Source organism: Micromonospora sp. M71_S20, from assembly GCF_003664255.1.
GTDB lineage: Bacteria > Actinomycetota > Actinomycetes > Mycobacteriales > Micromonosporaceae > Micromonospora.
Window position 1 is genome coordinate 2,002,634 of the sequence record NZ_RCCV01000001.1, and the last position, 112,273, is coordinate 2,114,906.

The 112,273-nt window shown below is 74.2% G+C and carries 111 protein-coding genes, 4 pseudogenes and 1 riboswitch (1 of these 116 only partly in view); of the genes and pseudogenes, 47 read left to right on the forward strand and 68 right to left on the reverse strand.

What is annotated here, in order from left to right:
* The 9 genes and pseudogenes from DER29_RS08960 to DER29_RS09000 all read right to left on the reverse strand — a co-directional run.
* Positions 1 to 454, reverse strand: partial view of an ABC transporter ATP-binding protein gene (locus DER29_RS08960; protein WP_121396924.1) — the 5' portion only. It extends 245 nt beyond the left edge of the window; 454 of the gene's 699 nt are visible here — the first part of the coding sequence; its start codon is at positions 452 to 454; the stop codon falls past the left edge of the window.
* Complete coding sequence (locus DER29_RS08965) at positions 451 to 1,512, reverse strand: ABC transporter ATP-binding protein (RefSeq protein WP_233599693.1); 1,062 nt, start codon at positions 1,510 to 1,512, stop codon at positions 451 to 453. The genes DER29_RS08960 and DER29_RS08965 overlap by 4 nt, the downstream gene beginning before the upstream one ends.
* Entirely contained in the window at positions 1,509 to 2,378 is an 870-nt protein-coding gene (locus tag DER29_RS08970) for an ABC transporter permease (RefSeq protein ID WP_121396925.1), read from the reverse strand. Before DER29_RS08970 ends, DER29_RS08965 begins: the two co-directional genes overlap by 4 nt.
* Complete coding sequence (locus DER29_RS08975; RefSeq protein ID WP_121396926.1) at positions 2,371 to 3,345, reverse strand: ABC transporter permease; 975 nt, start codon at positions 3,343 to 3,345, stop codon at positions 2,371 to 2,373. Before DER29_RS08975 ends, DER29_RS08970 begins: the two co-directional genes overlap by 8 nt.
* Positions 3,346 to 3,410: 65 nt before the next feature.
* Positions 3,411 to 5,006 carry an ABC transporter substrate-binding protein gene (locus tag DER29_RS08980; RefSeq protein ID WP_121396927.1) on the reverse strand — a complete coding sequence of 532 codons (1,596 nt, stop codon included), beginning with the start codon at positions 5,004 to 5,006 and terminating at the stop codon, positions 3,411 to 3,413.
* A gap of 156 nt (positions 5,007 to 5,162) precedes the next feature.
* Complete coding sequence (locus DER29_RS36195; protein WP_370040267.1) at positions 5,163 to 5,456, reverse strand: winged helix-turn-helix transcriptional regulator; 294 nt, start codon at positions 5,454 to 5,456, stop codon at positions 5,163 to 5,165.
* Positions 5,457 to 5,916: 460 nt separating this feature from the next.
* Positions 5,917 to 6,303, reverse strand: a pseudogene (locus tag DER29_RS36200) (SRPBCC domain-containing protein); the annotation flags it as partial.
* 1 nt (position 6,304) lies between these two features.
* Positions 6,305 to 6,913: a helix-turn-helix domain-containing protein gene (locus tag DER29_RS08995; RefSeq protein ID WP_199729190.1), complete on the reverse strand. Its 609-nt coding sequence runs from the start codon at positions 6,911 to 6,913 to the stop codon at positions 6,305 to 6,307.
* A 69-nt stretch (positions 6,914 to 6,982) separates the two neighbouring features.
* Positions 6,983 to 9,091 carry a heavy metal translocating P-type ATPase gene (locus DER29_RS09000; protein ID WP_121396928.1) on the reverse strand — a complete coding sequence of 703 codons (2,109 nt, stop codon included), beginning with the start codon at positions 9,089 to 9,091 and terminating at the stop codon, positions 6,983 to 6,985.
* A gap of 292 nt (positions 9,092 to 9,383) precedes the next feature.
* On the opposite strand from DER29_RS09000, the gene DER29_RS09005 reads away from it, so the two are divergent.
* Positions 9,384 to 10,484, forward strand: a complete 1,101-nt coding sequence (locus DER29_RS09005) for an L-dopachrome tautomerase-related protein (protein ID WP_199729192.1) — start codon at positions 9,384 to 9,386, stop codon at positions 10,482 to 10,484.
* A 58-nt stretch (positions 10,485 to 10,542) separates the two neighbouring features.
* On the opposite strand, the gene DER29_RS09010 is transcribed toward DER29_RS09005, so the two are convergent.
* Positions 10,543 to 10,950, reverse strand: a complete 408-nt coding sequence (locus tag DER29_RS09010) for a four-helix bundle copper-binding protein (protein WP_233599695.1) — start codon at positions 10,948 to 10,950, stop codon at positions 10,543 to 10,545.
* Positions 10,951 to 11,130: 180 nt separating this feature from the next.
* Here DER29_RS09010 and yidD point away from each other — a divergent pair, with 180 nt between their 5' ends.
* The 4 genes from yidD (at position 11,131) to DER29_RS09030 (ending at position 13,956) form a co-directional block, all read left to right on the forward strand.
* Positions 11,131 to 11,547, forward strand: a complete 417-nt coding sequence (gene yidD / locus DER29_RS09015; protein WP_121396929.1) for a membrane protein insertion efficiency factor YidD — start codon at positions 11,131 to 11,133, stop codon at positions 11,545 to 11,547.
* A 9-nt stretch (positions 11,548 to 11,556) separates the two neighbouring features.
* Positions 11,557 to 12,012, forward strand: a complete 456-nt coding sequence (locus tag DER29_RS09020; protein WP_121396930.1) for an ATP-binding protein — start codon at positions 11,557 to 11,559, stop codon at positions 12,010 to 12,012.
* Between the two features lie 154 nt (positions 12,013 to 12,166).
* Positions 12,167 to 13,000: an MEDS domain-containing protein gene (locus tag DER29_RS09025; protein WP_121396931.1), complete on the forward strand. Its 834-nt coding sequence runs from the start codon at positions 12,167 to 12,169 to the stop codon at positions 12,998 to 13,000.
* Complete coding sequence (locus DER29_RS09030) at positions 12,997 to 13,956, forward strand: sensor histidine kinase (protein WP_121396932.1); 960 nt, start codon at positions 12,997 to 12,999, stop codon at positions 13,954 to 13,956. Before DER29_RS09025 ends, DER29_RS09030 begins: the two co-directional genes overlap by 4 nt.
* On the opposite strand, the gene DER29_RS09035 is transcribed toward DER29_RS09030, so the two are convergent.
* From DER29_RS09035 to hflX, 3 genes are read right to left on the reverse strand one after another with little or no spacing between them, the layout of a single operon-like run.
* Positions 13,916 to 14,782, reverse strand: coding sequence for a cytochrome c oxidase assembly protein (locus tag DER29_RS09035; protein WP_121399106.1), 867 nt, complete (start codon positions 14,780 to 14,782; stop codon positions 13,916 to 13,918). The genes DER29_RS09030 and DER29_RS09035 overlap by 41 nt on opposite strands.
* Positions 14,779 to 15,243, reverse strand: coding sequence for a DUF2243 domain-containing protein (locus DER29_RS09040; protein ID WP_233599696.1), 465 nt, complete (start codon positions 15,241 to 15,243; stop codon positions 14,779 to 14,781). Before DER29_RS09040 ends, DER29_RS09035 begins: the two co-directional genes overlap by 4 nt.
* The gene (hflX, locus tag DER29_RS09045; RefSeq protein ID WP_121396933.1) at positions 15,240 to 16,388 is read right to left on the reverse strand and encodes a GTPase HflX; all 1,149 of its coding nucleotides are present in this window, start codon (positions 16,386 to 16,388) and stop codon (positions 15,240 to 15,242) included. Before hflX ends, DER29_RS09040 begins: the two co-directional genes overlap by 4 nt.
* Positions 16,389 to 16,599: 211 nt before the next feature.
* Here hflX and DER29_RS09050 point away from each other — a divergent pair, with 211 nt between their 5' ends.
* The 3 genes from DER29_RS09050 (at position 16,600) to DER29_RS09060 (ending at position 19,572) form a co-directional block, all read left to right on the forward strand.
* On the forward strand, positions 16,600 to 17,838 hold the full coding sequence (locus tag DER29_RS09050) for a DUF2786 domain-containing protein (protein WP_121396934.1): 1,239 nt from the start codon (positions 16,600 to 16,602) through the stop codon (positions 17,836 to 17,838).
* A 97-nt stretch (positions 17,839 to 17,935) separates the two neighbouring features.
* Complete coding sequence (locus DER29_RS09055; RefSeq protein WP_121396935.1) at positions 17,936 to 18,304, forward strand: YciI family protein; 369 nt, start codon at positions 17,936 to 17,938, stop codon at positions 18,302 to 18,304.
* Positions 18,301 to 19,572, forward strand: a complete 1,272-nt coding sequence (locus DER29_RS09060; protein ID WP_121396936.1) for an RNA polymerase sigma factor — start codon at positions 18,301 to 18,303, stop codon at positions 19,570 to 19,572. Before DER29_RS09055 ends, DER29_RS09060 begins: the two co-directional genes overlap by 4 nt.
* A 77-nt stretch (positions 19,573 to 19,649) precedes the next feature.
* On the opposite strand, the gene DER29_RS09065 is transcribed toward DER29_RS09060, so the two are convergent.
* From DER29_RS09065 to DER29_RS09085, 5 genes are all read right to left on the reverse strand, one after another.
* Positions 19,650 to 20,147 carry a hypothetical protein gene (locus tag DER29_RS09065; RefSeq protein ID WP_121396937.1) on the reverse strand — a complete coding sequence of 166 codons (498 nt, stop codon included), beginning with the start codon at positions 20,145 to 20,147 and terminating at the stop codon, positions 19,650 to 19,652.
* A 166-nt stretch (positions 20,148 to 20,313) separates the two neighbouring features.
* Positions 20,314 to 20,487 carry a CsbD family protein gene (locus DER29_RS09070; RefSeq protein ID WP_121396938.1) on the reverse strand — a complete coding sequence of 58 codons (174 nt, stop codon included), beginning with the start codon at positions 20,485 to 20,487 and terminating at the stop codon, positions 20,314 to 20,316.
* A gap of 175 nt (positions 20,488 to 20,662) precedes the next feature.
* Positions 20,663 to 22,912: a cation-translocating P-type ATPase gene (locus tag DER29_RS09075; RefSeq protein WP_121396939.1), complete on the reverse strand. Its 2,250-nt coding sequence runs from the start codon at positions 22,910 to 22,912 to the stop codon at positions 20,663 to 20,665.
* 11 nt (positions 22,913 to 22,923) lie between these two features.
* The gene (locus DER29_RS09080; protein ID WP_121396940.1) at positions 22,924 to 23,919 is read right to left on the reverse strand and encodes a hypothetical protein; all 996 of its coding nucleotides are present in this window, start codon (positions 23,917 to 23,919) and stop codon (positions 22,924 to 22,926) included.
* Positions 23,920 to 23,948: 29 nt separating this feature from the next.
* A complete protein-coding gene (locus DER29_RS09085) occupies positions 23,949 to 24,158 on the reverse strand; it encodes a heavy-metal-associated domain-containing protein (RefSeq protein WP_121396941.1) in 210 nt (69 codons plus the stop codon).
* A 151-nt stretch (positions 24,159 to 24,309) separates the two neighbouring features.
* Between DER29_RS09085 and DER29_RS09090 the strand changes: the two genes are divergently transcribed.
* From DER29_RS09090 to DER29_RS09100, 3 genes are all read left to right on the forward strand, one after another.
* Positions 24,310 to 24,612 (forward strand): metal-sensitive transcriptional regulator, encoded by a 303-nt coding sequence (locus DER29_RS09090; protein WP_121396942.1) that lies wholly within the window; start codon positions 24,310 to 24,312, stop codon positions 24,610 to 24,612.
* Positions 24,613 to 24,926: 314 nt separating this feature from the next.
* On the forward strand, positions 24,927 to 26,270 hold the full coding sequence (locus tag DER29_RS09095) for a YibE/F family protein (RefSeq protein WP_121396943.1): 1,344 nt from the start codon (positions 24,927 to 24,929) through the stop codon (positions 26,268 to 26,270).
* A gap of 166 nt (positions 26,271 to 26,436) precedes the next feature.
* Positions 26,437 to 26,568, forward strand: a riboswitch (cyclic di-AMP (ydaO/yuaA leader).
* A gap of 3 nt (positions 26,569 to 26,571) precedes the next feature.
* Positions 26,572 to 27,588 (forward strand): hypothetical protein, encoded by a 1,017-nt coding sequence (locus tag DER29_RS09100; RefSeq protein ID WP_121396944.1) that lies wholly within the window; start codon positions 26,572 to 26,574, stop codon positions 27,586 to 27,588.
* 98 nt (positions 27,589 to 27,686) lie between these two features.
* Here DER29_RS09100 and DER29_RS09105 read toward each other — a convergent pair whose 3' ends face one another.
* Positions 27,687 to 28,439: a carbonic anhydrase gene (locus tag DER29_RS09105; protein WP_121396945.1), complete on the reverse strand. Its 753-nt coding sequence runs from the start codon at positions 28,437 to 28,439 to the stop codon at positions 27,687 to 27,689.
* A 210-nt stretch (positions 28,440 to 28,649) separates the two neighbouring features.
* Here DER29_RS09105 and DER29_RS09110 point away from each other — a divergent pair, with 210 nt between their 5' ends.
* A complete protein-coding gene (locus DER29_RS09110; protein WP_121396946.1) occupies positions 28,650 to 28,991 on the forward strand; it encodes a MarR family winged helix-turn-helix transcriptional regulator in 342 nt (113 codons plus the stop codon).
* Positions 28,992 to 29,044: 53 nt separating this feature from the next.
* The gene (gene mycP / locus DER29_RS09115; protein WP_233599697.1) at positions 29,045 to 30,292 is read left to right on the forward strand and encodes a type VII secretion-associated serine protease mycosin; all 1,248 of its coding nucleotides are present in this window, start codon (positions 29,045 to 29,047) and stop codon (positions 30,290 to 30,292) included.
* A gap of 75 nt (positions 30,293 to 30,367) precedes the next feature.
* On the opposite strand, the gene DER29_RS09120 is transcribed toward mycP, so the two are convergent.
* The 10 genes from DER29_RS09120 to eccCa all read right to left on the reverse strand — a co-directional run bounded on the left by DER29_RS09120 (position 30,368) and on the right by eccCa (position 40,598).
* On the reverse strand, positions 30,368 to 31,702 hold the full coding sequence (locus DER29_RS09120; protein WP_148709995.1) for a WXG100 family type VII secretion target: 1,335 nt from the start codon (positions 31,700 to 31,702) through the stop codon (positions 30,368 to 30,370).
* Between the two features lie 16 nt (positions 31,703 to 31,718).
* Positions 31,719 to 32,279, reverse strand: coding sequence for a hypothetical protein (locus tag DER29_RS09125; protein WP_121396948.1), 561 nt, complete (start codon positions 32,277 to 32,279; stop codon positions 31,719 to 31,721).
* A gap of 33 nt (positions 32,280 to 32,312) precedes the next feature.
* A complete protein-coding gene (locus DER29_RS09130) occupies positions 32,313 to 33,890 on the reverse strand; it encodes a S8 family serine peptidase (RefSeq protein WP_121396949.1) in 1,578 nt (525 codons plus the stop codon).
* Positions 33,891 to 33,972: 82 nt separating this feature from the next.
* The gene (locus DER29_RS09135) at positions 33,973 to 34,251 is read right to left on the reverse strand and encodes a WXG100 family type VII secretion target (RefSeq protein WP_101413905.1); all 279 of its coding nucleotides are present in this window, start codon (positions 34,249 to 34,251) and stop codon (positions 33,973 to 33,975) included.
* 28 nt (positions 34,252 to 34,279) lie between these two features.
* Complete coding sequence (locus tag DER29_RS09140) at positions 34,280 to 34,588, reverse strand: WXG100 family type VII secretion target (protein WP_121396950.1); 309 nt, start codon at positions 34,586 to 34,588, stop codon at positions 34,280 to 34,282.
* Positions 34,589 to 34,757: 169 nt separating this feature from the next.
* Entirely contained in the window at positions 34,758 to 35,018 is a 261-nt protein-coding gene (locus DER29_RS09145; RefSeq protein ID WP_121396951.1) for a hypothetical protein, read from the reverse strand.
* A 29-nt stretch (positions 35,019 to 35,047) separates the two neighbouring features.
* Positions 35,048 to 35,776, reverse strand: coding sequence for a hypothetical protein (locus DER29_RS09150; protein WP_121396952.1), 729 nt, complete (start codon positions 35,774 to 35,776; stop codon positions 35,048 to 35,050).
* A gap of 31 nt (positions 35,777 to 35,807) precedes the next feature.
* Entirely contained in the window at positions 35,808 to 36,101 is a 294-nt protein-coding gene (locus DER29_RS09155) for a hypothetical protein (protein WP_121396953.1), read from the reverse strand.
* 16 nt (positions 36,102 to 36,117) lie between these two features.
* On the reverse strand, positions 36,118 to 36,540 hold the full coding sequence (locus DER29_RS09160; RefSeq protein WP_233599698.1) for a YbaB/EbfC family nucleoid-associated protein: 423 nt from the start codon (positions 36,538 to 36,540) through the stop codon (positions 36,118 to 36,120).
* 95 nt (positions 36,541 to 36,635) lie between these two features.
* On the reverse strand, positions 36,636 to 40,598 hold the full coding sequence (gene eccCa, locus DER29_RS09165; protein ID WP_121396955.1) for a type VII secretion protein EccCa: 3,963 nt from the start codon (positions 40,596 to 40,598) through the stop codon (positions 36,636 to 36,638).
* A 168-nt stretch (positions 40,599 to 40,766) separates the two neighbouring features.
* Between eccCa and eccD the strand changes: the two genes are divergently transcribed.
* A complete protein-coding gene (gene eccD / locus DER29_RS09170; protein ID WP_121396956.1) occupies positions 40,767 to 42,164 on the forward strand; it encodes a type VII secretion integral membrane protein EccD in 1,398 nt (465 codons plus the stop codon).
* Positions 42,165 to 42,185: 21 nt separating this feature from the next.
* On the opposite strand, the gene DER29_RS09175 is transcribed toward eccD, so the two are convergent.
* Positions 42,186 to 43,367 (reverse strand): type VII secretion protein EccE, encoded by a 1,182-nt coding sequence (locus tag DER29_RS09175; RefSeq protein WP_121396957.1) that lies wholly within the window; start codon positions 43,365 to 43,367, stop codon positions 42,186 to 42,188.
* Between the two features lie 150 nt (positions 43,368 to 43,517).
* On the opposite strand from DER29_RS09175, the gene eccB reads away from it, so the two are divergent.
* The 9 genes from eccB to DER29_RS09220 all read left to right on the forward strand — a co-directional run bounded on the left by eccB (position 43,518) and on the right by DER29_RS09220 (position 51,070).
* Positions 43,518 to 45,065 carry a type VII secretion protein EccB gene (gene eccB, locus DER29_RS09180; RefSeq protein ID WP_121396958.1) on the forward strand — a complete coding sequence of 516 codons (1,548 nt, stop codon included), beginning with the start codon at positions 43,518 to 43,520 and terminating at the stop codon, positions 45,063 to 45,065.
* A gap of 107 nt (positions 45,066 to 45,172) precedes the next feature.
* Positions 45,173 to 45,541: a hypothetical protein gene (locus tag DER29_RS09185; protein WP_121396959.1), complete on the forward strand. Its 369-nt coding sequence runs from the start codon at positions 45,173 to 45,175 to the stop codon at positions 45,539 to 45,541.
* Complete coding sequence (locus DER29_RS09190) at positions 45,534 to 46,811, forward strand: WXG100 family type VII secretion target (RefSeq protein WP_121396960.1); 1,278 nt, start codon at positions 45,534 to 45,536, stop codon at positions 46,809 to 46,811. Before DER29_RS09185 ends, DER29_RS09190 begins: the two co-directional genes overlap by 8 nt.
* Before the next feature lie 189 nt (positions 46,812 to 47,000).
* The gene (locus tag DER29_RS09195; RefSeq protein ID WP_121396961.1) at positions 47,001 to 47,399 is read left to right on the forward strand and encodes a hypothetical protein; all 399 of its coding nucleotides are present in this window, start codon (positions 47,001 to 47,003) and stop codon (positions 47,397 to 47,399) included.
* A gap of 247 nt (positions 47,400 to 47,646) precedes the next feature.
* Positions 47,647 to 48,465 (forward strand): hypothetical protein, encoded by an 819-nt coding sequence (locus tag DER29_RS09200; protein ID WP_121399109.1) that lies wholly within the window; start codon positions 47,647 to 47,649, stop codon positions 48,463 to 48,465.
* Positions 48,466 to 48,511: 46 nt separating this feature from the next.
* Entirely contained in the window at positions 48,512 to 48,844 is a 333-nt protein-coding gene (locus tag DER29_RS09205) for a DUF1232 domain-containing protein (protein ID WP_121396962.1), read from the forward strand.
* 31 nt (positions 48,845 to 48,875) lie between these two features.
* A complete protein-coding gene (locus tag DER29_RS09210; protein ID WP_121396963.1) occupies positions 48,876 to 49,283 on the forward strand; it encodes a pyridoxamine 5'-phosphate oxidase family protein in 408 nt (135 codons plus the stop codon).
* Positions 49,284 to 49,619: 336 nt separating this feature from the next.
* Entirely contained in the window at positions 49,620 to 50,291 is a 672-nt protein-coding gene (locus DER29_RS09215) for a C39 family peptidase (RefSeq protein ID WP_121396964.1), read from the forward strand.
* 176 nt (positions 50,292 to 50,467) lie between these two features.
* Positions 50,468 to 51,070, forward strand: a complete 603-nt coding sequence (locus DER29_RS09220) for a hemerythrin domain-containing protein (protein WP_121396965.1) — start codon at positions 50,468 to 50,470, stop codon at positions 51,068 to 51,070.
* A gap of 134 nt (positions 51,071 to 51,204) precedes the next feature.
* On the opposite strand, the gene DER29_RS09225 is transcribed toward DER29_RS09220, so the two are convergent.
* The 3 genes from DER29_RS09225 to DER29_RS09235 all read right to left on the reverse strand — a co-directional run bounded on the left by DER29_RS09225 (position 51,205) and on the right by DER29_RS09235 (position 53,029).
* Positions 51,205 to 51,441: a ferredoxin gene (locus DER29_RS09225; RefSeq protein ID WP_121396966.1), complete on the reverse strand. Its 237-nt coding sequence runs from the start codon at positions 51,439 to 51,441 to the stop codon at positions 51,205 to 51,207.
* 4 nt (positions 51,442 to 51,445) lie between these two features.
* A complete protein-coding gene (locus tag DER29_RS09230; protein WP_121396967.1) occupies positions 51,446 to 52,651 on the reverse strand; it encodes a cytochrome P450 in 1,206 nt (401 codons plus the stop codon).
* A gap of 195 nt (positions 52,652 to 52,846) precedes the next feature.
* Complete coding sequence (locus DER29_RS09235; RefSeq protein WP_121396968.1) at positions 52,847 to 53,029, reverse strand: antitoxin; 183 nt, start codon at positions 53,027 to 53,029, stop codon at positions 52,847 to 52,849.
* A gap of 202 nt (positions 53,030 to 53,231) precedes the next feature.
* Here DER29_RS09235 and DER29_RS09240 point away from each other — a divergent pair, with 202 nt between their 5' ends.
* On the forward strand, positions 53,232 to 54,362 hold the full coding sequence (locus DER29_RS09240) for an AI-2E family transporter (protein WP_121396969.1): 1,131 nt from the start codon (positions 53,232 to 53,234) through the stop codon (positions 54,360 to 54,362).
* A gap of 78 nt (positions 54,363 to 54,440) precedes the next feature.
* On the opposite strand, the gene DER29_RS09245 is transcribed toward DER29_RS09240, so the two are convergent.
* Positions 54,441 to 55,133, reverse strand: coding sequence for a dienelactone hydrolase family protein (locus DER29_RS09245; protein ID WP_121396970.1), 693 nt, complete (start codon positions 55,131 to 55,133; stop codon positions 54,441 to 54,443).
* 170 nt (positions 55,134 to 55,303) lie between these two features.
* Between DER29_RS09245 and DER29_RS09250 the strand changes: the two genes are divergently transcribed.
* Complete coding sequence (locus tag DER29_RS09250; protein ID WP_121396971.1) at positions 55,304 to 55,483, forward strand: hypothetical protein; 180 nt, start codon at positions 55,304 to 55,306, stop codon at positions 55,481 to 55,483.
* A gap of 156 nt (positions 55,484 to 55,639) precedes the next feature.
* On the opposite strand, the gene DER29_RS09255 is transcribed toward DER29_RS09250, so the two are convergent.
* The 9 genes from DER29_RS09255 to DER29_RS09295 form a co-directional block, all read right to left on the reverse strand.
* On the reverse strand, positions 55,640 to 58,012 hold the full coding sequence (locus tag DER29_RS09255) for a glycoside hydrolase family 65 protein (protein WP_121396972.1): 2,373 nt from the start codon (positions 58,010 to 58,012) through the stop codon (positions 55,640 to 55,642).
* Positions 58,009 to 58,761, reverse strand: coding sequence for an HAD family phosphatase (locus DER29_RS09260; protein WP_121396973.1), 753 nt, complete (start codon positions 58,759 to 58,761; stop codon positions 58,009 to 58,011). The genes DER29_RS09255 and DER29_RS09260 overlap by 4 nt, the downstream gene beginning before the upstream one ends.
* Before the next feature lie 61 nt (positions 58,762 to 58,822).
* A complete protein-coding gene (locus DER29_RS09265; RefSeq protein ID WP_121396974.1) occupies positions 58,823 to 59,287 on the reverse strand; it encodes a DUF4442 domain-containing protein in 465 nt (154 codons plus the stop codon).
* Between the two features lie 46 nt (positions 59,288 to 59,333).
* Positions 59,334 to 60,629, reverse strand: a complete 1,296-nt coding sequence (locus DER29_RS09270) for an ABC transporter ATP-binding protein (protein ID WP_121396975.1) — start codon at positions 60,627 to 60,629, stop codon at positions 59,334 to 59,336.
* 135 nt (positions 60,630 to 60,764) lie between these two features.
* On the reverse strand, positions 60,765 to 63,026 hold the full coding sequence (locus tag DER29_RS09275) for a bifunctional glycosyltransferase family 2 protein/CDP-glycerol:glycerophosphate glycerophosphotransferase (protein WP_121396976.1): 2,262 nt from the start codon (positions 63,024 to 63,026) through the stop codon (positions 60,765 to 60,767).
* A gap of 15 nt (positions 63,027 to 63,041) precedes the next feature.
* Positions 63,042 to 65,015: a DUF5941 domain-containing protein gene (locus DER29_RS09280; protein WP_121396977.1), complete on the reverse strand. Its 1,974-nt coding sequence runs from the start codon at positions 65,013 to 65,015 to the stop codon at positions 63,042 to 63,044.
* Entirely contained in the window at positions 65,012 to 65,761 is a 750-nt protein-coding gene (locus tag DER29_RS09285) for an ABC transporter ATP-binding protein (protein ID WP_121396978.1), read from the reverse strand. The genes DER29_RS09280 and DER29_RS09285 overlap by 4 nt, the downstream gene beginning before the upstream one ends.
* 2 nt (positions 65,762 to 65,763) lie before the next feature.
* Positions 65,764 to 66,591 (reverse strand): ABC transporter permease, encoded by an 828-nt coding sequence (locus DER29_RS09290; RefSeq protein ID WP_121396979.1) that lies wholly within the window; start codon positions 66,589 to 66,591, stop codon positions 65,764 to 65,766.
* A gap of 59 nt (positions 66,592 to 66,650) precedes the next feature.
* The gene (locus DER29_RS09295) at positions 66,651 to 68,021 is read right to left on the reverse strand and encodes an L-serine ammonia-lyase (protein ID WP_121396980.1); all 1,371 of its coding nucleotides are present in this window, start codon (positions 68,019 to 68,021) and stop codon (positions 66,651 to 66,653) included.
* Between the two features lie 312 nt (positions 68,022 to 68,333).
* Between DER29_RS09295 and DER29_RS09300 the strand changes: the two genes are divergently transcribed.
* A complete protein-coding gene (locus DER29_RS09300) occupies positions 68,334 to 68,540 on the forward strand; it encodes a PspC domain-containing protein (RefSeq protein WP_121396981.1) in 207 nt (68 codons plus the stop codon).
* Positions 68,541 to 68,629: 89 nt separating this feature from the next.
* Here the strand turns inward: DER29_RS09300 and DER29_RS09305 are convergent, their stop codons facing one another.
* From DER29_RS09305 to pdxH, 6 genes are all read right to left on the reverse strand, one after another.
* On the reverse strand, positions 68,630 to 69,394 hold the full coding sequence (locus DER29_RS09305) for a DUF4230 domain-containing protein (RefSeq protein ID WP_121396982.1): 765 nt from the start codon (positions 69,392 to 69,394) through the stop codon (positions 68,630 to 68,632).
* Between the two features lie 133 nt (positions 69,395 to 69,527).
* Entirely contained in the window at positions 69,528 to 69,833 is a 306-nt protein-coding gene (locus DER29_RS09310) for a type II toxin-antitoxin system VapB family antitoxin (RefSeq protein ID WP_089002310.1), read from the reverse strand.
* 200 nt (positions 69,834 to 70,033) lie between these two features.
* Complete coding sequence (locus DER29_RS09315) at positions 70,034 to 70,636, reverse strand: nitroreductase family protein (RefSeq protein ID WP_121396983.1); 603 nt, start codon at positions 70,634 to 70,636, stop codon at positions 70,034 to 70,036.
* A gap of 12 nt (positions 70,637 to 70,648) precedes the next feature.
* A complete protein-coding gene (locus DER29_RS09320) occupies positions 70,649 to 71,578 on the reverse strand; it encodes an aldose 1-epimerase family protein (RefSeq protein WP_121396984.1) in 930 nt (309 codons plus the stop codon).
* Positions 71,579 to 71,631: 53 nt separating this feature from the next.
* Positions 71,632 to 72,933, reverse strand: coding sequence for an MFS transporter (locus DER29_RS09325; protein WP_121396985.1), 1,302 nt, complete (start codon positions 72,931 to 72,933; stop codon positions 71,632 to 71,634).
* Positions 72,930 to 73,559: a pyridoxamine 5'-phosphate oxidase gene (gene pdxH, locus DER29_RS09330; RefSeq protein ID WP_121396986.1), complete on the reverse strand. Its 630-nt coding sequence runs from the start codon at positions 73,557 to 73,559 to the stop codon at positions 72,930 to 72,932. The genes DER29_RS09325 and pdxH overlap by 4 nt, the downstream gene beginning before the upstream one ends.
* Positions 73,560 to 73,844: 285 nt before the next feature.
* On the opposite strand from pdxH, the gene DER29_RS09335 reads away from it, so the two are divergent.
* The 3 genes from DER29_RS09335 to sepH all read left to right on the forward strand — a co-directional run bounded on the left by DER29_RS09335 (position 73,845) and on the right by sepH (position 77,694).
* On the forward strand, positions 73,845 to 74,951 hold the full coding sequence (locus DER29_RS09335; RefSeq protein ID WP_121396987.1) for a citrate synthase 2: 1,107 nt from the start codon (positions 73,845 to 73,847) through the stop codon (positions 74,949 to 74,951).
* Positions 74,952 to 75,296: 345 nt separating this feature from the next.
* Complete coding sequence (gene serC / locus DER29_RS09340) at positions 75,297 to 76,424, forward strand: phosphoserine transaminase (RefSeq protein WP_121396988.1); 1,128 nt, start codon at positions 75,297 to 75,299, stop codon at positions 76,422 to 76,424.
* Positions 76,425 to 76,611: 187 nt separating this feature from the next.
* On the forward strand, positions 76,612 to 77,694 hold the full coding sequence (gene sepH / locus DER29_RS09345) for a septation protein SepH (RefSeq protein ID WP_121396989.1): 1,083 nt from the start codon (positions 76,612 to 76,614) through the stop codon (positions 77,692 to 77,694).
* 186 nt (positions 77,695 to 77,880) lie between these two features.
* Here the strand turns inward: sepH and thpR are convergent, their stop codons facing one another.
* The 5 genes from thpR to DER29_RS09375 form a co-directional block, all read right to left on the reverse strand.
* A complete protein-coding gene (thpR, locus tag DER29_RS09355) occupies positions 77,881 to 78,459 on the reverse strand; it encodes an RNA 2',3'-cyclic phosphodiesterase (RefSeq protein ID WP_121396990.1) in 579 nt (192 codons plus the stop codon).
* Positions 78,460 to 78,472: 13 nt separating this feature from the next.
* On the reverse strand, positions 78,473 to 78,982 hold the full coding sequence (locus DER29_RS09360) for a hypothetical protein (RefSeq protein ID WP_121396991.1): 510 nt from the start codon (positions 78,980 to 78,982) through the stop codon (positions 78,473 to 78,475).
* Between the two features lie 96 nt (positions 78,983 to 79,078).
* Positions 79,079 to 80,362, reverse strand: a complete 1,284-nt coding sequence (locus DER29_RS09365) for an MFS transporter (protein ID WP_121396992.1) — start codon at positions 80,360 to 80,362, stop codon at positions 79,079 to 79,081.
* A gap of 68 nt (positions 80,363 to 80,430) precedes the next feature.
* A complete protein-coding gene (locus DER29_RS09370; RefSeq protein WP_199729194.1) occupies positions 80,431 to 80,880 on the reverse strand; it encodes a MarR family winged helix-turn-helix transcriptional regulator in 450 nt (149 codons plus the stop codon).
* A gap of 119 nt (positions 80,881 to 80,999) precedes the next feature.
* Entirely contained in the window at positions 81,000 to 82,478 is a 1,479-nt protein-coding gene (locus DER29_RS09375; protein ID WP_121396994.1) for an NCS2 family permease, read from the reverse strand.
* An 87-nt stretch (positions 82,479 to 82,565) separates the two neighbouring features.
* Between DER29_RS09375 and DER29_RS09380 the strand changes: the two genes are divergently transcribed.
* Positions 82,566 to 82,814, forward strand: a complete 249-nt coding sequence (locus tag DER29_RS09380) for a DUF2530 domain-containing protein (protein WP_121396995.1) — start codon at positions 82,566 to 82,568, stop codon at positions 82,812 to 82,814.
* Between the two features lie 45 nt (positions 82,815 to 82,859).
* On the opposite strand, the gene DER29_RS09385 is transcribed toward DER29_RS09380, so the two are convergent.
* Complete coding sequence (locus DER29_RS09385; protein WP_121396996.1) at positions 82,860 to 83,699, reverse strand: DUF3027 domain-containing protein; 840 nt, start codon at positions 83,697 to 83,699, stop codon at positions 82,860 to 82,862.
* A gap of 87 nt (positions 83,700 to 83,786) precedes the next feature.
* On the opposite strand from DER29_RS09385, the pseudogene DER29_RS09390 reads away from it, so the two are divergent.
* The 3 genes and pseudogenes from DER29_RS09390 to DER29_RS09395 all read left to right on the forward strand — a co-directional run.
* Positions 83,787 to 85,197 (forward strand): annotated as a pseudogene (locus tag DER29_RS09390) (MFS transporter); the annotation flags it as partial.
* Between the two features lie 74 nt (positions 85,198 to 85,271).
* Positions 85,272 to 85,457 (forward strand): annotated as a pseudogene (locus DER29_RS36205) (hypothetical protein); the annotation flags it as partial.
* Positions 85,454 to 86,119 (forward strand): futalosine hydrolase, encoded by a 666-nt coding sequence (locus DER29_RS09395; protein WP_121396998.1) that lies wholly within the window; start codon positions 85,454 to 85,456, stop codon positions 86,117 to 86,119. The pseudogene DER29_RS36205 and the gene DER29_RS09395, both read left to right, overlap by 4 nt.
* Here DER29_RS09395 and DER29_RS09400 read toward each other — a convergent pair.
* Positions 86,102 to 86,974, reverse strand: coding sequence for a GNAT family N-acetyltransferase (locus DER29_RS09400; RefSeq protein WP_233599699.1), 873 nt, complete (start codon positions 86,972 to 86,974; stop codon positions 86,102 to 86,104). The two genes, DER29_RS09395 and DER29_RS09400, sit on opposite strands and share 18 nt — an antisense overlap.
* Before the next feature lie 394 nt (positions 86,975 to 87,368).
* Between DER29_RS09400 and DER29_RS09405 the strand changes: the two genes are divergently transcribed.
* Complete coding sequence (locus tag DER29_RS09405) at positions 87,369 to 88,244, forward strand: 1,4-dihydroxy-6-naphthoate synthase (RefSeq protein WP_121397000.1); 876 nt, start codon at positions 87,369 to 87,371, stop codon at positions 88,242 to 88,244.
* On the opposite strand, the gene DER29_RS09410 is transcribed toward DER29_RS09405, so the two are convergent.
* On the reverse strand, positions 88,205 to 88,591 hold the full coding sequence (locus tag DER29_RS09410) for a cold-shock protein (RefSeq protein WP_101413859.1): 387 nt from the start codon (positions 88,589 to 88,591) through the stop codon (positions 88,205 to 88,207). The two genes, DER29_RS09405 and DER29_RS09410, sit on opposite strands and share 40 nt — an antisense overlap.
* A gap of 34 nt (positions 88,592 to 88,625) precedes the next feature.
* Positions 88,626 to 89,249, reverse strand: coding sequence for an HAD family hydrolase (locus DER29_RS09415; protein WP_121397001.1), 624 nt, complete (start codon positions 89,247 to 89,249; stop codon positions 88,626 to 88,628).
* Positions 89,250 to 89,334: 85 nt separating this feature from the next.
* On the opposite strand from DER29_RS09415, the gene DER29_RS09420 reads away from it, so the two are divergent.
* Entirely contained in the window at positions 89,335 to 91,815 is a 2,481-nt protein-coding gene (locus DER29_RS09420; protein ID WP_121397002.1) for a helicase-associated domain-containing protein, read from the forward strand.
* Positions 91,816 to 91,825: 10 nt separating this feature from the next.
* Here DER29_RS09420 and DER29_RS09425 read toward each other — a convergent pair whose 3' ends face one another.
* Positions 91,826 to 92,074, reverse strand: a complete 249-nt coding sequence (locus DER29_RS09425; RefSeq protein WP_121397003.1) for a hypothetical protein — start codon at positions 92,072 to 92,074, stop codon at positions 91,826 to 91,828.
* Between the two features lie 129 nt (positions 92,075 to 92,203).
* Entirely contained in the window at positions 92,204 to 93,097 is an 894-nt protein-coding gene (locus DER29_RS09430; protein WP_121397004.1) for a L,D-transpeptidase family protein, read from the reverse strand.
* Between the two features lie 174 nt (positions 93,098 to 93,271).
* On the opposite strand from DER29_RS09430, the gene DER29_RS09435 reads away from it, so the two are divergent.
* Together DER29_RS09435 and DER29_RS09440 are read left to right on the forward strand one after the other, a co-directional pair.
* Positions 93,272 to 94,951, forward strand: a complete 1,680-nt coding sequence (locus tag DER29_RS09435) for a DNA repair helicase XPB (protein ID WP_121397005.1) — start codon at positions 93,272 to 93,274, stop codon at positions 94,949 to 94,951.
* Between the two features lie 118 nt (positions 94,952 to 95,069).
* Positions 95,070 to 95,282: a hypothetical protein gene (locus tag DER29_RS09440; RefSeq protein WP_121397006.1), complete on the forward strand. Its 213-nt coding sequence runs from the start codon at positions 95,070 to 95,072 to the stop codon at positions 95,280 to 95,282.
* Between the two features lie 42 nt (positions 95,283 to 95,324).
* On the opposite strand, the gene DER29_RS09445 is transcribed toward DER29_RS09440, so the two are convergent.
* A complete protein-coding gene (locus DER29_RS09445) occupies positions 95,325 to 95,864 on the reverse strand; it encodes a hypothetical protein (RefSeq protein ID WP_148709996.1) in 540 nt (179 codons plus the stop codon).
* Between the two features lie 58 nt (positions 95,865 to 95,922).
* On the reverse strand, positions 95,923 to 96,837 hold the full coding sequence (locus tag DER29_RS09450) for an RNA polymerase sigma-70 factor (RefSeq protein ID WP_121397008.1): 915 nt from the start codon (positions 96,835 to 96,837) through the stop codon (positions 95,923 to 95,925).
* Positions 96,838 to 97,004: 167 nt separating this feature from the next.
* Between DER29_RS09450 and DER29_RS09455 the strand changes: the two genes are divergently transcribed.
* Positions 97,005 to 97,490: a carboxymuconolactone decarboxylase family protein gene (locus tag DER29_RS09455; RefSeq protein ID WP_121397009.1), complete on the forward strand. Its 486-nt coding sequence runs from the start codon at positions 97,005 to 97,007 to the stop codon at positions 97,488 to 97,490.
* Positions 97,491 to 97,576: 86 nt separating this feature from the next.
* Here DER29_RS09455 and DER29_RS09460 read toward each other — a convergent pair whose 3' ends face one another.
* The 3 genes from DER29_RS09460 to DER29_RS09470 all read right to left on the reverse strand — a co-directional run bounded on the left by DER29_RS09460 (position 97,577) and on the right by DER29_RS09470 (position 100,137).
* On the reverse strand, positions 97,577 to 98,536 hold the full coding sequence (locus DER29_RS09460) for a zinc metalloprotease (protein WP_121397010.1): 960 nt from the start codon (positions 98,534 to 98,536) through the stop codon (positions 97,577 to 97,579).
* Between the two features lie 240 nt (positions 98,537 to 98,776).
* Complete coding sequence (locus DER29_RS09465) at positions 98,777 to 99,373, reverse strand: dihydrofolate reductase family protein (protein ID WP_121397011.1); 597 nt, start codon at positions 99,371 to 99,373, stop codon at positions 98,777 to 98,779.
* Positions 99,373 to 100,137: a TIGR03089 family protein gene (locus tag DER29_RS09470; protein WP_370040054.1), complete on the reverse strand. Its 765-nt coding sequence runs from the start codon at positions 100,135 to 100,137 to the stop codon at positions 99,373 to 99,375. The genes DER29_RS09465 and DER29_RS09470 overlap by 1 nt, the downstream gene beginning before the upstream one ends.
* A 247-nt stretch (positions 100,138 to 100,384) precedes the next feature.
* Here DER29_RS09470 and DER29_RS09475 point away from each other — a divergent pair, with 247 nt between their 5' ends.
* Complete coding sequence (locus DER29_RS09475) at positions 100,385 to 101,545, forward strand: hypothetical protein (protein ID WP_148709997.1); 1,161 nt, start codon at positions 100,385 to 100,387, stop codon at positions 101,543 to 101,545.
* 118 nt (positions 101,546 to 101,663) lie between these two features.
* On the opposite strand, the gene DER29_RS09480 is transcribed toward DER29_RS09475, so the two are convergent.
* The 3 genes from DER29_RS09480 to ligD (DER29_RS09490) all read right to left on the reverse strand — a co-directional run bounded on the left by DER29_RS09480 (position 101,664) and on the right by ligD (DER29_RS09490) (position 105,614).
* Entirely contained in the window at positions 101,664 to 103,646 is a 1,983-nt protein-coding gene (locus tag DER29_RS09480) for a family 43 glycosylhydrolase (RefSeq protein WP_121397013.1), read from the reverse strand.
* A gap of 122 nt (positions 103,647 to 103,768) precedes the next feature.
* Positions 103,769 to 104,683 carry a non-homologous end-joining DNA ligase gene (ligD, locus tag DER29_RS09485; RefSeq protein WP_121397014.1) on the reverse strand — a complete coding sequence of 305 codons (915 nt, stop codon included), beginning with the start codon at positions 104,681 to 104,683 and terminating at the stop codon, positions 103,769 to 103,771.
* Positions 104,673 to 105,614, reverse strand: coding sequence for a non-homologous end-joining DNA ligase (gene ligD, locus DER29_RS09490; protein WP_121399111.1), 942 nt, complete (start codon positions 105,612 to 105,614; stop codon positions 104,673 to 104,675). Before ligD (DER29_RS09490) ends, ligD (DER29_RS09485) begins: the two co-directional genes overlap by 11 nt.
* Positions 105,615 to 105,700: 86 nt before the next feature.
* On the opposite strand from ligD (DER29_RS09490), the gene DER29_RS09495 reads away from it, so the two are divergent.
* The 8 genes and pseudogenes from DER29_RS09495 to DER29_RS09530 all read left to right on the forward strand — a co-directional run bounded on the left by DER29_RS09495 (position 105,701) and on the right by DER29_RS09530 (position 112,193).
* A complete protein-coding gene (locus DER29_RS09495; protein WP_121397015.1) occupies positions 105,701 to 106,717 on the forward strand; it encodes a Ku protein in 1,017 nt (338 codons plus the stop codon).
* A 156-nt stretch (positions 106,718 to 106,873) separates the two neighbouring features.
* A complete protein-coding gene (locus DER29_RS09500; protein WP_121397016.1) occupies positions 106,874 to 107,266 on the forward strand; it encodes a MerR family transcriptional regulator in 393 nt (130 codons plus the stop codon).
* Positions 107,236 to 107,583 (forward strand): thioredoxin, encoded by a 348-nt coding sequence (trxA, locus tag DER29_RS09505; protein ID WP_121397017.1) that lies wholly within the window; start codon positions 107,236 to 107,238, stop codon positions 107,581 to 107,583. Before DER29_RS09500 ends, trxA begins: the two co-directional genes overlap by 31 nt.
* Before the next feature lie 73 nt (positions 107,584 to 107,656).
* Complete coding sequence (locus DER29_RS09510) at positions 107,657 to 108,301, forward strand: DUF4241 domain-containing protein (RefSeq protein WP_121397018.1); 645 nt, start codon at positions 107,657 to 107,659, stop codon at positions 108,299 to 108,301.
* A gap of 87 nt (positions 108,302 to 108,388) precedes the next feature.
* Positions 108,389 to 109,076: pseudogene (locus DER29_RS09515) on the forward strand (FKBP-type peptidyl-prolyl cis-trans isomerase).
* Between the two features lie 234 nt (positions 109,077 to 109,310).
* Positions 109,311 to 110,138 (forward strand): hypothetical protein, encoded by an 828-nt coding sequence (locus tag DER29_RS09520; protein WP_121399112.1) that lies wholly within the window; start codon positions 109,311 to 109,313, stop codon positions 110,136 to 110,138.
* 28 nt (positions 110,139 to 110,166) lie between these two features.
* A complete protein-coding gene (locus tag DER29_RS09525) occupies positions 110,167 to 110,838 on the forward strand; it encodes an HAD family phosphatase (RefSeq protein WP_199729198.1) in 672 nt (223 codons plus the stop codon).
* Between the two features lie 338 nt (positions 110,839 to 111,176).
* Positions 111,177 to 112,193: an NADPH:quinone reductase gene (locus tag DER29_RS09530; RefSeq protein WP_121397021.1), complete on the forward strand. Its 1,017-nt coding sequence runs from the start codon at positions 111,177 to 111,179 to the stop codon at positions 112,191 to 112,193.
* Positions 112,194 to 112,273 lie beyond the last annotated feature (80 nt).

Here is a 112,273-nt window from a genome sequence, read left to right on the forward strand (position 1 = left end):
CGTGCGGGCGGCGGGCGAGCAGGTCGGGCGTGAGGCCGACGAGGTCGGCCAGCTCCGCCGCCCGGGCCCGCGCCGGCTCCTCGGGCGTGCCGGTGGCGCGCAGCGGCTCGGCGATGATGTCGGCGAGGCCCAGCCGGGGGTCGGTGGCGGCGCGGGGGCTCTGGAACAGGATCGCGACGCGGGTACGGACGGCGGCGGGCACCCGGTGCCGGGCGCCCGCCACCCGGTGGCCGTCGAGGGTGACGTGGCCGGCCTCGGGGGCGTGCAGCAGGGCCAGCACCCTGGCGAGGGTGGACTTGCCGCTGCCCGAGGGCCCGCGCAGGCCGACCGTCTCGCCGGGCGCGACGCGCAGGTCGACGCCGTCGAGGACGCGCCGGCCGCCGTAGGAGACCGCGACCTCGTGGGCCGCGAGGGCGGTGCTGGTCATGCCGGCGCTCCCGGCGGTGCTGGTCATGCCGGCGCTCCGAGGGTCAGCGGGTGGTGGCAGGCGACTCTGCCCGGTCCACCCGCCGGCGCGGGCGGGGTGCGGCAGACGTCGGTGGCGCGGTCGCAGCGCGGGGCGAAGGCGCAGCCCGGAGGCAGGTCGGTGAGCATCGGCGGATGGCCGGGAACGGGCCGGAAGGCCCGCTCGGGCAGGGCGTCGAGCAAACCGGCGGTGTACGGGTGGGCGGGCGCCGCGAACAACTCGGCCGTCGGCCGCCGTTCCACGATCCGGCTGGCGTACATGACGGCGACCGTGTCGGCGACCCGGCGGGCGGCGGCCAGGTCGTGGGTGATGAGCAGGACGGCGCCGCCGGCGTCGCAGCGGCGGCGCAGCAGGTCGAGGGTGTGGTCGACCAGAGGCCGGTCCAGGCCCGTGGTGGGCTCGTCGGCGAGCAGCAGCGGCGGGTCGGGGGCGAGGGCGAGGGCGGTGGCCAGGCGCTGGGCCATGCCGCCGGAGAGCTCGTGCGGGTAGCGGTCGAGGTCGGCGGGGTCGAGGCCCACCTCGGCGGCGACCCGCTCGGCCGCCGCGGGCGCCTCGCGCCGGGTGTGCCCGTGGGCGCGCAGGGTCTCCTCCAGCAGCCGCCGGCCCGTCCGTACGGGGGTCAGGGCGGTGGCGGGGCTCTGCGGCACCAGCCCGACCGCGCGGCCGCGCACGGCGCGGGCTAGGTGGCGCTCGGAGGAGCCGACCAGGTCGACCTGCGCCCCGGTGGGCGGGCGCAGGCGGGCGTGACCCGTGACGGTGGCGTTGCCGGGGAGCAGGCGGAGCAGGGCGTGCGCGAGCACCGACTTGCCGCAGCCGGACTCCCCAACCACCGCCAGGAGCTCGCCCGGGTGGACGGTCAGGTGCAGGTCGGTGACGGCCTGCACTACGGCGTCGCGGAGCTGGAAGCGGACGGTCAGCCCGTCGACCTCCAGCAGGCCGGGCCGACCGTCGGCGGCGGGGCCACCCGTGCCGGCGCTGCCGGCCGTCTCGCCGGTGCCGGTCGGGGCGATGGTGTCGGCGGGGGCGGGCTCGCGGGTGGTGGTCACAGGTTCAGCTCCGCTCGTACGCGCGGGTCGAGGCGGTCGCGCCACCGGCCCGTGAGGGCCGCCAGGGCCAGCGTGACGACGACGAGGAGCAGGCCGGGCACGATGCTGGCCCACCAGGCGCCGGTGAGCAGGGACCGCTGCCCGTCGTTGATCATGTTCCCGATCGAGGCCAGGTGCGGGGGCAGGCCGAGGCCGAGGAAGGACAGCGCGGTCTCGTGCCAGACGGCGTGCGGCACCATCAGCGTGGTGGCCAGCGCCAACCGGGGCAGCACGTGCGGGAGCAGGTGCCGGGTGATCACCCGGGCCCGGCTGGCGCCGCCGGAGATCGCGGCGTCGATGAACGGCCGGGTGCGCAGGCTGAGCAGCTCGGACCGGACGATGCGGGCGGTGGAGAGCCAGTGCGTCAGCCCGATCGACAGGATCACCGCGCCCAGGCTCGGCCGCAGCATCGCGACGATGAAGATGCCCAGCAGCAGGTGCGGCAGCGCCGCGATGGTGTCGACCACCCGCATGAGCACGCGGTCGACCCAGCCGCCGAGGGTGCCGGCCACCGCGCCGACGAGGCCGCCGATCACGGTGGCGACGAGCGCGGCGACCGCGCCGACGAGCAGCGAGACCCGCAGGCCGTAGAGGCTGCGGTGGGCCACGTCGCGACCGAGGTCGTCGGTGCCGGCCGGGTGCGCCCAGGAGGGCGCGAGCCGGGTCCGGGCCAGGTCCACGGCGCTCTCGTCGAGCGGCCAGAGGACGGGGGCGAGGAGGCACGCCAGGCCCGCGCCGACGAGCACGGCCCAGGCGACGGCGGCGCCGACCCGGCCCGTACGCGGCTTCGGCCGCCGGACCCGCAGGGGCAGGGCGAGGTCAGTCATCGAGGCGTACCCGGGGATCGGCGGCGGCGTAGGCGAGGTCGGTGCCGAGGTTCGCGGCCAGCACCACGACGGTGGTGGCCAGGGTCGTGGCGGCCAGCAGCGGGAAGTCGCTGCCCAGCGCGCCCTGCACGGTGACCGCGCCGAGGCCGGGCAGGGAGAACACGGTCTCCACCAGGACGGCGCCGCCGATCAGCTCCGGCAGGTGGGTGCCGACGAGGGTGAGGAACGGCAGCAGCGCGGTACGCAGGGCGTGGCCGAACAGGACGGTGCGGCCGGGCAGGCCCCGGGCCCGGGCGGCGAGCACGTGGTCGTCGCGGAGGCTGTCGGCGACGGCGTCCCGGATGAACAGGACGAACCACGGCGTCTGGGCGATCGCCAGCACGCCCACCGGCAGGATCAGGTGCCGGGCCACGTCGGCGGGGTCGGTGCCGGTGGCGGTGATGTCGGTGAGCCCGCCCGCCGGCAGCCAGCCGAGGGTGAGGGCGAACAGGGCGATCGCGGCCAGCCCGATCCAGAACACCGGCATCGACTGCACGGCGTACGCGGTGGCGCGCAGCGCCCGGTCGAACCAACCGCCACGCCGGTACGCGGCCAGCGTGCCCAGCAGCAGGCTCGCCACGAGGACGAGGGCGAGGGCGGCGCCGACGAGCAGCAGGGTCCAGCCGGCGCGGGCGGCGAGCACAGAGGTGACCGGCTCGTGGCGGCTGGTGGACCAGCCCAGGTCGCCCTGGAGCAGGTTGCCCACCCAGCGCAGGTACTGCACCGGCAGCGGGTCGTCGACACCCCAGTTGGCGCGGATCTGCGCCAGGTTCTCCTCGCTGGTGGTGAACGCCGCCGCGCCCGCGTACTGCTGGGCGGGGTCGATGGGCGAGGCCGCGCCGAGGGCGAACATGCCGACGCTGGTGGCGGCGAGGATGGGCACGGCCACCAGCAGCCGTCGGCGGACCACCGCGCCGGCTCCCGCCATCCGGCGCGTCCGACGCCGGGGGGTGGGCCTCGCCGGGGCCGGCGCGGCTGTCGGGGCGGGCGTCGTCACGACTTCCTCGTCCAGGTGTGGATGTTCCACCAGAGGCTGTTGGCGACGTCGTGCTCGTGCGGCTCCACCCGGGGGGTCACCCCGGCGACGGCGTCCTTGACCACGTAGGTGTGCTGGAGGTAGGTGAGGAACACCCACGGCATGTCGGTGGCGAGCTGCTTCTGGAACGTGGCGTACGCGGCCTTGCGGGCGGCCGGATCGGCGTTGGCGCGACCGTCCTGCAACGCCTTGTCCACCACGGGCGAGCGGTAGGAGCCGGGGTTGAAGAAGCCCTGGCCGGCGAAGGCGGAGCCGAAGAGCTTGTAGGAGACGAAGTCCGGGTCGTACGGCGTGCCGTAGCCCATGACGAGCGCGTCGCTCTTCATCCGGGGGGTGATCGCGTCCCAGGTCAGACCCTCGGGAGTGATCTTGATGCCGACCTTCTTCGCGTCGGCGGTCACCGCGAGGGCGAGTTCCTTGCGGAGGCTGTCCGTGGCCGGGTACATAAGGGCGAACGCCGCCTGCCGGCCGTCGCGGACGCGGATTCCGTCCGGGCCCGGCTTCCAGCCGGCGGCGTCGAGGGCGGCGGTCGCGGCGGCCGGGTCGGCGGCGGGCTTGCCGGCGATCGACGGCTCGGCGAACTCCGACGTCGGCGGGACCGGCCCGAACGCGGGCTCGCCCGCCCCGCCGAGCAGCCCGGTGACCATCGCCGCGCGGTCCACCGCCGCGTTCAGCGCCTGCCGCACCGCGAGGTCGGCGGTGACCGGGTTGCCCATCGGCAGCATCACACCCCGGTAGTCGGCGGTGGGCACCCGCTGCACCCGGTAGCCGGCCTGCCCGTCGAAGCCGGTGGTCAGCTTCGGCGCCAGCTCCGCCACGTCGAACTCCCCCGCCCGCATCCGCTGCGCGCGTACGTTGTCGTCGGCGACGAACGCCACCACCACGCCGCCGTTGGCGGGCTTGCCGCCCCAGTAGCTCTCGTTGGCCGCGAGCACGAGCCGGTCGCCCGGGGTCCACGACGTCACCCGGTACGGGCCGGTGCCCACCGGCTTGCGGTTGAACTCGGCCTTGTTGATGTCCTGCCCGGCCAGCGCCTTGGCCGGCACGATCCCGAGGGCCAGCCGCTGCGGGAAGGGCGCGTAGGCGTACTTGAGGGTGAACACCACGGTCGACGGGTCGGGCGCGGTGACCGAGGCGAGCATGTCCAGGTCGGAGCGGAGCGTGGAGTCGACCTTCGGGTCCAGCACCGCCTGGTAGGTGAAGACCACGTCCTGGGCGGTGAACGGGCTGCCGTCGTGGAACAGCACGCCGTCGCGCAGCTTCGCGGTGACCGTCCTGCCGTCCGCCGACACGGTCGGCAGTTCCCGGGCCAGCGCCGGCATCAGCTCGTTGCGGGCGTCGCGGGCGACCAGCCCGTCGAAGATCAGGGAGCCGCCGTCGACGCCGTAGTTCAGCACCGGGTTCAACGCGTCCGGCTCACCCGCCGTCGCCACGACGAGCGTGCCGGCGCCGGCCGCGCCCGTCGACGTGGTCGCCGGCGAGGAACAGCCGGCCACGGCGAGGACACCGGCGACGGCCACCGCCGCCACGCGCTTGGACACAGGCGTACCCATCACATGCTCCCGGGTCTGTTCTTCGCGCGACCGCCCGGCGTCACGCCGGGGCCGGCGTCCTGATCTGACCGACCGTGCCCGCGGCGGTCCACGGTCACGAGCGGGCGGACGCCCCGGCGATGGTCTGGACCATCGCGTGCCGGGGGCAGCCGGCCACTAACGCCAGCATTCCGCAATTGCCAATCTCATGCAACAAGCGCCGGCCGACTGTGTCGCCCAGGCCACACCCCGTCCGCGTCGGCGCGCGGCGGTCAGCCGGCGCCGCCCCGGCCGTACGCGGCGCGGGCGCGATGGACCTGCTCGATGTGTCTCGGCCCAGTTCTTGATCGCCTGCTGGATCGGAAGCAGGGTACGGCCCAGGGCGGTGATCCCGTAATCGACGCGCACCGGCGCCTCGTCCCCACGCCCTGACCACACCCGGACGCCCGGCGGGGCCGGCCCGGCTCCCACCGGGCACCGCCTGCCGGGCGTCCGGATCGGCCCCCGTCCACCGGGCGTCCGGGCCGGGCCCGTCCGCCGGGCGTTCCTGTCGTCGGGTCAGCCGACGGGAAGGGCGGCCAGCCAGTCCTGCCAGGCTCGCTCGCTCCGGGCCGGGTCCTGTCCGGGGGCGAAGACGTGGTGGCCGAGGACCAGGGCGTCGCCGCGCTCGGCGCCGGAGTGGAGGAACCGGTAGACCTACGTCGGGGGTGCGGACACCGACGTAGGTCGGGAGGCCGGCCAGGTCGACGACGCCGTCGATCGGGGGCAGACCGGCGACGGTGAACCGGACCCGCTGCCCCTCGGCGAGCGGACCGGCGACGCCGAGGGCGTCGGCCACGGCCGCCCACGCCCGGTCCGCGCCGCCGACGCCCGGGCGGAAGGCCGAGACCGGGGTCGCGGTCCGGCCGGGGAAGTGGGCGAGGTACGCGGCCAGCGTCCCGAGGTACATGTCCCAGCCGACCCCCATCGCCTCGTACTCGGTCTCCCAGTCGTCCCCGAGGACGCCGCTCTGGACGAGCCGCAGGGTCGTGCTGCCCCGCTCGCGGCCCTCGATGAGGTATTCCATCGCCATGAAGGTGCCGTCCGGGGCCGTCGCGGTGCGGTCGGCGAGCCGCTTGCCGGGCTCCCACGCGGTGATCGTCGACTCCTCGACGTGGCCGGCCATGGTGAGGCGGGTCCGGCCGCCCTCGCCCGGCTCGACCTCGGTGCGGCCCATGAACCAGGAGTCGATGCCCGGACCGGTGGCGATGGCCTCCCACACCTGCTCGGGCGTGGCGGCCAGCTCGATGTCCTTGCGCAACTCGAAGTGGTGTCCCATGTCAGTGCTCCTCGTTCACGGTGCTGTCGTCGGGGTCGGCGCTGGGGTGCAGGGCGACCACCACCCGGTGCTCGCGACCGCCGGGGGCGTTCTCGTCGTGGTACCTGCCGACCAGAGCGGTGACGGTGGCGGCCAGTTCCTCGGCGAAGGCCGCCCGGTCGGCCGCCGAGGCGAACCGGACGGTGCCGTCGACCGCGAACGTCGCCACCCGCTGCTTCGCCCGCTCGGCGCCGGTGATGAGCGCGCCGACGTCCTGCACGAGGCGGGCGGCCAGCGCCAGCAGCCACCGCGCCGACAGCCGGTCCGGCGACTGCGCCGGGTCGGGCCGCACGGCGGCGAGGGCCGCGGGCGAGATCACGTACGACGCCGCGGTCGCCCGCATGACCCGCTCGGTCACGTTGCCCTTCCGGCGCTCCTCCACCAGCTCGACCAGGCCGTGCTGCTCCAGCGCCCGGAGGTGGTAGTTGACCTTCTGCCGGGGCAGGCCGACGCGGGCGGCGAGCATCGTCGCCGAGGCCGGCTCGGCGAGCGCGGCCAGCAGCCGGGCCCGCATGGGATCCAGCGACGCCTCGGCCGCCGCCGGGTCCTCGATCACTGCGATGTCGAACATGACCACAGCGTGCCACCGACAGTTTTTTCTGTCAAGACAATCGGATTGATCGGTGAGTTCCCGCGCCGCTCACTCCTCCCGGGGGCGCAGGCGCACGCGGCGCAGCAGTTGGGCGTTGAGCGCCACCACGATCGTCGAGGCGGACATCAGGATCGCGCCGACCGCCGGACTGAGCGTCACCCCGGCCCAGGCCAGCACGCCCGCGGCCAGCGGAAGGGCGACGACGTTGTAGCCGGCCGCCCAGCCCAGGTTCTGGATCATCTTGCGGTACGAGGCCCGGGACAGCCGGATCACGCCGGTGACGCCCCGCGGGTCGGACGAGGCGAGCACGACCCCGGCGGACTCGATCGCCACGTCGGTGCCGGCGCCGATGGCGATGCCCACGTCGGCCCGGGCCAGCGCGGGGGCGTCGTTCACCCCGTCGCCGACCATCGCCACCCGCAGCCCGCGCCGTTGCAGGTCGGCCACGGCGTCGTCCTTGTCGGCCGGCAGCACCTCGGCGAAGACCTCGTCGACGCCGGGACGGAAACCGAGGTCGGCGGCGACCGCCTCGGCGACCGGGCGGGCGTCCCCGGTGATCATGACGATCTTGCCGACGCCCTGCTCCCGCAGCTCGGCGATCGCCTCCCGGGCCTCGGGGCGGACCTGGTCCTCCAGCGCGAGGGCGCCGAGCACGGTGGCCGTCTCGCCGTCGAGGCGCAGCAGGTGCAGCACCGCCGCGCCCCGGCGCGACCACTCGCCCTGCCGGTCGCCCAGGTCGTCCGGCACCTCGGCGCTCAACTCACGGAGCAGGGCGGGCCCCCCGACGGCGTACGCCGTGCCGTCGACCTCCGCGCGGACGCCGCGCCCGGTCAGCGAGCGGAATCCCGTCGCCCGCCGGGCCCCACCGCGCTCGGACCCGGCGGCCACGATGGCCCGGGCCAGCGGATGCTCGCTGTCCGCCTCCACCGCCGCCGCCAGGGCGAGCACCTCATCCTCGCTGCCGTTCCCCGTGGCCGCCACCCCCGACACCACGTGCTCGCCCCGGGTCAGGGTGCCGGTCTTGTCGAACAGCACCGCGTCGACCGTGCGCATCCGCTCCAGCGCCAGCCGGTCCTTGACCAGGATCCCGCCCCTGGCCGCCACAGCGGTCGACAGCGCGATCACCAGCGGGATGGCCAGGCCCAGCGCGTGTGGGCAGGCGATCACCAGCACCGTGACGGTACGCACCACGGCCGCACCGGGGTCGCCGAGCACGGCCCAGGTCACCAGGGTCGCCAGGGCCACCACGGTCGCGACGTAGAACAGCCAGGCGGCGAACCGGTCGGCGAGCACCTGGGCGCGACCGCTGGACTGCTGGGCCTGGGCCACCAGGCGCTGGATGCCGGCCAGCGCGGTGTCCTCGCCGACCGCCTCGACGCGTACCCGGATCGCCGCGTCGGTGGCCACCGTGCCGGCGACCACCCGGTCCCCGGCGCCCCGGGAGACCGGCCGCGACTCGCCGGTGACCATGGACTCGTCCAGCTCGGCGCCGCCCTCGGTGATCCGGCCGTCGGCCGGCACCCGGGCGCCGGGCCGGACCAGCACCAGGTCGTCGACCCGCAGGTCCGCCACGGACACCCGCTCGACCCCGCCGTCCGCCGTCACCCGCTCGGCGTCGTCGGGCAGCAGCGCCGCCAGGGCGGACAGGGCGCCCTGCGCCTGGCCGATGGCCTTCATCTCCTGCCAGTGCCCGAGCAGCATGATCGTGACCAGGGCGGCGAGCTCCCACCAGAAGTCCAGGTCGAAGACGCCGAGCGCGGTGGCCGCCGAGGCGACGTACGCCACCGTGATGGCCATCGCGATGAGCAGCATCATGCCGGGCGCCCGGTCGCGCACCTCCCGCACGGCGCCGACCAGGAACGGCCAGCCGCCGTAGAGGAAGACGACCGTGCCGAGGACGGGGCCGACCCACGCCACGCCCGGGAACTCCAGCCGGTAGCCGAACCAGTCCATCACCATGTCGCTGGTCAGGACGATCGGCACGGTCAGCGCCAGGCTCAGCCAGAACTTCCGGCGGAACATCTCCGGGTCGTGCCCGGCGTGCTTGTCGTGCCCGGCGTGCCCGCCCGCGCCGTGGGCGTGCTGGCCGGCGTGCGCGTCGGAGGCACCCGTCGCGCGGGGCGGGTGGCCGTCGTGGTGGTGCGTCTCGTGGGGCATCTGCGCCTCCTCACGACCACCATACATACCCCCTCCGGGTATCCGCCGTCGGATCGCTCCGAGAAGCCGGACCCCCGGGGGCCCGCCCCTCCCGGGCGATCCCGCACGGCAGCCCCGGTCTGGCCGGCCCCCGGCGGGTCACCTGGGAGAGGCGGGCGGAGGGTTTGCGGCGGTGGGCGCCGGGAAGCCCGACGGTCGACCCCGCGCGAGAGGGAGATGACGCCATGCACGTGCCCCACGAAGATCCGCGCCGGGTCGCGGACGACGCCGCGCCGCGTCCCGGGGGCGCGTCGTGAGCGGGCCGGTCGCCGCCGAGCCGGTCGGCGAGTTGGAACTCGTCCACGCCTTCACCGGCCCGATGCCCACCGGCGTGAGCGTCTCGCACACCGGCCGGATCTTCGTCAACTTCCCGAAGTGGGGCGACGAGGTGCCCGCCACGGTGGTCGAACTGCGCGACGGCCGCGAGGTGCCCTTCCCCGACCAGCGGTGGAACAGCCCGTCGGGCGACGACGACGCGGAGGCGTTCGTGTCGGTGCAGAGCATCGTCGTCGACCCCGCCGACAGGCTCTGGGTCCTCGACACCGGCAGCCCGATGTTCCGCCCCACCTCGCCCGGTGGCCCGAAGCTGGTCCGGGTCGACCTGGACACCGACACCGTCGCCCAGGTGATCACCTTCCCGACCGACGTCGCCCTGCCCAGCACCTATCTCAACGACGTGCGCTTCGACCTGCGCCGCGGCGAGGCGGGCGTCGCCTACATCACCGACTCCTCCGACTCCGGCCCGAACGGGATCATCGTGGTGGACCTGGCCAGCGGCGCGTCCTGGCGGCGGCTGCACGACCACCCGTCCACGAAGGCCGAGCCGCTGGAGACGTTCCGGCCCGTGGTCGAGGGCCGGCCGTTCCTGGAGCGCCCCGCCGACGGGCCGCCGAAGCCGGTGACGATGGGCGCGGACGGCATCGCCATCGCCGCCGACGGGGCCCGGCTGCACTACTGCCCGCTCGCCTCGCGCCGCTGGTACAGCGTGCCCACCGACGCGCTCACCGACCGTTCGACGGCCGACGACCAGGTCGCCGCGTCGGTGGTGGACGAGGGCGACAAGGGCGGCGGCTCCGACGGCCTGGAGACCGACGACGCCGGCCGGCTCTACCTCACCTCGTACGAGCACGACGCGGTGCTGCGCCGCCGTCCCGACGGCGGGTACGAGACCGTGGTGCACGACCCCCGGCTGCTCTGGCCCGACACCATGTCCGTGGCGAGCGACGGGCACCTGTACGTGACCGCCAACCAGTTGCACCGCCAGGCGAAGTACCAGCGCGGGCAGGACCTGCGGCGCAAGCCGTACGCCCTGTTCCGCGTGCGGATCGACGCCGGCCCGGTCCGGCTGCGCTGACCACCGACACGACGGCGCCGGCACCCCGCGCGGGATGCCGGCGCCGTCTGCGGACCGCTCAGCTCATGGTGGCGAGCAGGTCCCGGCAGGCGCGCTCGCACGCGCGGCAGGCGTCGGCGCAGACCCGGCAGTGCTCGTGCATGCCCGCGTGGCTGGCGCACTCGTCGCCGCAGGACTTGCAGGCGGTGGCGCACGCCTCCAGCAGGGTGCGGCTGATGTTGGCGTCGTAGCCGGTGTGCCGGGACAGCACCCGGGCGGTCGTCGTGCAGATGTCCGCGCAGTCCAGGTTCGTCCGTACGCACTTCGTCAGCTCGGCGACCATGTCCTCGCTGAGGCAGGCGTCGGCGCAGGCGGTGCACGCCTGGGCGCAGGTGTTCAGCGCGTCGACGACGGCGGCCAGCTTGGCCCGGTCCAGGTTGATCGACTTCGGGTACGTCTCGAGCATCGGCATCGTGGTGCTGGGCACGGCGTTCTCCTCTCGGTCATTGCCTGTGCACTACCCGCGACCGTCGCCCGGCATGCGACCACCGGCGGTACCGGTCCCGTCGGGCCGTCGACCGGGTCGACCACCGCGCCCGGGTCCCACCGGCTGACCGGCTGCGGGGGCCACGGCGCGCCGGTCGTCGCGGTGGCCGATGATCGGGCCATGTTCAGACGCCTCCGTGAGACGGCCCGCGAGAACCGCCGGCAGCAACGGCTCATGTCGAAGTCGAAGAACCCCGACGGCTGCTGTGACTGCTGCGACCTGGGGCTGTTCTCCACCCTGCTGATGCTCGGCTCGGCGACGGCGGCGGCGACCCGGGCGCCGGCGCTGGACCGGGCGGGGGTGGCGGCGATCCGGGGCTACCGCCGGTGGCTGTCGCCGCACTGGCCTGGGCGGTGCCGCTTCACGCCCACCTGCGGGGCGTACGGGTTGACGGCGGTGGAGCGGCACGGGCTGGCGGTGGGGGGACGGCTGGCCGCCGAGCGGGTGCGCCGCTGCCGTCCCGGCGTTCCCCGGGGCACCCACGATCCGGTGCGCCGACCGATGAGTCGTGGAATGAGCCGACCGGAGATCGGGTAGGACGAGACCATGGGCCAGCTGAGCAGTTCCCCACCCCCGCCGCAGGCCGTTGAGCTGCGGCGGTGGACGTTGCAGGAGGCGGTCGACCTGCGTGCCCTGCGGGCGTCCCTGCACGAGGAACTGACCGGCGACGTGCTCGGTGAGGGCGAGTCCCTGGAGGAGGTTCCCGAACTCGTCGCGCTGATCGCCACGGAGCTGGCCACGAACGCCCTGCGCCACGGGATGCCGCCGACCATCGTCCGGCTGCTCGCCACCGACGACTGCCTCATCCTCGACGTCGCCGACCACGACCTGGGGTCCCTGCCGCAGCTCGCCGAGCCCCGGCCCGTCGGCGACGGCGGACGCGGCCTGGAGCTGGCCCGCGCCCTCTCCCTCGACGTCGGCTGGTACGCCACGGGCAACACCAAGAACATCTGGGCGTCCTTCCCCCGCACCGAGCGCCTCAGCGGCGCGCGGAGCGCCTGACCGGGCACCGGCCGGCGCGGCGGCGCGGAGCGGCCGACCGGGAGCCCGCCCCGGGGCGACGAACCGGGCGAAAGCCCCTCCTGGCGTCCTGGCAGGTCGCGGGCCCGGCGCCCGTTCCCGGGCGACCTACACTGGTTGCCGTGAGGGAGTCAGCATGACCAGCAGCGAACGGCGGGCCGCGCCGGGCGGTCACATCTGCTGGTCGTACGACGACCCGGAATCCCTCGCCGACCAGGCGGAGCGCCACCTCGCCATGAGCCTCGCCGCCGGCGAGCGCTTCTGGTACGTGACACCGCGCCCCTCGGACCTGGTGGCCGAGCGGCTGCGCGCCCTGCCGAACTTCACCGACGCCGTGCGCCGGGGCGCCGCCGCGGTGGTCCCCCTCGTCTCGACCTACTCGCCCGACCACGTCGTCGACCCGGCGACGCAGGTCGCCGCATACGCGGCGGCCACGGAAGAGGCGCTGGCCGCCGGTTACACCGGGCTGCGCGTGGTCGCGGAGGCCACCGAGCTGGTCCGCACCCCGGCCCAGCTCGACGTCTTCACCCGCTACGAGCACCTCGTCGACCGCTACATGCGCACCCGGCCGTTCAAGGCCATGTGTGCCTACCACCGGTTGAAGCTGGGCGACCGGGCGGTCACCGAGCTGGCGTGCATGCATCCGCAGACCAACGTCGAGGACCTGCTGTTCCGGTTGTACGCCGTGGCGCCCGCCGACGGGCACGCCGCGCTCGCCGGCGAGCTGGACATGTCGAACCACGAGCTGTTCCGCACCGCCCTGGACCGCGCCGACCTGCGGCCCACCGACGGTGAGCTGGTGCTGTCGGCGGCCGGCCTGCGCTTCGTGGACCACCGCGCCCTGGCCCACCTGGCCGAGTACGCGCACCGCCGCGGCGCGACCGCCGTGCTGCGCACCCCCCGCTCGGCCGCGGCCCGCCTGGTGGAGCTGCTGCGCCTGCCCGGTCTGCGGGTGGAGGTCACGCCATGAGGACCGGTGCGGCCGCCCAGCACCACGGCTACTACCACGAGGCCGTCCGCTACGACTCCGACGACGAGCTACTCGCCGTGGCGGTGCCGTTCCTGCTCGGCGGCGTCGAGGCGGGCGAGCCGACCTTCGTCGCGCTGGGCGAGCGCACCGGCGGGCTGGTCCGCTCGGCGCTGCCGGCCGGTTCCGGGGTCGAGTTCCTGCCCGGCGGCGACGTCTACGCCCGGCCCGCCGCCGCCATCCGCTCCTACCGCCAGCTCCTCGCCGAGCAGGTGGCCGCCGGCGCCGGGCAGATCCGGATCATCGGTGAGGTGCCTCCGGTCTCGTTCGGCGCGACCTGGGACTGGTGGGCCCGCTACGAGTCGGCGATAAACCACGCGTACGACGACTTCCCCCTGTGGAGCATGTGCGCGTACGACACCCGGATCACGCCGCCGGAGGTGCTGGCGGACGTGGCCCGTACGCACCCCCGGTTCGCCACCCCCGACGGGCGGCACGTGCCCAGCCCGACCTGGACGCCGCCGAGGGAGTACCTGCGGCAGGGCCCCCGGGTCGTGCCCGACCCCCTCCAGGCGCAGCCGCCAGCCGTGGAGCTGGCCGACCCGACGGCGGCAGAGGCGCGCGCCGCCGTGCACAAGGTCGACCAGGGCCAGGTGCCGGTCGACGACGTGGAGGATCTGGTCGTCGCGGTCAGCGAGATCGTCACCAACGCGTTGCGCCACGGCAGGCCGCCGGTCCGACTGCGCGTCTGGGCCGGCGACGACCGCATCGTGGCGACGGTCAGCGACGGCGGCGAGGGGCCGGGCGATCCGTTCTGCGGGCTGCTCCCCGTGTCCGACGGCGCCCCCGGCGGGCTCGGCCTCTGGATCACCTACCAGTCCTGCAACCACGTGACCTGGCAGCGCGACGACGCCGGGTTCACGCTCCGGCTGACGGCCGGGAAGGCGTACACCGGCTGACGGGCGCGACCCGGGCGGCCTCGCGTCCGGGCGGGCCCTCCCCGACGGCGGGTGCCGGCCGGCGGGGCCGACGCCGGTGGTACCAGGCGGCGAAGAGGGCGGTGGCGAGCAGCAGTTCGGCCACGTCGCCGCCGTAGTACATCAACCGGGCCGCCGCGCGCAGCGCCGCGACGTCCCGGTCGGGCAGCCCGGGCGGCAGGGTGGCGGCGTGCGCGTACAGGTACTTGGCCAACACGGCGTGCCCGGCCCCCGCGCCGAGCAGCGCGCCGGCCCGCACCGCCAGGCCGGGCCGGCGCGGGGCCGGGTCCGGGCCGGCCACCGACCAGGCGAGCAGGTAGCCGGCGGCGACGTAGTGCACGTGCAGGGCGTGGTGCAGCACCGGGTTCCGCTCGGCCGCCGCGTAGAGCGGGGTGAGCAGCACCAGCGCCAGCCCGCCGGTGGTGAGCAGCGCCGCCGTCACCGGATGGGCGAGCACGTGCACCGGCCTCGCCCGCAGGAACCGGCCCACCCGGCGGCCGACCGGCGGCGGCACGACCCGCAGCAGCAGGGTCACCGGCGCGCCGAGGGCCAGCGCGAGCGGCGCGACCATGCCCAGCAGCAGGTGCTGGGCCATGTGGACGCGCGGGTCGCCGGGCCCGCCCGCCAGCGGGCCGAGGGCGACCGCGAGCACCGCGCAGCCGGCCAGCCAGGCGACCGTACGCCGGCGACGCCAGCCGCGCCGGTCCCGGGACACGGCCAGCAGGTAGCCGGCGGCGAGCAACGCGACCGCCACGAGCGGCAGCGGGGCCGGACCGGCGGCGGCACCGGTGTGCGCGAGCGCCGTCACCGGGCGTCGCGGCCGGAGCGGGACCGCACCCGCCAGGTCACCCACGCGCCGAGCAGCAGCAGCGCCACCGCCGCCACGTTCCACACCACGTCGTACGGGAGCAGGTGCACCCCGTAGCGGATCTGGTGCAGCCGCAGCACCTTGTGGTCGACGATCCCGTCGAAGAGCTGGAACGCCCCGGCGCCGAGCAGCAACCCGCCCCAGGCGGCCCGGGGCACCAGGGCACCCCGGCGGCGCAGGTCGGCGAACCAGAAGAAGCCGCCGACCAGGGCGATCAGCTCGGCCGAGTGCAGCAGCCCGTCGGAGAGCAGCCCGACGGAGGGGGTGGACCGGTCGTAGAAGTGGTGCCAGCCGAGGATCTGGTGGAAGACGATCTCGTCGACGGCGGCCATCACCGCCACCCCGATCACCGCGGCGGCGAGGACCGACCGGCGAAGATCAGGTGCGCCGGAGCGGTTCACCGGCGGGTCAGGCGGTCGGCCAGCGCGGCGCGCAGTTCGTCCATGCCGGCGCCGGTCAGCGCCGACACGGCGACCGCGCCGGGATGGACGCGCCGCAGGGCGTCGACCCACTCCCCCGGGGCCACGTCGATCTTGTTGAGCACCAGCAGTTCCGGCACGTCGCCGGCGCCGATCTCGTGCAGCACACCGTGCACGGTGGTGATCTGGTCGAGGGCGTCGGGCGCGGAGGCGTCCACCACGTGCAGCGCGAGGTCGCTGCGGCTGACCTCGTCCAGCGTCGAACGGAACGCGTCGACCAGCTGGTGCGGCAGGTGCCGGACGAACCCGACCGTGTCGGTGACGGTGAACAGCACCTCGCCGACGCGTACCCGGCGCACCGTCGGGTCGAGGGTCGCGAAGAGCACGTCCTGCACCTGGGCGTCCGCCCCGGTCAGCCGGTTGAGCAGGGCGGACTTGCCGGCGTTCGTGTAGCCGGTGATCGAGACCGAGGGGACCTGGTTGCGGGCCCGCCGTTCCCGGTTGCGGTCCCGTCGCCGGGTCAGCTCGGAGGCGTTGCGGCGCAGCCGGGTGGCCCGCTGGCGCAGCCGGCGACGTTGTGTCTCCAGCCGCATCTCACCGGGACCGCGCACACCCATGCCCGCGCCGCCGGCCATCCGGCCGCCGCCGATGCGGGACATCGAGCGCCCGTCGCCGCGCAGCCGCGGCAGCTGGTACGCGATCTGCGCCAGCTCCACCTGCACCCGGCCCTCGCTGGTGCGGGCGTGCTCGGCGAAGATGTCCAGGATCAGCGCGGTGCGGTCGACCACCCGTACGCCGACCCGCTCCTCCAGGTTGCGTACCTGTCCGGGGGTCAGCTCGCCGTCGGCGATCACGAGGTCGGCGCCGGTCCGCTCGGTGAGGGCGGCCAACTCGTCGACCTTGCCGGAGCCGACGAAGGTCGCCGGGTCGGGGCGGGGCCGGTTCTGCACCACCTCGTCGACGACGGCCAGCCCGTCGGTGTCGGCGAGCCGGCGCAGCTCGGCCAGCGACACCTCCGTACCCGGCCCGGTATCTCCCGCCTCGTCCTGGTGCACCGCGACCAGCACGGCCGTCGGCCGTGCCGCCGGAGCGCCGGAGCCGTTGCCCAGCAACCACGATCCCGCCATCTCAGAACCTCGCCTCGTCCGCGTCCCCCCGAACTACCCGGGACCGGCCGAACCATGCGGAAGTTCCCCGCCGACGCGACGGTCGGGCCGGGGCGCTCCGGTGGCACGGGTCACGACCGGCGGACGGCGCGCGGGCCCGGAGGTACCTTCGGCGGGCGGGCGACGATCGTTTCCCGGGCGCGGAAGAAGCAGACCCCAGGAGGACACGGCCGTGCCGGACGCCGAAGAACTGGTCAACGACGCGCTCGCGGCGGTACGCGGCACCGACGTACGCCTCGCGGAGCGGCAGCTGGACCGGCTGATGATCGGGTCGGGCGCCGCGGACGGCGCGGCGGCGGTGGACGCCGCCCTTCTGCGCCGCCTGGCCCGGGGCGTCGGGCGGCTGGCCCGGCACGGCTGGCAGCCGGTGGACCTCGCCCGGCTCGCCGCCCGCCGGCTCGGCCCCCAGGCGGCCGGGCTGGTCACCGACGCGCTCGCCGCGCAGCGCCGCGAGCTGGCCGACCCGGTGCCGCCCTGGTGGGACGACCAACTGCGCGACCTGGGCGCCGGGGTGTGGTGGGACGCCGACGAGGGCCACCTGGCCGCCTGGTCCGCCCGCGCCGGCTGCGACCGGTTCACCGCGCTGCGGGCGGCGGTCGACGCGCTGGCTCTGGTCGAGGGGCTCCCGCCGATCGCCGTGCTGCGCCCGCCGCCCGGCGCGCCCGGGACGGCCGTCGCGCACGGCGGGTCAGGCAGCGGCTCGCGGATGCTCGACCGGGTGCGGGCGCTGCTGGCCAAGGCGGAGTCCACCACCTACCCGGCCGAGGCGGAGGCGCTGACCGGCAAGGCCCAGGAGCTGATCGCCCGGCACAGCATCGACCAGGCGCTGCTGGCGGGCGTCGCCGAGCCCGCCGACCGGCCCGGCGGGGTACGCCTCGGCACCGAGGCCCCGTACGCGGGCGCGAAGGCGCTGCTGGCGCAGGAGGTGGCGGCGGCGAACCGCTGCGAGGCGGTCTGGTCCGACGACCTCGGCTTCACCACCGTGCTGGGCTGGCCGGCCGACCTGGAGGCGGTCGAGCTGCTCTACACCTCGCTGCTGGTGCAGGCCACCGCCGCGATGCTGCGCGGCCGGGGGGAACGGCGGGCCAAGGGCACCGGCCGGCGGACCCGGGACTACGACGAGTCCTTCCTCAACGCCTTCGCGCTACGGATCGGCGAGCGGCTGCGGGCCGCCACCGACGCGGCCGACCGGGAGGCGACGGCGCAGGCCGGGCCGGAGCGGCTGCTGCCGGTGCTCGCCACCCGCGCCGAGGCGGTACGCGAACGCCTCGACACGCTCTTCCCGGGCGTCGTCCGGGGCCGGCTGACCGTGCGCGACGCCGAGGGCTGGTCGTCGGGCACCTCCGCCGCCGACCGCGCCTCGCTCGGCGCCGGCCCCGCCCCGAAGCGCCAGGTACGCGGCCGGCGCTGAGATTCCGCACGGCCGGTTGTCGGAACCGGCGGGTCGGCTCCGACCTTCACCGGAGACGCGCCACCATGGGCGCGGCCGACGCAACGAGGAGCACCCGATGAAGTACATGCTGCTGATCTGGAACCGCCCGGGGTTCGTGGAGGGGCTGTCGGAGCAGGAGCGCACCGCGCTCTTCGGCGAGGTCGACGAGGTCATGCGGGAGCTGACCGAGTCGGGCGAGTTCGTCGGCGGCCAGGCCCTGGCCGACCCGTCGCAGGCGCGCACGGTCCGGCTGGCCGGTGACCGGCCGGAGGTGACCGACGGGCCGTACATGGAGAGCAAGGAACAGTTCGCCGGCTACCTGATGGTCGACTGCGACAGCCCCGAGCGGGCCGCCGAGATCGCCGCCAGCTGGCCGGACGTGCGGCGGGGCTTCGGCGTGCTGGAGGTGCGGGCGGTCATGGACGAGGCCGGGACGGAGATGTGAGCGGAGCGCACCTGGAGGACCTGCTGCGCGACCTGGCGCCGCAGGTCCTCGGCCTGCTCGTCCGCCGGCACGGCCAGTTCGACGCCGCCGAGGACGCCGTGCAGGAGGCGCTGCTCGCCGCCGCCGTGCAGTGGCCGGAGCAGGGCGTGCCGGACAACCCCCGGGCCTGGTTGCTCACCGTCGCCACGCGCCGGCTGACCGACGAGTGGCGCAGCGAGCGCGCCCGGCGGGACCGGGAGGCCGCGGTGGCCGCCCGCGAGCCGGCGTACGCGACGGTCGCGCCGGCCGCCGACGAACAGCCGCCGGCGGGGGACGACACCCTGGCCCTGCTGTTCCTCTGCTGCCACCCGGCGCTGGCCCGGTCGGCTCAGGTCGCGCTGACGCTACGGGCGGTCGGCGGCCTCACCACCGCGCAGATCGCGAGGGCGTACCTCGTGCCCGAGGCGACGATGAGCCAGCGCATCCGCCGGGCCAAGCAGCGGATCGAGGCCGCCGGGGCGCGGTTCACGATGCCCGCCCCCGGGGACCGGGACGAGCGGCTACGGGCCGTGCTCCAGGTGCTTTACCTGATCTTCAACGAGGGGTACACCGCGTCCAGCGGGCCGGACCTGCACCGGGCGGACCTGACCACCGAGGCGATCCGGCTGGCCCGGCTGGTGCACCGGCTGCTCCCGGGCGACGGCGAGGTGACCGGGCTGCTGGCGTTGATGCTGCTCACCGACGCGCACCGGGCCGTCCGCACCGGGCCGGCCGGGGAGCTGGTCCCGCTCGCCGAGCAGGACCGCGACCGCTGGGACCACGCCGCCATCGCCGAGGGGACCGCGCTGGTCACCGAGGCGCTGACCTGGTCACCGCCCGGCCCGTACCAGCTCCAGGCGGCGATCGCCGCCGTGCACGCCGAGGCTCCGTCCGCCGGGCGCACCGACTGGCGACAGATCCTGGCGCTCTACCGGCTGCTGGCCCGGACCGCCCCGAGCCCGATGGTGACCCTGAACCAGGCCGTCGCGGTGGCCATGGTGGACGGTCCCCGCGCCGGCCTGGCCCTGCTCGCCCCGCTCGACGACGACAACCGCACGGCCGGGCACCACCGGCTCGCCGCCGTCCGCGCCCACCTGCTGGAGCTGGCCGGCGAGCCGGAGCGGGCGCGGGCGGCGTACCTGGTGGCGGCCCGGGGGACGACGAGCCTGCCGGAGCAGCGCTACCTGGAGTTGCGGGCCGCCCGGCTGACGGGGACCGATGAGTCCCGGCGCCCGCGGGAGTCACATTGACGGACGCCGGCCGGCGTGCGGCACGGGGTGCAGGCCGGCCGGCGTCCCGCGCCAGGCGTCGGTGATGCCGAGCGGCTTCAGGCGCGGCACTCGCGGGTGAGCTTCGGTGGGATTCCGGTGAAGGTGGAGTCCATCCAGGTGGCCGGCCGGGACGCCCGGGAACCGGCGTCGATCCGGTCGGCGGTCTCCTGGATCAGGGCGCGGATGTCCGGGTCGGCGGCGCGGCGGGCCTGCCCGCGTACGTCGTCCGCCAGCTCCGCGAGGTTGCGCCGGAGCTGGTCGGCGACCTGCTCACCGGTGAGGTCGCGGGTGACCGAGGCGGCCGAGTCGGTGGCGATCCGCCGGCTGCCGGCGAGGATGAGCTGGTCGACCTCCCGGCAGACCTCGACGGTGTTGGCGGCGGTCGTGGCGACCGGGGAGGGGCTCGGGGCGGCGCTCGCCGGGGCCGTCGGGCTCGGCGGGGCCGCGCCGGTCCGGGCGGCCTCCTCCCGCGCGCTGTCCTGGCATCCCACGGCCAGCACCCCGGGCGCCACCGTGGCGGCGGCGCGCCGCGCGTAGACGACGGATCGGGACACGGGACCTCCCGTTCGGGTCTCGGCCGTCAGGGGGACGGCACGGGTTCGGCCGGCGCCGGGCGGCGGGACGTCGACCTGCCAACGAGTGGCGCCTCCCGATGGACACGCCGGCGCGCCCTCCGCCGGGTCGGCTCAGGACCGATCCGGCGGAGGGCGCGTACGCGGGTCAGCTCTTGAAGGCGTCCTTGATCTTCTCGCCGGCCTGCTTGAGCTTGGCACTGGCCTGGTCGTTGCGCCCCTCGGCCTCGAGCCGCTCGTTGTCGGTGGCCCGGCCGGCGCCTTCCTTCAGCTTGCCGGCCGCATCCTCGGTCGTGTTGTTGATCTTATCGTCGAAACCCATGTCAACCTCCCGATTGGCGGTGCCGGTACGCCCTTCGAATACCCCGTACCGCCGCCGTCCAACCGTCCCGGTCACCCACCGTCGGCGGACGGCGCGGGCCGGCGGGCCGGCGGACCCGCCACGATCCGTGCCGCCGGCCCCTGGCGGGTGGGGCCGGCGGCACGGTGCGGAGGGCTCAGGCGACCGGGCGGAAGCCCCGCAGCCGGAGGCTGTTGGCTACCACGAAGACCGAGGAGAAGGCCATCGCGGCGCCGGCGATCATCGGGTTCAGCAGGCCGGCGGCGGCCAGCGGCAGGGCCGCCACGTTGTAGGCGAAGGCCCAGAACAGGTTGCCCTTGATGATGCCGAGGGTGCGCCGGGCGAGCCGGATCGCGTCCACGGCGGCCATCAGGTCGCCCCGGACCAGGGTCAGGTCGGACGCCTCGATCGCCACGTCCGTGCCGGTGCCCATCGCCAGGCCGAGGTCGGCCTGGGCCAGCGCGGCGGCGTCGTTGACCCCGTCGCCGACCATCGCCACCGCCCGCCCCTCGTCCTGGAGCCGCCGCACGACGTCGACCTTGTCGGCGGGCAGCACCTCGGCGATCACCTCGTCGATGCCCAACTCGGCGGCCACGGCGCGGGCGACGGTGGTGTTGTCGCCGGTCAGCAGCACCGGCGTCAGGCCGAGCGCGCGGAGCTGCGCGATCGCCGCCCGGCTCGTCGGTCGGACCACGTCGGCCACCGCGAGGACCCCGCGGGCCCGGCCGCCCCAGCCGGCCAGCACCGCCGTGCGCCCCTTCGCCTCCGCCGTGGCCGCCGCCCGCGCGACCTCCTCCGGTACGTCGAGGCCGTGCTCGCGCAGCAGTCGGGGCCGGCCGATCAGCACCTCCCGACCGTCGACCGTCCCGCTCACGCCGAGCCCCTCGGCGTTGGCGAAGCCGGTCACCGGCGGCAGCGTGCCCGCCTCGGTCGCCCCGGCGGCGATGGCCCGGGCGATCGGGTGCTCGGACGCGGACTCCAGCGCGCCGGCGAGCCGCAGCAGCTCGGCGCGGTCCTCGCCGGCCGCCGGGACCACGTCCACCAGGGTCATCCGGCCGGTGGTGACGGTGCCGGTCTTGTCCAGCACGACGGTGTCCACCTGCTTCGTGGACTCCAGCACCTCCGGCCCCTTGATCAGCACGCCGAGCTGCGCGCCCCGGCCGGTGCCGACCAGCAGGGCGGTCGGCGTGGCCAGCCCGAGGGCGCACGGGCAGGCGATGATCAGCACCGCCACGGCGGCGGTGAACGCGGCGGTGCCGCCCGACCCGCTGCCGAGCCACCAGCCGAGGGTGCCCACCGCGAGGGCGATCACGATCGGCACGAAGACGCCGGAGATCCGGTCGGCCAGCCGCTGCACCGCGGCCTTGCCGGTCTGCGCCTGCTCGACCAGCCTGGCCATCTGGGCCAGTTGGGTGTCGCCGCCGATGCGGGTGGCGGTGACGACCAGCCGGCCGCCCGCGTTGACGGTCGCGCCGACCACGGAGTCGCCCGAGCCGACCTCGACCGGGACGGACTCGCCGGTGAGCATGCTGGCGTCGACCGCCGAGGTGCCCTCGTCGACCACGCCGTCCGTGGCGATCTTCTCGCCGGGCCGCACCACGAACCGGTCCCCCACCACGAGTTGGTCCACCGGGATCCGGGTCTCCGCGCCGCCGCGCAGCACCGCGACGTCCTTGGCGCCCAGTTCGAGCAGGGCGCGCAGGGCCGCGCCGGCGGTCCGCTTCGCCCGCGCCTCGAAGTAGCGGCCGGCGAGGATGAACACGGTCACCCCGGCCGCCGCCTCCAGGTAGATGTTGCCGGCGCCGTCGGAGCGGTTGATGGCGAGGCTGAACGGGTGGGTCATCCCCGGCGTCCCGGCCGTGCCGAGGAAGAGCGCCCAGACCGACCAGCCGAACGCCGCCAGGGTGCCGAGCGAGACCAGGGTGTCCATGGTCGCCGCGCCGTGCCGCAGGTTGATCCAGGCCGCCCGGTGGAAGGGCAGCCCGCCGTAGACCACGACCGGGGCGGCCAGGGTCAGCGACAGCCACTGCCAGAAGTCGAACTGCCAGGCGGGCACCATCGCCAGCACGATCACCGGCACGGTGAGCACGGCCGAGACCCACAGGCGCGTACGCAGGCCGCGCAGCTCGTCCACCGGCTCGGCGGCCGGTTCGCCACCGGCGGGCGTGGGCGGGGGCGGCAGGGCCGCCGTGTAGCCGGTCTTCTCCACCGTGGCGATCAGCTCGTCCGGGGTGACCTCGTCGGCGTACCGGACGGTGGCCTTCTCCGTGGCGTAGTTGACGGTGGCGGTCACCCCGTCCATCCGGTTCAGCTTCTTCTCGATCCGGGCGGCGCAGGAGGCGCAGGTCATGCCGCCGATCGCCAGCTCGATCTGGTTCGGTGCCGTCAGCAGGGGCTTGGTGGTCATCACGCTTCCCGTCAGTCGTGCCCGTGACCGGGGACGCCGTGGCCGGCGTCGGCGGTCGGGGAGTTCGTGACGGCGGGCGTGCCCGCCGTCGGGGAGCCGGTCGTGGCCGGGACACCCGGCGCGGTCGGGCTGCCGGCGACGACGGTGAACTCGGCGGTACGCACGACGCCGCCGTGCTTGAAGTCCAGGTAGAGCCGGTAGGCGCCCGCCGACGGCATTTCCGCCGAGAAGCTCACCTCGGGGCCGGGTCGCGTCCGCCCGTCGCCCGGCTCACCGTGCGGGTGCACGTGCAGGTACGCCAGGTCGCCCTGGCGCAGCGCCACCAGGTGACCGTACGCACCCAGGTAGGGCTCCAGGTCGGTGACCGGCGCGCCGTCGCGGCTCACGGTCAGGGTCAGCTCGGCGGTGCGGCCGGGCTGCGGGGCGCCGGCGAGCGTGACGGTGTAGCCGTCGACCGTGGTGCTGGTGGCCGGCGCGGGCAGGGGCCGCCCGGTCAGTGCGCCGGGGACGGTCACGTCGACGCCGAGGGTCAGCGCCTCGCCCCCGGTCGGGGTGAAGTCGGCGAACGCGCGCCAGACGCCGGGCCCGGCGAGCGGCGAGTCGACCCGCCAGGTGCCGTCGGGCGCCATCTCCGGGTGCACGTGCCGGAAGCCGGAGAGATCGCGGCGGGCCACGATCAGGTGCATGCGCTTGTCGTGCGCCACGTCGTACGCGGTCACCGCCCGACCGTCCGGGCCGGTGACCTGGAAGGCGAACTGCCCGGCCGGGGCGTCCACCGGACGCAGGGTGTAGCCACGGTCGGAGACGAGCAGGCCGCCGGGCAGGTGCGCCGCGCCGTTGTCGCCCCCGTGTCCGGCTCCGCCGTCCTCGCCGTGCCCCCCGCCGGCCTCGTGCGGGGCCTCGGCGGGCGGCGCCACGGGGTCGGCCACCCGGCCGACCCCGTACGTCGCGCCGAACACCACCGCGAGGCCGAGGGCGAAACCGCTCAGCTTCGTCGCCGTGTTCATGGTGTACCTCGTTTCCCCCGTGCCCGATCTCAGGCGCCGACGAGGTCGTAACCGGCCTCGTCGACGGCGGAGCGCACGGTGTCGGTTTCCAACGGGCCCTCGCTGGTGACGGTGACCCGACCGGCGGCGACGTCGACCTGGACGTCGCTGACGCCCGGGATCGCGCCGACCTCGGTGCTGACCGCGGTGGCGCAGTGCCCGCAGGTCATGCCCTGCACCTGGTACGTCGTGGTGATCATCGAACTCTCCTCTCGCCGCCCCCAGCATATACCCCCCGGGGGTAAATCGGAGGCGGACCCGTGCCCGTGCCTTTGTACCGGTACCCGGTGGGGGTATCCCGGCCAGGAACGAACGTACCATACCCCCGAGGGGTAAGCTATCCTCGTCCCCATGACCACACCGACGCCCACCCCGATCAGGGGTTACACCGCCACCAAGGACCAGCTGCTCGCGCGGCTGCGCCGCGTCGAGGGGCAGGTCCGTGGCATCGAGAAGATGGTTGACGAGGACCGCTACTGCATCGACGTGCTCACCCAGATCTCCGCGATCCAGGCCGCCCTGGACAAGGTCGCGCTCGGCCTGCTCGACGGGCACGCCCGGCACTGCATGCACGAGGGCGCGGCCGAGGGGCGCGCCGACGAGATGGCCACCGAGATGATGGCCGCCGTCGGCCGCCTGATGAAGCGCGGCTGACCCGCCCCGCCCCTCGGCCCCGCGACGAAACGCGGGCACACGGCGACGCCACACCCCGACACCACCCGCACGACCTGCGCCCGGATGCCGGGGTGGCTACCATTCGGCCGGTGGCCCTCCGGATTCCGCACCGCCCGCCCCGCGCGCCGCGCCGGGCGGCGGCACCGACCACCCGCGACCGGACGGAGGCCCGGGACCGCGGTACGTGACCGCACCGCCGCACGGAAGCGATCCCCGTCCCGGCCACGCGGCGACGGGTGAACCGACCGGCCCGCCGGCACGTACCCCGCCCTGGATTCGTTGGGAGAAACTCGTTGGGCGCCGACCACACCCGTCCCGCTCCGTCCGCCCCGCCGAGGGTGCGGCGGATCCTCGTCGCGACGGTGGTGCCCCTCTTCGTCGCCACGCTGATCGCCGCCCTGGTGCTGTGGCCGTGGGACGCGCCCGACCCGCCGACCGGCACCGACGCGCCCCGCTACCACGGCACGGTGACGCGGGTCGTGACGGAGCCGTGCCCGCCCACCCCGGAGATCCCGGAGGGGAGCCCCGGCGGGTCGCAGGGCCCCTGCGGCAGGGTCACCGTACGGGTGCAGGACGGTCCCGACGCCGGCCAGCAGGTGGAGACGCCGGTGCCCGCCGGCCCCGGCGCGCCGACCGTCGCCGTGGACGACGAGATCATCCTGGTCGAGCTCACCGACCCCGCCGACCCCACGGCCAGCACCTACAACATCGCCGAGCACCAGCGCGGCAAGCCGCTGGTCTGGCTGGTGGCGCTCTTCGCGGCCGCCATCGTCGCCTTCGGGCGGTGGCGCGGGCTGGCCGCGCTGGCCGGCCTGGCGGCGAGCTTCGCCATCCTGCTGACCTTCGTGCTGCCGGGCATCGGCGCCGGGAGCCCGCCCCTGCTGGTCGCGGTCGTCGGCGCCGCGCTGATCATGTTCGTGGTGCTCTACCTGACCCACGGCGTGACCGCGCAGACCTCGGTGGCCGTGCTCGGCACGCTGGGCAGCCTGGTGCTGACCGGCGTCCTCGGCACGATCGCCACCGCCGCGACCCACCTGACCGGGTTCGGCTCCGAGGACGCCACCACCCTGTCGATGTACCAGGCCGACGTCGACCTGCACGGGCTGCTGCTGGCCGGGATCATCATCGGCTCCCTCGGGGTGCTGGACGACGTCACGGTGACCCAGGCCGCCACGGTCACCGAGCTGGCGCACGCCAACCCCGGGCTGTCCCGGACGCAGCTCTACCGGGCGGCGACCCGGGTCGGCCGGGCGCACATCGCCTCGACGGTGAACACCATCGTGCTGGCGTACGCCGGCGCCTCCCTGCCGGTGCTGCTCCTGCTGACGGCCGACTCGCGGGCGGTGACCCAACTTCTCACCAGCGAGTTCCTCGCCCAGGAGATCGTCCGCAGCGCGGTCGCCACCCTGGGCCTGATCGCCGCCGTGCCACTGACCACCGGGCTGGCGGCCCTGGCGACCACGGCGGGCCGCCGCGGCGGGGACGCCACCGACCGCGCCGCGCCCGCGCCGACGCCCCGGCCGGCCACCGACCGGTCCGAGGCGCTGGAGGCCCTCAGCGGGCCGCGCGGAGACACGCCGTCCGCCGCTCCCGCCGGATGGCCCGACCGGGACAGGAGCACGGACACCGCATGGTGACACTCCTCAGCGTGACCGAACAGGACGTACGGCCTGATAAACGCGTCACTGCTCACCGTCCGCCATTACGAAATAACGCATTTAGTCGGCTTAGGGACGTAGATCCCCGGGAGTGTTCTCGGGTAACCTCGCTGCCGGTCACCGCCGAAGGCGCGCAGCGGCGCCTGCGGTGCCGCCGCCCAATCGCCGCGAGGCGAACCGGGGACCCAGGTACGTGGGGTGAATCCGCGACAGCGGTAGGGGCCACTTCCGCCCCGAACCCGTCAGCTAACCCGGTCGGCGGTCGACGGAAGGGAAAACTGTGACGGCACCCCTACGCCGCTGGTTGACGCCCGTGGTGGCCGTACTCGCCGCCCTGGCGGTCTTCGCCGGGCCTCTCCCGGCGGCGGCCGCGGCCACCCCGCCCCAGCCCTCCGGGCACGGGGACGACGAGCCCAAGCTGCTCGACGACCTCATCGAGGCCCGGAACCGCTCCTACGTGCAGGCCAAGGCGAAGCTGAAGAAGTCGGAGGAGCGCCAGCTCGAACTGGCCCTGGAGGTCAACCGGGCGCAGGCCGAGCTGAACGCGCTGGCCCCCCAGGTCAGCCAGATCGCCGCCCAGTCCTACCGCACCGGGCGGATCGGCGCGGTGTCCATGCTGCTGGACACCGCCAGCCCCGACTCGTTCGTCAGGCGCGCCGCCGCCCTCGACGAGCTCAACCTGGTCAACTCCAAGAAGCTCGCCGAGGTGAACGCGATCAAGGACCGCGCCGAGCAGGCCAAGCTGGCGCTCGATGCCGAGGTTCGTGAGCAGCAGAAGCTGACGAACGAGATGGCGCGCGGCAAGCGCGAGGCGGAGAAGGCGCTCGCGCTGGTCGGTGGCAGGGGGCTGACCAGCGGCAAGGTGGTGGCCACCTCGCCGGTGGCGAAGATCGCGCCGGGGCGTACCGCCGACGGCGACTGGAAGCCCCTGTCCTGCACCGAGAACGACCCCACCACCTCCGGCTGCATCACCGCCCGCACGCTGCACATGTACAAGGAGGTCAAGCGGGCCGGCTTCAACCGGTTCGTCGGCTGCTACCGCTCCGGCGGGCCGTACGAGCATCCGAAGGGCCGGGCCTGCGACTGGTCGCTGCAACGCAGCGGCTTCTCCCCCTGGCACAACGACGACACCTACATGTACGGCAACAACCTCACCGCGTTCCTGGTCCGCAACGCCGACCGGCTCGGCATCTACTACGTGATCTGGAACAGACAGATCTGGTTCCCGGCGACCGGCTGGAAGTCCTACAGTGGCCCGTCGAACCACACCGACCACGTCCACGTGTCACTGCTCTAGCCGGACCGCACGCACACAGAGGGCCGCCCCCCGCCGGACGCGGGAGCGGCCCTCTGTCGTCGTGCGGGCCCGCCGCGACGATCCGTCGGCGGGCGGAGTCAGGCGAGCGCGGCGCTGGCCGCCGGCTCCGGCGCGTCGGCCCCACGGGCGGGCACCGAGGCCACCGTCCGCACCTCGCCGGCGGTCAGCCGGTACGACATGCCGACCACCCCGCAGCGGCCGGCGGCCACCTCCGCGGCGAGCACGGCGGAGCGGCCCAGCATCGCCTCGACGGTGTACGCGATGTGGATGTCGACGATCCGGTCGATGTCGTCCACCCCCTCGGCGGCGGCGCGGCGCAGGCTCGGCACCACGGCGTCCACCACGGCGCACAGGTGCCCGACCGGCGGGGTGCCGGTGGCGTCCGCCGCACGCGCCGCCTGGACGGCCCCGCAGGAGTCGTGCCCGAGCACCACCACCAGCGGCGTGCCCAGGACCGTGACGGCGTACTCCACGCTGCCCAGCACCTCGGGGCCGATGGTGTGCCCGGCGGTGCGGACCACGAAGAGGTCACCGAGGCCACGGTCGAAGATGATCTCGGCGGCGAGCCGGGAGTCGGAACAGCCGACGATCACCGCGAAGGGATGTTGCCCGTCGGCGACCGCGGCGCGGTGCCCGGCGTCCTGGTTGGGGTGGCGCGGGGCGCCGGTCACGAACCGCCGGTTGCCGGCGTGCAGCTCGGCGAGCGCCTGCTCGGGACTCGCCGGGACGGCGAACGTGGTGCCGACGTCGGCCGGTACCCCGCCCGTGGTCGACACCGAGAGCGTCCGCTCCGGGCCCGGTTGAGTTCCTGGCGATCCGGGACGACTCATCCCACACCTCGCTCCGCACGTGAACGGCCTGGTCACCCGGGCCGACGCTGGACGCGGGCTGCCACCACCGTCACACGCACTGCAAGATACGTCAAGGTATGCGTGATATCCATTTCATATGTTCGCCGGGCCCGGCGCGGCGGCGGTCGGGCCCTCCGCGCGTCCGCCGGCGCGAGGGCACGCAGCAAAACACGTAGCAGGGGCCATACGATGGCGGACATGGCGACGACAGGGGAGAACGGGAGCACCCGCAACTGGACGTTCCTCACCAACCACGGGCACGTGCTGCTCGCCATCGCCCGCAACCCCACCGCCCGCCTCCGCGACGTCGCCGACGAGGTGGGCGTCACCGAGCGGGCCGCGCAGGCGATCGTCGCCGACCTGGAGGCCGGCGGCTACCTGCACCGCACCCGGGTGGGCCGACGCAACGAGTACACCCTCAACCCCGCCGGGCGGTTCCGGCACCCCGCCGAGGCGGACCGGCAGGTCGGCGCCCTCCTCGCCCTCTTCGCCGACGAGCAGGAACCGGCCGAGGCCACCGAGCGTTCCTGACGACGGGTCGGGCGGCGGCACGCGCCCTCGGCCTGCGGCGGTAATCTCACCGCGTGCGCGAGAGTTTCCGACCGGGCGGGACCGGGCCGGCCCGCCGAGGCGGGCGCGGTGCCCGCGCGGTCCTCGGTGGAGCGGCTGCGGTCCTGCTCGGCACCGCCGTCGTCGCCCCGTCGCCCGCCGCCGCGGCGGTCCCCCGCTGCGGGCCCCCCGGCGTCGCCGCCCCCGCCGAGACGCCGTGGCCGCTGAAGAGACTCGAACCCTCGTCGGCCTGGCGGATCTCCCGGGGCGCCGGCGTCACGGTGGCGGTCATCGACTCCGGCGTCTCCGCCCTCCATCCCGCCCTCAAGGGTCAGGTCCGGGTGGGCCGCGACTTCAACGGCCTGCCGCAGCAGGAGGGCCGCTGCGACCTGGCCGGGCACGGCACCATCGTCGCCGGCATCATCGCCGGGAAGGAGGGCACCGGCGCGTCGTTCAGCGGCATCGCGCCGCAGGCCAGGATCCTGCCGGTACGCGTCCTGCCCGACACCAGAACCACCGCCGACGAAGGGCTGCCGGGGCAGATCGCCGAGGCGATCCGGTGGTCGGTGCGCAACGGCGCCGACGTGATCAACCTGTCGCTGGTGACCCTGGACCGGCAGGATCTCGCCGACGCCGTCCGCTACGCCCTCGACGAGGGGGTGGTCGTGGTGGCCGCTGCCGGCAACCGCCAGGAGAACCAGCAGGACAGGCCCGCGTTCCCGGCCGCCTACCCCGGGGTGATCGCGGTCGCCGGGGTGGACGAGGAGGGCGGTCACGTGGGCAGCTCGGTGAGCGGTGACTACGTCGACCTCGCGGCACCCGGGCTGAACATCCTCGGCCCGGCCCCCGGGGGCGAGGGCTTCCTCGCCGAGCCGCAGGGCGGCACCAGCTTCGCCGCCGCGTACGTCTCCGGGGTGGCCGCGCTGGTCCGGGCCGCCCACCCCGACCTCGACCCGGAGCAGGTCGCCGACCGGCTGATCCGGACGGCCGACAGCCCGCCCGAGGGGAAGAACGCCGAGGTCGGCCACGGGGTGGTGAATCCGTACCGCGCGGTGGCGACCGTGCTCGGCACCCGTACCGACCCGCCGGCCGGCGCGATGCCCGCACCGCCCTCCACCGAGGACCCGCTCGCCTGGCAGGGCACCGTCGCGGCCTGGGCCGCCGCCGTCGGCGCGCTCGTCGCCGGGCTGCTGCTCTCCGTCAAGCCGATCCTGGTCCGCGGGCGACGCCGGGGCTGGCGCCCGGGCCGCCGCCCGTCCGCAACGGACGCCACGACCGGCTGACGCCCCGCTCCGGTCTTCCCGGGAAGCGCCGAGCGCCGCCCACCGGTGCGGTGGACGGCGCTCGGCACGATTCCGTCAGCGCAGGATGCCCGGCGTACCGCCGCCGTCCGCGCCCCAGACGTCCTCGTCCTCCTCCAGCCAGGTGTTGCGGGGGGCCTCCTCCTCGCCGTAGCCGGCACCCATGCCGGCCATGCCACCGACGCCCCGTGCGCCCGCGCCGACGCCCTTGGCGCCCGCACCGGCGGCACCCGCGCGCCCGCCGCCACGGCCGGCCCCACCGGCCGCGCCGCCCATCATCGGCGCCATGCCGCCCGCACCGAGCTTGCCGCCGGCACCGAGCTTGCCACCAGCGCCCCGGCCGCCACCGCGGTTGGCGCCCGCCGCGCCGCCGCCCATCATCGGCCCCATGTTGGGGCTCACCGGCCGGCCGAGCGAGCCGCCGCCCGGGATGACGCCCCCGCCGCCGAGGCCGCCACCGGAGCCCAGGCCGCCACCGCCGCCGAGCCCGGAGGTGCCGGGCACGCCGCCGCCACCGCCGCCGCCGAGCGCGGGAACCGTCGGGGCGCCGGCACCGGCCAGACCGCTGCCGTAGTCGTCGGCGAGGCTGCCGGTGCTCGGGTCGTAACCGCCGCTCGGGTCGTAACCGCCGCTCGGGTCGTAGCCGCCACCGGTCAGGCCGGGGTGCGCGGTGGAGCCGATCCCGGTGGTCCCGGTCTCGGGCACGCCGGCCCCGCTGAGCGACGGCATGCCACCGCCCGGCATGCCACCGGTCGAGGGCATGCCGCCCATGCTGGGCGCGCCGCCGACGCTGCCAGCGCCGGGGCCGGCGCCGAGGTCGGGGGTCTGCACGTCCGGCGACTGGGTGGTGCCCGGCGTGGTCTGGCCGGGCGTGCCCGAGTCGATCGTCACGTACTCGCCGCTGACCTGGTTGTAGACCTTGGCCGCCTCGTCCGACTTGTCGTTGAGCCAGTCGGCGAGCGAGGTGAGCGGGTCGAGCAGGCCCAGGAAGTCGGGCTTGACCTTCATCTCGAAGAGGCCCGTGTCGATCACGATGCGGCCGTTGCGCGCCTCGAGCACGTCGTTGACGCAGCTCGCGGGGATGGGGAACTCGGCCTGCGCGGCGCTCAGCTTGTCGGCGGCGGTCTTCAACGACTGGACGATGCCGTTGTGTTTCTCGGCGTCGTCGACGACCCGGCCCGTGTCCGTGGCGATCTGCTTGATGTGGGTCTTGAAGGACTCGTACGCCGGGCCCTTCCACACCTCACCGAGATCGGCGACGTTCGTCTCCAGGCTCTCCTTGACGGAGTTCAGGTTCTTCAGCAGCTGCTCCCAGCCCAGGGCGGCGCTGGTGACGTCGCCCGGCCTGCCCGCGACGACGATCTGCTGGCACATCTCTTCCCAGCTCGGCATCCTGTCACCCTCCCGATCAGCCGTTGGATCCGTTGGTGGCGGCTTGGCTGAAGGCGCGCTCCATCTCGGCGGCGGACATGGCGTTCGCCTTCTCCGCCGTCTCGTAGTTCTCCTTGACCTCGCGCAGCGCGTTGGCGGCCTGGTAGAGGTCCTCGGCGAGCTTGCGGACGCTCTGCTGCGTGGTGGTGAAGAGGCTGCCGTGCTTGCGGGCCAGGTCGCCCGCCCGGTCGAAGGCGCCGAGCGGGCTGGTCGCCCCGCCGCCGACGCCGTTCAGGCCGCCCGACGCCGCCGCGCCGCCCATCTTGTCCTGGATCTCGACCATCGTGTACGACTGCTTGTTGAGAAACGAGGCGTGCGACTCCAACCACTCGATGGCGCTGTCCAGGCTGGACGCGTCCCACTCCGTGTTGTCGCCGCTCTCGCCCGCCCCCGGCACCAGGCCGGAGGGGGTCTGCGCCCGGTTGACGTTGTCCATCGTGATGCCGCTGACGTGCACGGTGGGTGCCAGCGGGGTGATGGGCATGTATGGGGTGTCCACCCGGATCTCCTCCGGCTGGTCCGTCCTGTCGTCCGTCATCGGTTCCTCCCCGTCGCCGACTGACAATGTGGCTTACTGCTGGTGTCCGCCGGGGGCCGGCGGGGGTGGTGCCGTCGGCGCGGCGCCGGGCGGCTGCCAGGCACCAGCCTGGGGTGCCGGCGGCGCACCGTACGGGTGGGTCCCGCCGGTGGGCGTCGGGCCGTACCCGGGCGGGGGTCCCGCCTGGGGCGGTGCGGGCATGCCCGGTGCCCCGCCGGGTGGCGGATATCCGGGCGCGCCGAACTGCGGGTTACCGTGCGACCCGACCGGTGCGCCGCCGGCCGGCGGGTGGCCGGGGGGCGGCGGGTAACCGGGCGGACCGGCCTGCGGGCCGCCGGCCGGTGGATAGCCCGGCGGCGGATAGCCGGGCGGGCCGCCGGGTGGCGGGTACCCGGGCGGGCCGGGCCGGGCAGCGGTCGCCTTCCGTCGGGACCGACGCACCAGCACGATCACGAGGATCAGCAACGCGACGGGCACGAGCAGGCAGAGCGCACCCCGGACCAGCGCGCCGGTGTCCTTCTTCATGCTGATCGACACCGCCGGCCCGTCGTCCTTCTGCGGCTCCGCCGCGCCCGCGGACGGGGCGGCGCCGTTCGCGGCACCGGCGAGCAACGGGTGCGCGTCCACCGCCGGCACCGAGCGGGTCAGCGCGGCGAGCGGGTCGATCGCGCCGAAGCCGTACTGGCTGTCGCGGCCGGCCGGGCCCTGGTCCCGGGCGGTGCGGATCAGCCGGTTCGCCACGTTGGCCGCGTCGAGGTCCGGGTACTTCGCGCGGACCAGCGCCGCCACCCCGGAGGTGATGGCGGCGGCGTCGCTCGTGCCGCTGCCGATGCCGTAACCGTTGGAGGACACCGACGCGGACCGGGGAGAGATGATCTCCTGCATCGGCGCGGCGAGCACGGCCTCCCGGCCGGTGGCGCTCTGCGCGAAGAACTCGCCGTTCTTCGCCAGCCCGGTCACCGCGATGACACCGGGGATGTTCGCGGGGCTGGTGACGACGCGGTCGTTCTGCAGCCGGTTGCCGGCCGAGGCGATCAGCACGACGTCCTTGTCCAGGGCGTACCGGACGGCGGCGATCTCGTCGGGGGTCGCCGCCGTGCCCGTCCCGACGGACATGTTAATCACGTCGGCGCCGGCGTCGGCCGCCCAGCGGATGCCCGCCGAGAGGTCTGCCGAGTCGAAGGAGTCGCCCATCGCGACGGGCAGGATCTTCGCCTCCGGGGCGATGCCCAGGTGCCGCATCGCGCCACCGCCCCGGGACGCGATGATCCCGGCCATCGCCGAACCGTGGGCCTTCCTGGCGTCGTCGTCACGGCGACCGTCGGCCGCCGTCCCGGAGCCGATGCCCTTGCCCGGCAGGACCTGACCGCGCAGGTCCGGCAGGTTGGGGTTGACCCCGGTGTCGATGACCGCGACGGTGACGCCCTTGCCCCTGGTGAGCTTGTGGGCCTGCGGGATCTTCAGGGTGTCGAGGTACCACTGGAGGCCACGCACCGTGTCGGCGCGTGCCGGGGCCGGCGCGACCAGTGGACCGGAACCGGCGCCGACGACAAACGCCAGCGCCGCGACGGCCAGCCGGAGCTTGGGCCGCGAAGGCTTCCCCGCACGCATGATTCTCCCAGGACCTATCGACGCACAACGCGACGCGGCTCCGACCCGGTCGAACCGGACCGGAGCCGCGTCGGCGATTGTGTCAGTTCCACGCCTTGGCGTTGCTCATCTCGGTGCTGACGTAGTTCTCGCGGGCGATGCCCACGGCGCCACCGATGTCGTTCAGGATCTTGTTGATGTCCCGGACGGCGGCGTCCCACTGCGCCTGGTGCTGCTCGTACGCGGCACGGTCCTCACCGTCCCACTGGAGCTTCGACAGCATCGAACGCAGCGTGTCCAGCTTCTCGTCGATGGTCTTCGAGATGGCCATCATCTGCTGGTTGCTGCTCTCGAGGACCGCGTAGTCAACCTTGATGCTCATGAGTTCCTCCTCTGCTCGTCTCGGCGGATCACGGGTTGAGTGCAGAGTGGAACTTGTCCAGCATCTGCTGCTGCTCTTCGTCGTTGACCTGGTGCGTCGTACCCGACTTGTCGAGCAGGTCGGCGATGTTGTCCATCGCCGTCAGCAGCTTGCCCGTGTCCTCGTTCCAGCGCTGCATGAGCGACTGGAAGCCGGTGGACGCCTGCCCCTTCCAGGCGATGGCCAGGTCGTCGACCACGTTCCACAGCTTCTTCAGCTCGCCGTCGACCTCGCTGCGCGTGGAGCGCACGTCACCCGCGGCGGTATGCAGAGTCGCTGCTTCGACCTCGAACGCCATGCTTCACACCCTTCCGTCTTCTTGTGGCGGCGCAGTCGCCGCGTCCTCCCCCGCCGCAAGGCAATCACCCCACCGACGGACACTCAGCCAAGACCGTAGCGGACGGTGTCCACCACGCGCAGCCCTGCCCTGAGTGGTTACACAAAAGCCGCCGAAGGGTCCCGCCCGGCTAGGAGGAACGGGAGTACGAGCGGACGTGCATCACCAGGCCGACCACGAAGATGAGGGCCAGCATCGATACGAGCACCCACTGCACCGCGTCGTCGGCGAGGGTGCCGAGGGCCAGCCCGAACGCCGCCACCCCACTGAGCAGGACGAGTTCCATCGCCCTGCGGGCCACCCGCGACCGGGCGAGCTGCGCGACCAACCCCAGGACGACGAAGACCGGAATGGTCGTCAGCGCGTACCCGAACAACATGCTCTGCCACACGGTGGCACCCAACCTCTCGGCCCGGTCGCTCAGGCCCGGTAGAAGCCCGAATCCTGCACCCAGTCGATCTTGATGTCCTGGATGTCGGGGTCGGCGTCGCCGGTCGCCCAGCCCGGACGGGAGTCCGAGACGAAGTTGTACTGGCTGTTACCGCGGAACGCCGACGCCACCGTGGAGAACAGCGCGCCGATGTCCGTGAAGATGAGCCCGAGGATCGCGGCGGTGGCGGTGAGGCCGGCCACCCCGATCGCCTGCGCCAGCGGCGCGGTCGCCGGGAACGCCTGCAGGGCCACGGCCGCGATGACCGCGATGAGGATCGGCACCAACGCGCCGACCAGGGCGTCGATCGAGGCGTTGAAGTGGTCGCGGACGGCGGTCAGCGCGTCCTTGTTGGCGTTGAGCGCCTCCGCGAGCGCCCCGATCTCGGCGTTCAGCTTCTGCACGAAGGCGTCGAACGCGTCCCGGTCCTCGAAGTCCCACTCGTCGCTGGAGGGGATCACGCTCTCCAGCGCCGCGCCGAACTGGTCGCCGCCCAGGAAGCGGGCCGCGTCGCCCCACTCCTTGATGGACTGGTTGACCTCGTCGTTGTCGAACGTCTCGAGGTGGATGATGGCGGCGGTCAGGAACGCGGCGCCGACCAGCCACACCCAGTTGGCCCGGGCCGCCCCGGCCAGCGAGCGGACCGGCGCGGTCTGCGCGGCGACGCTGTGCGTCCCCACCACCGAGCCCGAGGAATTCGCGATCAGGATCTCCGGCATCGAGCCCTCCCTGCGTCCCGCACCCGCGAGGTCACTTGACCACCCAGGGCTGGTCCGACTTCTCCCAGTTGAGCGCGCTCTGTTCGAGGTTGGCGGCGGCCCTCTCCAGGTGCTCGACGCCGGTGCGCAGGTTGTCGAGGTGACCGTCGACGGCATCGTTGTGCGCGCTGACGGCGGACAGGCCGAGCAGCGTCATGGACATGCCCGACAGTTTGACGCCCTCCAGCGCCCGCTGCGCGTTGCGCAGGTAGGCCATCGGGCCGTCGGCGGCCGCGAGCTTCTGCCCGGCCTTGCGGATGGCGTCGACGTCGACGACGTTGGCCACTGACCCTCTCCTCTCGTCAGCCGCGCAGCCGGCGCAGCGGGTCGTTGAGATCCACCCCGAACTGCTGGAACCACTCCTCCGGGGTGACCTTGCCCGCCTCGGCCCGTCGGACCAGGTCGGCGCCGCCGAGCATCTCCTCCAGCAGCTCGCGCTGCCGCTCGGCGTGCGCGTCGTAGGCGGCGTCGATGGCGGCCTGCAGCGACTCGGCCAGGCTGAAGCTGTCCAGCCGCATCGCCCGGGCGTCGATCTGGACGTCGCCGACCTTCATGTCGCCGTCGACGGTGACCTGGACCAGGCCGTCCGGGCTCTCCCCGACGACCCGCAGCTCGGCGCGCTGCCGCTGGAAGTCCGCGAGCCGGCGCTGCTGCTCCTGCGCCTGGCGCAGGATGCCCTCGAGTCCGGCCCCGCCCATGCCGCCGGGCGTCCACGATGTGCTCAAAACGGTCCTCTCGTCGGCTGCGACGCTCGTGCCGCAGGTTACCGGATGCCGTCACACCGGGGCGGTCCCGCCGACCGCCGTCTCGGCGGGGGACCTCAGGCCGGCTCCGACCAGGCGGTCTGGATGAGCTGCTGGCCGTCGCGGCGGCGCACCAGCGTGCCCCGACCGGGCGGCTGCGGGCTCGGCCGCAGCGTGCCGAAGACCGCGCCCTCCTCCCGGTTGCCGGACATCAGCAGGCCGGGCTGGTCCAGCTCGCGCAGGCGTTGCAGGACCGGCTCGTAGAGCGCCCGGGCCACGCCACCCACCCGCCGGGTGACGATCAGGTGCAGGCCGATGTCGCGGGCCTGGGGCAGCAGCTCGTGCAGGGCGCTGAGCGGGTTGTTGCCGCCCGAGGCGACCAGGTCGTAGTCGTCGACCAGGATGTAGAGGTCCGGCCCCTTCCACCAGCTGCGGTCGCGCAACTGCGCGGTGGTGACATCCGGGCCGGGCAGCCGGTTGGACAGCGCGCTGCGGATCGACGCGAGCCCCTGCGCGAACACCTGATTCGACGGCGCGTAGTCGAGCAGGTGGTCCCCCTCGACCGCACCGAGCAGACCGCGCCGGTAGTCGGCGATGACCAGCCGGGCCTGCGCCGGGGTGTACCGCTCCGTGATGCCCCGCGCGATCAGCCGCAGCAGGTTGGTCTTGCCGCACTCGGCGTCGCCGAAGACCGTCAGGTGCGGCTCGTTGACGAGGTCGAGGTAGACCGGGGCCAGCGCCGACTCGTTGACGCCGATCGGCAGGCCCGGCGCCGACCGGTCGGCGACCCGGGCCAGCTCGCTGAGGGGCAGCCTGCGCGGCAGCAGTCGTACCTTCGGCGCCGGCTGGCCCTTCCAGGCCTCCGCGACGTGCCGGGACAGGGCGATGGACGCCTCGGTCAGGTCGTCGATGTCGCGCCGGCCGTCGATCCGGGAGATGGCGGTCAGGAAGTGCAGCTTGTCGCGGGTCAGGCCGCGGCCGGGCGAGCCGGTCGGGACGTTCGCCGCCGCCCGCCGGTCGATCTCCGACTCGTTGGCGTCACCGAGACGCAGCTCCAGCTTCGTGCCGAGCAGGTCCCGCATGTTGATCCGGATCTCCGCCCACCGCACGGCGGTCAGCACCACGTGCACGCCGAAGCCCAGGCCACGGTTGGCCAGGGTGGTGATCGTCTGCTCCAGCTCCTCGTACTCCTGGCGCAGCGTGTTCCAGCCGTCGACGACGAGGAAGACGTCGCCGAACGGGTCGTCGGCGAACTCCCCGGCCGCCCGGCGGCGGCGGTAGCTCGCCACCGAGTCGATGCCGTGCTGGGCGAACCGGTTCTCCCGCTCGTCCAGGACGGCCACCACCTCGGCCACCGTACGGCGTACCGCCTCGGTGTCCCGCCGCCCGGCCACGCCGGCCGTGTGCGGCAGCCCGTCCAGGCTGCGCAGCGCGCCACCACCGAAGTCCAGGCAGAAGAACTGCACCTCGCGCGGGGTGTGGGTGAGCGCGAGCGAGGCGAGCATGGAGCGCAGCATCGTGCTCTTGCCGCTGAGCGAGGCGCCGACGATCACCACGTTGCCGCCCGCGCCGGCCAGGTCCACGAGCATCGGGTCACGGCGCTGCTCGTACGGCCGGTCCACGATGCCCACCGGAGCGGCCAGCCGCCCGCGACCACCCCACGAGGCGGTGCAGAGGCCGTACCTCGGGTCGACGCTCAGCGGCGGCAGCAGCTCGCCCAGGCCCGGCGGCTCCGCCAGCGGCGGCAGCCAGACCTGGTGCGCCGGGCGGCCCCGCCCCTTCAGCCGGTCGATCAGCACGTCCAGCATCGCCACGGCCTTGCCGTCGGCGGGCTGCTCCGGCTCGGGCGCGTCCGGCACCGGCAGGGTCGGGTTCTGCACCGGCACGAAGTCCACCCCGTACCGGACGATCCGGCGCTGCACCAGCGCCCGCGACGACACGCCGGCCTGCCCCGGGGCGCGGTACGGCCCGGACACGTACGCGGCCCGGAACCGCAGCATGGTGCTGGTGTCGGTCTTCAGGTAGCCGTGGCCGGGGGCGTTGGGCAGCTCGTACGCGTCCGGCACGCCGAGCACGATCCGGCTCTCCACCGCCGAGAAGGTACGCAGACCGATCCGGTACGACAGGTGGGTGTCCAGGCCGCGCAGCTTGCCCTCCTCCAGCCGCTGGCTGGCCAGCAGCAGGTGCACGCCGAGCGACCGACCCAGCCGGCCGATCATCACGAAGAGGTCGATGAAGTCGGGCTTCGCGGCGAGCAGCTCGCTGAACTCGTCGCAGATGATGAGCAGGCTGGGCATCGGGTCCAGCGGCTCGCCGGCCGCCCGGGCCTTCTCGTAGTCGTAGCGGGAGACGTAGTTGCCGGCGGCCCGCAGCACCTCCTGGCGGCGGGTCATCTCACCGGCCAGCGCGTCCTTCATGCGGTCGACCAGCGGCAGCTCGTCGGCCAGGTTGGTGATCACCGCGCTGGTGTGCGGCAGCGCGTCCAGCGAGGCGAAGGTGGCGCCGCCCTTGAAGTCGACCAGGACGAAGTTGAGCTCCTCGGAGGAGTGCGTCACCGCCAGCGCGCCGACGATCGTGCGCAGCAGCTCGCTCTTGCCGGAACCGGTCGCGCCGATGATCAGGCCGTGCGGGCCCATGCCCTCGTGCGCGGACTCCTTGAAGTCCAGCTCGACCACGTTGCCGTCCGGCCCGACGCCGAGCGGGATGCGCAGCCGGTCGCGGTGGCTGCGCGGGCGCCAGGTCTGCTGCACGTCGACCGCGGCGGCGTCGCCGACGCCGAGCAGGTCCGGCAGCTCCATGCTCTTCGCCAGCGGCTCCTCCGACGTGGTCTGCTGCTGCGACAGCCGGTACGGGGCGATCTGCCGGGCCAGCCCCTCGGCGGCGGCCTCGGTGAGCCGGTCCGGCCGGCCGAGCCGGGACGAGGAGGTGCCGCGGACCAGTTCGAGGGAGCTGCCGTCGCCCACGTCGAGGCAGAGCAGCCAGCGGCCGGCGTCCCGGGGCACGGTGCCGGAGAGGTCGATGACGGTCGCGCCGAGCAGCCCCGGCCCCATGAGCTGGCAGGCGGCCGAGACCTCACCGCCGTCGATCACCACCACGAGGTGCGCCGCGGTGGTCAGCGGCTTCGCCTCCGGCGCGAACCGGGGCCGGCCGGCCAGCTCGCCGGCGAGCGCCTCCTCGGCCTCCGCGAGGCTGGCGAAGACCATCCGGCGGGCGCCCGCCGCGTCGGTGCGGGCGCTGTGGTGGTTGTGCGGCAGCCACTTCACCCAGTCCCAGGACGGCTGCCGGTCGGGCGCGGCGACGATCGCGACGACCATGTCGTCGGGGGCGTGGAAGGTGGCGAGCTGGCCGAGCGCGGCCCGCGTCAGGTCGAGCACCGGCTCCCGGTCGCCGCGCAGCACCACCCGGCTGAACGCCCGCACGGAGAGCGCGGTCGGCAGGTCCGGCACGCTCGAGTGGGCGCGGACGAAGCGACGCAGCGCGATGGCGCTCATCGGCTCCAGGTCCTCGACCGGCTTGGTCTCCGGCGGGACGATCTCCACGGCCAGGCGCTGCGGACCGGTGGCGATCCGGGTCTCGCCGAAGTCGTCCTCGGTGATCCGCCGCTCCCACAGCCGCCGGGAGGCGGCGATCGACCAGAGCGCGTCCGGCTCCGGGTGCCGCCAGGCCATCGCCGCCCGCTGCTGCTCGGCGGCGCGCCGGGTGCGCTTGCGCATCTGGGCCAGGTAGCGCATGTAGTCGCGCCGGTCGGCGTTGAGTTCGGCCTTGTCGTTGTTGCCGTTGCTCAGCGACCCGAGCGCCATGCCCAGCATCGAGACGCCGAAGAGGCCGCCGGCGATGTAGGTCATCGTGCCGCCGCCCCGGCCCGCGTAGAGGAACGCCATGGCGCCCACGCCGCAGACCATCGGCAGGATCATCAGCAGCTGCCCCATCCCGCGCGGGGTGGGCTCGGGCAGCTCCGGAGGCGACTCCAGCAGCACCTCGCCTCGCGGCAGCGCAGGCCCCGGCTGACGCGGGAGCCGGCGGAACACCACCGTGCTCACGGCTGTCTCCTCCCCAGAAGCGGCCCTGATGAAGTTCGGCGAGCGACCGGAGTCGTCGGGTGGGCATCGTACGTGCCCGCCATCGTAGGTAATCTCCCGTGGGCGTCAGGAACCCGTGCGTCGGCGTCGCCGGCCAGGGGTGATCGTAGAGAGCGCGAGGAGGCCACTGTGGCGACGAAGACGGCGACCGGCGGCCTGAGCCGGATCACCATCGTGGCGCCCCGCACCCGGATGGACCTCGCGCTGCCGTCGGACGTACCGCTCGCCGACCTGCTGCCGACCCTGCTCCGTTACGCGGGTGAGGACCTGGCCGACGAGGGGGTGCGGCACGGCGGCTGGAGCCTGGCCCGGCTGGGCGGCCAGCCGCTGGACGGCGGCCGGACCGCCACGCAGCTCGGCATCCGCGACGGCGAGGTGCTCTACTTCAACCCCCGGTCCGCCACCGCGCCGGAGATCGTCTTCGACGACGTGGTCGACGCCGTCGCCACCGCCACCAACCAGCGCCCGGGCGCCTGGCAGGTCGGCACCACCCGTTCCTTCGCGGTGCTCTTCGCCGCCGCGGCGCTCGGCGCCGGCGCGGTGGCGGCGCTGTTCACCGGGCCGCCGCACCTGCCGGGCGCGCTGGCCGCGCTGATCGTCGCGGTCGCCCTGGTGGTCGCCGCGGCCGTGTTGTCCCGGGCCGCCGCCGACAGCGCGACCGGGTCGGTGCTGGGGGTCGTCGGCCTGGCGTACGCGGGGGTCGGCGGCCTGCTGCTGCTCGCCGGCGACCGCCCGTTGACGGAGCTGGCCGCCCCGCACGTGCTCCTCGGCGCCACGGCGGTGGTGCTCTGCGCGGCGGTGGCCGCGCTGGCCGTCGGCGACCGGCTGCCGCTCTTCTTCGGCGCGGTCGCGGTCGGCGCCGTCACCGGCCTCGGCGCGGTGGTCAGCCTGGCCTTCGACACCGACGCGCCGGCCGCCGCCGCGGTGGTGGCCGCGATCGCGTTCGGCGCGGTGCCGGCGCTGCCGATGGCGGCGTACCGGCTGGCCCGGCTGCCGGTCCCGTCCATCCCGACCGGCCCCGACGACCTCAAGAGCGACACCGAGTCGGTGGACGGCCGGCAGGTCCTGCAGCTCAGCGAGCGGGCCGACGAGTTCCTGACCGGTTTGCTCTGGACGGTGTCGCTGCTGGTGCTCGGCGCCCAGGTCGTGCTCGCGCTGCACGGCAGCCTGCCGGCGGTGCTGCTCTGCCTCGTGCTGGCCCTGCTGTCGCTGCTGCGGGCCCGGCCGTTCCTGGGCCGCGCCCAGCGCACCCCGGTGCTGTTCGCCGGCACCGCCGGGCTCGGTCTGACCGCCGCCGCCACGTTCGGCAACGGCTCCACGGCGGTACGCCTCGGCGTGATCCTGGGCGGCCTGGTGCTCGCGGCCGTGGTGAGCCTGATCTACGGGCTCACCGTGGCCGGCAAGCGGATCTCCCCGGTCTGGGGCCGGCTGCTCGACATCGTGGAGATCATGCTGATCATCGCGCTGGTCCCGCTGGCCGTCTGGGTCGTCGGCCTCTACGGCTGGATCGTCAACCTCCGCCCCTGACCGGCTCTTTCGTCCCCGTTCTCAGTCGGTCGGGTGCAGGGTCGTGACGATGGTGGCCGCCGGGGCGGTGGCGTAGACGCCGGGACCGTGCTGGCCGTCCACCGGGCGGGCCGGAGCGCCGGACCGGCGGGCCACCTCCCGCACCGCCTTGACCAGCGCCTCCACGTGGTCGTCGAGCGCCGCCACCCGCAGCATCGGCGGGGCGACGCGCCCGCCCGGCAGCACCGCGACGGCCAGGGTGTGCGAGGGGGCGGACGTCGCCGTCACCGCGTCCACCAGCGGGCCGAACGGCGCGTCGGCCCGGGGCCGCAGGACCAGGCAACGCTGGGTCCAGCCGCCGCCACGCAGTCCCGTCCAGGTCTCCGCCGGCGGCGCCGGCGCCAGGTCCAGCCCGGCCGCGGAGACCACCGCCGCGCGCAGCTCGTCGCGGCTGAGGGGGCGGTGGGCGAGCCCGGCCGCGGTCAACGCCTTGCCCAGCCGGCCGATGCCGGCGGAGAGCGTGCGGTGCACGCCGGGCATGCCCCCGCCCCGGCTGACGGTCTCGACGCGGGCGTCCCGTACGGAGAGCCGCAGCGCCAGCCAGACCGTCCGGTGGGCCGCGGGCGGCGCTCCCGGCGCCGGGTACCAGACCAGGGTGTGCGAGACGACCTGGGCGCGGGTGACCGGGCCGGTGAAGTCGGCGAGCACCCGCAGTGCCCGGTCCATCACCGACGCCTCGACCGAACCGGCGGGAGCTCCGGCGTGGCCCTGCAACGCCACCGCCGCGAACCAGCCCTGCGCGTCCTGCCCGATGCCGAGGCGGGTGCCGCGGTCCGTGAGCTCGGTCACAGTCAGCTCCGGGGCGAGGGGCGCCAGCCTGGGGTCGGTCCCGCCGCCGGCCGCCACGGTGCTCCTGGCCGCCTCCCGGCGCCGCCGCAGCCGCCGGCGCAGCAGCAGGTCCTCGTACCACCAGCGGCCACCCCGGCGGGCGAAGACCGCGCCCACCACCGCCAGCGACAGCACCCCGACGCCGGCGGCGAGCCAGACCGGCCCGCCCAGCGCCGCCCAGACGGCCAGGGCGCAGAGTTCCAGCACCACGAGCTGCCCCACGGCCACGGGCCCGATCCGACCACGGTCGCGCCGGTCGGCCGGGACGACCGGCCGCTGGGCGACGCCGGACGGCTGCGGTGCCGGACGACCGGGTGGCGCCTGAACCTGCGTCATCGCTGACAGTCCTTTCTGGACGGCGGAGCGTCCGCCGGATCGGGTCGGGCGCTGGTCCCGGTGACCCGTCGACGGCCCCTTATCGTAGGGAAGCCCGCGACACCGACTCGGACCTGCTCGTCGCGGACCCACCCCCGCCGGAGGTAAGTCATGCGGACCCGCCGCGATCAGGTGCAGGCGTACCGCTTCGTCACCCGCCGGATCGTCTCGGCGCTGCTGTCGGGCGACCCGGAGACCAGCAACCTGCCGATGCGGCGGCTCGGCATGGCGGTCTTCGGCAGCGTCATCGCCGCGGCCGTGGTGCTCGGTGGCGTCGGCGCGTACGGGCAGTTCACCGGCAACACGGCGCCGCTGGAGCCGAACACCCTGGTGATCGAGCGGGAGACCGGGGCGACGTACGTCTTCGTCGACGGGCAGCTGCACCCCACCCTCAACTACGCCTCCGCCCGACTGATCATCAACGAGCCGGCCCCGCAGGTGCGCACGATGTCCCAGGCGTCGATCCGGGACCGGCCCCGGGGCCGTACGGTCGGCATCGTCGGCGCCCCCGACGCGCTGCCGGACCGCAAGTCGCTGACGGGCCTGCCCTGGTCCGTCTGCGACGTGCCGGACCCGGCCGATCCCCGCCGTTCCGGCACCCGGGTGGTCATCGACCGACCGCTGCCCGGTGGTGCGCCGCTCGGCGACCGGGCCGTGCTGGTGGAGGCCGACGGCCAGCGGCACCTGCTCACCGGCGACACGCGGTTGCAGGTGACGGGCGGCGACTCCGCGCTCGCCGCGCTGCGGATGGCCAACGCGCCCCGCCTGTCCGTGGGGCAGCAGTTGCTCAACGCCGTGCCCGCCGGGCCGGTCCTGCGCAAGCCGGCGATCGCCGGCGAGGACGAGGCCAGCACCCGCACCGAGCGCCCGGCCAAGGTCGGTCAGGTCTTCCGGGCGGCGGGCCAGCACTACGTGCTCACCCGGGAGGGCCTCTCCGCGATCGGCGAGATCAGCGCGCTGCTGCTGCTGCGCGACGGCGGCCAGGTCACCGACATCACCCCGGCGCAGGCCGGCAAGCTGCTGACCGACCAGCGGGCGGAGGAGGCCGGGATGCCGCAGGCCCTGCCCGCGCTGCACCCGGTCACCGCGGGGCGGACGGCGGTCTGCGCGACCTACCGGGCGGGCGTCGACGGCGGGCCGCCCACCACCACGCTGGAGGTCTTCGACCGCGTGCCGGCGGAGCTGGCCGCGCCCGGCGGGGTGCCCGTGCGGCAGAGCGCGCGCGACGGCGTGCGTACCGCCGAGGGCGTGCTGCTGCCCGGCGGCAAGGGCGTGCTCGTGCAGGCCACGCCCGGGTCCGGCGAGAGCGGCACCGCCGCCCCCGGCGCGACAGTGCATCTGATCAGCGCCCAGGGCGTCCGCTACCCGCTCGGCGTCGGCGCCATGTCGGCGCTGGGCTACGAGGGGGTCACCCCCCTGGCCGTACCCGCGTCGCTGCTGGCCCTGGTGCCCACGGGGCCGACGCTCTCGCGCGACGACGCGCTCGCCCACTTCGCGCCCGGGCCCGCGGTGTCGGCCCCGGCGGGCGGCCCGGCGAAGCCGACGGGCAGCCCCACCCCGGAGAAGTCCGGCGCGTCGGCGACGCCCTCCGCCGAGCCCGAGTCCGGGTCGCCGGCCTCGTCCGGCGCGTCGTCCCCGAGCCCGGAGGCGGACGGCTGAGCACGCACCCGGTGGATCGACACCGGTGGCGGGTCGCCCGAGTCGCACCCGTCGACTAACCTGAGCCCTGCCAACGGTTATCGACGATGACGTACGGGGATGCTGCCATGACCGGGCGCACGACAGTCGACCTGCTGTCCCTGGAAGACTTCCACCAGAAGTTGGCCCACCGGCTGACCGAGGCGGAGAAGGCGTTGCGGAAGCTGAGCACCGAGATGCAGTGCCGGCCCCCGGCGCTGGGCTCGTTCGCCGACGCCACCGAGAACTCCCGCCGCTACTCCGACATCCACCAGTCCTACGTGGACCAGGTCGACCGGCTGCGTGCGGCGGTGAAGGCGGCGCAGAGCGCCACCGCGACGATTTTGGCCAACTACCGCACCGCCGAGGAGCGCAACGCGGCCAACTCCGCCGACATCGCCGCCGCGCTGAACGGGGTGGACGACGCGTTGAAGCGGAAGGAGGATCCGCGTGTCTGAGTACACCCAGCGCTACCAGCACGTCAGCCACCAGCAGCTCTACGACGGCGTGATGGCCGGCCAGCCCGGCCAGATCGACGGCGTCGCCGCGCAGTGGACGGCGCTCAAGGGCATGCTCGACGGGCTGTCCCGCGAGCTCAGCGGCGACCTCGACAAGCTCGCCAACACCTGGACGGGCTCGGCCTCGCAGGAGTTCCAGCGGCGGTTGACGCTCGTCACCGACTACGCCGACAAGCTCGGCGAGGGCATGGCGGACGTGAGCCGGGGCCTGACCCTGATGGCCGGCGAGCTGCGCACCGCCCGCGAGCAGGCGGAGAGCCCGGCCGAGACCGACGACCACGACCAGGCGCTCTCCGGCGCGGCCAAGGGCGCCGTGTTCGGCGTGCCGGGCATCGTGGTCGGCGGGCTGCTGGGTCACCAGCAGGACAAGGCCGAGCAGGAGAAGGCGCACCAGCGCATGGTCAACGTGGTGGCCGAGCTGGCCGCCGGCTACGACCTCTCCGCCTACGGCCGGCTCGTCCCGCCGCCGCCACCGCACCCGGACACGCCCGGCACGACCAGCCGCGATTCCTCGACGACCCCGCGCAGCGGCCCGGGCGCCGGCACGCCGACGGCCGCGCCGAAGACCTCCGGCCTCGCCGGGCAGCCGGGCGGCGCCACCGTCGCGGCCCCCGACCGGCCGAGTTCCGGACCGGGCGGCGGCGGCACCGGGACGCTCGTCCCGGGCGCCGTCGGCGGCGGGCACCCGGGCGGCGGCGGCATCGGCGGCACGGTCGACGGCGCTCCCGGTGGCGTCACGGCCGGCACCTCCCTCGCCGGCGCCACCGTGCTGACCGGCACGACCCCCACGACGGGTCCCGTCGGGCTGGGCGGCACCTCGACGGCCTCGGCCGGCACCGGGGCGGGCCCCCAGTTCGGCCCCCAGGGCGGCGTCCTCGGCACCGGAGCCCTGGCCGCGAGCGGTAACGCACCGGCCACGGCGGTCCGCTCCGCCGGCGGCACCCCGGTGGCGGACAACCGGTCCGCGACCGGGATGGGCCGGCGCTTCGACAACGGGGCACGACAGGGCGCCGCCGGCGACCGGGCGGTCAGCGGGACGGGGCGTGCGGGCGGCGCACGCGGCGGGGCGAACCGCCCCGGCGTCCTGGGCGGCGTTCAGGGCGCGCACGACGACGACAGCGACGGCCGGCTGACCTGGCTGACGGAGGACGACATGGTCTGGGGGGACGGCGCCGCCGCCGCTCCGCCCGTGCTCGGCACCGACAGCTGACGCGAACCAGCACGACGACGGCCCACCCGGCGGGCGTACCACCGGGTGGGCCGTCGCACGTGCGGCATCGGTCCCGGCGGGCGCGGTCACACCCGCCCGACGATCCTTTTCGGACATCGTGGCGGCGGTCACCCGGCCCCGGGGCCTCGGCGCGCTGCACGAGCCGGGCCCGGGCGATAGGTTGGACGGGTGCCTCACGTAGCGTCCCTCGACCCGTTCTGGTCGGTGACGCTGCGCTCCCTGCGTGAGCTGACCCGGCTGGCGATCGCCGCGCTGGTGCTCGCCGTGGGCCTCGGGGGCGCGACCGCCGCACCGGCCCCGGCACCGTCCGCCGCCGGCCCGGCCGTCGTCACCGTTCCGGCCGCCGTCACGGCCGCCGCTCCGACCGTCGCGGTCGCCCGGCTCACCCCACCGCTGTCGCGCCGCGAGCCGACGGCCGAGCAGGTCGACGGCTTCGTCGCCCCGCCGGCGGTGCGGCGCGACGACACCCCGGCCGACACCTCCGCCGTGGCGGTCGCCCGCCAGGACGGCCCCGCCCGTGACCCCGGCCGGGGCGTCCCCGCCCGGCGCGGTCCGCCCGCCGCCTGACCGTCGGCCACCGGCTCCGCATCCGGGATCGCCGGCCGCGACGGACCGCCGTCACGCGGCGTCCGTCCGCCCCCCGGCCCCCTGCTCCGGCCGCACGTCACCGGCGTTCACCCGTCGGTCCGTCGCCGTCCGTCGCCGGAGCGGCCACCGCCGCGGTACGCCCCGCACGCGCGCCCACGATGCCCACCCGCCCGCACGCCGGGCACAGACCCTGTCGATTCCCTCGATCGACCGCGAGGTGCTGACCATGGAAAACGTGTTCTCCTCCGTCCTGCTCGACGTGCCCCGGGCCGCCGTGATCTGGCTGAGCCTGCTCGGCGTCGTCGCCGTCACCGTGGCCGGTCTGCTGCTGCGTCCCGGCCGGCTCCGCTTCGACGCCGGCTCCCGCATCCGGCGCGCCGCGATGCCGAGCGAGCTGGAACGGGCCGAGGAGGAGCGCGAACGTTCCCGGTACGCCGGTGAGGTCTCGGTCGCCGCGGAACGGGCCGCCGCCACCGCCGCCCGGCTGCGGGCCGAGTGGCTGACCGCGCAGGAGGAGGTCGAGGCGGCCTGGCAGGCGTACGAGGCCGCCGAGGCGGACGTCCGCCGGCTGGCGGTCGCCGAGGCGATGCCCCTTCCGCGTACCGTCCGGACGCCCGCCGAGTACGCCGAGCGCGAGCGCTTCCTGCACCGGGCCGCCCTCGACGCGTACTGGCGCAAGGAGCTGTCGGTGGAGCAGCTCAGCGACGTCTTCGCGCACCGCGACGGCTGGGACCCCCGGCTGCACCCGGTCGAGCAGGAGCTGGTGCTGCGCCGGGCGGTACGCGACAACCTGCTCGCCCGGCAGCGGGCGGCCCGGGAGCGGGAGCAGGCCGCGTGGCGGGCCGCGGAGACCGCCGCCGAGGCGGCGCGCAGCCTGCGGGACGAGGCGTTCGCCGCGGTCAACCGCCGCCCCGAGGAGTCGCAGTCGCTGCTGCCGCTGATCGAGGGTGCCGGGGTGGCGGAGCAGACCCGGGAGTTCCCGGCGGTGACCGGCCGCGAGGTGCCGTCGGTGGCCCGGGGCCGGGCGGCGGTCCCCGCGTACTGACCGGCAGAGCCGGGCGGAACCGGTCCCGCTGGGCTAGCGTGACGGCATGTCCAGGGAGGCGTGGATTCTCGTCGGCGTCGTGGCGGTCGCCACGTTGGTCGGCGCGGTGGTGCTGGCCGTCCGCGTGATCCGCACCCGCCGCCTGCTCGGCACGCTCGGGCTGAACGGCAAGCTCGCCTTCTACGGCGCGCTGCTCTACACCGTCCTGCCGATCGACCTGATCCCCGACCCCATCTACCTGGACGACATGGCGGTGCTGACCGGCGCGCTGCTCTACCTCGGCCGGCTGGTCCGGCAGCGCCGCGCCGCGAAGCCGCCGCTGCCCGGGGCACCCGACGCGCCGTCCGCCCCCGGCCGGGCGCACCGCCCCGTGCCATGATCGGTGCCGCACCGCGAGACGGGGGACGGACATGCCCGGTGACCATCGGTTGGCACCCCACGACGAGCGGGTCGTGGCGTTCTGCCGGGAACGGCACCTGGCCACGTTGACCACCCTGCGCCCCGACGGCACCCCGCACGTCGTACCGGTGGGGGTCACCTTCGACGCGTCGACCGGCCTGGCCCGCGTGATCACCGGCGGCGCGTCCCGCAAGGCGCGGCACGTCGCCGCCGCCGGCCCCGGGGGCGCCCCGGTGGCCGTCTGCCACGTCGACGGGCGACGCTGGCTCACCATCGAGGGGCGGGCCGTCGTGCGCTCCGGCCGGACGGCCGTCGCCGAGGCCGAGCGCCGGTACGCCGAGCGCTACCGGACGCCCCGCCCGAATCCCGACCGGGTGGTCATCGAGATCGCGGTGACCCGCCTGCTGGGCAGCCTGTGACCGGATGACCGGTTCGTCCCGTCGCGTGCCCCCCACGTACGCCTGACCGGTCCGTCCCGTCCCCGCGCGACACATCGGCGCGGCGACCCGGCGGGGGTGTGACGCGGGGCATCCGTACACCGGAATCCTGCCGCCCGTGGCCCGGTTGAATCTCGACGTGCGGCCGGTACGCCCCGGTCGAGGGCCGGAATGCCCGCCGGAGCAGGGCCGTTGCATCCCCGAGTACGCCCGTGGGCCGACCGCTCCGGGCCGTCGAATTCCCCGAGCCGAGCGCCTTTCCCGGTGCTGTGCGCCCCGGTCCCCCCGGAGGCGTCGACCCCCGATTGGAGCCCGACCATGAATCCGATCGTCCAGAAGAGCGGCCTCTCCGTCGCCGGCCTGCTGGTGGCCGGCGGATGCCTCGCGGGCCCGGCGGTGACCGCCCAGGCGGCGCCGGCCGCGACCACCCCCGTCGGTGCGGTGCAGACGGACGACCGCGTTGCCAAGAACGGCCGCGCCGACCGGCGTGCCGAGCGCACCGTGCGCATCGAGTACCAGGCGCAGCCCAACTTCTACTACTGCGGCCCGGCCGCGACCCGGATCGCCCTGTCGGCGCTGGGCAGGGCGCTCTCCCAGGACGAGGTCGCGAAGAAGCTGGGCACCACCGAGGCCGGCACCGACTCGGCCGTGGACACCACCCGGGTGCTCAACGAGCTGACCGGCGGCGGGTACCGGACCACCGAGATCCCGGATCCGGTGGCCAAGCCGGAGCAGGTCGACCGGCTGCGGTCCGATGTCGTCGCGGCCCTGGACAGGGGCCGGCCGGTGGTGGCCAACATCAAGGGCACCGCGGTCGACACCGTCGGCAGCCCGCACTCGTACGAGGGCGGGCACTACCTGACCCTGGTGGGCTACCGGGACGGCGGCGACCTGATTCGGATCGCCGACCCGGCCGCCCCCGAGGGCGAGTACTGGATGACCCTGGAGAAGGTCGCCAACTGGATCGCCGAGCGCGGCTACTCGTCCTGATCCGACCCCGACGAGGGCCGGCCCTTCTGCGAGGGCCGGCCCTCGGCCCTTTCCGCGGGACGGGCGCCCGGCAAGCCCGTGCTGGTCGGCGACGGATCGATGGCCGGTGGGTTCGGTCGACGGTTCCCGGGTACCTGGCCCACAGCCGACCGTTCCGCAACCGGTAAGGGGCAGACATGACCAACCCACAGGACACCAGGAGTCAGGACGTGGTGGACGTCCTGACCGCCGACCACCGTGAGGTCGAGGCACTCTTCGTGCAGCTGGAGAGCCGGCAGGGCACCCCCGAGCACCGCCGGCAGCTGGCCGACGTGATGATCGCCGAGCTGGTCCGGCACGCCGTCGCCGAGGAGATGCACGTCTATCCGACCGCCCGCAAGGCGCTGCCGGACGGCGACCAGATCGCCGAGCACGAGATCTCCGAGCACGCCGACGCCGAGCGGACCCTGAAGGAGCTGGAGTCGGTCGACCCGTCCGACCCGCGCTTCGACGAGCTGCTGGCGCACCTGACGAGCACGATCCGGCACCACGTCAAGGACGAGGAGTCGGACCTCTTCCCCCGCCTGCGCGCCGCGGTCGCCGCCGAGGAGATGGTCGAGCTGGCCGGGAAGGTGGAGGCGACCAAGAAGACCGCCCCGACCCGACCGCACCCGGCCGCACCCGACCGGCCGCCGGCGAACCGGCTGCTCAACCCCGGCGCCGGTCTGGTGGACCGGATGCGGGACGCGCTGAGCGGCCGCACCACGTCGACGGCGGAGCTGAGCCAGAAGCAGCGCTGACCGCAACCGCTCATGGTGGCCGCGCCCGGCCCGGGGCGTGGCCACCGGCGTCCCGCCGACCGGCCGCTGGGCTCCGGCCACTGGCCGCCGGGACGGCCGGCTCAGAGCTCCGGCCCTCGGCCGCCGGGGACGGCTCAGGGCTCCGGCGCGATGCGGTGCAGGCCGTCCGCCTCGGACACGATGACCGCCTCCATCGGGCAGGAGTCAGCGGCGTCCACCAACGCGTCGTCCGGCGCCACCCGCTCGGCAAGCGGGCGGGCCAGCCCGTCCACCAGCACGAAGTGCCTCGGCGCGGTGCCCGCGCAGATCCCCGACCCGATGCACCGGGTCGGGTCCATGTGTACCCGCCACTGCTCGTTCGTCGCACTCATCGGTTCACCAACTCACCGGCATGGCCACCAGCCCCCGGACCAGCAGGCCGCTCTTCCAGGTCAGCTCGGACTCCGGCACGGACAGCCTCAGGTCGGGCGTGCGGGCGATCAGCGTCTCCAGGACGACCTGGAGCTCCATCCGGGCGAGCTGCGCGCCGACGCAGTGGTGCACTCCGTGCCCGAAGCCGAGATGGGGGTTGGCCTGCCGGGTCACGTCGAGCCGGTCCGCGTCGGCGAAGATCGTCTCGTCCCGGTTGGCCGACGAGATCGACACCACCACCGGCTCGCCGGCCCGTACCAGCACGCCACCGAGCTCGACGTCCTCCAACGCGTAGCGGGCGAAGGCCGAGGACGCGCCGAGCGGCACGAACCGCATCAGCTCCTCGACGGCCGCCGGCACGAGGTCGGGCCGCGACCGCAGCCGGGCCCACTCGTCGGCGTGGGTGAGCAGGGCGTACACGAAGTTGGGGATCTGGGTCACCGTCGTCTCGTGCCCGGCGGCGAGCAGCCCGGCGGCCAGGCGTACGACCTCGTCCTCGGCGAGCCGGTCGTCGGCGTCGCGGGCCCGGACCATGGCGCCGAGCAGGTCGTCGGTGGGTTGCTCGCGCCGCCGCGCGATCAGCTCGCCCATGTACGCGAAGAGGCTGTCGATGTACTCCTGGGCCTGCTCCGGGCTCAGCGACGTGGTCGACACGATCGCCTCGGACCAGGTGTGGAAGCGGTCCTGGTCGGCCACCGGAACGCCGAGCAGGTCGCAGATGACCCGGATCGGCAGCGGGGTGGCCAGGTGCTCCACCAGGTCGGCCGGCGGACCGGCGGCGAGCATGCCGTCCACCAGCTCGTGGGCCACCTCCCTGGTCCGGGTCCGCAGCTCCTCCACCCGCCGGGCGGTGAACGCCTTGGCCACCAGCCGACGCAGCCGGGTGTGCTCCGGCGGGTCCATCGACAGGATCCCGCCCTCCTGCTGCCGTGGCGAGTTGCGGGGCTCGTCCCGGCCCACCGAGGCGGCCCGGCTGAACCGCGGGTCGCCGAGCACGGTCCGGACGTCGGCGTGTCGGGTGGCGAGCCAGGCCGGCTCGCCGAACGGCATCCGGATCCGGGTGAGCGGTTCGTCCCGGCGCAGCCGGGCGTAGCGCGGGTCGAGGTTGAGCCGGTCGGGGTCGCTGAACGGATAGCGGTGGGGGACGGTCGTCTCGGGGGCCTCGGTCACCGGATGACTTCCTCTCGTCACGGCGCCCCAAGGGGATGGCACCGGTCCGGCCGGGGACGACTCCACGTTGAGTCATGTTCCGACTGCGGATAGTAGCGAGAGTGGTCGATCCTTGGCTAGCGGTACGCATCGATCCGTCAGGAAGCGACAGTCCCGGGCCCCCCGTGCGGGGGGACCCGGGACGCCACGGAGGGTTCAGCGGACCTCGTCGCCCTCGCCGGTGCGCGCCTGGGCCTGGTCGACGCCCTTGTCGATCTGCTCGTCGTACTTGCCGCCCGTGCGCTTGTCGGCCATGTCGCCGCCCTTCTCCAGGCCCTGGTCGACCTGCTTGTCGTGCTTGTCGGCGAAGTCCTCGGCCTTGTCCATGAAGTCGCTCATCGGGGTCCTCCTCGAATCCGGGTCCGATCTCTGCCTTCCCTGGGCCCGGGGGCGCAAACGCGACGGAGAAGCGGCCGGGGGGCGATCGGGAAACGGCCGGTCGTCCCCGACGCCTCGGCCGCCCATCTAGCGTGAAAGGGGACGCGGGTGTCGGAGGGACTCCGGCCGGGTACCGACTCGCCGGAGATCGAGGAGGGCCGACGTGGTCGCAGACGATGCCGGGCGTACGCCCGAGGGGACGACGGGCCGGGGCGCGGGCTCCCGCCAGACCTGGGCCGCGCTCCCGTGGCTGGTCCGCTCTGCCGTGGCGTGGAGCGCCTGCCTGGTGGTGATCGTCGCCGGCCTGTACCTGCTGGGGAAGATCGCGGTGCTGCTCGCGCCGCTGGCCATCGCGCTGGCCGTCACCACCTTCCTCGCCGCCCTGCTCGACCCGGTGCAGCTCGCGCTGCGCCGGCTCCACCTGCCCGCCGCACTGGCCGCCCTGCTCACCGTACTGCTGCTGCTCGGCCTGCTCTTCGGCGTCGGTGCGCTGGTGTGGAGCCTCACCGCCAACCAGTTCAGCGAGCTGAGCCAGGAGCTGGTGCAGGGCCTGCAACGGACCCGGGACTTCGTGACCTCGACGCTGCCGGTCAGCGACCGACAGCTCGACCAGCTGCTCGACCAGGCCCGCCAGGGGCTCGGGCAGGGCTCTGTCGACCCGGTCTCCGGCGCCAGGACGGCCGCGGAGGTGCTCGGTTCGGCGCTGCTCGCGCTCGTCCTGCTGTTCTTCCTGCTCAAGGACGGCAGGTCCATGTGGCGCTGGACGCTGTCCCGGACGACCGGGCCGAACCGGGAGGTGACCGCCGAGGCGGGCCGGGTGGGTTGGCGGACGCTCGGCGCGTACAGCCGGGGCACGATGATGATCGCCGCGATCGACGCGATCGGCATCGGTCTGGCGCTCGTGGTGCTCCGGGTACCGCTGGCCTTTCCGCTCGCACTCATCACCTTCTTCGGCGGCTTCATCCCGATCATCGGGGCGACCGTGGCCGGCGCCGTGGCGGTGCTGGTCGCGCTCGCGGCGAAGGGGCCCGTGACCGCGCTGCTCGTCCTCGCCGCCGTGATCACCGTCCAGCAGGTCGAGGGCAACCTGCTGGAGCCGCTGATCATGAAGCGTCAGGTACGCCTGCACCCGGCGGTGATCCTGGTGGCGGTGACCGCCGGCACCCTGATCGCCGGCATCGCCGGAGCCTTCGTCTCGGTGCCGATCACCGCCGTCGTCTGGCGGGTCATCGACACCATCCAGCAACACCGCCAGCGCCAGACATCCGCACCCCCGCCACCAACCCCCGCCTGACCCCCCGGCCCCGGTTCAGCCCGGTGATCATGAGGTTTGCGGCAGTAATGGAGATCCACTTCGCCGCAAACCTCATGATCAACGCGCGTGGGGCGGGCGGGGCGGGTGGGTGGGGAGGTGGGTGGGGAGGTGGGTGGTGAACCAGTCGGCGGCGCTGTGGGCCACCTGTTCCAGGGTGCCGGGCTCCTCGAAGAGGTGGGTCGCCCCCGGGATGATCGTCAGCTCGGCCGTGTCCGGCAGCGCCTCCTGCGCCTGCTCGTTGAGCGTGATCACCTGTTCGTCCAGGCCGCCGACCAGCAGCAGCGTGGGCGCGCGTACCTGGTCGAGCGCGGCGCCGGCCAGGTCGGGACGGCCGCCCCGGGAGACGACCGCGCCGACGAGGTCCGGTCGGGCCGCGGCCGCCACCAGGGCGGCGGCGGCCCCGGTGCTGGCCCCGAACAGCCCGATCGGCACCGCGCCGAGGGGTCGCTCCGCCGTCAGCCAGTCCACGATCGCGGCGAGCCGACGGGCGAGCAGGGGGATGTCGAAGCGCAGCTCGGCGGTCCGGGCATCCACCTGGTCCTCGGCCGGCGTCAGCAGGTCGACCAGCACGGTGCCGAGGGCGCTGCGGTTGAGCACGTGCGCCACGGCCGTGTTGCGCGGGCTGTGCCGGGAGCTGCCGCTGCCGTGCGCGAAGAGCACCACGCCGGCCGGGTCCGCCGGGACCAGCAGGTCGGCCGGGAGTTCGGCGTCCCCCGCCGGGATCGCCACCGCACTACTGCGCACGTCCATCTCGCCTCCGTACGTCCTCGGTCGTCCCCTGCTCCGGCCGCATACCCGTCCCCGGCGCCAGCAAGCGGGCCCGGCACCCCCGGCGTTTGTCGCCGGAGGGCCCGGGTAGGCGGCGGGTGACCGCAGACCGTACCGGCGCAACCGCGCCCCGACGGATCGCGAGGATCGCCATGGCGCAGCAGCAGCGAGAGACCCGGCAGCAGACCACCGAGCGGGACCGGCGGGAACAGGACACCGAACGCGGCCGGGACTGGGCGGACGACGCCGCCCAGGCGCGCACGGCCGACGACCCGCGGGCGATGGCGCCCCGCGACGCGGCGGACCGCCCGTCACAGGGCAGGCCGCTCTGACCGACGCCGCCGGCCGCCGGTCACCACGCGGGCCACGCTTACCGACACCACCGGCCGCCCGGCACCGCGCAGGCCACGCCGACCGGCACCGCCGGCCGCCCGTGACACGGACCTACGCCGCCGGCCCGCCGTCGTCGACGGTGGGCCGGCGGTCGGTCACGGCTCGTTCTCCGGCAGGCGGAGCAGGGGAGCCCGGCCGGGGGCCTGCTCCGGGGCCGGGCCCGACACCTCCGCCGTGGGGATCGGCATCGTCACGGGCTCCCCGCAGGTGACCCGGACCGGCTCACCGTGGTGCCGCAGCTCCAGCATGTCGCCCGGGTCGCCGTGGCGCAGCGCGTACGTGGTCTCGTGCGGCCGGACGTCGACCCGCAGCCGCATCCCGCGCCACTGGAGCGAGAACTCCAGCCGTTCGAGCCGGCTGGACAGCCGTGGCGCGAAGGAGAGGTTGCCGTCGTGGTCGCGCAGCCCGCCGAACCCGGCCACCAGGGCGATCCACGCGCCGGCGAGCGAGGCCATGTGCACGCCGTCGCGGGTGTTCTCGTTGAGGTCGTGCAGGTCCATCAGCGCGGCCTCGCGCAGGTAGACGTGCGCCAGTTCGGGGTGGCCCACCTCGGCGGCCAGCACCGCCTGCGTGCACGCCGACAGCGAGGAGTCGCGCACCGTACGCCGCTCGTAGTAGAGGAAGTTGCGCAGCTTCTGCTCCGGCGTGAAGGCGTCGCCGCGCCAGTGCATGGCCAGGACCAGGTCCGCCTGCTTGACGACCTGCTTGCGGTAGAGGTCGAAGTACGGGTAGTGCAGCAGCAGCGGGTACTTCTCCGGCGGCGTGTGCGCGAAGTCCCACTCCTGGAGCCGGGTGAAGCCCTCCACCTGCTCGTGGACGTCGATCTCCTCGTCGTACGGGATGTGCATGGACGCCGCCGCGTCCCGCCAGGCCGCCGCCTCCTCGTCGGTGACGCCGAGGTGGAACGCCTCGTCCCGGTAGCGCATCACCGCGTCGGCCGCGCTGATCAGGTTCCGCTGCGCCATCAGGTTGGTGTAGATGTTGTCGTTCTTCACCGCCGTGTACTCGTCGGGGCCGGTGACCCCGTCGATGTGGAACTGGCCGTGCCGGTCGTGGTGGCCCAGCGACCGCCACAGCCGGGCGGTCTCCACCAGCAGTTCCAGCCCGATCTCGCGTTCCAGTTCGGTGTCCTGGGTGACCTGGACGTAGCGCCGCAGCGCGTCGGCGACGCCGGCCGCGATGTGGAATGCCGCGGTGCCGGCCGGCCAGTACCCCGACGACTCCGGTCCCTCGATGGTGCGCCAGGGGAACGCCGCGCCCTCCAGGTTGAGCGTCCGGGCCCGGTCGTGCGCGGCGGCCAGGGTGGCGTGCCGCCAGTGCAGGGCGTCCCGCACGGCGGCCGGTTGGGTGTAGGTGAGCACCGGCAGGACGAACATCTCCGTGTCCCAGAACGCGTGCCCGTCGTACCCCGGACCGGTCAGGCCCTTCGCGGCGATGGGCCGCCGCTCCGCCCGGGAGCCGGCCTGGAGGACGTGGAACATGCCGAACCGGACGGCCTGCTGGATCTCCGGGTCGCCCTCCACCACCACGTCGGCGGCGTCCCAGAACTCGTCGAGGTATTCGCGCTGCTCGCGGCGGAGCCCGTCCCAGCCGTCGAGCCGCGCCCCCGTCAGGGCGGCCTCGACCTGGTCGCGCATCGCCGGCAGCGACCGGCGGCTCGACCAGCCGTACGCGAGGTACTTGACCACGCGCAGTGTCTCGCCGGGCTGGAGCACGCACCCGATCGTGGTACGCACCCAGTCCTCGTACCCCTCGGACTGGCTGGTCGTGCGCCCAGGGGCGTACACCTCGTGTTCCATGGCGGCGGCCACCCGCAGCCCGGAGACCTTGGTCCGGTGGATCAGCAGCCCGCCGTCGGCGGTGGTGAGTTCCTCCTCGGCCTGCAACGGCGACTCAAGCACGGCCGCGACCCGCGGGTCCCCGCTCTGCGGGGGCAGCGCCTCGTTCGCCACGAGTTCCGACTGGAGGATCAGCCGCAGCGGGCCGTCGACCGCCTCGACCTCGTAGTCGATCGCGGCGACGGCGCGCTGGGTGAACGAGACGAGCCGGGTGCTGCGGACCTTGATCTCGCGCCCGGCCGGGGAGCGCCAGTGCAGCTCCCGGTGCAGGGTGCCGGCACGCAGGTCGAGGACCCGTTCGTGGGCGAGGAGTTCGCCGTAGCGGACGTCGAGCGGCTCGTCGTCGACCAGCAGCCGGATCAGCTTGCCGTTGGTCACGTTGACGATCGTCTGGCCGGACTCGGGGAACCCGAAGCCGGCCTCGGCGTACGGCAGCGGACGCAGCTCGTAGAAGGAGTTGAGGTACGTGCCGGGCAGGCCGTGCGGTTCCCCCTCGTCGAGGTTGCCGCGCAGCCCGACGTGCCCGTTGGAGAGGGCGAAGACCGACTCGGACTGGGCCAGGACGTCCATGTCCAGCCGGGTCTCCCGGACGTGCCACGGCTCGACCGGATAGGCCCGTTCCCGGATCACGTGGGTCGCCCGGATTCGAGCAGGTCGGCGAGGTCGGTGACCACGACGTCGGCGCCGTGGGCCAGCAGCTCGGCGGCCTGACCGACCCGGTCCACCCCGATCACGTACCCGAACCCGCCGGCGCGGCCGGCGGCGACCCCGGCGAGGGCGTCCTCGAATACGGCGGCGTTGCGCGGGTCGACCCCGAGCAGTCTCGCGCCGGCCAGGAACGTGTCCGGCTCGGGCTTGCCACGCAGCCCCTCGGCGCGGGCGACGATCCCGTCCACCCGCGCCTCCAGCAGCGGTTCGAGCCCGGCGGCGGCGACCACCTCCCGGCCGTTCGCGCTGGCCGTGACGACCGCCCGGCGCAGGCCGGCGGCGGTGGCCGCCTCCAGGTACGCGACGGAGCCGGGGTAGACGTCCACGCCGTGGGTGCGCAGCCGCTCCAGCAGCAGCACGTTCTTGCTGTTGCCGACCCCGTTGACGGTGTCAACGTCCGGCGGGTCGTCGGGCGACCCCTCGGGCAGCACGATGCCCCGGGAGGCCAGGAAGGTGCGCACCCCGTCGGCGCGCGGCCGGCCGTCGACGTAGCGGTTGTAGTCCGGCCCGGGGTCGAAGGGACGGAACTGTCCGCCGGTGGTGGCGGCGTGGCGGCGCAGGAAGCCGTCGAACGTCTCGGTCCAGGCGGCGTTGTGCACCCGGGCGGTCTGCGTCAGCACACCGTCCAGATCGAAGAGACAGGCGGTCACGTGAGCAGGCAGGCCCAACACGGTACGAATCTATCCAGACCTCCGTGCCCGCAAACCGCTTTCGGTCCGCTTGCCGCCCGGCTCAGTTCGGGCGCAGCGTCCAGATGACGGTCATCCCGCCGGTCGGCTTGCCCTCCTCGGTGGCGATCTCCACCTGGACGGGGAACTCCGGCCGGCGGCCGGACTCCAGTTCCGCGACCACCTCGGCGACCGGCCGGTCGAGGCGCGCGGTGGCCCGGACGGCGCCCATGGCCAGCTTCCGGTACGCGATCTCGGCCCGCACCGCCAGCGGCGTGGCCCGGTCGAGCAGGTGCCCGAACGCGGCCAGCACGACCGCGCCGGAGGCGGTCTCGCCGAGGGTGAACATGGCCCCGGCGTGCGGGCCCCCGACGTGGTTGTGGATGGCCGGCGAGTCGGGCAGCCGGACGGTCACCCGCACCCCGCCCTCCGCCTCGGGGGCCACTTCGACGAATTCGATGCCGAGCGTGCGGGCGAACGGCACAGCCTCCAGCATGCCGGCCGCCACCTGGCGCGAGTCGATGGTCATGGCCCGACGTTACTAGCCGGTAACTTTCCCGGCAAGGACCGCCCCGTCAGCGCCAGCCCACGTCGATCCGGTCGCCGCGCTCGTCGAAGAAGTGCAGCGCGTCCATGCGTACGGAGACGGCCAGGGGGTGACCGGCGGCGATCCCCGGGTACGGCGCGAGCCGGACCGCGAGCTCGGCGGGGCGCCGGTGGTGCCGGCCCGGGTCGTTGAGCACGCTGGTGCGGGTGGCGGCGACCGGGGCGGCCTCCTCCTCGGCGGCGCGCCCGGTGAGCCGCTGCATCACCTGCCCGAAGCGGCGCAGCCCGCGCTGGGCGGTGGGCGCCTCGGCCCGGGTGCCCATCTCGTCCACCACGATCGCGGTGGCCCCGATGTCGAGGAAGGCGAGCGACTCGTGCCCGTGGTGCTCCAGGTAGCGGATGCGGCCGTGCAGCACGGCGCCCTGGGTGTCCGGCGCGACCGGGGTCAGCGCCTCGGCCCGCATCCCGACCACGATCCGCTCACCGTGGTAGTGCGCGACCGCCCGGCTGCGGATGTCGTCCCACGGCAGGTGCAGCGCCTGGTCGCCGAGGGTGAGGGTGACGTAGCGGTCGAGGTGGACGTAGACCGAGGCCTCCAGCAGGTTCATCCGCGGGCTGCCGAGGAACGCGGCCACGTAGAGGGTGGCCGGGCGGCCGTACACCTGGGTGGGGGTGCCGACGTCCTGGAGCACGCCCTTGCGCATGATAGCGACCCGGTCGGCCATGGTCAGCGCCTCGGCCTGGTCGTGGGTGACGTAGATGGTGGTGACGCCCAGCTCCCGGGTCAGGCCGGAGATCTCCGCGCGCAGCTCGGCCCGAAGTCCGCTGTCGAGGTTCGACAGCGGCTCGTCCATCAGGAACAGGCCCGGGCGGCGCACGATCGCCCGGCCCATCGCGACCCGCTGGCGCTGCCCGCCGGAGAGCTGGCTGGGCTTGCGGCCGAGCACGTCGCCGATGCCGAGCGCGCTGGCCACGTCGGTGACCCGCTCGCCACGCGGCTCGGGCTCCAACCCGGCCAGCTTGAGCGGGAAGGCGATGTTGTCGCCGACGGTCATGTGCGGGTAGAGCGCGAAGTCCTGGAAGACCATGGCGATCTTCCGGTCGCGAGGCGGCAGGTCGTTGGCCAGCTCGCCGTCGAGCATCACCGCGCCCGACGTCGGGTCCTCCAGCCCCGCCACCATCCGCAGCACCGTGGACTTCCCACAGCCCGACGGGCCGAGCAGCACCATGAACTCGCCGTCGTCGACGTCGAGATTGACGCTGTCGACGGCGAGGGTGCCGTCCCTGAACACCTTCGTGACGTCCTTGAGCGCGACGGTTGTCACCGTGCCCTCCCCCCAGCTCGTCGGCCGAACCCCGAATGACTGTGACGAGGATCATGCGGTTCGCACATCGGGTAAACGTGCCATGTTCGGCTTGTGACGGCCCTGTGACGCCCACCCGGCGGGACGAGTCCACCGTCAGCGGGGTCCGCCTCCCGTCGGCGACGCCGGGGCCAGCGCGCCGGCTCCCCGCGCCGACCGGCCGTGCGTGGCCGGCTCGCCGAGGAAGACCCGACGGACCACCCGCTCGGCGGCGTGGCCGTCGTCGAGCGCGCAGAACCGGGCCCGGAACCGCTGCCGGGCCGCGCGCGCCGCCGCCGAGTCGACCCCGCCGGCGCGGAACAGGTCGAGCAGGTCGGCGAAGCTGGTGGCCACCGCGCCCGGCGGCTCCGCGGTCACGTCGAAGTAGACGCCCCGGGCCAGCCGGTACGCCTCCCAGTCGGGGGCGTAGAGGACGATCGGCCGGTCGAGCACGGCGTAGTCGAACATCGCCGAGGAGTAGTCCGTGATGAGCACGTCCGCGACGAGGTAGAGGTCCTCCACGTGCGGATGGCCGCTCACGTCGCGTACCCGGTCCCGCTCGGCGGGGCGCCGGGCGCGTCGGTCCCGGTCGTGGAAGTAGTGGCTGCGGATCAACAGCCGGCCGGCCGGGCCGAGCACGTCGAGCAGCCGCTCCGGGTCGAACGGCGGCCGGTAGCCGGGCAGGTGTTCCCGGTGCGTCGGGGCGTACAGGACGACCTGTTCGCCGGGCCCGAGGCCGAACCCGGCACGCAGCCGGAGCACCTCCTCGGTGGTCGCGGTGACCAGCCGGTCGTTGCGCGGGTAGCCGACCTCCAACGTGGTGTACGCGGCCGGGTACGCCCGCTCCCACATCTGGCTGGAGAAGCTGTTCGCGCTGACGCTGTAGTCCCAGCGGTCCACCCGGCGCAGCAGCCCGGCGAAGTCCATCCCGACCGCGCCGACCGGGTACCGCTGCTGGTCGAGCCCCATCACCTTCACCGGCGTGCCGTGGTGGGTCTGCACGTGCACCGTGCCCGGCCGCTTGCGGACGAAGTCCGGAAAGTTGACGTTGTTGACCAGCCAGCGCGCCCGGGCCAGCGCCCGGTAGTACGCGGGCGTCCCGGCGACCACGTACGCGACGCCCTCGGGCACGGTGTGCACGCGGTCGCGCCGGACGATCCACACGCCGCGGATCTCCGGCGCCAGCCGCCGGGCCGCCTCGAAGACGGCCGCCGGGTTGTCCGAGCACCCGCGGTACCAGTAGGCCGCGTAGACGGCCAGCGTCGGGTCGACCGGCCGGCGCAGCTCGGCCCGGTAGTACTCCCGCAGCAGGGCGTCCCGGGCCAGCCGCGCCGCGTACCGGGCCGGGGGCGCGACCCGCCGCTTCGCGCTCCGCGCGGTACGCCGGGCGATGTCCCGCGCGCGGTAGGCGGTGCGCAGCGCGCTGAAGGTACGCCAGCGGCCCACGGCCACCAGCCGGTGCTTGAGCCCCTCCGCGCCGGCCGGCGCCGGATAGCCACCGGGGGGCAGCCAGCGCGCGTGGTCGGCGGTGATCTGGGCGAAGAAGGCCGGCCGCAGCGCGGGGTCGATCCGTTCCCCGTTGCCGAGCACGCTCAGGTAGTGCCAGACCATCCGCTCGAACAGCGCGGGGCGCAGGTCGTCGACCGCCGGCCCCCAGGCGTCCATCAGCCGGAACACCCGGTGCCACTGGTCGAAGACCTCGAAGTGCCGCTCGCCCCTGGTCCGGGTGATCGCCCCGGTGCGGCGCTGCCGGTAGTTGACGCAGACCCGGTCCAGCACGCCGATCCGCTCGGCGGCCATCAGCACGGGGTAGCTGAACGAGACGTCCTCGTACCAGCCGGGGGCGAAGCGCAGTCCCTCGTCGAGCAGGAACCGCCGGCGGACCAGCCGGTTCCAGGCGGTGTGCAGCAGCCGCAGCGTCTCGGGCCGCTCCCGCAGCCGGAAGGTCTCCTCGCCGGGCGGCTCCGGGAACACCTCCGCCATCGCGCTGCGGCTGGTGGTGTCGTTCCAGTGCGTCCGGACGTGGTCGACCAGGAGCACGTCGGGGCGGGTGGCGCGGAGGCGCCCGACCACCTCCGTGAGGCACTCGGGGGCGAGCCAGTCGTCGCCGTCGACGAACCAGACGTACTCCCCGGCGGCCCGGTCCAGCCCGATGTTGCGGGCCGGACCGAGCCCGACGTTCTCCGTCAGCCGGACGGCGTGCATCCGCGGGTCGCGGGCCGCGTACTCGGTGAGGATCTCGCCGCTGTCGTCCGGCGAGCAGTCGTCGACGCCGATCACCTCGATGTCGGCGACGGGCTGCCCGAGGATGGAGTCCAGGCATTCGCGCAGGTAGCCCTGCACCCGGTAGGCCGGCACGACGAAGCTGATCAGTGTCATCGGCCGGCCCCTCCGTCAGCCCGGCGAGCGACCTCCCGCGCCGACCAGGCCCACCGACGCCCGCGCGGCGCGGGCGGGCAGGACGACCCAGGCGAGGGCGACACTCCCCACGAAAACCACGAGAAGGTACGTACCGAGTGTAGCCATCCCGATACCCGCAAAACCGACTATCGCCGCCAGGGCCAGCAGCACCGACCGGCCCTCCCAGCCCAGCGTGCCGCCGTGCAGCGGCGGGGCGGACTGCCGCTTCTCCAGCCGCGCGGTCAGGTCGTAGTGGTGCAGGGTCAGCACGAAGACGTACCCGAAGATCAGCCACGGCGGCACGTCGCCGACCACCCCCACCGCGATGGCGAAGAGGTACTCCCCCGCCCGCAGCGCGGCCGGCACCAGCCAGTCCAGCGGCCCGGCGTGCGCCGCGCCGGCGCCCAGCCCGGCGGCCAGCAGCACCAGCAGCGCGACCGGCACCGCCCAGCGCAGGCCCTCCGCCCCGTCGCGGGTCAGCAGCGCCGCCACCAGCAGCGCCGCCGGGCCCAACGCCGCGACGACCGCCAGCGTCAGCGGCCCCACCGGCCGGAGCGCCGGCAGGAGCCGGGCCAGCGGCCCGTCGTCGCGGTGCAGGGTGGCGTCGACCGTGTCCAGCACCGGCACCCGCATCCAGCGGGCCCGCAGCGTGCGCAGCGCCCCGGTGTACGCGAAGGCCAGCACCCCCCAGGCCAGCACCGCATACAGGCTGACCAGCGGGCCGAACAGCGCCACGGTGATCGCGATCAGCGCCCACCGCTCCCCGATCGGGAAGACCACCGTGCGCTTCAGCCAGTACGACACCGAACCCGTGTCGGCCTGCACCCGGTTGGAGGCGGCGTTCAGCTTGTCGCCGATGCCGCCGCCGGCGGTGCCGACCGCCTTCGGCCGGCGGGCCGCCTCGTCGTGCAGCACGCCGTACCAGGTGTCCGTCATGTGCCGGACGGTCTGCAGGGTGATCGCGGCGATCGCCAGCGCCCAGCCGTACCGGAAACCGGCCTGGGTGGCCCCGTAGCCGAGGCCGGCGTAGACCACGTACTCCTTCGCCCGGTCGGCCATCGTGTCCAGCCAGCCGCCCCAGGCGCTGAAGTGCCGGGTGTAGCGGGCGACCTGTCCGTCCACGCAGTCCAGCACGAAGCCGAGGTAGAGCAGCACCGCCCCGGCGACCAGCGCCAGCCGGCCGCCCGTGCCGAAGAGCACGGCGGCGGCCACCGCGAAGGCCACCGAGATCATCGTGACGGCGGTCGGGCCGAGCCCGAGCTTCGCCGACGCCTTCGTCACGTACGGCGACCAGGTGCTGACGAAGAAGGTGGTGAAGAAGTCGTCCCGCTCCTTCACCGAGAGCTTCAGCTCGGCCCGGTCCTCGTCGACGGCGGCCACGGCCGCCTCCGCGGCGGCCAGCCCCGCCGGGTCGCCCACCCGGTGCGCCACGAGCAGGCGTACGCGCTGGGCGAAGGTCAGCACGCCGCGCCCGGCGAGGCCCGCGAAGAGCCGGTCCACGGCGGGCCCGGTGACCGGCGGCGCGGCGGCGGCCGCGCGGGCGGCGGCGGCGAGCGACGGCAGGTCGTCGACGCCGACCCGCAGCGCGCCGCCGAACACGCCGGTGGCCCCGCCGTCCAGCGCCTCCGGCGGTCCGGCCCCGACCACCTGGCCGCGCTCCTCGCGCACGGCCGTGTGGCCGTCGCCGGGCGGGTCGGTGAGCACCAGGGCGACCGTCGGCCCGACTGGGCTGGTGGCCAGGTGCCGCAGTACGGCGGTGTGCGCGACCAGGTCGGCGCCGGTGACGAGCACCGGGTGCGTGGCCGCGTCGACGAGGGCGGCCAGCTCGTCCAGGCCGGCGGCGTGGCGCACCTCGTCCGCCCCGGCGCGACGGAGCTGGTCGGCCAGCCGGTCGGCCAGGCGTTCGCCCGAGCGGGTCGGCAGGCTCGCGGCCGGGGCGTCGGCGGCGAGCACGATCGCGAGCGTCACCGCGGAACCGCGACGTGGTACGCGTGCAGCGCCTCGGCGATCGTGCCGTCGACGCCCACCCGGCCCCCGTCGAGGTACAACCCCCGACGGCAGAACCGGGTCAGGTCCTTTTCGTTGTGTGACACCAGCACCAGAGTGCGCCCCTCCCCGAGCAGACGGTCGATCGTCGCATAACACTTCTTGCGGAACTCCTCGTCCCCGACCGCGGTCACCTCGTCCATGAGCAGGATCGGGTGCGGCAGGTGCGAGATGATGGCGAAGCCGAGCCGGACCTTCATGCCGGACGAGTAGTGCCGCACCGACGTGTCGACGGCCCGCTCCACCTGCTCACCGGCGAACGAGACGATGTCGTCGAAGTGCCGCCGCAGGTAGTCCGACGACAGTCCGTGCAGGCCGCCGACCAGGTGGAGGTTCTCCCGCCCGGTCAGGTCGTTGGAGAACCCGGCGGAGAGTTCCAGCAGCGGCGCGACGTCCCCGCGCACCCGGATCCGGCCCTCGTCGGGGATGAGCACGCCGGCGATCAGCCGCAGCAGGGTGCTCTTGCCGGTGCCGTTGCGGCCGACCACGCCGACGGTGTCCCCGGCCCGGACCGAGAACGACACGTCCCGCAGCGGCCAGAACCGGCCGTCGTCGGTCGCGGCGCGCCGCCCCCGGTGGATGAACAGCTCCCGCAGCCGCAACTGCCGCCGCCGGTTGCGGACGAACCGGATGCCGAGCCCCTCCGCCTCGATGATCGGATCGGCCATCCCTACAGTTCCTTGAGCACGGCGGGTTCGAGCCGGCGGAACGACCACCAGCCGGCGGCCAGCACCAGCAGGCTGACGCCGACGGCGGTGGCGAGCAGCCGGGCGTCCGGGAACTCGTCCGGGTACCAGACCGCGTGGTGCAGCTGGAAGATGCCGACCAGCGGGTTCAGCTCGTAGGCGACCTTCAGCCAGCCCGGCAGGTCGGCGTCCCGCACGAGGCTCAGCGGATAGATGATCGGGGTGGCGTAGAAGAGCACCCGGATGACCAGCCGCATGAAGCGCTCGACGTCGCGCATCAGCACGTTGGCCGCCGAGAGCAGCAGCGCCAGCCCGACCAGCAGGACGGCCTGCACCGCCACCGCGAGCGGCAGGGCCAGCAGCGACCAGCCCGGCTCGACCCGGCCGGACGCGGCGTACCCGACGGCGACGGCGATCAGGATCGGCAGGCCGGCGGCGTACTCGGCGAAGCGGCCGGTGACCCGGCCGATCGGGAAGACCTGCCGGGGCAGGTTCATCGTCGTGATCAGCCGGGCCTGGCCGGTCAGCGCGTTGGTCGCCTCGCTCAGCGCCGAGCTGGTCCACATCCAGGCGAAGATCCCGGTGAGCAGGAACAGCGGGTACGAGTCGGCCGCGTCACCGAGGTGGCGGTTGGTGTCGCGGGAGTAGAGGACGCCGAAGACGAACCAGTAGATCGCCCCCATGCCGAGGGGCTCGATCAGCGACCAGAGGTACCCGAGCACGGACTGCTGGTACTTCACGGCGAGGTCGCGCCGGACGAGGATGCGCAGCGAGGTGCGGTGCGACCACAACGCCGCGACGCCAGAGGTCACCGCCGCCTCCCGCCTGACCGGACGGACGACAGGCTAGCAGTCGTGGAACGAACGCCCCCTCAGCACTCGATCACGTTGACGGCCAGTCCGCCGCGCGCCGTCTCCTTGTATTTCACCTTCATGTCCGCGCCGGTCTCGCGCATGGTCTTGATGACCTTGTCCAGCGAGACGTGGTGCACCCCGTCGCCGCGCAGCGCCAGCCGGGCGGCCGTGATCGCCTTGATGCTAGCCACCGCGTTGCGCTCGATGCAGGGGATCTGCACCAGACCACCGACCGGGTCGCAGGTCAGGCCGAGGTTGTGCTCCATGCCGATCTCGGCGGCGTTCTCCACCTGCTCGGGGGTGCCGCCCAGCGCCTCAGCCAGCCCGGCGGCGGCCATCGAGCAGGCCGAGCCCACCTCGCCCTGGCAGCCCACCTCGGCGCCGGAGATCGAGGCGTTCTCCTTGAACAGCACGCCGATCGCGCCCGCCGCCAGCAGGAACCGCACCACCCCCTCCTCGCAGGCACCCGGCACGAACCGGGTGTAGTAGTGCAGCACCGCCGGGATGATGCCGGCCGCCCCGTTGGTCGGCGCGGTGACCACCCGGCCGCCGGCGGCGTTCTCCTCGTTGACGGCGAGGGCGAAGAGGGTCACCCAGTCCATCGCCCGCAGCGGGTCGGTGGGGTCGGACTCCGTCTCCAGGCTGCGGCGCAGCTCGGCGGCGCGGCGGCGGACCTTCAGCCCGCCGGGCAGCACCCCGTCGCGTGAGCAGCCCCGCTCCACGCACTCCCGCATCACCCGCCAGATCTCCAACAGACCGGCGCGCACCTCACCCTCGCCACGCCAGGAGAGCTCGTTGGCGAGCATCACCTCGCTGATCGACAACCCCGTCGACGCGGTCACGCCGAGCAACTGCGCACCGGTGAGGAACGGGTGCCGCACCCGCGTGGCGTCGGGCCTGATCCGGTCCGCCCCCGCCGCCGCCTCGTCCACCACGAACCCGCCACCCACGGAGTAGTACGTCCGGGTGCGCAGCTCCGCGCCCCGGTCGTCGTACGCGACGAAGGTCATCCCGTTCGGGTGGTACGGCAGCGACCGGCGCCGGTGCAGCACCAGGTCACGATCCGGGTCGAAGTCGATCTCGTGCGCGTCGAGCAGACCCAACCGCCGCTCGGCACGGACCCGGGCGACCCGCCCGTCGACCGTGTCCGTGTCGACGGTCTCCGGGGCCTCACCCGCCAGCCCGAGCAGCACCGCCCGGTCGCTGCCATGGCCGTGCCCGGTCGCACCGAGCGAGCCGAAGAGTTCCGCCTGCACCCGGGCGGTGCCGGTCAGCAACCCGTCGGCCTTCAGGCCCGCGACGAAGGTGCGGGCGGCCCGCATCGGCCCCACCGTGTGGGAGCTGGACGGCCCGATGCCGACACTGAAGAGATCGAAAACGCTGATCATGGCTGCACTTCCTCGCCGTCGTACCTCGTGGGTCAGCGGCACGGTCGTGGCCGGCCCGGTCCGGGCGGCCGTCCGGCACCCGGGGGTGTGGGTGCCCGACCGGCGAGCCTACCCGCCCAGCTCAGCCCCTGCCGCCAGCCGCGACCGGTCGTCACACCCCCGGCGGCTCCGGAAGCGTCGCGGGGCCGGTTCCCGGGTAACCACCTACGGGTACGGGCGCCGCCGATCCTCCTCGCGACCGAGGGCGCGGTGGCCACCCCTTCCTACCGTTGAGGGCAGAGGCGGCGAACGCCGCAGAGTGGGAGTACGACGATGAGTCGCAAACTGGTCCGCCCCCGTCAGGGGCGCATGATCGCCGGTGTCTGCGCCGGCCTGGCCCAGCGTTTCGGCAGGTCGGCCGGCTTCATCCGGCTGCTGTTCCTGCTGTCGCTGCTGCTGCCCGGCACCCAGGTGGTCGTCTACCTGGTCCTCTGGGTCCTGATGCCGAACGAGGACCGCTACGCCGCCGCCCGCTACTGAGCCCACCCCGCCCCCGCCCGACGTGGGGGTGAGCACGAGGCGCCCGTCCCGTCGACCGGGGCGGGCGCCGTCGCGTCGTGGGTCCGCCGTCACGGGGCGGTGTACGTGACCGTCACCTTCTCGTAGCCGAGGGAGCGGAGCAGCCCCTCCAGCATCTTGCGGGTGTTCTCCTCGGCCCGCTGGGTCAGGCCGCTGTCGCGGGCGGCGGTGGTGATCCGTTCCTCCGCGAGCTGGTAGACCTGCTGCTGGCGGTTGGGGTCGCCCTTGACCAGCTCGCCGACCCGGTTGAGCAGCCCGCGCTCCTCGGCGAAGACGTAGCTCTTCTCCAGGTCGAGGTTGGTCTTGCCGAGCTGCGGCGCCGGCAGTCTGATCTCCACCGACTTGCCGTCGGCCGACTCGACCACCGCGCCCTCGGAGATCTTCGCGAAGTCGACGTACGCCTCGACGCTGCCCGCCCCGACGAAGAGGGTGCGCTGGCTGAGCAGCCAGTCGGGCACGTTGCGCCGGTCGTTCTGGAGATCGACGACCACCTGGAAGTTGCCCTCGGCCGCGACGTAGCGGCTGAGGTCCTGGATCGACTTGAGCAGCGGCGGCTGGCTGCGGTCGGTCTGCTCCTTGGCGAACGGGTTGCGGAAGTCCGGCAGCAGGCCGGTGGCCTGCACGCCGAGCAGCACCACCACCGCCAGCGCCGCCGCGCCGAGCACCCAGAGCAGGCCGCGGACGGGCCCGCCCGCCGGCGGTGGCGCACCCGGCTCCGGCTCGGTTGTGACAGCCGACCGCTCCTTGAGCGCCTCGCCGGTCGGATAACCGGGGAACTCCCTCGTGGGCTCGTTGATGTCACCGTCGCGGGCCATGGCCCTCACCGTCCTCGTCAGACACGTCGTCTGGAGATGACGGTACGGCTCCGGTGCGACAGCCGCTCGTCGAAGGGCGCGCAGCCGCGCCGATCCGACGGAACCGCAGGTCAGGACGGCCGGCGGGTCGCGCTCACTCGATCGGCCCGGAGAGGACGAGCACCCGGGCGTGGATCTGGTTGCGCTGCTGGAGCGCCGCCCGCAGGGCGCGGTGCAGCCCGTCCTCCAGGTAGAGCCCGCCGTTCCACTGCACCACGTGCGGGAAGAGGTCGCCGTAGAAGGTGGAGTCCTCGGCGAGGAGCTTGTCCAGCGCCAGCTCGCGCTTGGTGGTGATCAACTGGTCCAGGCGCAGCGGCCTCGGCGGAATCTCCGCCCACTGCTTGAGCGTCAGGTTGTGCTCCGGGTAGGGACGCCCGTCCCGGACCGCTCTGAAGATCACGACGGCACGCTCCCCTCCCCCTGGCCCGGCCGACCCACGACACCGGGTCGGGTCGCGGCGCGGCACCGCGACCCGCGGCACCGATGACCGTGCCAGCGTAGCCGGCTGCACCACACCGCGTTCTGCTCCCTGATGTCAGTTTCACTACCCGCCGTCCGGTTCGCCACCGGACGAAACACCTGACGGGACATCCGGTGCCGTCAGGTCCACCGCCCCCGCCGGACCACCTCGTCCACCGGGCGGCGCCCCCGGCGCAGCGACGGTGACCGGTGGTCAGGCGCACGATAACCCACCGTCACCGCCCCGACGGGCTCGTACTCCCCCGGCACCCCGAACGCCTCCCGGTAGGCGTCGAGGCGCTGCGCGGGGATGCCGAAGAAGCACGCCCCCAGCCCCTCGTCGACCGCGGTCAGCAGCATCAGCAGGGCGGCGAAGCCGGTGTCCACGTACCAGTAGGGCACCGGCCAGCGCTCCGTCGAGCGGTCCGCCCAGCCCTTGTCCGGTTCCGCGTACCGCTCCAGGTAGGCCGACCGGTTCGCGTGCGGGACGACGATCAGCGGGGCCCGGCGCATCCCCGCCAGCCACCGCTCCCGGCCGCCGCCGCCCGGGGTGGTCGCCGCCCAGAAGCGCTCCCGGTCCTCCGGCGTCTCCAGCACCAGGAAACCCCAGCCCTGGGCGAAGCCGGCCGACGGCGCGCGGACCGCGTGGTCGAGCAGCCGCTCCACCACGTCGGGCGGGACAGGACGGTCCGGGTCGTAGTTGCGCACCATCCGGCGCCGCCGGACCACCTCGCTGAACTCCATGCGCTCCCCCGCTCAGGCTCCGGGCCGTACGCCCCAGGCGCCCCGCCAGGTCGCGCCCGGCTTCAGGGTGATCACGTCCCGGCCCGAGCGGAACGCGTCCGGCGGGCAGGTCATCGGCTCCACCGCCACGGAACGGCGCCGCCGCTCGCCCGGCAGGGCGTCGCCGGTGAACACCTGCCACCAGCCGAACTCCCGGTCCGCCCAGATCCGCACGCCCGCCGCGCCGTCCGGGGCCGCCAGGCTGACCACCGAGCCGCCGTCGTCGTCGCGGATCACGTCGCCGAAGCAGAGGTCGAGCCGGGCGCCGCCGATGCGGCGGGGGCTGGTCCAGTCGTACTCGGTGCCGGCGACCGGGGTGCCCCCGATCGGCAGCAGCCGACCGTCCACGTGCAACCGCGTCCGGGCCGGCAGCCGCATCGACAGGTCGTCCACCGCCACCCCGGGCACCCGCAGGTACGGGTGCACCGCGAAGCCGAACGGCGCGGGCTCGGCGCCGAGGTTCGTCGCCTCGTGCTCCGCGCGCAACCCGTCCGGGCCGACGCTCCACCGCGTGAGCAGCCGCAGCGGCCACGGGTAGCCCGGCTGCGGCGGCAGGTCGTAGCCGACGGTCACCGCGTCGGAGGACTGCTCCACCAGCCGCCACGGCACCCAGTTGACCAGCCCGTGGATGGCCACGCCCCGGTCCGGTTCGCTGAGGGTGAGCTGCAACGACCGCTCGCCGAAGGTGTAGCGCCCGTCGCGGATCCGGTTCGGCCAGGGGGCCAGCACCTGCCCCGCGCAACCCGGACAGATCTCGTCGGCGGCGTACCCGTCGAGGTGGTCGGTCCCGTCGTGCCGGTATGTCCGGACCCCACCGCCCACCTCCACGATGACGGCCTCGTGGCCGGCGGCGGAAATGGTCCACTGTGCGCCCGAGGGCGGACGCTGGTCGGGGGTGTCCATGCGGGCGACCCTAACGGTTCCCGCCCCGGCGTCGCTCGCCCCGACCCGGCCCGTCACGCCTTGTCACCGCCGGAGGGGGCCGCCGCCCGGTAGCGCAGCAGCACCGGGAAGGCCACCGCGAGCAGCACCGCGAGCGCCGCCGAGAGCAGCCCGCCGCCGACCCAGGCGACGCCGCCGCCGAAACCGGCCGCCACCGCGCCCGCCCGCAGGTCGCCCAGGCGCGGGCCGCCGGCGATGACCACCGTGTTGACGCCCATCAGCCGCCCGCGCATCCGGTCCGGCGCGTAGACCAGCAGCATCGACTGTCGCAGCACCGCGCTGACCAGGTCGGCCGCGCCGGCCACCGCGAGCAGCAGCACCATCAGCCAGAGCTGGCCGGCGAGCCCGGCCGCCGCGATCGCCAGCCCCCAGCCGACCACCGCCACCACCAGCACCAGCCCCTGCCGGCGCAGCCGCCCGATCCACCCGGAGGTCAACCCGCCGAGCATCGCGCCCGCCGCGATCGCGCTGTAGAGCCAGCCGACCGCCGCGCCGCCGCCGAACCGGGACTCGGCGATCTCCGGGAAGAGCGCCCTGGGCATCGCCAGCACCATCGCGATCAGGTCGATGACGAAGGAGAGCATCAGCACCGGGGTGGTGGCCAGGTAGCGCAGGCCGTCGACGATGCTGGCCAGCCCGGCCCGCCGTGGGGCGGCGGACGCGTCCGGGTCCGGCTCCGGCGGCATGGCCGGCAGCTTCACCGTCGCCCAGACGGCGACCGCGTAGAGCACGGCGTCGGCCGCGTACGCGATCGGCAGGCCGAGGTCGGTGCCCCACGCGGCGAAGATCAGGCCGGCGACCAGCGGGCCGACCACCGAGGCGGCCGTGTAGGTGGTGAAGTTCAGCGTGGTCGCCGCCGGCACCAGCTCCGCCGGCACCAGCCGGGGCAGGACCGCGTTGCGGGTGGGCGAGCTGACCGCGAAGGCGATCGACTGCACCGCCACCAGGGCGAGCAGCAGCAGCGGGCTGCCGATCCCGAGCACCGCCTGCACCGCCAGGCCGAACGTGGCGGCCCAGAGCACCGCCGCCGTTCCCAGCAGCACCTTGCGCCGGTCGTGCGCGTCGGCCACCGCGCCGCCCCAGAGCCCGAAGACCAGCAGCGGCACGAACGCCGCGATCCCGATCAGGCCTACCCAGAGCGAGCTGCCGGTCAGCGCGTACATCTCCACCGGCACGGCGACCGCGGTGAGCTGGATGCCGAACATCGCGATGCCGTTGCCGAGCCACATCCGCCGGTACGCCGGCACGGCCAGCGGGCGCACGTCGATCGCGAACCGGCGCAGCCCGGTCGGCCGCCCGTCCTTGAGCTGGGTCACGGCGACAGCCGCTCGACGGTCCACTCCCCGGGCCCGGTGAGCCGGAACCGCAGCCGGTCGTGCAGTCGGCTGACCCGGCCCTGCCAGAACTCCACCGACTCGGGCCGCACCCGCAGCCCGCCCCAGTACGGCGGGGCGGGGATCGGCTCGACCTCGGCGAACCGCTCCGCCGCCGCCCGGTACGCCTCGTCCAGCACGGCCCGTTCGGGGATCACCCGGGACTGGGTGCTGGCCCAGGCGCCGAGCTGGGAGCCGCGCGGCCGGCTGGCGAAGTACGCCTCCGTCTCCGCCCGGTCGACCCGCTCGATCCGGCCCGCCACCACCACCTGCCGGTGCATCGGGAACCAGGGAAAGACGAGGCTCACGTACGGATTGACGGCCGCCTCGGCGCCCTTGCGGGACCCGTAGTTGGTGAAGAAGACGAAGCCCTCCGGGTCGTACCCCTTCAGCAGCACGGTGCGCGCGCTCGGGCGGCCCTCGGCGTCGGCGGTGCCGACCACCATCGCGTTCGGTTCGGGCAGTCCGGCGGCGACCGCGTCGGCGAACCAGCGGGCGAACTGGCCGTGCCAGTCGGCGGCCAGGTCCGCCTCGGAAAGGCCCAGGTCCCGGGCGTACTCGTTACGCATACCCACCGGCTGGACTGTGTCCCCCGTCACGTTCCCCCTCCTCGTCGTCGACCCGGCCCACTGCCTGCGGCGCTGGCCAGCCCGCACCGCACAGTGTCACCGACGCGGTCCGGGGCGTCCGGACCGGGGATGTCGTGTGCGGCACAGTCGCCGTGGGTCGCGAATCCGGTTACCCAGCAGGCAAGATGTCACGAACACATCCCTGAGGGTCGCCTAAGGCGCTCGCCCGGCTGGGCCGGGACCGGAGCCCCGGGCGGGCGCACCGAGCAGATCCAGGAGAGCGACATGGCCGATTTCAAACCCGGGCTTGAGGGCGTCGTAGCCTTCGAGACCGAGATCGCCGAACCCGACCGCGAGGGCGGCGCGCTGCGCTATCGCGGAGTCGACATCGAGGATCTGATCGGCCAGGTCTCCTTCGGCAACGTGTGGGCGCTGCTGGTCGACGGGCGGTTCGGCCCGGGTCTGCCGCCGGCGGAGCCGTTCCCGGTGCCGGTGCACTCCGGCGACATCCGGGTGGACGTGCAGTCCGCGGTCGCCATGCTGGCCCCGTACTGGGGTCTCAACCAGCTGCTCGACATCTCCGACGAGCAGGCCCGCGAGGACCTCGCCCGGGTGTCGGTCACCGCGCTCTCCTTCGTCGCGCAGTCGGCGCGCGGCCTGGGCCTGCCGGCGGTGCCGCAGAAGGAGATCGACAAGGCGTCCACCATCGTCGAGCGCTTCATGAAGCGCTGGCGGGGTGAGCCGGACCCGCGGCACGTCAAGGCCGTCGACGCCTACTTCATCTCGGCCGCCGAGCACGGCCTGAACGCCTCCACCTTCACCGCCCGGATCGTCGCCTCCACCGGCGCCGACGCCGCGGCCTGCATCTCCTCCGGCATCGGCGCCCTCTCGGGCCCGCTGCACGGCGGCGCCCCGTCCCGCGTGCTCAGCATGCTGGAGGCGGTCGAGCGCAGCGGCGACGCCGAGGGCTACGTCAAGGGCGTCCTCGACCGGGGCGAGCGGCTGATGGGCTTCGGCCACCGCGTCTACCGGGCCGAGGACCCGCGCGCCCGGGTGCTCCGTCGCACCGCCAAGGAACTGGGCGCGCCGCGCTTCGAGATCGCCGAGGCGCTGGAGAAGGCCGCCCTGGCGGAACTCCAGGCCCGCCGCCCGGACCGGGTGCTCGCCACCAACGTCGAGTTCTGGTCGGCCGTGGTGCTGGACTTCGCCGAGGTGCCGGCGCACATGTTCACCTCCATGTTCACCTGCGCCCGGATGGGCGGCTGGAGCGCGCACATCCTGGAGCAGAAGAAGCTCCAGCGGCTGGTCCGCCCGTCGGCCCGCTACGTCGGCCCGGGCACCCGCAAGCCCAGCGAGGTCGAGGGCTGGGACGCCATCCCGCACGGCGTCTGAGAGCCGCGCAGGGGGCCCCTTCCCGTCGTCCGCCGACGGGAAGGGGCCCCCTTCACGTAGCGGGACCACCGGCGGTCGCCCGGGCGCTGCCGGGCTGTTCCATGGGCGCGACCAGGCGCGACGCCCGGGGCCGCCCCGGGCGGGGGTTGTGGTGGACGCCTCACCGCCGGGCGGGGGACCAGCGGTCGCAGCGGCCGGGGCGGGTGCGAGGATGAAGGCCGGCAGTGTCGCCGGACCGGGCCCGGGTCCCGGCCACGTCGTGCGCCTGAGCGCGCGTCCGCCGTCGATCCGCGCCCGCCTGAACACCGGGCCCGCCCTCGCCCATGCGGAAGGATCTCGACAACCGTGGCTGACGCACCGACCATCCGGATTCCCGACGACCTCAAGCCCGCCGACGGGAGGTTCGGCTGCGGGCCGTCCAAGGTCCGTCCGGCGGCGGTCTCCGCCCTCGCCGAGGTGGCGACGAGCTACCTGGGCACCTCGCACCGGCAGAAGACCGTCCGTGACGAGGTGGCCCGGCTGCGCCGCGGCATCGCCGACTTCTTCTCCCTCCCCGAGGGCTACGAGGTGGTGCTGGGCAACGGCGGCACCACGGCCTTCTGGGAGGTCGCGACGTTCGGCCTGGTCCGGGACCGGGCGCAGTTCGCCAGCTTCGGCGAGTTCGGCGCGAAGTTCGCCAAGTCCGTCAAGGACGCCCCGTTCCTCGGCGAGCCCACCGTTCGCAAGTCGGAGGCCGGCACCGCGCCCACCCTGACCGCCGAGGCCGGGGTGGACGTCTACGCCACCCCGCAGAACGAGACCTCGACGGGTGTGGCGGTGCCGATCAGCCGGGTGGCCGGCGCCGACCCGGGCTCGCTGCTGCTGGTCGACGCCACCTCGGGCGCCGGCGGCCTGGACGTCAACGTCGGCGAGACCGACGTCTACTACTTCGCCCCGCAGAAGTGCTTCGGCTCCGACGGCGGCCTGTGGCTGGCACTGATGTCGCCGGCCGCGCTGGAACGGGCTGGCGAGATCAAGGCGTCCGGCCGCTACATCCCGGCCTTCCTCGACCTGGTCACCGCGATCGACAACTCGCGGCTGGAGCAGACCTACAACACCCCGGCGCTGGCCACGATCTTCCTGGCCGCCGAGCAGACCGACTGGATGAACTCCCAGGGCGGGCTGGCCTGGGCGGCCAAGCGCACGGCCGAGAGCGCGTCGATCGTGTACGGCTGGGCGGAGCGCTCCGAGGTGGCGACGCCGTTCGTCACCGATCCCGCGCTGCGCTCCAACGTGGTCGCCACCATCGACTTCGCCGAGTCCGTCGACGCCACCGCGATCGCCAAGGCGCTGCGCGCCAACGGCATCGTGGACACGGAGCCGTACCGGAAGCTGGGCCGCAACCAGCTCCGCGTCGCGCTCTTCCCGGCCGTCGAGCCGGCCGACGTCGAGGCCCTGACCGCGTCGATCGACTACGTGGTCGAGCGACTCTGAGCGCCGTCACGGTCGGTGGCCGCCGACGCGTCCTGCGGCCACCGACCGTGATCATCGCCGCAGCTCAGTCGCGACATGCGGGTGTCGCATCCCCCACCTGCGGACAGATGCGCGTACGGTGGTGCGAGGACGCCCGGGTGGCCGGCTCGTGGCGTGACGGCCAGCGAAGCGGGACGGAGGCTACGCCATGCGCCCAGTACGCTTCGTCGCCCTCTCCGAGGACGGCCAGGCCCTGGTGCTCGCCGACGAGGTCGGGCGACTGCTCGCCCTGCCCATCGACGAGCGGATCGCCGGCGCGTTGCACGCCGAGCCCGGCGCCCCTCCGCTCGCGGTGGCCCCGGCGGCCAGCGCCGACCCGGTGCCCTCACTCTCCCCACGGGACATCCAGGCGAAGATCCGCTCCGGCGAGTCCGCCGAGGACGTCGCCCGGATCGCCGGCGTGCCGGTCGACCGCGTGCTGCGCTACGCCGGCCCGGTGCTCCAGGAGCGGGCCATGCTCGCCCAGCACGCCCGGCGCACCCGGCTGAAGGGCGCGGAGAAGCCCACCCCGCTCGCCGAGGTGGTCAACGGCCGGCTGGCCCAGCACGGGATCGACACCGAGAAGATCTCCTGGGACGCGTGGCGCCGCGACGACGGCACCTGGCGGATCGTGGCGACCTGGCCCTCGGGCAAGGCGACCGCGCAGGCGATCTGGGATCTCGACAAGACCCGGCAGGCGGTCACCCCGCACGACGACATGGCGCAATACCTCTGCGCCGAGCGGCCCACCCCGATCCTCGGCCAGGAGCCGACGCCCGAGCGGGGCGGCCACGCGCTGCCCGGCCCGTCGCGCGGCGAGCCGAGCCGGGGCGGGCACGGCCTGCCGGCGGCGGCGGAGCACAGCCGTCCCGGCCGCGACCCGATCCGTGCCGGGCGGGACGCCCTGCTCGCCTCCCTCGACCGTCCGCTCGGCTCGACCTCGGGTCGCGGGCTCGAACCCCGCACCCCGGCCGCCCTGGGCGGGCAGGACGCGCCGCGCCAGCGGCCGGTCGGCGGCGGGGCGGCGGCGCTGCTCGGCGGTGGTCAGGGTTCCGCCTTCGACGACGACTCGGACGCGCCCAAGGAGGTGCCGGCCGTGCCGTCGCTGGCGGTGCTCCGGCCCCGGCGCACGGGCGCGCCGGCGGCAGCGGCGGGCGAGTCGACCGACGCCGGTGGCAAGCCGCGCAAGCGCCTGCCGAGCTGGGACGACGTGCTCTTCGGCAGCGGCCCGGCGGCCCGCGAGTCCTCGTGACCGCCTGACTCCGGCGACCATCCGGTCGCCGGAGTCGACGCGAGGCACTCGAACACGGGATCAACCTCTTCGACACCGCCAACGTCCACGGCTGGCAGACCGGCGAGGGGATGCCGAGCAGATCATCGGGCGCTGGTTCGCCCAGGGCGGCGGCCGGCGGGAGCTGGGCCTGGTGACCGGGGAGTGTCAGAGGGGCCAGGCGGCCAAGCGGTCGTAGGTGGGGCGGGGGCCGGGGTGGCTGCGTACGAGGACCATCTCGCCGGCCGGCCACTCCGGGCCCTCGTAGTCGTCGAGGGTGGCCACGTCGGTGGCCACGTCGACCGGGGGCACCCGGTCGCCGGGGCGGGCGATCGTCAGGTGCGGGCGGAACGGCTTCTCGTCGTGCGGCAGGCGGGCGTGCCGCAGCCGGGAGCGGATCAGCCGGGCCAGCACCAGTACCGGCTCCACCTCGCCCCGGAGGTCGACCCAGAGCACGGTGAACCGACCCCGACCGAACCGTCCGCCACCGGCCAGCCGGAGCCGGGGCGCGGCCTGTCGGCCGTCCCGGGACCACTCGGCGGCGAGCCCGAGCGCGCTCTCCACGGCGACCAGCCGGTCCGCCTCGACGTCGCCGAGGAAGGCGAGGGTGACGTGCGCGTTGGCCGGGTCGGCGAGCCGGACGTTGATCCCGGCGGCGGCCGCCGCGCCGATCCGCAGCCGGGCGACCTGCGCGCCGAGGTGCGCGACCGCCTCGGGCGGCGGGTAGAGCGCGACGAAGAGCCTCACACCGGGCTCGCCCTCAGCGGTGACGCTGCCGGTGACCGGCCCGGGCGGCGGGCAGGGTCAGCCCGGCGGCGTGCAGCAGGCCCTCCACCCGGACGCGCTCCAGCTCCAGGTCGACGCCCTCCAGCTCGGTCAGGTGCTCGGCCAGCCCGAGGGCCCGGCAGGCCAGCCGGAGCCGGTCGTCGTACGCCTGGAGGACCATTCCGTGCCAGACGGGCTGGCGGCCGTCGAAACCCACCCCCTGGCTGCGCAGGCGGCGCAGGTCGGCGGCGAGTTCCTCCAGGGGGCGTCGGTCGGGCCGGTCGAAGTCGGTGAGGTCGATGTCGCGGGTCAGCGCGTCGGCCTCGACGGCCCGGTCCAGCCGGGCGATGGTGCGCCGCTCCCGCCGGCGCTCACGCCACTCGGCGTACCCGCAGGCGACCCGGTCGATGATCTCGTCCGCGCAGAAGACCAGGGCGATCACCGCCGGCAGACTGGCCATGGCGACGATGGCCAGGATCAGCAGCAGCCCGCGCCCAAGCTCCACGTATCGACGCTAAGCCTCTTTCCCCCTTACCGCCACCGCTTTCGTGCCATCCGCCCTCAGCAGGAGGGAGCAACCGGCCGGGCCCGGGCGACGGGCTCAGCAGTCGGCGGAGGTGACGTAGAAGCGCGGCATCGGCAGGATGCGGAAGCGCAGCCGGGCGCCGGAGCGGCGCAGCTGCCAGGTGAGCGCGATCAGGATGGTGGCCAGCGAGATCAGCCCACCGATCCAGATGCTGGCACCGGCGCCGTAGGTCTCGGCGACCCAGCCGATGAGCGGCGCCCCGACCGGGTTGGTGCCGAGGAAGACCAGCACCCACAGGGCCATCACCCGGCCGCGGAAGGCGGCGTCAGTGCCGAGCTGGACCCGCTGGTTGGCCGCCTGGGCGAAGAAGACCATGAAGAACCCGGTCGGCAGCAGCAGCGTCACCACCATCCAGTACGCCGGGGCGAGCCCCACCAGCGTGCCGAAGCTGGCGCAGCCGACCCCCGCGCCGAGCACCAGCCAGACCGACGGGCGGCTGCGCCGCCCGGTGCCGGCGAGCGCCCCGACGAGCGCGCCGACCGCCAGCGCGGTGCTGAACAGCCCGAACGAGGCGGCACCGGTCTTGAACACCGTCTTGGCCAGCGCGGCGAGGGTGAGCTGGAAGTTGAACAGCGACATGCCGATCACCGACATCACCGCCATGGGCAGCAGCAGGTCGGGCCGGCGCCAGACGTAGCGCAGGCCGTCGACGACCTTGGCAGACGCCCGCTCGTCGCGCGGCGGCAGCGCCTCCCGGTGCAGCTCGGCGGGGCGCATCCGGATCACGGTGACCAGCGGGGCGATCGAACTGAGCGCGGTGACCAGGAAGACCGGCCCGACGTCGAAGGCGGCGATGGCCAGGCCGGCGACGGCCGGTCCGACGATCCGGGCGGAGTTGAACACGGCCGCGTTCAGCGAGAGCGCGTTCGGCAGCAGGGGCGTACCGACCAGCTCGGAGACGAACGCCTGCCGGACCGGGGTCTCCACGGCGTTGGCGACGCCGAGCAGGGCCGCGAACGCGAAGACGTGCCAGAGCTGCACGAGGCCGGTGATCACCAGCAGGGCCATGGCGAGGGCCAGCACGGTCCAGAACGCGTTCGCGACGAAGAGCAGCATCCGCTTGTCGTAGCGGTCGGCGAGGCGCCCGGAGAGCAGGGTGAGCAGCAGTACCGGGGTGAACTGGAGCGCGGTCACCACGCCGAGCGCGGTGGCGGAGTTGTCGGAGAGCTCGAGGACCAGCCAGTCCTGGGCGATGAACATCATCCAGACGCCGATCAGTTTGATCAGCTGCCCGGACGCGAAGAGCCGGTAGTTGCGGACCTGTAGGGACTGGAACATCGTGCTCAGCTTCGAATGCACTCTCGGTGCGCCTCCTCGCGGTCGTACGCGTCATCGACAGCGGACGGCGCGGTGGCACGACGCGCGGGTCAGGCGCGGGCGAGCCGCTGAAGGATCTCGGCGGCCTGCCGCAGGGTTTCCCGCTCGGCTTCGGTCAGCTCGGCCAGCCGGCGGGCAAGCCACTCGTCACGGACCCGCTCGAACTGGTCGAGCACCGCCCGTCCCCCCTCGGTCACCGCCAGGATGACCTGCCGGCCGTCGGTCGGGTGGGGGGTGCGCTGCACGAGGCCGCGCTCCTCCAACTTCGCGACGATCCTGGTCATCGTGGGCGGCTGCACCCGTTCCACGTCGGCCAGTTCCCGAGGCGTCAACGCACCCGCCAGCCGCAGGCTGGTGAGCGCGGAGAGCTGGGTGACCGTGAGGTCGCCGACCGGCCGGGCCTGGCGGACCCGTCGGTTCAGCCGGGTGATCGCATCACGCAGCTGCGGTGCCAGCTGCGCCGGTGGCACGCGTTTCGCCGTCACCGTCCGCTCCGTCACGATAGTTAGCCTAACTAATTAGCTTGGCGAATGACCACTGATATGACCACGCTCACGAGAAGTTTGTCCTGCTCCGGGCCGGGTACCCCGTTCGGTCACCGGCCCGGAGCGAAGGGTGTTCAGAGCACCACGGACTCGATCGGTCCGCGCAGGAAGTAGAGCACGAAGAGGGCGGCCACCCCGTACAGCAGCGGGTGGATCTCCCGGGCCTTGCCCTTGGCGAGCTTCACCACCACGTACGAGATCAGGCCGGCCCCGATGCCGTTCGAGATCGAGTACGTGAAGGGCATCAGCACGATCGTCAGGAACGCCGGGATCGCGATCTCGTAGTCCGACCAGTCGATCGTCCGGACTGCGGTCATCATCAGGAAGCCGACCACCACCAGCGCCGTGGACGCCGCCTCGAAGGGCACCACCACGACCAGCGGCGCCAGGAACATCGCCAGCAGGAACAACCCGCCGGTGACCAGGTTGGCCACGCCCGTGCGGGCGCCCTCCGCCACACCGGCGGCGCTCTCGATGTACGAGGTGTTGCTGGACGTGCTCGCCGCACCGCCGGCCGCCGCCGCGATCGAGTCGACCAGCAGGATCTCCTTCGCCCGCGGCGGGGTGCCCCGCTCGTCGAGCATGTTCCCCTCCTGGCCGACCGCGACCATCGTGCCCATCGTGTCGAAGAAGTCCGTGATCAGCAGGGTGAACACGAACATCAGCACGACGACCCAGCCGGCGCGGCCCCACGAGTCGAACACGTTGAAGTTGCCGAGCAGCGACAGGTCCGGCACGTCCACCCAGGTCTTCGGCAGCTCCGGGACGTTCAGCGCCCAGCCCTTCGGGTTGGGCTTGCCGTCGACGAAGGACGGCCCGATGTTCGCCACCGCCTCGACGATGATCGCCAGCACGGTGGAGCCGAGGATGCCGATCAGGATCGCGCCCCTGACGCGGCGCACCAGCAGCACGATGGTCAGCAGCAGACCCACCACGAAGACCAGCAGCGGCCAGCTGGCGAGCTTGCCGCCGATGCCCAGGCTGACCGGGACGGTGCTGTTCTGCACGTCCGGCACCCGGCGCACGAAGCCGGCGTCGACCAGGCCGATGATGGTCAGGAAGAGGCCGATGCCGACGCCGATCGCCGTCTTCATCTGCGTCGGCACCGAGCGGAACACCGCCGTACGCAGGCCGGTCAGCACCAGCACCGCGATGATCGCACCCTCGATCACCACGAGGCCCATCGCGTCGGCCCAGGTCATCTCCGGGGCGATCTCGTACGCGACCAGCGCGTTGACGCCGAGGCCGGCGGCGAGCGCCAGCGGGAACCGGCCGACCACGCCCATCAGGATGGTCATCAGGCCGGCGACCAGGGCGGTTGCCGCGGCGAGGGCGGCGATGGAGAGCTTCTTGCCGTCGCCGTCGACGGCACCACCGATGATGAGCGGGTTGAGCACCACGATGTACGCCATCGTGAAGAAGGTCGCCAGGCCACCGCGTACCTCGCGGCTCATCGTCGAGCCGCGGGCGGAGATCTCGAAGTACCGGTCGAAACCGTTACGGGGGTGCGCTGGGTCGGGTGGTGTGCCGTTCTCGGGCGGCGCTACTGACATCAGGTCCTCGCAGGTGATCTTCCGTTGTCGCGCGCATCGTCGCAGATCACCGGCCACCAGGAAAAGTTGATCGCGTACGCTTGCCGCGTGCCGAAGGAGCAGCCACCGCGGCCCGAGCCGCTCGACCCGCCGATGGTGCCGTTCGCCCTCGCCGGGATGGCGGCCTGGGCGCTCGCCGGGCTGGTGCTGCTGGTCTTCTTCCGGGACTGGCTGAGCGCGCACGATCACCAGGACTGGCTGTGGACCTGCCTGGCCGGTTTCCTGTGGGGTTTCCCCGGTCTCGCGGTGATGATGCGGCACGACGCCAACCGGCGCCGCCGCCGCGCCGGCCGCTGACCTGCGAGGGCACCGACCCGCAGGGCCGGTGCCGCGCCGGTGGCGTCAGGGGTGGCCGTACGGCTCCGCCGGCTCCGCCGCCTCGACCGAGCCCGGCGCCCGGCTGACCGCCACGGGCTCGACCGCGCTGTCGTCGTAGACCGTCGGCATCTCCTCGACCGGGGTCTCGGCGGCCTCGATCAGGGTCTCCGAGTGGGCCCCGCAGCCGTGGTCGGCGCTGACCACCCGACCGTCGTCGGGGGCGTAGAAGTTGCCGCAGGCCCCGAAGGACTGCCGCAGGGCACCGGCCAGCGGCAGGTAGAAGCCGCAGGTGCCGCAGCGGGCGGCGGCGGGGGCGGCGGCCGAGATCGCGGCGGACGGGCCGTGGTCGCCGTCGTACCAGCGCTGGGCGGCCTCGCTGCGCCCCTCCCGGGAGAGCACCCGGGCCCGGCCGAGACCCAGCTCCCAGGCGGTCTCCTCGACCGCCGGGTCGTCGGAGAGCAGGTAGCCGGGCTGGAGCCGGTCGTCGTCCGCCGGGGTGGGCAGCAGGTCGCCGGGGCCGAGGTCGCCCGGCTTGAGCCGCTCCTGCCACGGCAGCCAGCCGGGCGCGAGCATCGCGTCGGTGCCGGGGAGCAGCACCGTCTCGCAGACGGTGACGTGCCGGCTGCGCGGGACGCGGGTGACGGTGACCGCCCACCGCCAGCCCCGATAGCCGGCGAGCCGGCACTCGAAGTAGTGGGTGACGAGTCGATCGCCCTCCGCGACGGCCTGCAGATGGTCGCCGATGTCCGAGGGGTCGACCTCGGTGATGGCGTCACGTGCCACCTCGACGGCGGCGGCGCAGACCTGGTCGAGACGAGCGGCACGGGCGGAGGCGGGCCTGGTCACCAGACCATTGTTCCCCATGCGTACGGCCGACCGACAGGCACCCGCCGACGACGTTCTGGGACAGTGGTGCGGCACGGACGGACCGGATGGGTGAGGATGGTGGACATGCCGCTGTTCTCCCGCTCCGGGCGGTCCGTACTCGGGCGGACCGTCGGCACCGGCATCAAGGCCGTCCGCCTGCTGTTCCGTGGCTCGGTCAGCAGTGGCCGCTGGATGACCCGGCGAGCGGGCCGGGCCCGCGCGCGGGGCGCCGGGGGCGAGGTCGGCATGGTCCGCCTCTTCGACCTGCACGCGGTCTCCTGCGCCGGGGACACCCTGATCGCCATCGGCCTCGCCGGGACGATCTTCTTCAACGTCCCGCTCGGCGAGGCGCGCAGCAAGGTCGCCCTCTACCTGCTGGTGACCATGGTGCCGTTCGCCATGCTCGCCCCGGTGGTGGGCCCGCTGCTCGACCACTTCCGCCACGGCCGCCGGTACGCGCTGGCCGCCACCATGCTCGGCCGCGCCTTCCTGGCCTGGTTGATCTCCGACTACATCCACGGCTTCGGCCTCTACCCGGCGGCCTTCGGCGTGCTGGCGCTCTCCCGCGCGTACGGGGTGGCCCGCTCGGCGGCCGTCCCGCGGCTGCTGCCGGAGGGGCTCGGGCTCTCCCAGGTGGGTGCCCGGGCCAGCGTCTACGGCACGGTGGCCGGCGCCCTGGTCGCTCCGATCGGGCTGGCCGCCTTCTGGTTCGGGCCGCAGTGGCCGCTCCGGGTCGCCTCGATCATCTTCCTGGTCGGCATGGTGATCTCCCTGCGGCTGCCGCCAAAGGCCGACTCCGAGCCGCCGGAGCGGGTGCCCCGACCGCTGCGGGCGCTCGGCCGGCGCACCGGTGACCGCCCGCTGGGCCGGGGGCGACCGGCCGGCCGGCTCGTGATCGCCACCCTGATCGGCGCCGCGACGCTGCGCGGGCTGTACGGGTTCCTGCTGCTCTTCCTGGCCTTCGCGATCAAGGCCGGCGACCTGACCACCGTCGTCTTCGGCAGGGACCTGGGCGACGAGGGAGCGCTGGGCCTCGTCGGCGCCGCGCTGGCCGTGGGCACCTTCCTCGCCACCGCGATCGGCACCCGGCTGCGCATCCACCGGCCCGTCGCGATCCAGTCCAGCGGCATGATCATCGTGGGTGGGGTGGCGGTCCTCGCCGCGCTGATGTTCTCGCTGCCGATGGTCGCCCTGCTCTGCCTGGTGGCCGCGCTGATGAGCGGCATCGCCAAGCTCACCGTGGACGCCTCGATCCAGGAGCGCATCCCGGAGCGGCTGCGGGCCAGCTCCTTCGCGCACTCCGAGACGGTGCTGATGCTCGCGTTCGTCGCCGGGGGCGGGCTGGGGCTCGTACCCTTCGACGGCCGGATCGGGATCGCCGTCGCCGCCGGGGTCGGCACGCTGGCCGCCGTCCGCGGCGTGGTGGTCGCGAGCCGCCTGCGCGCCGAGCGGCTGGCCGGCCGCCCGCTCGCCGACGAGGAGCTGGCGGACGACACCGAGGATGCCGGCAGCGACGACGGCAAGGGCAGGAGCGACGGGGCCGGCACGGGCGCCGACACCCGCACCGAGGCAGGAGGCGACCCCGACACCGGGGTGGCGCCCGTCTCGCCCGCCCCGGCGCAGGGCGGCTCGCCGCTGGACGACCCGGCCCTGGCCCCGCCCGGGTACCACATCTACCGGCCGTCGTCGGCCGTCGGCGGGGCGGGCGGGGCGGACGACGAGACCCGGCGGGAACCGCAGGGGCCCCTGCCGTGACGGGCCTGCTGGTGGTCACGGCGGTGCCCGCCGAGGCCGAGGCGGTCCGCGCGGGCCTGACGGACGCGTCGACGACGGTCCTGCCCGCGGGGGTCGGGCCCGCCGTCGCCGCCGCCACCACCGCCCGGCTGCTGGTGCTCGCCGAGGCGGCCGGCCGCCCGTACCGCGGTGTGGTCAGCGCGGGCGTGGCGGGCGGCTTCGCCGGCCGGGTGGAGATCGGCGCGACGGTGCTGGGCTCCGGGTCCGTCGCGGCCGACCTGGGCGCCGAGTCGCCGGCGGGCTTCCTCCCGGTGGACGAGCTGGGCATGCCCCCGGAGTGGCTCGGCGGCGGCGTCGCGCTCGCCGCCGACCCCGGCCTGCTGGCCGCCCTGCGGGCCGCGCTGCCGACGGCGACGGTGGGCGCGGTACTGACCGTCAGCACGGTGACCGGCACCGCCGCCAGCACGGACGCCCTGCGCCGACGTCATCCCGACGCGGTCGCCGAGGCCATGGAGGGGTACGGCGTGGCCGTCGCCGCCGCGCAGGCCGGCGTCCCCTTCGCCGAGCTGCGTACCGTCTCCAACCCGATCGGCCCCCGCGACCGTGACGCCTGGCGCATGGGCGAGGCGCTCGCCGCCCTCACCACCGCCGCCGCGGCCCTGACCTCATCCCGCCTGCCCTGACAGTCGGTTCGCAGCCGCGGGCCGACGGTCGTGCCGCAAGGCCCACGGCCGGCTCGTCTTGAACTGATATCCGCAGGCGAGCAGCAGGTCGACGCCACCGTCCTCGGCGATCGCGTGGGCGGTACGGATGCCCGCGCGGTCCATCTCGGCGGCGAGCATCGCGACCAACCGGCGCCCGATGCCGAGCCGTCGACAGTCCTCGGCGACGAGAACACCGTCGAGCACGATCTCCCGTTCGTCGCTCGGGTCGTCGCCGTCCAGCAGGTGTGGGCTGCGCTCGTGGACCCGTAGCTCACCGACCAGTTCGCCACCCGGCAGTTCGGCCACGAACCGCCACGACGTCGCCGGCAGGCCGCCGCCCGTCACCCGACGCAGCCGTACCGTCCGCCGGATCTCCTCGGCACGTCGGCGCCGGTCCCGGTATCGACGATTCCGCTGGTACGTCGCCGGCGGTACCGGCAACGGCCAGAGCGCCGGCGGCAGGTTGTACCAGTTCGCCCACCAGGCACCCGGCCAGTCCCTCGGCTCCTTCACCTCCCAGGCGTCGAGGTGCGCCGGATAGCGACGCCCTGCTCCGTCCCGCAACGCGTCGTGCGGCACCGCCGGCAGCGACAGGTCGGCGGTTGCGACGGGTGCGGTGTCGCGTACGCCGATCGGCACTTCCCCACCGGCGGCCCGGACGAGCCGCTCCACCGTGCGGAACCGTGGATCGGCGGCTCGGCCCGACTCGATCCGGGCCAGAGTCGCCTGGGGCACCCCGGACCGCTCGGACAGTTCCCGCTGGCTCAGATCCGCCCGGCGTCGTAGGGCGCGCAGGACCGCGCCAAGGTCAACGGCTTCCGTCAGCTCTGCCACGAGAAACATGCTTCCCGGCGCAGCGCGGCTTCCTCAACACCCACCCGCCGCCTGTGGACAAACCTGTGGACAACGTCGCCCGCCGACCGGATCGAACCATCGCACGGTGGCAGCCGGCGCACGGTGGCAACCGGGCAAACCGCCCAGGCCGAGGACGAGGAGTCCGCTAGACGCTGTCGAGCTGAGTCGTTTACGACATCAGCTCGAAAGGGGCCGTCGGACGAGTTCTGCCGGCAGCGCGAAACACGCGCTCCGTCCGCCGAGGACGTGTCGTCGGTGGGAGGGCGGGCGGGACCCACCCGGCCTGATGGCCGTCGGCTTGGCGCGGCGGGTCCAGGTCACACCGAGCTGCCACGGTCGGGCGGCCCACACGAGGCGGGGATACGGTGAGGGCGTGGCGCTCTCGCTGGCTTTCTCGCCCTGCCCCAATGACACGTTCGTCTTCCACGCCCTGGTGCACGGTCTCGTGCCCGGCGCACCGCCGGTCGACGTCACGTACGCCGACGTGGACGTCACCAACACGGCCGCCGAGCGTGGCGCGTTCGACCTGGTCAAGGTGAGCTACGCGGCGCTGCCGTGGCTGCTGGACGACTACCACCTGCTGCCCTGCGGGGGTGCGCTGGGCCGGGGCTGCGGCCCACTGGTCCTGACCCGCGGCGACCAGCCCGACGGCCCCGGCCAGCCCGACCAGCCTGACGGCCCTGGTGGCGCCGATCTGAGCGGTGCCACGGTGGCGGTGCCGGGCGACCGGACGACGGCGTACCTGCTCTTCCGGCTCTGGGCGGCCGAGCGGCCCCCGGCACGGATCGAGGTCGTGCCGTTCCACGAGATCATGCCGGGGGTCGCCGCCGGCCGGTACGACGCCGGCCTGGTCATCCACGAGGCGCGGTTCACCTACCCGCGGCACGGCCTGACCGCCCTGGTCGACCTCGGCGAGTGGTGGGAGGCCGACACCGGCCTGCCCATCCCCCTCGGGGCCATCCTGGCCCGGCGCGGCGCGGTCGACCCGGAGGCCGCAGCCGGCTGGATCCGCGAGTCGGTACGCCAGGCCTGGGCCGATCCGGCCGCCAGCCGCGAGTACGTGCTGGCGCACGCGCAGGAGATGGAGCCCGACGTGGTGGACCGGCACATCGGGCTCTACGTCAACGAGTTCACCGCCGACCTGGGGGACGCGGGGTTCGCCGCCGTGGAGGCGTTGCTCGGCCGGGCCGCCGACGCCGGGCTGGTGCCTCAGACCTCCAGCTCGTTGGCGACCGCGTGGACCAGCTGAGCGATCTTCTGCGCCGTCTTGCGGTCCGGGAAGCGGCCCCGGCGCAGGTCCGGCTGGACCTTCGCCTCCAGCACCTTGATCATGTCCTCGACGAGGCCGTGCAGCTCCTCCGCCGGCCGGCGACGCAGCTCCGCCATCGACGGCGGGGCGTCGAGCAGCTTGACCCCCATCGCCTGCGCGCCCCGGCGGCTGTCCACCACGCTGAAGTCGACCCGCTGGCCGCCCTTGAGGTCGGTGACACCCGTCGGTAGCGCGCCCTTGGGAAGGAACACGTCGCCACCCTCGTCGCTGGTGACGAATCCGTATCCCTTGGCCGCGTCAAACCACTTCACTCGCCCCGTCGGCACCTGAGAACCTCTGCTTCGCTTGAGCTTGAGACGTCTACCGCTCCAAGGCTAGCCGGATCATGCCGTCCAGCGCCGCCGGGAATCCGGTGAGATCATCCAGCACCACCTCCGCCCCGGCCGCGCGCAGCTCGTCGGCGGTGCACGGGCCCGTGGCGACCCCGATGCCGGGTACGCCCGCCGCCCCCGCCGCCACCATGTCCGCCACGTGGTCGCCGACGTAGTGGGTCGCGCCGTGCCGCCGCAGCGCGGTCGCCTTCTCCTCCGCGAACAGGTCGCCCGCCACCTCGTCGGCCACCAGACCGAGGTGGTCGAGGTGCAGCCGGGCCAGGCGGCCCTGCTTGGCCGTGACCACCAGCACCCGCCCGCCGCGTCCGCGTACCGCGTCGATCGCGGCGACCGCCCCGGGCAGCGGGATGGTGGGCGTGATCGCGTACGCCGGATACAGCTCGCGGTACGTCAGGACGGCCTCGTCGACCTGCTCCGGCGGGAACCAGCGGGCGATCTCCGTACGCAGCGGCGGGCCGAGCCGCGCCACGGCGGCCTCCGCGTCCACGTGCACCCCCGTGCGGGCCGTCAACGCCCGGAAGGCGTCGGCGATGCCGGGACGCGAGTCGACCAGGGTCATGTCGAGGTCGAAGCCGACCGTCAGCGCTGCCATGCGGGAGAACGTACCCGCCCATCCCCGGGTCAGCCGGACGTCCGAGGGGCGGGAGGACCCTCCATCGGGCTAGCGTGGAACGACGATGACCACCTCACTCGCCGACCACCTGCGGTCGCTGCCCGACGAGTCGCTCGCCGCCCTCCTCCAGTTGCGGCCGGACCTCGTCGTACCCGTGCCGGCCGACGTCTCCGCGCTCGCCACCCGGGCCCAGTCGCGGGTCTCGGTGGCCCGCGCGCTCGACGCGCTGGACCAGTTCACCCTGCTGATGCTGGACGCCGCCCGGCTGACCCGGGACGCCACCGACGGGACCACCTCCACCGACGCGGTGCTCGCCATGGCCACCGCCGGCCCGCAGCCGCCCGCCCCCACCACCGTTCGCGCCGCCGTGAACCGGCTGCGCGCGCTCTTCGTGCTGTACGGCCCCGAGAGCGCCCTGCGCGTGGTGGCGAGCGTCGACGAGGTCTCGCCGTACCCGGCGGGCCTGGGTCGACCGGCGGCGGAGCTCGGCCCGCGGACGGCGGCGCTCTGCGCGGACCCGGCGAAGCTGCGGCGGACGCTGCTGGCCGCGCCGCCCTCGGCCCGGGCGATCCTGGACCGGCTGGCCGCCGGACCGCCGGTCGGCAGCGTGCCGGCGGGCGCGTTGCAGGCGCCCCCGCTCGGCGCGGAGGACGACCTGCCGCCGGACCCGACCAACGGCGGCGCGCCGACCGGCTCGCCGGTGCGCTGGCTCGTCGACCACCACCTGCTGGTGCCTGTCTCCGGCGGCAGGGCCGGCGCCACGGGCACCGTCGAACTGCCCCGCGAGGTCGGCCTGCTGCTGCGCCGCGACAGCGGCCCGCTCGGCCCGCTGCGCAGCAGCCCGCCGCCGGTGGCCACCCCGCCGCGCGAGCCGAAGGCCGCCGACTCCGCCGGGGCCGGGCAGACCATGGAGGTGGTACGCCACACCGAGGGGCTGCTGGAACAGCTCGCCGCCGAACCGGCGCCGGTGCTCCGCTCGGGCGGCCTGGGCGTCCGCGACCTGCGCCGGCTCGCCAAGGTCGTCGGGGTGGACGAGCCGACGGCGGCCCTGCTGCTGGAGACGGCGTACGCGGGCGGGCTCGTCGGCGAGGTCGACCTGCCCGGGGCCACCACGACCCGGCACGGCGCCGACCAGCAGGTCCTGCCCACCGCCGGGTACGAGGTGTGGCGGGCCGGGACGCTCGCGCAGCGCTGGGAGCAGCTCGCCCGGGCCTGGCTGACCATGACGCGGCAGGCCGGGCTGGTGGGGCAGCGCGACGACCGGGACCGGCCGATCACGGTGCTCTCCGCCGAGGCGGAACGGGCCGGCGCGCCGGCCGCCCGACGGGCCGTACTGGAGGTCCTCGCCGACCTGGAGCCGGCCACCGGGCCCACCCCCGAGGAGGTGCTGGCCCTGCTCGACTGGCGGGCGCCGCGGCGCAGCCGGGGGCGGGAGGCCGCGCACCGCGAGGTGCTGGCCGAGGCGGCCACGCTGGGCGTGACGGGGCTGGGGGCGCTCACCTCGTACGGGCGGCTGCTGCTCGCCGACGTGACCGCCGCCGACGAGCGGGGCGGCGACGACCCCCTCGGGTTGCGGGCGGACACCGAGAGCGGCGACCCGACCAGCACCGTACGCGCGCTGGACGCACTGCTGCCCGCCCCGGTGGACCACTTCCTCGTACAGGCGGACCTGACCGTCGTGGTGCCCGGCCCGCCCGACCCGGCGCTGGCCGCCGAACTGGAGGTGGTGGCGGAGCACGAGTCGGCCGGCGGCGCCAGCGTGCACCGGGTCACCCCGGCCAGCGTGCGCCGGGCCCTGGACGCCGGCTACTCGGCCGACGACCTGCACGCCCTGTTCCGCCGACGGTCCCGCACCCCCGTCCCGCAGGGGCTGACGTACCTGGTGGACGACGTGGCCCGCAAGCACGGTGGGCTGCGGGTCGGTTCCGCCGGGGCGTACGTGCGCAGCGACGACGAGGCGCTGCTGACCGAGGTGCTCGCCGACCGGCGGCTGGAGCCGCTGGCGTTGCGCCGGCTGGCGCCGACGGTGCTGTCGACGCCGTACCAGGTGGGTCGGATGCTGATGGTGCTGCGCGACGCCGGTTACGCCCCGGTGCCGGAGGACGCGAGCGGCTCGGCGGTGCTGGCCCGCCCGAAGACCCGGCGGGCCCCGGCGCGGGTGCCGGTGACGACCCGGACGCTCGACCCGCTGACCACACCGAAGCTGGCCATGCCCCGCCTGCTCGGCGTGGTGGAGCAGATCCGGCGCGGCGACGCGGCGGCCCGGGCCGCGCGGCGGGCGCCGGCCGTGGTCCGGGGCGGTGTCGGGCGCACCGGTCCGGCGCCGGTGCCCTCCCACAGCGACGCCCTGGCGGTGCTCCAGCAGGCGATCCGGGACCGGGCGCTGGTCTGGGTCGGGTACGTCGACGCGCACGGGGCGACCGCGTCCCGGCTCGTCCGGCCGGTCTCGATGGGCGCGGGCTACCTGCGCGCCGAGGACGACCGGACGGAGATGCTGCACACCTTCGCCCTGCACCGGATCACGGCGGCGGTGCTGGAGGACTGAGCGGGTCGGGTCAGCGCCGGCTGCGGCGTACCGTCCCGACGACGGAGACGATCAACAGCAGCGCGAACCCGGTGCCGACCGACTCGCCGACCGAGGCGACGAAGCCCTGCTGGAGCACCAGCCAGCCGAAGAGGAACCAGCCGAAGAGCACCACCCCGGCGACCGCGTACGCGACGACCGTGGCGGTGGAGACTTCCTCGGCGGGGGACGGGTCGCGCTCGAGGGTGTGTTCCCGGGCCACTTCGCGATCGACCGTCATCTCCGACCTCCCCGTCCGGTGCGACGTCTGGCATCCAGCGTGACACCCCGGTGGCGGGAGTGACAGGGGATAAAACCCGGATCGGACGAGTTGTGCGACCTCGGAGACGTGCCGGGGCGGCCGGGCGGCTCAGGTGCCGGGGCGCCGCCCCATGAGCACCACCTTGCTGCCGACCTTGCCCAGTTCCCAGAAGCGGACGGCGTCGCCGGGCAGCAGGTTGACGCAGCCGTGCGAGCCGATCGCCTTGTTGTGCAGGTAGGTCGTTGTCTGGTGGAAGCCCATCCCCTGGGTGAAGTGCTGCCAGTACGGCAGCCACACCTCGTACGGGTCGGACCACTCCTTGACGTTGCGGTAGTTGATCGTGAACGTGCCGGCGGGGGTGCGGTAGCCGGGCATGCCCGTGCGGGTGACGGTCGGCTTGACGAGCACCTTGCCGTTGCGCATGACCCAGGTGGTCTGCCGGGTCAGGTCGATGCAGAAGGTGGTGCCCGAGCCGGCCCGGCAGCGCGCCGTGTCGGTCGTGGCGAGGCGCTTCGCCACGTCATACGTCGTGGGCCCGGCGCGGCCGTGGGCGGGGCGGATGTCGTACCGCTTCTGGAACTTCTTGATGGCGGCGCAGTCGGCGGCGGACTGCCGGCCGTCGACGGTCACGCGCCCGAAGCCGCCCAGCCGGGCCAGGTACGCCTCCACCTCGCGCTGGTGCTCGCCCTGCGGGCAGCCGGCGGCGGACGGCGACCCGGTGGGCTTCGTCGCGGGGCGCGTCGGCTTCACCGTGGGGCGCGTCGGTGCCGGCGTGTTCCGCGTCGGCTTGACCTTGGGCTTCGGCGGCGCCGTGCTCGGCTGCGCCCGCTGGTCCGGCCCGGGCGCACCGCTCGCCCCCGTTACCCGCTCCGCAGCCCCGGCCGCGACGGGTCCCCCGCCCCCGCCGCCGTCGGCCTGCGGATCGAACGTGCACGCACCGGCACCGACCAGCGTGACCACTGCCAGGGCGACCAGCCGGCTGCTGATCCGGACATGTTTCATGCTGCCTCCCTGACAGGTGTTCCCTTTGCTAGACGTTGCGAGTACCGCTCCGGTTGCTCCAGGTGACCAGATTTTTCTGCCGTCACCCTGGTGCGTGCAACACTGGTGGGTCGGCCTGGGCGGGTCAGTCGCCTCCCGGACAGCCGGCGACCGAGGCGGAGGAGAGGCACTGGCGTGAGCGGTGGACCCCTGATCGTGCAGTCGGACAAGACCCTGCTGCTGGAGATCGACCACCCGGACGCGCAGGCATGTCGGATGGCCATCGCGCCCTTCGCCGAGCTGGAGCGCTCCCCCGAGCACGTGCACACCTACCGGCTGACGCCGCTCGGGCTGTGGAACGCGCGCGCCGCCGGCCACGACGCCGAGGGCGTGGTCGACTCCCTGATCAAGTACTCCCGCTACCCGGTGCCGCACGGGCTGCTGGTCGACGTGGCCGAGACGATGGACCGGTACGGCCGCCTCCAGCTCGCCAACGACCCGGCGCACGGCCTCGTCCTGCGGGCGCTGGACCGGCTGGTGCTGATCGAGGTCGCCAAGAGCAAGAAGCTCGCCGGGATGCTCGGCGCGAAGCTCGACGACGACACGATCGCGGTGCACCCGTCCGAGCGGGGCCGGCTCAAGCAGGCTCTGCTCAAGCTCGGCTGGCCCGCCGAGGACCTGGCCGGCTACGTCGACGGCGAGGCACACCCGATCGAGCTGGCGGAGGCCGGCAAGGACGGCCGGAAGCCGTGGACGCTGCGGTCGTACCAGCGGGAGGCCGTGGAGGCGTTCTGGGCCGGCGGGTCGGGCGTCGTGGTGCTGCCCTGCGGCGCCGGCAAGACGCTGGTCGGGGCGGCGGCGATGGCCGAGGCGAAGGCGACCACCCTGATCCTGGTCACGAACACGGTGGCGGGGCGGCAGTGGAAGCGGGAGCTGATCGCGCGCACGTCGCTGACCGAGGAGGAGATCGGCGAGTACTCGGGCGAGCGCAAGGAGATCCGCCCGGTCACCATCGCCACGTACCAGGTGCTCACCTCGCGCAAGAAGGGCACGTTCACCCACCTGGACCTGTTCGGGGCCCGCGACTGGGGCCTGGTCGTCTACGACGAGGTGCACCTGCTGCCCGCGCCGATCTTCCGCTTCACCGCGGACCTCCAGGCCCGCCGCCGGCTGGGCCTCACGGCGACTCTGGTACGCGAGGACGGCCGCGAGGGCGACGTGTTCAGCCTGATCGGCCCGAAGCGGTACGACGCGCCGTGGAAGGACATCGAGTCGCAGGGCTGGATCGCCCCGGCCGAGTGCACCGAGGTACGCGTGACGCTCACCGACGCGGAACGCATGTCGTACGCGACGGCGGAGGCCGAGGAGCGCTACCGGATGGCGGCCACCGCCCGCACGAAGCTGCCGGTGGTGAAGGCGCTCGTGGACCGGCACCCGGACGACCAGGTGCTGGTGATCGGCGGCTACATCGACCAGCTCCACCAGCTCGGCGAGTACCTCGACGCGCCCATCGTGCAGGGGTCCACGACGAACAAGGAACGCGAGCGGCTCTTCGACGCGTTCCGCTCCGGCGAGGTGCGCACCCTGGTCATCTCGAAGGTCGGCAACTTCTCCATCGACCTGCCCGAGGCGGCGGTGGCGATCCAGGTGTCGGGCACGTTCGGCTCCCGCCAGGAGGAGGCGCAGCGGCTCGGCCGGGTCCTGCGACCCAAGGCCGACGGCCGCCAGGCGCACTTCTACACGGTCGTCTCCCGCGACACGATCGACACGGAGTACGCGGCCCACCGGCAGCGCTTCCTGGCCGAGCAGGGCTACGCGTACACGATCGTCGACGCGGACGACGTCCTCGGCCCGAAGCTGCCGACGGTCGACTGACGGGAGCATCGCGGGGTCGTGGCACGGGTCCGGTTCGCCCCGACGCCCCTGTCCGACGGCAACTCCTGCGCCCGCGAGGACGGCACGGATCCTGGTGGACATGTCGTAGTGTCGATGCATGACAGCTGTGGTGGTGTCCCTCGCAGTGATCGTGGTGGTGCTGATCGCGGCGTTCGTCTTTGTCGGCTGGCGAGACCGGAACCGGCTCTCCTCACCTGAGGATTCGGCTGCGGTGCGCGATGCGACATCCGCCCAGGCGCAATATGCGGCCGAGCGTCATGGTGCGCAGGGTGAGGTGTGGCGGAGCGGTCAAACTCCTAACGGCACCTGAGTACGCCCCGGACCAGTCCTCGCTCCGATCCCTGCCCGGGCTCTAGTCCAATCGAGGGGAGGACTTCCCAGACCAGCCGAACAGCGACCACGCTGCGGTGATCACCAGCAGCACCAGCGCGAGACCGGCCACGACCTCTGTCACGACAGCCCAGGCCGGAAACGGGCCACCGTCGTTCGGGACGCTCACGAGAAAGCCGCCATATGCGGATCGGACGAGGATCGGACCGATCCACAGATGAAGCAGGGCACGGCCGGGCCTGAGACGACGACGAACCAGCAGCCCACCGGCGGCGATCAGAACGGCCGCGCTGGTCACCGAGGTGACCACCAGCATCAGCAGCAGGACGACATCCATTCCGCCGCCGTACATCGCCTCCGCGTCAATCGCGTCACGCAGGACGATGCGGGCCCCGCTTGCTGACTGGGCAAGACCCAACGCGCCACCGGCGAACAGCAACAGGGACGGACGCACGAGGCACGCTATCAAGCTGGACCGGGGGCGAATCGCGTCCATAGTGGGACGACCGGATGCCCCTCCGGCCGACCACCGATGGCTCAACGCGTCGAGCAGCGCGGTCACGCCGACCAAGATCCGCCTATTTCCCACCCTCAAGTCACCCACCCCTGCCGGTTCCGGCTCACCGGCTCAGGGCGGTCTCCCGTTCCATGTGGGACAGCTTCTCGGGATTGCGTACGGCGTAGATCCCGGTGATGAGGCCGCCGTCGACGCGTACGGCCAGGACCGTGTCCATCTCGCCCTCGAGTTGGACGATCAGCGCCGGGTGGCCGTTGACCTGTGCCGGCCGCCACGACGTGCTGCCCGCGACCCTGCCCCACCCGCCGGCCAGCAGGCGGGCAACCTTGTCGGCGCCGAGGATGGGCCGTGGGACTGCCTGCTTGACGCCGCCACCGTCGCCGAGGAGGACCACGTCCGGGGCGAGGATGTCGAACAGGCGCTGCAGGTCGCCGGTCTCGACCGCCCGCTGGAACGCGTCGAGCGCGTACCGGGTCTCGGCGGCTGAGACGACCCGGCGGGGCCGACGCGCCGCGACGTGTGCCCGTGCCCGGTGGGCGATCTGACGGACAGCGGCGGGGTTCTTGTCGACGGCTTCGGCGATCTCGTCGTAGCCGAGGTCGAACACCTCGCGCAGCACGAACACCGCCCGTTCGGTCGGTGCCAGCGTCTCCAGCACCAGCAGCATCGCCATCGAGACGCTGTCGGCCAGCGCGACGTCCTCGGCGACGTCCGGAGCGGTGAGCAGCGGCTCGGGCAGCCAAGGGCCGACGTAGGACTCCCTGCGGCGGCTGAGCGTACGCAGTCGGACGAGTGCCTGGCGGGTCGTGATGCGGACCAGGTAGGCGCGCCGGTCCCGGACCGCGCCCAGGTCGACGCCCGCCCACCGCAGCCAGGTCTCCTGCAGGACATCCTCCGCGTCGGCGGCCGAGCCGAGCATCTCGTACGCGACGGTGAAGAGCAGGTTGCGGTGGGCGAGGAACGCCTCGGTGGCCGGGTCCGGGTTGTCGGCGGCGGCGGTCTGCGGCGTACCCACCATGGGTGACTCCTGTTCCCTCTCGGCTGCGTCACCCATCAGATGCCGGACCCGGCCGTTCTGTGACAGCTCCGGCTGTGGCAGTCGTCACCCGGCCGTACGGTCACACGGCGCTGCTCGCCGGCATCTCGTGTTCGTCCGACCGAATACCAGGAGCGAAGGACGGAAGCATGGACGCCCGATTCGACATGTTCGACAACGAGATCGCCATGAAGTTCGCCAAGCGGTTCGCGAACGCCGGCATGGTGATCCAGCAGTCGCCGCTGCCCAAGGCCACGCAGGAGCTGGTGTCGCTGCGGGCCAGCCAGATCAACGGCTGCGGCTGGTGCATCGACATGCACACCAAGGAGGCCGCGACGGCCGGCGAGAGCGCGGTCCGGCTCAACCTGGTCGCCGCCTGGCGCGAGTCCACCGTCTTCACCGAGGCCGAGCAGGCCGCGCTGGCGCTCGCCGAGGAGGGCACCCGGCTCGCCGACGCCTACCAGGGCGTGTCCGACGAGACCTGGGCCGAGGTGCGCAAGCACTACGACGACGACCAGGTCGCCGCGCTGGTCGCCCTGGTCGCCCTGATCAACGCGGCCAATCGGCTCGCCGTGATCGTGCACCAGCGGGGCGGTTCCTACCAGCCGGGCATGTTCGCCGCCGCGTTCGACTGAATCGAGATCCGACCCGGCCCGGCATCAGCCGGTCCGGGGCCGACGGTGGCGGCCGGTCGACGACCGGCCGCCACCCGCGCGCTGCGTCAGCCGGCGCCGCCGGCCCGGAACGCGACCCAGGCGTCGCTCATCCGGTCCGCCTGTCCGGCGGTGAACATGTTCATGCAGGAGTCCTGCGTGTAGTCCATGAAGTTGTGGATCGGGTCCAGCCCGGGTGCGGTGCAGGTGTCCGCGCCCACCGGGCAGTTGAACTGCGGGGCCGCCTCGCGCGGGGTGTCCGCGACGAAGTCGCCGGCGGCGGAGCAGCCGTGCGCGAAGGTGTGCTCCAGCATCAGCCAGTGCCCGACCTCGTGCGTCAGCGTGTCGCCGAGGGCGTACTTGCCCGCCGTGCCGCCCGGCATGGACTCGTCGAGCATCACCACGCCGTCGATGTAGTCGCGGCCGTTGTTGTAGCCCTTCGGGAAGTACGCCCAGCCGAGCAGGCCGCCGCCGATGTTGGCCGCGTACACGTTGAGGGTCTCGGAGTCGCCGGTGTGCAGCGCCTTCTTCATGTCGCGCTCGTTCTTGCCGGGCACGACGGTGTACCAGGCGCTGTTGACCGTCCACGTCGTGTCGACCAGGTCGAACCGGAACGGCGTGTCGGAGGCGTTGGCGGCGGTGCGGCCCGCGAACGAGTCGTTGAGCACCTTCATCTGCGCCGCGATCAGGGTGTTCCACCTGGTCGTCTCGGCTGCGGTCAGGGGGTGGTCGGAGATCATGTGGAAGACCGTCGGCACGGTGACGCTGCCGTTGGCCAGACGCGGGGCGTCCTTGATGACGCCGTAGGCGTTCGCCTCGTTCTTGGCGTACAGCTCCGGCTCCTGGGCGGTGGCGCCCTCGGCGAGCCGGGCCGCGCCGTGCCCGTGGGCGTCCGGCTCGCACTCGGCGACACCCGGGGAGACGGTCACGGGGGCCGCCGATACCGCGCCGTAGGCGCCACCGGACGCCAGGAACGTCGCGGCGGTGGCGGTGAGGACCGCAAGTCGGAAGATCGGTCTCCTGTGCATCGGTGCACCTTTCAGGAGGATGGGGGCGGTGCCGAGTCGACGCGGGGTTGCCATGACCAGGTCGATGACGTCGTCTTCCCGGTATGAGACCACGTCGATGGCAACGGCAACAGACCTGCGGAAAGGGCCGATTTTCCCTGTAACGCCAGGGAGCCGGGGAGCGCTGATTGGAGGCGCGCGGACCGCGCCGGGCCTCCTCGGGGGCGTACCGGAGGAGGCCCGTTTCGTCCTTTCGGACGGCTACGGGCGGCGGACCCGGTAGTAGAGGTGGGTGACCCGGTCGCCCTCGACGACCGTCGGGTCCGACAGCTCGACGGGGGCGTCGCGGACGTGGTCGAAGAACGGCACGCCGTCGCCGAGCAGGACCGGCACCAGGTTGACCCGGATCTCGTCGAGCAGCCCGGCCGCCAGGCACTGGCGGGCGATGCTGCCTCCGTTGACCCCCACCCAGCGGTCGCCGGCCAGCTCGCGGGCCTGCGCGACGGCGGCCTCGATGCCGTCGGTGACGAAGGTGAACGGCGCGCCCGGCCGGGGCCAGCCGTCCGGCACGTGGTGGGTGACGACCACGACCGGCGTGCCCATGGGGTGCCGGCCGTCCCAGCCGCCGACGAGGTCGAACAGCCGGCGGCCGACGACCAGGGCGCCGGTGTCGTCCAGCGTGCGCCGCAGGTGGCCGGCGCTCGCCTGCGAGGTGCGGAACGTCATCTCCGGCTTGGTGGTTCCGATGGCGACGTCGCCGTTCTCGTACCACTGGAAGAGCTGGTCGAAGCCGGTGTCGCCCGGGGCGGCGATGTAGCCGTCCAGCGACATGCTCGCCTCGGTGTAGACCCCGCCCATCACAGCACCCGGGTGATCTGCTCGGCGGCGATCCGGGCGTCGAGCCGGGCCGGGTCAAGGTTGGCGCAGAGCACCACCGACGCGCCGACGGCCAGCGGCGCCAGCAGCCAGTACACCGGCTGTTCGTGCTCGGCGACGTCGACCAGCAGCCGGTCGCCGGCCCGCAGGTCGAGCCGTTCCGCCACGGCCAGCGCGACGCTGCCCCACTCGCGGTAGCTCGTACCGTCGGGGCTGGCCGCGTGGGCGCTGGTCAGCGGGGCGGAGGCGGGCAGCGCGTCGGTGTGCCGGCCCACCTCGACGAGCCAGTCCCGGTACTCCTCGGGGGCCTGGGCGCGCGGGGTGACGCCGAGGGAGAGGACGAACCGGTGCCGCGCCTCGGGCACGTCCTCCAGCCAGTCGTCGAGCCGCTCGGCGCTGACGAAGACCGCGTCGTACGGCTCGTCGGCGCCCGGCTCGACCGACGGCAGGCCGGCGGTGGCCCGGGGCCGGAAGGACACCGCCACCCCGGCCGACCAGGCGCCCAGCAGCACGGCGGCACTCTGCCAGTGCGCCGGGAGCAGCACGGCCGCCCGGTCGCCGACGCCCAGCCCGCAGCCCTCGCGCAGCAGCCCGGCGGTCCGCGCCGCCCAGCCGCCCAGCTCCGTCGCGGTCAGGTCGACCCGCTCACCGGTCGCGTCGTCGAGGTAGGTGAGCAGCGGCCGGTCCGCCTCCGCCGCCCGACCACCGGTCAGCGGCTCCCGGACGAGGGCATCGGTCATGTTCATGTCGCACTCCTCGGCAGGCTGTCGCCACCCTACTCAACGGGCTACGGGCCGGTAGGGCACCGATGCGCGGTTCCGGGCACCCGCGCGGACACCTCAGGGGCACCGCGCGGGCACTGGCACCGCACGGACGTCACACTCCCGGGCGCGGTGGGTCACGCAGGCAGCGCCGCCGCACCGGTACGGGCATTGACCGGCGTTGCCACACTCGTGGCGCGGACAGTCCGCCGAGGCCCAGGGAGGCTGCGTCATGCAGACAGACGAACGTGCGCCCCGGACCCGGCGGGGCGGGACGCTGCGGGGCGCCATGGCGCTGGCGGTACTGCTCGCCGGGGCGGCGCTGGCCCGGCCGGTGCCCGCCGCGGCGGACCCGCTGCCGGACCCCAACCCCACGGTGACCGCCACGGTCTGGGCGCACGCCCCGACCACGACCGAGTACCGCATCACCGGCGGCTACAGCGCCCACTCCGGCGACGGCGACGTCGTGGTGCGGCGGACCGGCACCGGGGCGTACACGGTGCTGCTGGAGGGGGCGGCGACCAGCGGCGGGGTGGCGCACGCGGTGGCGTACGGGGGCGGGCCGGTCCTCTGCACCGTGGCGAGCTGGTACCGCAGCCCGATCGGCGCGCCCGACCTGCTGATCCAGGTGCGCTGCTTCGCCGCGACGGGCAGCCCGGCGGACAGCCGCTTCGTGGCCACCTTCACCAACGTCCGGCAGGTCGGCCAGGGCCGGCTGGCGTGGTTCGTCACCGACCAGGCGCAGCCGACCGGCGTACGCACGCTGCCCGCCGCCTACCGGTACGACTCGACCGGCGGGACGGTCGCCTACGAGCGCCTCGACAAGGGCCGGTACCGCTTCCTGATGAACCCGAACCCGCCCAGCGAGGGCGGGGCGATCTTCCCGATGGCGCACGTGACCGCGCTGGGCGGCACCGCCGTGCACTGCCAACTCGATCCGCCGGACGGGTGGGTGGTCCACTGCGCGAACGCCGCCGGCAACCCGGTGGACGCCCGCTTCGTGGTCACCTACGGCTCCCGGGTGGACCTGCTGGGCCGGGCGTTCGGGCCGCGCTTCGCCAGCGGCGTGTTCCACGGCGAGAACGTCAGCGGCACCTGGATCGGCGGCGAGAGCTACAACTCGACGATCCCGGGCTTCGGCGGCGCGACGGGCACGGTGCTCGGCACCGGCCGCTACCAGGCGCGCTTCGCCGGCACGGGCACCGGTTACGGCACCGCCTTCGTGAACTCGTTCGTGACCAGTCTCCAGCGTCCGCCGCGCGGCTACTGCGTACTGGCCGGGTGGTCCCCGTCCGGCACCGACACCGTCGTCTCGGTCAACTGCTACACCTGGCTGGGCGTGCCGGCCAACCTGAACGCGCGGATCTCGTACACCACCTGGCCGGCCGCCTGACCGGCGGTCACCTCGGCGGCCGGGGCGACGCCGCCGGCGCGCGGGCCCGCCCGATGCGGCGCGGCGTCGCCCGGGCCGGCCGGCGGCCGACGCGGCCCGGGTGACGCCGACGCGCGGGTCAGGGTGCGACCTGACCGCCCCACGACGTGGGGACCGCGCCGCCGGCCGGCTGCCAGTGCCGGTCGACGAGCGTCCCGTCGGCGCCCCGGGTGTAGACGTGGGTCTCGTCGCGCCAGGCCAGCGCCACCGGGTCGGTGGTGGCGCCGGTGCCGCCGCTGTCGGTGGTCACCGTGCCGCCCGGTCGCCACGACATGCGCCACAGCGTGCCGTCGGCGGAGCGGGCGAAGACCTGCTGCGTCTGGCCCTGTCGGATGGCCCAGGGGGTGCCGACGACGTTGCCGCCCCAGTTGTCGGTGAAGACCCGGTCCAGGTCGTGGGAGTAGAAGCGGTGCTCGATGCTGCCGTCGGCGGCCCGGTAGAAGACGTGCTGCTGGTCGCCGAAGGCGAAGCCGGTCGGGTCGGAGTGGACCTTCCCGACGCCGCCCCAGTCGTCCAGCCTGGGCAGGTTGTTCGCGATCTTCGGGTACCAGACCCAGTGGCGCAGGGTGTTGTCGCTGCCGCGCGCGAAGACGTGCTGCTCGTCGTGGAACGCGTACGCGACCGGGTTGCCGACCACGTCGCCGCCGTGCCAGACGTCCCGGCGGACCGTGCCGTCGGGCTCCTGCCACCAGTGGTGCAGCCTGCCGTCGGTGCCGCGGCCGAACACGTGCTTCTGCCCGTTGAGGTAGAGCATGCCGGTCGGGTCGCCGGCCAGGCCCGCGCCCCAGTCCTCCTGGCGGACGCTGCCGCCCGGGGCCCACCACCAGTGCCGCAGGTTCCCCTCGGGGGTGCGGGCGAAGACGTGCTGCTCGCCGCCGACCGGGTAGCCCGTCGGCCGGCCCGCGATCGGGCCGCCCCAGGTGTCCCGGTGGATCGAGCCGTCGGCCGGCTCCCGCCACCAGTGCGAGAGCATGCCGTCGGGGGCGCGCTCGAAGTGGTGTCGCTGCTCGCCGGAGACGTACCCGCGCGAGGCGCCCGGCTCCTGGCTGGCCCACGGGTCACCCGAGGGCGGCACCTGCGGCGTGCTCAGGGAGACCGGACGGCCGAAGTTCGGCGTGCCGTCGGCGTTCCAGACGACCGGTTGGGCGCGCGTGGTGCGGCCGTCGTAGGTGTACGCCGAGCTGGTCTTGCCGTGGTAGACGATCCAGTCCTGGGTGCCGTCGGGCGAGCGGAAGAAGCCGTTGTGCCCGGGGCCGAAGACGCCGGCCGCGTCGTTGCGGGAGAAGACCGGCCCGGGGTGCTGGCGCCAGTTCGACACCACCAGCGGGTCCGCGCCGTCCGCGATGGACTTCATCCAGAGCTGGTAGTCCGGCTTGCCCGTGTCGCAGGCGGAGTAGACGAGGAAGAGCCGCCCCGGGCCGCGCAGCCCTGTCGGCCCCTCGCGTACCTCGTGGCAGCCGCCGTCGGCCGGCAGTGCGACGCGGTTGCCGGTGGTGGTCCACGGCGATGTCATGAGCCGCAGGTAGAGCTGCGCCGGCCCGCCCATCCCCCGGCCGGGGCCCGTCCAGGCGAAGTACGTCCGGCCGTTGTGCGTCACCGGCTCGCCGTCGATGGCGTACTCGCCGTAGTCCGCGATCCGCCCCTTGAAGTGGTACGGGCCGAGCGGGTCGTCGCCCTCGGACTCGATGACGTAGTTGCGGTGGTTGGCGTCGACGCCGTCGCTGGCGGTGTAGTAGATGTACCAGCGGGGTCCCTCGGGCCGGACGAACCGGTGGATCGAGGGGGCCCAGACCTGCTTGTTGCGGCTGGGGTCCGGGTCCCGCCACACCGTCCGCTCGGGCGCGGTGGCCAGGCCCGCCAGCGTCGGGGAGGTCCAGATGCCGATCCGGTCGCCGAGCGTGGTGGACAGGAAGTAGGCGCCGTTGAAGTAGGTCATGGTGGGGTCGGCGCCGCCGTTGAGCTGGCCGCGGAACAGGGTCGAGGCGGCGGCGGGCTGCGCCGGCAGGGCCAGCAGCGGCAGGACGCACGCGAGGGCCAGGAGGCGGGCGATGAGCCGTTGCATGGGCGATCCTCCGACTGGACGCGCGCCGACCTCGGCTGAGATTTCTTTCACGCCGGCCGCGAATGTTGTCGGATACTAACAGCCAAAACTACGAACGTCGATGAATGCGCGACCGCCGTGCGTCAGCCGGCGGGCAACTCGGGGCCGCCGTCGAGCAGGGGGGCCAGCAGGTCGCCCTGCTTCTCCACCCGCTTCAGCACCTCCCCCGCCGTGTACGGCTTGGTCGCCGGCCGCTTCCCCGCCGCGCCCGCCTCGACCTCGTCCCACGTCAGCGGCGTGGAGACGGACGGCACGGACTGCGCCCGCAGCGAGTACGGCGACACCGTCGTCTTGGCGGCGTTGTTCTGGCTCCAGTCGATGAAGACCTTGCCCGGCCGCAGGTTCTTGGCCATCTTCGACACGACCAGCTTCGGGTGCTCCCGCTCCAGCTCCTGCGCGATCCGCTTGGCGTAGTCGGACACGAGGTCGGCGGACTGGGTGCCGGCGATCGGGCAGCAGAGCTGCATGCCCTTCTTCCCGGACGTCTTCGGGTAGCTGTCGATGCCGTCCTCGGCGAGCCGGTCACGCATCAGCAGCGCCACCTGGCAGCACTGGCGCAGCGCCGCCGGCGGCCCGGGATCGAGGTCGACGACCATCATGTCGGGGTGCTCGCCGACCTTCCACTGCGGCGTGTGCAGCTCCAGCGCGGCGAGGTTGGCCAGCCAGACCAGGGTGGGCAGGTCGTCGGCGACCACGTAGTCGATGGTGTCCCGGCCCTTGCTGGACCCGGGCACCGGCAGCGTCTCGGTGCGTACCCAGCCGGGGGTGGCGGCGGGGGCGTTCTTCTCGAAGAAGGAGCCGCCGGTGACCCCGTTGGGGAAGCGGATCCGGGTGAGCGCCCGGTCGGCGAGGTGCGGCAGGAGCACCGGGGCGATCCGGGTGTAGTAGTCGATCACCTCGCCCTTGGTGAACCCGGCGTCGGGATAGAGCACCTTGTCCAGGTTGGAAAGCTCCAGCGCGCGTCCCTCCACGTCCACCCGGAAACGCTCAGCCGGCATCGTCGACCTCCTCGGCGGGTTTGTCCGGCCGCAGCCGGAGCACCCGGGGGAACCGCAGTCGCCCGTCCGGGGTGCGTTGGCCGTACTTCACCTCCACCACGACCATGGGTGTTACCCAGATCGCGCCCCGGGCATCCTCGCGCGGCACGTCGCCCGCGAACGGCGACGCGCCGACGCGCAGCGGCTCCAACTCGCGCAGCAGCTCCCGCTCGATGGCCGCGCCGATGCCGCCGCCGACGCGCCCCCGGTAGGTGAGCCGCCCGTCCGGGCGCGGCACCCCGACCAGCAGGCCGCCGATCCTGCGCGCCCCGGGCCGCCAGCCGCCGACCACGAAGTCGCCGGTGACCTCCAGCTTGACCTTCACCCAGTCCGGTGAGCGCACGCCCGGCCGGTAGACCGAGTCGACCCGCTTGGCCATCACCCCTTCCAGGCCGTGCTCGCCGGCCGCCTCGTAGGTGGCCGGGCCGTCGCCGAAGAGCGGCGACACCGCCCACCGGGCGCCGCCGAGCGCCAGGCCGTCCAGGGCCTCCCGCCGGCGGGCGTACGACCGGCCGGTCAGGTCCTCGCCGTCGAGCCGGAGCAGGTCGAAGATCATGTACGTCACCGGGGCGACCGCCGCCAGCCGGGCGGCCTTGTTCCGGTCCCGGACGTGCATCCGCTCCGCCAAGGCGGTGAACGAGGGCTGGCCGGTCTCGCCGAGCAGCACCACCTCGCCGTCGAGCAGCGCGTCACCCGCCTGCTCGTGCAGGGTGGCCAGCTCGGGGTACGCGGCGGTGATCTCCACGCCGCTGCGGGCGTACAGGTGCTGCCGGCCGCCGGAGATGTCGGCCAGCGCGCGGACGCCGTCCCACTTGAACTCGTACGCCCAGCCGGCACCCGCCGGGAGCTGCCCGGTCATCGCGAGCATCGGCTTGAGCGGCGCGCCGGGCACGTTCCGACTGTACTTGCGCACGGAAGCGCTCGCGTGGCCTTCGATCATTTGCGATCCTGGGCTGTACCGGCGAGAGGAGCACGGGGATGCGGGCCATCTGGAAGGGAGCCGTCTCGTTCGGCCTCGTCTCGATCGGGGTCAAGCTCTACTCGGCCACCGAGGAGAAGGACATCCGCTTCCACCAGGTGCACCGGGAGGACGGCGGCCGCATCCGCTACAAGCGCACCTGCCAGGTCTGCGGCGAGGAGGTCACCTACGACGACATCGCCAAGGGCTACGACATCGGCGGCGGCGAGATGGTGATCCTCACCGACGAGGACTTCGCCGAGCTGCCGCTGTCCAGCTCGCGCGCGATCGACGTGCTGGAGTTCGTCCCCGCCGAGCAGGTCGACCCGATCCTCTACAACAAGGCGTACTTCCTGGAGCCGGAGGGCACCGCCACCAAGCCGTACGTGCTGCTGCGCGACGCGCTCGCCGACTCGGAGCGGGTGGCGATCGTCAAGGTGGCGCTGCGCCAGCGGGAGCAGCTCGCCACGCTGCGGGTCCGCGAGGGCGTGCTGCTGCTCAACACCATGCTCTGGCCGGACGAGATCCGGAAGCCCGACTTCGGCTTCCTCGACGAGGACCTGAAGGTCCGCCCGCCGGAGCTGGCGATGGCCAGCTCGCTCATCGACTCGATGGCCGGCGAGTTCGAGCCGGACGCATTCACCGACGACTACCGGGCGGCATTGCAGGAGGTCATCGACGCCAAGGTGGAGGGCCGCGAGGTGGTCCAGCCGGAGGAGGTCGAGGAGGCCCCGGCCGCGGCGGTGGACCTGATGGCGGCGCTGAAGGCGTCCGTCGAGCGCGCCCGGTCCGCCCGGGGCGAGGCCCCGGCCGGCGGCGGCGGGGAGCCGACCCCGATCTCGGCCGCCCGCTCGGCACAGAAGAAGGCCGCCGAGAAGAAGGCGGCGAAGGCCCCGGCCAAGAAGACCGCCGAGAAGAAGGCCGCGCCGAAGAAGGCCGCCGCCAAGAAGGCCGCCCCGAAGAAGGCCACCGAGGGCGAGAAGAAGCCCGCCGCCAAGAAGGCCGCCGCCAAGAAGACGGCCCGCAAGACCGCCTGACCCCCGCGGGCCACGTCTCCGCCGGTCGGAGGCGTGGCGTACGCCGAAGGCACGGCGCGTTCACCGCCGACCGGGCCGGCGCCTTCGGCGGTCCGACGTTTGCCTTGACGCCGGTGACAAGGTCTAGCGTCGGTCGGGTCGGACGAGGGAGGTCGGATGCTGATCGGTGAGCTGGCGGAACGCGCCGGCACGAGCACCCGGGCCCTGCGCTACTACGAGACGCACGGCCTGGTCCGGGCGGCCCGCTCGGCCAACGGATACCGGGTCTACGACGAGGCGGAGCTGCACGTCGTACGCGAGATCCGGGCGCTGCTGGCGGTGGGCTTCGGCCTGGACGACATCCGCCCGTTCGTCGCCTGCCTGCGGGCCGGCAACGCCTCCGGTCACGTCTGCCCCGATTCGGTGGCCGTGCTGCGGCGCAAGCTGGCCGAGGTCGACGCCGGCATCGACCGGCTGCACGCGGTCCGCCGCGAGCTGCGCGACCAGCTCGCCCACGCCATCACCCACCGGGAGGAAACATGCTCGAGACTGCGCCGGACGGCTCGCTGACCGTCGTCACCGACGACACCTTCGCCACCGTGGTGCTCGCCGCCGACCGGCCGGTGGTGGTCGACTTCTGGGCGGACTGGTGCCCGCCGTGCCGGGCCGTCTCCCGCAGCCTCGCCGAGCTCGCCACGGAGTTCGCCGGGCGGATGGTCGTCGCCACGATCGACACCGACGCCAACCCGACGGCCACCCGCACCTACGGGGTGATGTCCCTGCCCACCCTCCTGGTCTTCCGCCACGGCGAGGTGGTCGGCTCGATCGTCGGCTCCCGCCCGAAGCACCAGCTGCGCCAGGCCCTGGTCCGGCATCTCGACGGCTGAGCCCGCGGGCGGTCTCGCCCGGCGAGGTCCACCGCGGGTACGCTCCGCCGGCCCCCGCCGCGAGAGGAACCCCATGCCGTACACCCCCGACCTGCACCGGCTGCTGACGCCCGGCGCCCGCTTCGCCGACGAGCACGCCACGTACGTCATGGAGGTGCACCCGGTGGGCGACGTCGTGCTGCCGACGGGGCAGGTCGTGGGCTGCGACCCGGTGGCCTGCCCGGAGGACGAACCGTTCACGGTCGGGGTGGCCCCCGGCCGCTACCCGGCGCGGGCCTGGGTCGCGGTGGTACGGGGCGAGGACACCGAGGCGGACCGGCGGGTGGCCGCCCTCGAACTGGTGATCCACGACGAGCCGGCGGTCCGCTGGGAGATGGCGCTGGTCGGCGACCAGGACGTCTCGGACCTCAAGCCCGATGGTTGGTTCGGCTACGGGGTGGACACCGGCATCGGCACCCTGGCCGACCCGACCGCGCTGGCCGCCCTGGAGGCGTGGGACGAGGACGCGGTCACGGACGTCTTCGTCGCGGACGAGCCGACCGGCGGGCCGGTGCCGGGGCACGTCGCCGCGGTGCTCGACGAGACGACCGGGGCCAACGTGGTGACGGTCTGGTCCGGTTGGGGCGACGGCTGCTACGGCACCTGGATCGGGCGGACCGCCGACGGCCGGGTCACCTCGTTCGTGACCGACTTCATGGTGGTGCCGGGGCCGGCGTGACCGGTGCGGCGGGAGCGGCCGCGGTCGAGGCGGCGCGGTGGGCGGCCGGGCGGGTACCGTGTGCGTCGGCTTTCCCCCGGCACTCCGATGCCGGCCACCACCTTCGCAGCAGGGAGTCGACGCCGTGAGCGAGCGTACGCAGAACCGGTCCCAGAAGTCGGAGCGGCGGCTGGCCGCCCAGTTGGCCGCACAGAAGGCGGCCGAGGCGAAGCGCCGCCGGCAGGCCTGGGCCGGCGGGCTCGCCGGGGTCGCCGTGGTCGCGGTGCTGATCACCGTCTTCGTGACGATCGGGCGCAACAGCGACGGCGACAAGGACCAGACGGCCGGCGCCCCGTCGGCGGCCCCGTCCGCCAGCGCCCCCGCCGCCGACGCGCCCCCCGCCCCGCAGCTCCCGCAGGGGGCGGACCCGGCCCTGGGCAGCAAGCCGACCGTCGCCGCCGGCAAGGGCGAGCTGAAGAAGCTCACCGTGACCCCGCTGATCAAGGGCACCGGCCCGGCGGTGCAGAAGGGCCAGACGATCACCACGAACTACGTCGGCGTCTTCTACAAGGACGGCAAGGAGTTCGACTCGTCGTGGAGCGGCGGCCAGCCGGCGACCTTCGCCATCGGCGTCGGCCAGGTCATCCCGGGCTGGGACCAGGGCCTCGTCGGCGTGACCGTCGGCAGCCGCGTCCAGCTCGACATCCCGGCCGAGCTGGCGTACGGCGAGAACGCCGCCGGCGGCCGCCCGGCCGGCCCGCTGCGCTTCGTGGTGGACGTGCTCGCGGCCCAGTGACCGCGAACCGAATTGGTCGACCCTCGTGACCGGGCCGTTGCCCCGCGATAGCGGCCCGGTTCGCCCGGGATGTCGCCCGCCGTTGATGCAGTAGCCCACAGAGGGCTTCCGGCCCCTCAGCCACCGGCAGTAGGTTCAGCGTCACCCCGGGCGGTCCGGCCGTCCGGGGTGATGACCGGACCGGACGCGGAGGTGCACGTGACGGCGCTGGACGACGCGGGGCGGACCGCCCGGATGTTGTGGACCCACTACGAGCCGGTCCACGCGATCACCTACTTCCATCCCCGCGCCCGGGCCGCCTTCGAGGCGGTCGGGCTGCGGGGCTTCTGGCGCGGCTACTTCGCCGGCCGGGCCGCGCCGCTGGGGCCCGCCGAGCCCGCGCCGGTGACCGCGGCGTTCTTCAACTTCGCCCCGCACACGGTGGCGCGGGCGCTGCCGGCCGTCTGGCGGCTGGCCACCCCGGAGGAGGCGCTGCGTGCGCGGCTCACGGGCGCGGTGCAGGCGCTGGCCGAGCTGACCTACGAGCTGCCCGAGTCGCACCTGGTCGAGGCGGCCGAGCTGCTGGAGGCCGCCGCCGCCGAGGCGGAGCCCGCCGGCCGGGTGCTGGGCGCCGCCAACGCCGCCCTGCCGCGCGGCGAGTACCCGCTGGCCCGGCTCTGGCAGGCCGCCACCACGCTGCGCGAGCAGCGCGGCGACGGGCACATCGCCGCGCTGGTCGCGGCCGACCTCGACCCGGTGGAGACGCTGGCCTGGCGGGTCGCGGTCGACATCTCCCCGCTGAACCTGCTCGGCCGGGGCTGGTCGGAGGAGCAGTGGGCCGCCGCCCGCGCCCGGCTGACCGAGCGGGGCTGGCTCACCCCGGACGGGGAGCCGACCGAGCGGGGCCGGTCCCGCTTCCAGGCGATCGAGGACGCCACCGACGCCGCCGCCGCCCGCCCGTGGCGGACGCTGGGCCCGGAGCGCACCGAACGGCTGCGGGAGCTGCTCGAACCGATCGCCCGCGCCGCCCACACCGTCATCCCGGAGGGCAACCCGATCGGCCTGCCCGCGCTGCGGACCTGACCCCCGCCCGCCGGCCCGGACGCCACCGATGGGGCAGGATGGGTTCGTGGCGGATGCGGTGGTCTTCGACCTGGACGGCGTGATCGTGGACTCCGAGCCGGTCTGGGAGGAGGTCCGGCGGGCGTACGTCGCGGCGCACGGCGGGACCTGGCAGCCCGACACCCAGCGCCGGCTGATGGGCATGAGCACCGGCGAGTGGGCCCGGTACCTCAGCGGGGAACTGGGCGTCGACCGCAGCCCCGAGCAGGTCGCCGCCGAGGTGGTCGAGGAGATGACCCGGCGGTACGCGGCCCGCGTACCGCTGATCGACGGGGCCGACGAGGTCGTGCGCCGGCTGGCCGAACGGTGGCCGCTGGGGCTGGCCAGTTCGTCGCCGACCCGGCTGATCGCGGCGGCGCTGGCCGCGACGGGCCTGACCGGGGCGTTCGACGCCACGCTGTCGACCGAGGAGACCGAGCGGGGCAAGCCGGCGCCCGACGTCTACCTGGCGGTCGCCGAGCGGCTGGGCGTCGACCCGGCCCGCTGCGTGGCCGTGGAGGACTCGTCCAACGGCGTCCGCTCGGCCGCCGCCGCTCAGATGACGGTGGTGGCGGTGCCGCACGGGGCGTACCCGCTTGACCCGGACGCCGAGCGGCTCGCGGCGCTGGTGCTGGGCTCGGTCGGGGAGCTGACCCCGGAGACCGTGGACCGGCTCGGGTAGGCAGGCTCGACGCGCCGTCGCCGGCAGTGGGCTTGCTCGTCGCCGTCGCGGGGCAGCGGGGCCCGCGCGCCACCGGTGCCGTCGCCGTCACAGCCTCGCGCGGCGCCGCGGGCAGTGGGTCGCGCGTCGCCGCCGCAGGCAGCGGGCTCGCGCGTCGCCGCCGTCGTCGCGCGCGCAGTGGGCTCGCGGTGGGCGGCGGCCGTTCCGCCCGGGTGGCCGGGGCCGGTGGGCTGCCGGGTTGTCCGGTTCGCGCCGGGTCGGTGTCGGCATGAGCGCGGTTCCGTCGGGTACCGCAGCCGACGGCGCCCCGGCCGGGGCCGCCGGGTGAGGAGACGGGGATGAAGGCGATCGTGTACGAGCGCACCGGCGACGCCTCGGTGCTGCAACTTCTCGACCGGCCGGTGCCGGAGCCGGGCCCCGGCGAGGTCCTGGTGCGGGTGGCCGTGTCGGGGGTGAACCCGACGGACTGGAAGACGCGCCGGCAGGGGCCGATGCCGGGCGACTGGCAGACGCCCGGGCAGGACGGCGCGGGGGTGATCGAGGCGGTCGGCGAGGGCGTCGACCGGGAACTGGCCGGCGAGCGGGTCTGGCTGTGGGAGGCCGCGTGGCAGCGGCCCTGGGGCACCGCCGCCGAGTACACGGTGGTGCCGGTCCGGCAGGCGGTGCCCCTCGGCGACGCCTCCTTCGAGCTGGGCGCCTGCCTGGGCATCCCCTTCCTCACCGCGCACCGCTGCCTGACCGCCGGCGAGTACACGCCGGACCGGCTGCACGCGGGCGCGCTCAGCGACCACACGGTGCTCGTGCAGGGCGGGGCGGGCGCGGTGGGCAACGCGGCCATCCAGCTCGCCCGCTGGGCGGACGCGTGCGTGGTCGCCACCGTCAGCAGCCCGGAGAAGGCGCAGCTGGCGGCGGCGGCCGGCGCGTCCTTCGTGGTCAACTACCGGGAGCAGGACGTGGTCGAGGAGGTCCGCAAGATCGCCCCCGACGGGGTGCACACGGTCGTCGAGGTCTCGGCGGCGCGCAACGCCGCCGTCGACGTCCAGTTGCTCCGGCGCGGCGGCGCGGTCTGCGTCTACGCCGACGACGGCGGGGACGAGGTGACCCTGCCGATCCGGCCGTTGCTGGCGCCGAACGCGCGGTTCCAGTTCGTCCTCGTCTACACCGAGCCGAAGGCGGCCAAGGCCCAGGCGGTGGTGGACGTGGCCGCCGCGGCGGCGCAGGGCGGGATCCGGGTGGGCCAGGACGCGGGGCTGCCGCTGCACCGTCACCCGCTCTCGGCGGCCGCCGCGGCGCACCAGGCGGTGGAGAGCTCGGTGGTCGGGAAGGTACTGATCACCACCAGCGAGGGCGAGTGACGGCCGGGCTGAAGGCCGAAAAGCCTTCTGAGCTGGGCAAATTTCCCGGTAGTGGACACAGAGGCGAACAAGTTTCGCAA

Coding starts and splice junctions, on each gene's coding strand:
- DER29_RS08970 (WP_121396925.1), bottom strand. CDS start 2,378: ATGACTGACCTCGCCCTGCCCCTGCGGGTCCGGCGGCCGAAGCCGCGT.
- DER29_RS08975 (WP_121396926.1), bottom strand. CDS start 3,345: ATGGCGGGAGCCGGCGCGGTGGTCCGCCGACGGCTGCTGGTGGCCGTG.
- DER29_RS08980 (WP_121396927.1), bottom strand. CDS start 5,006: ATGGGTACGCCTGTGTCCAAGCGCGTGGCGGCGGTGGCCGTCGCCGGT.
- DER29_RS08995 (WP_199729190.1), bottom strand. CDS start 6,913: ATGTTCGACATCGCAGTGATCGAGGACCCGGCGGCGGCCGAGGCGTCG.
- DER29_RS09000 (WP_121396928.1), bottom strand. CDS start 9,091: ATGCCCCACGAGACGCACCACCACGACGGCCACCCGCCCCGCGCGACG.
- yidD (WP_121396929.1), top strand. CDS start 11,131: ATGTTCAGACGCCTCCGTGAGACGGCCCGCGAGAACCGCCGGCAGCAA.
- DER29_RS09020 (WP_121396930.1), top strand. CDS start 11,557: ATGGGCCAGCTGAGCAGTTCCCCACCCCCGCCGCAGGCCGTTGAGCTG.
- DER29_RS09025 (WP_121396931.1), top strand. CDS start 12,167: ATGACCAGCAGCGAACGGCGGGCCGCGCCGGGCGGTCACATCTGCTGG.
- DER29_RS09030 (WP_121396932.1), top strand. CDS start 12,997: ATGAGGACCGGTGCGGCCGCCCAGCACCACGGCTACTACCACGAGGCC.
- hflX (WP_121396933.1), bottom strand. CDS start 16,388: ATGGCGGGATCGTGGTTGCTGGGCAACGGCTCCGGCGCTCCGGCGGCA.
- DER29_RS09055 (WP_121396935.1), top strand. CDS start 17,936: ATGAAGTACATGCTGCTGATCTGGAACCGCCCGGGGTTCGTGGAGGGG.
- DER29_RS09070 (WP_121396938.1), bottom strand. CDS start 20,487: ATGGGTTTCGACGATAAGATCAACAACACGACCGAGGATGCGGCCGGC.
- DER29_RS09075 (WP_121396939.1), bottom strand. CDS start 22,912: ATGACCACCAAGCCCCTGCTGACGGCACCGAACCAGATCGAGCTGGCG.
- DER29_RS09080 (WP_121396940.1), bottom strand. CDS start 23,919: ATGAACACGGCGACGAAGCTGAGCGGTTTCGCCCTCGGCCTCGCGGTG.
- DER29_RS09085 (WP_121396941.1), bottom strand. CDS start 24,158: ATGATCACCACGACGTACCAGGTGCAGGGCATGACCTGCGGGCACTGC.
- DER29_RS09090 (WP_121396942.1), top strand. CDS start 24,310: ATGACCACACCGACGCCCACCCCGATCAGGGGTTACACCGCCACCAAG.
- DER29_RS09105 (WP_121396945.1), bottom strand. CDS start 28,439: ATGAGTCGTCCCGGATCGCCAGGAACTCAACCGGGCCCGGAGCGGACG.
- DER29_RS09110 (WP_121396946.1), top strand. CDS start 28,650: ATGGCGGACATGGCGACGACAGGGGAGAACGGGAGCACCCGCAACTGG.
- DER29_RS09120 (WP_148709995.1), bottom strand. CDS start 31,702: ATGCCGAGCTGGGAAGAGATGTGCCAGCAGATCGTCGTCGCGGGCAGG.
- DER29_RS09125 (WP_121396948.1), bottom strand. CDS start 32,279: ATGACGGACGACAGGACGGACCAGCCGGAGGAGATCCGGGTGGACACC.
- DER29_RS09130 (WP_121396949.1), bottom strand. CDS start 33,890: ATGCGTGCGGGGAAGCCTTCGCGGCCCAAGCTCCGGCTGGCCGTCGCG.
- DER29_RS09135 (WP_101413905.1), bottom strand. CDS start 34,251: ATGAGCATCAAGGTTGACTACGCGGTCCTCGAGAGCAGCAACCAGCAG.
- DER29_RS09140 (WP_121396950.1), bottom strand. CDS start 34,588: ATGGCGTTCGAGGTCGAAGCAGCGACTCTGCATACCGCCGCGGGTGAC.
- DER29_RS09150 (WP_121396952.1), bottom strand. CDS start 35,776: ATGCCGGAGATCCTGATCGCGAATTCCTCGGGCTCGGTGGTGGGGACG.
- DER29_RS09175 (WP_121396957.1), bottom strand. CDS start 43,367: ATGACGCAGGTTCAGGCGCCACCCGGTCGTCCGGCACCGCAGCCGTCC.
- eccB (WP_121396958.1), top strand. CDS start 43,518: ATGCGGACCCGCCGCGATCAGGTGCAGGCGTACCGCTTCGTCACCCGC.
- DER29_RS09185 (WP_121396959.1), top strand. CDS start 45,173: ATGACCGGGCGCACGACAGTCGACCTGCTGTCCCTGGAAGACTTCCAC.
- DER29_RS09200 (WP_121399109.1), top strand. CDS start 47,647: ATGGAAAACGTGTTCTCCTCCGTCCTGCTCGACGTGCCCCGGGCCGCC.
- DER29_RS09205 (WP_121396962.1), top strand. CDS start 48,512: ATGTCCAGGGAGGCGTGGATTCTCGTCGGCGTCGTGGCGGTCGCCACG.
- DER29_RS09210 (WP_121396963.1), top strand. CDS start 48,876: ATGCCCGGTGACCATCGGTTGGCACCCCACGACGAGCGGGTCGTGGCG.
- DER29_RS09215 (WP_121396964.1), top strand. CDS start 49,620: ATGAATCCGATCGTCCAGAAGAGCGGCCTCTCCGTCGCCGGCCTGCTG.
- DER29_RS09220 (WP_121396965.1), top strand. CDS start 50,468: ATGACCAACCCACAGGACACCAGGAGTCAGGACGTGGTGGACGTCCTG.
- DER29_RS09225 (WP_121396966.1), bottom strand. CDS start 51,441: ATGAGTGCGACGAACGAGCAGTGGCGGGTACACATGGACCCGACCCGG.
- DER29_RS09235 (WP_121396968.1), bottom strand. CDS start 53,029: ATGAGCGACTTCATGGACAAGGCCGAGGACTTCGCCGACAAGCACGAC.
- DER29_RS09245 (WP_121396970.1), bottom strand. CDS start 55,133: ATGGACGTGCGCAGTAGTGCGGTGGCGATCCCGGCGGGGGACGCCGAA.
- DER29_RS09250 (WP_121396971.1), top strand. CDS start 55,304: ATGGCGCAGCAGCAGCGAGAGACCCGGCAGCAGACCACCGAGCGGGAC.
- DER29_RS09265 (WP_121396974.1), bottom strand. CDS start 59,287: ATGACCATCGACTCGCGCCAGGTGGCGGCCGGCATGCTGGAGGCTGTG.
- DER29_RS09275 (WP_121396976.1), bottom strand. CDS start 63,026: ATGACACTGATCAGCTTCGTCGTGCCGGCCTACCGGGTGCAGGGCTAC.
- DER29_RS09285 (WP_121396978.1), bottom strand. CDS start 65,761: ATGGCCGATCCGATCATCGAGGCGGAGGGGCTCGGCATCCGGTTCGTC.
- DER29_RS09295 (WP_121396980.1), bottom strand. CDS start 68,021: ATGATCAGCGTTTTCGATCTCTTCAGTGTCGGCATCGGGCCGTCCAGC.
- DER29_RS09300 (WP_121396981.1), top strand. CDS start 68,334: ATGAGTCGCAAACTGGTCCGCCCCCGTCAGGGGCGCATGATCGCCGGT.
- DER29_RS09305 (WP_121396982.1), bottom strand. CDS start 69,394: ATGGCCCGCGACGGTGACATCAACGAGCCCACGAGGGAGTTCCCCGGT.
- DER29_RS09315 (WP_121396983.1), bottom strand. CDS start 70,636: ATGGAGTTCAGCGAGGTGGTCCGGCGGCGCCGGATGGTGCGCAACTAC.
- DER29_RS09320 (WP_121396984.1), bottom strand. CDS start 71,578: ATGGACACCCCCGACCAGCGTCCGCCCTCGGGCGCACAGTGGACCATT.
- pdxH (WP_121396986.1), bottom strand. CDS start 73,559: ATGCGTAACGAGTACGCCCGGGACCTGGGCCTTTCCGAGGCGGACCTG.
- DER29_RS09335 (WP_121396987.1), top strand. CDS start 73,845: ATGGCCGATTTCAAACCCGGGCTTGAGGGCGTCGTAGCCTTCGAGACC.
- sepH (WP_121396989.1), top strand. CDS start 76,612: ATGCGCCCAGTACGCTTCGTCGCCCTCTCCGAGGACGGCCAGGCCCTG.
- DER29_RS09375 (WP_121396994.1), bottom strand. CDS start 82,478: ATGTCAGTAGCGCCGCCCGAGAACGGCACACCACCCGACCCAGCGCAC.
- DER29_RS09385 (WP_121396996.1), bottom strand. CDS start 83,699: ATGGGGAACAATGGTCTGGTGACCAGGCCCGCCTCCGCCCGTGCCGCT.
- DER29_RS09415 (WP_121397001.1), bottom strand. CDS start 89,249: ATGGCAGCGCTGACGGTCGGCTTCGACCTCGACATGACCCTGGTCGAC.
- DER29_RS09420 (WP_121397002.1), top strand. CDS start 89,335: ATGACCACCTCACTCGCCGACCACCTGCGGTCGCTGCCCGACGAGTCG.
- DER29_RS09425 (WP_121397003.1), bottom strand. CDS start 92,074: ATGACGGTCGATCGCGAAGTGGCCCGGGAACACACCCTCGAGCGCGAC.
- DER29_RS09430 (WP_121397004.1), bottom strand. CDS start 93,097: ATGAAACATGTCCGGATCAGCAGCCGGCTGGTCGCCCTGGCAGTGGTC.
- DER29_RS09440 (WP_121397006.1), top strand. CDS start 95,070: ATGACAGCTGTGGTGGTGTCCCTCGCAGTGATCGTGGTGGTGCTGATC.
- DER29_RS09450 (WP_121397008.1), bottom strand. CDS start 96,837: ATGGTGGGTACGCCGCAGACCGCCGCCGCCGACAACCCGGACCCGGCC.
- DER29_RS09455 (WP_121397009.1), top strand. CDS start 97,005: ATGGACGCCCGATTCGACATGTTCGACAACGAGATCGCCATGAAGTTC.
- DER29_RS09460 (WP_121397010.1), bottom strand. CDS start 98,536: ATGCACAGGAGACCGATCTTCCGACTTGCGGTCCTCACCGCCACCGCC.
- DER29_RS09465 (WP_121397011.1), bottom strand. CDS start 99,373: ATGGGCGGGGTCTACACCGAGGCGAGCATGTCGCTGGACGGCTACATC.
- DER29_RS09470 (WP_370040054.1), bottom strand. CDS start 100,137: ATGAACATGACCGATGCCCTCGTCCGGGAGCCGCTGACCGGTGGTCGG.
- DER29_RS09475 (WP_148709997.1), top strand. CDS start 100,385: ATGCAGACAGACGAACGTGCGCCCCGGACCCGGCGGGGCGGGACGCTG.
- DER29_RS09480 (WP_121397013.1), bottom strand. CDS start 103,646: ATGCAACGGCTCATCGCCCGCCTCCTGGCCCTCGCGTGCGTCCTGCCG.
- ligD (WP_121397014.1), bottom strand. CDS start 104,683: ATGCCGGCTGAGCGTTTCCGGGTGGACGTGGAGGGACGCGCGCTGGAG.
- DER29_RS09495 (WP_121397015.1), top strand. CDS start 105,701: ATGCGGGCCATCTGGAAGGGAGCCGTCTCGTTCGGCCTCGTCTCGATC.
- DER29_RS09500 (WP_121397016.1), top strand. CDS start 106,874: ATGCTGATCGGTGAGCTGGCGGAACGCGCCGGCACGAGCACCCGGGCC.
- trxA (WP_121397017.1), top strand. CDS start 107,236: ATGCTCGAGACTGCGCCGGACGGCTCGCTGACCGTCGTCACCGACGAC.
- DER29_RS09510 (WP_121397018.1), top strand. CDS start 107,657: ATGCCGTACACCCCCGACCTGCACCGGCTGCTGACGCCCGGCGCCCGC.
- DER29_RS09520 (WP_121399112.1), top strand. CDS start 109,311: ATGTTGTGGACCCACTACGAGCCGGTCCACGCGATCACCTACTTCCAT.
- DER29_RS09525 (WP_199729198.1), top strand. CDS start 110,167: ATGGGGCAGGATGGGTTCGTGGCGGATGCGGTGGTCTTCGACCTGGAC.
- DER29_RS09530 (WP_121397021.1), top strand. CDS start 111,177: ATGAAGGCGATCGTGTACGAGCGCACCGGCGACGCCTCGGTGCTGCAA.